General features: G+C 68.9%; 104 protein-coding genes and 1 pseudogene (1 of these 105 running past the window's edge). 74 read left to right on the top strand and 31 right to left on the bottom strand.

The genetic code is table 11. The annotated features are described in order from the left end of the window. Positions 1-783: 783 nt before the first annotated feature. From EII34_RS07930 to EII34_RS07950, 5 genes are read right to left on the bottom strand one after another with little or no spacing between them, the layout of a single operon-like run. Positions 784-1785: a sensor histidine kinase gene (locus EII34_RS07930; RefSeq protein WP_124844626.1), complete on the bottom strand. Its 1002-nt coding sequence runs from the start codon at positions 1783-1785 to the stop codon at positions 784-786. After that, positions 1782-2456, bottom strand: a complete 675-nt coding sequence (locus EII34_RS07935; RefSeq protein WP_260425089.1) for a response regulator transcription factor — start codon at positions 2454-2456, stop codon at positions 1782-1784. The genes EII34_RS07930 and EII34_RS07935 overlap by 4 nt, the downstream gene beginning before the upstream one ends. A 16-nt stretch (positions 2457-2472) precedes the next feature. Continuing rightward, complete coding sequence (locus tag EII34_RS07940) at positions 2473-4140, bottom strand: cytochrome c biogenesis protein DipZ (protein ID WP_124844628.1); 1668 nt, start codon at positions 4138-4140, stop codon at positions 2473-2475. 3 nt (positions 4141-4143) lie between these two features. After that, positions 4144-4617 (bottom strand): thioredoxin family protein, encoded by a 474-nt coding sequence (locus tag EII34_RS07945; protein WP_124844629.1) that lies wholly within the window; start codon positions 4615-4617, stop codon positions 4144-4146. A gap of 48 nt (positions 4618-4665) precedes the next feature. Further along, positions 4666-5055 (bottom strand): thiol-disulfide oxidoreductase DCC family protein, encoded by a 390-nt coding sequence (locus EII34_RS07950; protein ID WP_221620238.1) that lies wholly within the window; start codon positions 5053-5055, stop codon positions 4666-4668. A gap of 63 nt (positions 5056-5118) precedes the next feature. On the opposite strand from EII34_RS07950, the gene EII34_RS15940 reads away from it, so the two are divergent. The 18 genes from EII34_RS15940 (at position 5119) to EII34_RS08040 (ending at position 20307) form a co-directional block, all read left to right on the top strand. Further along, a complete protein-coding gene (locus tag EII34_RS15940) occupies positions 5119-6258 on the top strand; it encodes a tetratricopeptide repeat protein (RefSeq protein ID WP_185711236.1) in 1140 nt (379 codons plus the stop codon). Then, a complete protein-coding gene (locus EII34_RS07960) occupies positions 6255-7244 on the top strand; it encodes an HAD-IIA family hydrolase (protein ID WP_124844630.1) in 990 nt (329 codons plus the stop codon). Before EII34_RS15940 ends, EII34_RS07960 begins: the two co-directional genes overlap by 4 nt. Further along, positions 7241-7450 carry a hypothetical protein gene (locus EII34_RS07965; protein ID WP_124844631.1) on the top strand — a complete coding sequence of 70 codons (210 nt, stop codon included), beginning with the start codon at positions 7241-7243 and terminating at the stop codon, positions 7448-7450. Before EII34_RS07960 ends, EII34_RS07965 begins: the two co-directional genes overlap by 4 nt. Beyond that, the gene (locus EII34_RS07970) at positions 7447-8172 is read left to right on the top strand and encodes a TlyA family RNA methyltransferase (RefSeq protein ID WP_124844632.1); all 726 of its coding nucleotides are present in this window, start codon (positions 7447-7449) and stop codon (positions 8170-8172) included. The genes EII34_RS07965 and EII34_RS07970 overlap by 4 nt, the downstream gene beginning before the upstream one ends. A gap of 10 nt (positions 8173-8182) precedes the next feature. Continuing rightward, positions 8183-9079 (top strand): NAD kinase, encoded by an 897-nt coding sequence (locus tag EII34_RS07975; RefSeq protein WP_124844633.1) that lies wholly within the window; start codon positions 8183-8185, stop codon positions 9077-9079. Further along, on the top strand, positions 9073-10749 hold the full coding sequence (recN, locus tag EII34_RS07980) for a DNA repair protein RecN (RefSeq protein WP_124844634.1): 1677 nt from the start codon (positions 9073-9075) through the stop codon (positions 10747-10749). The genes EII34_RS07975 and recN overlap by 7 nt, the downstream gene beginning before the upstream one ends. A 9-nt stretch (positions 10750-10758) precedes the next feature. Next, positions 10759-11319, top strand: a complete 561-nt coding sequence (locus EII34_RS07985) for an isochorismatase family protein (protein WP_124844635.1) — start codon at positions 10759-10761, stop codon at positions 11317-11319. 144 nt (positions 11320-11463) lie between these two features. Then, positions 11464-12309: a hypothetical protein gene (locus EII34_RS07990; protein WP_124844636.1), complete on the top strand. Its 846-nt coding sequence runs from the start codon at positions 11464-11466 to the stop codon at positions 12307-12309. Between the two features lie 4 nt (positions 12310-12313). Then, positions 12314-13264, top strand: coding sequence for an LCP family protein (locus EII34_RS07995; RefSeq protein WP_124844637.1), 951 nt, complete (start codon positions 12314-12316; stop codon positions 13262-13264). An 83-nt stretch (positions 13265-13347) separates the two neighbouring features. Further along, positions 13348-14223 carry a hypothetical protein gene (locus tag EII34_RS08000; RefSeq protein WP_124844638.1) on the top strand — a complete coding sequence of 292 codons (876 nt, stop codon included), beginning with the start codon at positions 13348-13350 and terminating at the stop codon, positions 14221-14223. 71 nt (positions 14224-14294) lie between these two features. Next, on the top strand, positions 14295-14924 hold the full coding sequence (locus tag EII34_RS08005; RefSeq protein WP_124844639.1) for an NUDIX domain-containing protein: 630 nt from the start codon (positions 14295-14297) through the stop codon (positions 14922-14924). Beyond that, on the top strand, positions 14921-15832 hold the full coding sequence (locus EII34_RS08010) for a site-specific tyrosine recombinase XerD (protein ID WP_124844640.1): 912 nt from the start codon (positions 14921-14923) through the stop codon (positions 15830-15832). The genes EII34_RS08005 and EII34_RS08010 overlap by 4 nt, the downstream gene beginning before the upstream one ends. 52 nt (positions 15833-15884) lie before the next feature. Next, positions 15885-16784, top strand: a complete 900-nt coding sequence (locus tag EII34_RS08015; RefSeq protein WP_124844641.1) for a ParA family protein — start codon at positions 15885-15887, stop codon at positions 16782-16784. After that, positions 16781-17146: a hypothetical protein gene (locus tag EII34_RS08020; protein ID WP_124844794.1), complete on the top strand. Its 366-nt coding sequence runs from the start codon at positions 16781-16783 to the stop codon at positions 17144-17146. Before EII34_RS08015 ends, EII34_RS08020 begins: the two co-directional genes overlap by 4 nt. Then, positions 17143-17958, top strand: coding sequence for a segregation and condensation protein A (locus EII34_RS08025; RefSeq protein WP_124844642.1), 816 nt, complete (start codon positions 17143-17145; stop codon positions 17956-17958). Before EII34_RS08020 ends, EII34_RS08025 begins: the two co-directional genes overlap by 4 nt. Further along, positions 17955-18518, top strand: a complete 564-nt coding sequence (gene scpB, locus EII34_RS08030) for an SMC-Scp complex subunit ScpB (RefSeq protein WP_124844643.1) — start codon at positions 17955-17957, stop codon at positions 18516-18518. The genes EII34_RS08025 and scpB overlap by 4 nt, the downstream gene beginning before the upstream one ends. After that, positions 18511-19245, top strand: a complete 735-nt coding sequence (locus EII34_RS08035) for a pseudouridine synthase (RefSeq protein WP_124844644.1) — start codon at positions 18511-18513, stop codon at positions 19243-19245. The genes scpB and EII34_RS08035 overlap by 8 nt, the downstream gene beginning before the upstream one ends. A 33-nt stretch (positions 19246-19278) precedes the next feature. Continuing rightward, positions 19279-20307, top strand: coding sequence for an FKBP-type peptidyl-prolyl cis-trans isomerase (locus tag EII34_RS08040; protein ID WP_124844645.1), 1029 nt, complete (start codon positions 19279-19281; stop codon positions 20305-20307). Here the strand turns inward: EII34_RS08040 and gluQRS are convergent. Next, the gene (gluQRS, locus tag EII34_RS08045; RefSeq protein WP_124844646.1) at positions 20270-21214 is read right to left on the bottom strand and encodes a tRNA glutamyl-Q(34) synthetase GluQRS; all 945 of its coding nucleotides are present in this window, start codon (positions 21212-21214) and stop codon (positions 20270-20272) included. The two genes, EII34_RS08040 and gluQRS, sit on opposite strands and share 38 nt — an antisense overlap. Before the next feature lie 59 nt (positions 21215-21273). On the opposite strand from gluQRS, the gene EII34_RS08050 reads away from it, so the two are divergent. From EII34_RS08050 to EII34_RS08150, 21 genes are all read left to right on the top strand, one after another. Continuing rightward, a complete protein-coding gene (locus tag EII34_RS08050; RefSeq protein WP_124844647.1) occupies positions 21274-22176 on the top strand; it encodes a helix-turn-helix transcriptional regulator in 903 nt (300 codons plus the stop codon). Beyond that, positions 22176-23156 carry a helix-turn-helix transcriptional regulator gene (locus EII34_RS08055; protein WP_124844648.1) on the top strand — a complete coding sequence of 327 codons (981 nt, stop codon included), beginning with the start codon at positions 22176-22178 and terminating at the stop codon, positions 23154-23156. Before EII34_RS08050 ends, EII34_RS08055 begins: the two co-directional genes overlap by 1 nt. Further along, positions 23153-23341 (top strand): hypothetical protein, encoded by a 189-nt coding sequence (locus EII34_RS08060; RefSeq protein ID WP_124844649.1) that lies wholly within the window; start codon positions 23153-23155, stop codon positions 23339-23341. Before EII34_RS08055 ends, EII34_RS08060 begins: the two co-directional genes overlap by 4 nt. A gap of 67 nt (positions 23342-23408) precedes the next feature. Then, entirely contained in the window at positions 23409-23720 is a 312-nt protein-coding gene (locus EII34_RS08065) for a twin-arginine translocase TatA/TatE family subunit (RefSeq protein ID WP_260425091.1), read from the top strand. Positions 23721-23727: 7 nt separating this feature from the next. Further along, complete coding sequence (gene tatC / locus EII34_RS08070) at positions 23728-24603, top strand: twin-arginine translocase subunit TatC (RefSeq protein ID WP_124844651.1); 876 nt, start codon at positions 23728-23730, stop codon at positions 24601-24603. Then, on the top strand, positions 24600-25514 hold the full coding sequence (locus EII34_RS08075; RefSeq protein ID WP_124844652.1) for a diacylglycerol/lipid kinase family protein: 915 nt from the start codon (positions 24600-24602) through the stop codon (positions 25512-25514). The genes tatC and EII34_RS08075 overlap by 4 nt, the downstream gene beginning before the upstream one ends. A gap of 30 nt (positions 25515-25544) precedes the next feature. Then, positions 25545-28292 carry a DEAD/DEAH box helicase gene (locus EII34_RS08080; RefSeq protein ID WP_124844653.1) on the top strand — a complete coding sequence of 916 codons (2748 nt, stop codon included), beginning with the start codon at positions 25545-25547 and terminating at the stop codon, positions 28290-28292. Between the two features lie 175 nt (positions 28293-28467). Then, on the top strand, positions 28468-29043 hold the full coding sequence (locus EII34_RS08085) for a hypothetical protein (RefSeq protein WP_124844654.1): 576 nt from the start codon (positions 28468-28470) through the stop codon (positions 29041-29043). Positions 29044-29234: 191 nt separating this feature from the next. Then, positions 29235-29897 carry a hypothetical protein gene (locus EII34_RS08090; protein WP_124844655.1) on the top strand — a complete coding sequence of 221 codons (663 nt, stop codon included), beginning with the start codon at positions 29235-29237 and terminating at the stop codon, positions 29895-29897. Positions 29898-29930: 33 nt separating this feature from the next. Further along, positions 29931-30701 carry an imidazole glycerol phosphate synthase subunit HisF gene (gene hisF / locus EII34_RS08095; RefSeq protein WP_124844656.1) on the top strand — a complete coding sequence of 257 codons (771 nt, stop codon included), beginning with the start codon at positions 29931-29933 and terminating at the stop codon, positions 30699-30701. Then, positions 30698-31093 carry an HIT family protein gene (locus EII34_RS08100; protein WP_124844657.1) on the top strand — a complete coding sequence of 132 codons (396 nt, stop codon included), beginning with the start codon at positions 30698-30700 and terminating at the stop codon, positions 31091-31093. The genes hisF and EII34_RS08100 overlap by 4 nt, the downstream gene beginning before the upstream one ends. Beyond that, positions 31093-33171: a TerD family protein gene (locus EII34_RS08105; protein WP_124844658.1), complete on the top strand. Its 2079-nt coding sequence runs from the start codon at positions 31093-31095 to the stop codon at positions 33169-33171. The genes EII34_RS08100 and EII34_RS08105 overlap by 1 nt, the downstream gene beginning before the upstream one ends. A gap of 152 nt (positions 33172-33323) precedes the next feature. Beyond that, complete coding sequence (locus EII34_RS08110) at positions 33324-34574, top strand: glycosyltransferase family protein (RefSeq protein ID WP_260425092.1); 1251 nt, start codon at positions 33324-33326, stop codon at positions 34572-34574. Then, entirely contained in the window at positions 34571-35770 is a 1200-nt protein-coding gene (locus tag EII34_RS08115) for a glycosyltransferase family 4 protein (protein ID WP_124844659.1), read from the top strand. Before EII34_RS08110 ends, EII34_RS08115 begins: the two co-directional genes overlap by 4 nt. A gap of 2 nt (positions 35771-35772) precedes the next feature. Beyond that, on the top strand, positions 35773-36903 hold the full coding sequence (locus EII34_RS08120; protein WP_124844660.1) for a glycosyltransferase family 4 protein: 1131 nt from the start codon (positions 35773-35775) through the stop codon (positions 36901-36903). Continuing rightward, complete coding sequence (locus EII34_RS08125) at positions 36896-38698, top strand: ABC transporter ATP-binding protein (RefSeq protein ID WP_221620239.1); 1803 nt, start codon at positions 36896-36898, stop codon at positions 38696-38698. The genes EII34_RS08120 and EII34_RS08125 overlap by 8 nt, the downstream gene beginning before the upstream one ends. Further along, entirely contained in the window at positions 38695-39816 is a 1122-nt protein-coding gene (locus tag EII34_RS08130; protein WP_124844661.1) for a phosphotransferase, read from the top strand. Before EII34_RS08125 ends, EII34_RS08130 begins: the two co-directional genes overlap by 4 nt. Further along, the gene (locus EII34_RS08135; RefSeq protein WP_185711237.1) at positions 39813-40826 is read left to right on the top strand and encodes a phosphotransferase; all 1014 of its coding nucleotides are present in this window, start codon (positions 39813-39815) and stop codon (positions 40824-40826) included. The genes EII34_RS08130 and EII34_RS08135 overlap by 4 nt, the downstream gene beginning before the upstream one ends. After that, complete coding sequence (locus EII34_RS08140; protein WP_124844663.1) at positions 40823-42133, top strand: UDP-glucose dehydrogenase family protein; 1311 nt, start codon at positions 40823-40825, stop codon at positions 42131-42133. The genes EII34_RS08135 and EII34_RS08140 overlap by 4 nt, the downstream gene beginning before the upstream one ends. 35 nt (positions 42134-42168) lie before the next feature. Then, complete coding sequence (locus tag EII34_RS08145) at positions 42169-43629, top strand: sensor histidine kinase (RefSeq protein WP_124844664.1); 1461 nt, start codon at positions 42169-42171, stop codon at positions 43627-43629. Further along, positions 43626-44288, top strand: a complete 663-nt coding sequence (locus tag EII34_RS08150) for a response regulator transcription factor (protein WP_124844665.1) — start codon at positions 43626-43628, stop codon at positions 44286-44288. The genes EII34_RS08145 and EII34_RS08150 overlap by 4 nt, the downstream gene beginning before the upstream one ends. Before the next feature lie 6 nt (positions 44289-44294). On the opposite strand, the gene EII34_RS08155 is transcribed toward EII34_RS08150, so the two are convergent. Together EII34_RS08155 and lexA are read right to left on the bottom strand one after the other, a co-directional pair. Further along, positions 44295-44714, bottom strand: coding sequence for a hypothetical protein (locus EII34_RS08155; RefSeq protein ID WP_124844666.1), 420 nt, complete (start codon positions 44712-44714; stop codon positions 44295-44297). Positions 44715-44752: 38 nt separating this feature from the next. Further along, entirely contained in the window at positions 44753-45550 is a 798-nt protein-coding gene (gene lexA, locus EII34_RS08160) for a transcriptional repressor LexA (RefSeq protein WP_124844667.1), read from the bottom strand. Between the two features lie 219 nt (positions 45551-45769). Between lexA and EII34_RS08165 the strand changes: the two genes are divergently transcribed. The 6 genes from EII34_RS08165 to EII34_RS08190 all read left to right on the top strand — a co-directional run bounded on the left by EII34_RS08165 (position 45770) and on the right by EII34_RS08190 (position 52144). Next, a complete protein-coding gene (locus EII34_RS08165; protein ID WP_124844668.1) occupies positions 45770-46084 on the top strand; it encodes a hypothetical protein in 315 nt (104 codons plus the stop codon). A 206-nt stretch (positions 46085-46290) separates the two neighbouring features. Further along, positions 46291-46836, top strand: coding sequence for a transcriptional regulator NrdR (nrdR, locus tag EII34_RS08170; RefSeq protein WP_124844669.1), 546 nt, complete (start codon positions 46291-46293; stop codon positions 46834-46836). A gap of 42 nt (positions 46837-46878) precedes the next feature. After that, complete coding sequence (locus tag EII34_RS08175; RefSeq protein WP_124844670.1) at positions 46879-49731, top strand: vitamin B12-dependent ribonucleotide reductase; 2853 nt, start codon at positions 46879-46881, stop codon at positions 49729-49731. After that, complete coding sequence (locus EII34_RS08180) at positions 49686-50228, top strand: hypothetical protein (RefSeq protein ID WP_124844671.1); 543 nt, start codon at positions 49686-49688, stop codon at positions 50226-50228. Before EII34_RS08175 ends, EII34_RS08180 begins: the two co-directional genes overlap by 46 nt. A gap of 66 nt (positions 50229-50294) precedes the next feature. After that, on the top strand, positions 50295-51650 hold the full coding sequence (locus tag EII34_RS08185) for a threonine/serine exporter family protein (protein WP_124844672.1): 1356 nt from the start codon (positions 50295-50297) through the stop codon (positions 51648-51650). 134 nt (positions 51651-51784) lie between these two features. Beyond that, positions 51785-52144, top strand: coding sequence for an SHOCT domain-containing protein (locus EII34_RS08190; RefSeq protein ID WP_124844673.1), 360 nt, complete (start codon positions 51785-51787; stop codon positions 52142-52144). 13 nt (positions 52145-52157) lie between these two features. Here the strand turns inward: EII34_RS08190 and EII34_RS16695 are convergent, their stop codons facing one another. Continuing rightward, positions 52158-52688, bottom strand: coding sequence for a shikimate kinase (locus EII34_RS16695; protein ID WP_311767286.1), 531 nt, complete (start codon positions 52686-52688; stop codon positions 52158-52160). A gap of 12 nt (positions 52689-52700) precedes the next feature. After that, positions 52701-53588, bottom strand: a pseudogene (gene aroD, locus EII34_RS16700) (type I 3-dehydroquinate dehydratase); the annotation flags it as partial. Between aroD and ilvD the strand changes: the two are divergent. Next, positions 53479-55317: a dihydroxy-acid dehydratase gene (gene ilvD / locus EII34_RS08200; protein ID WP_124844675.1), complete on the top strand. Its 1839-nt coding sequence runs from the start codon at positions 53479-53481 to the stop codon at positions 55315-55317. The pseudogene aroD and the gene ilvD sit on opposite strands and share 110 nt — an antisense overlap. On the opposite strand, the gene EII34_RS08205 is transcribed toward ilvD, so the two are convergent. The 3 genes from EII34_RS08205 to EII34_RS08215 form a co-directional block, all read right to left on the bottom strand. Further along, positions 55285-55800, bottom strand: a complete 516-nt coding sequence (locus tag EII34_RS08205) for a DedA family protein (RefSeq protein WP_124844676.1) — start codon at positions 55798-55800, stop codon at positions 55285-55287. The two genes, ilvD and EII34_RS08205, sit on opposite strands and share 33 nt — an antisense overlap. A 93-nt stretch (positions 55801-55893) precedes the next feature. Continuing rightward, complete coding sequence (locus tag EII34_RS08210) at positions 55894-57018, bottom strand: magnesium and cobalt transport protein CorA (protein WP_124844677.1); 1125 nt, start codon at positions 57016-57018, stop codon at positions 55894-55896. 37 nt (positions 57019-57055) lie between these two features. Then, entirely contained in the window at positions 57056-57970 is a 915-nt protein-coding gene (locus tag EII34_RS08215) for an AEC family transporter (protein ID WP_124844678.1), read from the bottom strand. A 48-nt stretch (positions 57971-58018) separates the two neighbouring features. Between EII34_RS08215 and EII34_RS08220 the strand changes: the two genes are divergently transcribed. The 5 genes from EII34_RS08220 to EII34_RS08240 are packed head-to-tail and all read left to right on the top strand — an operon-like array spanning position 58019 to position 64823. After that, positions 58019-58876 carry a T3SS (YopN, CesT) and YbjN peptide-binding chaperone 1 gene (locus EII34_RS08220; RefSeq protein ID WP_124844679.1) on the top strand — a complete coding sequence of 286 codons (858 nt, stop codon included), beginning with the start codon at positions 58019-58021 and terminating at the stop codon, positions 58874-58876. 42 nt (positions 58877-58918) lie between these two features. Next, positions 58919-59320 carry a pyridoxamine 5'-phosphate oxidase family protein gene (locus EII34_RS08225; protein WP_124844680.1) on the top strand — a complete coding sequence of 134 codons (402 nt, stop codon included), beginning with the start codon at positions 58919-58921 and terminating at the stop codon, positions 59318-59320. Beyond that, positions 59313-60191, top strand: a complete 879-nt coding sequence (locus tag EII34_RS08230; protein ID WP_185711239.1) for a universal stress protein — start codon at positions 59313-59315, stop codon at positions 60189-60191. Before EII34_RS08225 ends, EII34_RS08230 begins: the two co-directional genes overlap by 8 nt. Beyond that, positions 60188-63976, top strand: coding sequence for an ATP-dependent RNA helicase HrpA (gene hrpA / locus EII34_RS08235; RefSeq protein ID WP_124844682.1), 3789 nt, complete (start codon positions 60188-60190; stop codon positions 63974-63976). The genes EII34_RS08230 and hrpA overlap by 4 nt, the downstream gene beginning before the upstream one ends. A 7-nt stretch (positions 63977-63983) precedes the next feature. Continuing rightward, positions 63984-64823 carry an acyl-CoA thioesterase gene (locus tag EII34_RS08240; protein ID WP_124844683.1) on the top strand — a complete coding sequence of 280 codons (840 nt, stop codon included), beginning with the start codon at positions 63984-63986 and terminating at the stop codon, positions 64821-64823. Between the two features lie 6 nt (positions 64824-64829). Here EII34_RS08240 and EII34_RS08245 read toward each other — a convergent pair whose 3' ends face one another. Next, positions 64830-65762 carry a sigma-70 family RNA polymerase sigma factor gene (locus EII34_RS08245; RefSeq protein ID WP_124844684.1) on the bottom strand — a complete coding sequence of 311 codons (933 nt, stop codon included), beginning with the start codon at positions 65760-65762 and terminating at the stop codon, positions 64830-64832. 174 nt (positions 65763-65936) lie between these two features. Between EII34_RS08245 and EII34_RS08250 the strand changes: the two genes are divergently transcribed. Further along, positions 65937-67427 carry an RNA polymerase sigma factor gene (locus EII34_RS08250; RefSeq protein WP_464115344.1) on the top strand — a complete coding sequence of 497 codons (1491 nt, stop codon included), beginning with the start codon at positions 65937-65939 and terminating at the stop codon, positions 67425-67427. Positions 67428-67475: 48 nt separating this feature from the next. After that, on the top strand, positions 67476-68414 hold the full coding sequence (locus EII34_RS08255) for a hypothetical protein (protein ID WP_124844686.1): 939 nt from the start codon (positions 67476-67478) through the stop codon (positions 68412-68414). A gap of 2 nt (positions 68415-68416) precedes the next feature. Here the strand turns inward: EII34_RS08255 and EII34_RS08260 are convergent, their stop codons facing one another. Beyond that, positions 68417-69613: an amino acid aminotransferase gene (locus tag EII34_RS08260; protein ID WP_124844687.1), complete on the bottom strand. Its 1197-nt coding sequence runs from the start codon at positions 69611-69613 to the stop codon at positions 68417-68419. A 299-nt stretch (positions 69614-69912) separates the two neighbouring features. Between EII34_RS08260 and EII34_RS08265 the strand changes: the two genes are divergently transcribed. Both EII34_RS08265 and EII34_RS08270 read left to right on the top strand, forming a co-directional pair. Beyond that, entirely contained in the window at positions 69913-71049 is a 1137-nt protein-coding gene (locus EII34_RS08265) for a carboxylate-amine ligase (protein WP_185711240.1), read from the top strand. Beyond that, positions 71046-71771: a glutamine amidotransferase gene (locus EII34_RS08270; protein WP_124844689.1), complete on the top strand. Its 726-nt coding sequence runs from the start codon at positions 71046-71048 to the stop codon at positions 71769-71771. The genes EII34_RS08265 and EII34_RS08270 overlap by 4 nt, the downstream gene beginning before the upstream one ends. A gap of 3 nt (positions 71772-71774) precedes the next feature. Here the strand turns inward: EII34_RS08270 and EII34_RS08275 are convergent, their stop codons facing one another. From EII34_RS08275 to EII34_RS08315, 9 genes are all read right to left on the bottom strand, one after another. Next, the gene (locus tag EII34_RS08275; RefSeq protein ID WP_124844690.1) at positions 71775-72404 is read right to left on the bottom strand and encodes a chloride channel protein; all 630 of its coding nucleotides are present in this window, start codon (positions 72402-72404) and stop codon (positions 71775-71777) included. Then, positions 72398-72982, bottom strand: coding sequence for a chloride channel protein (locus EII34_RS08280; protein WP_124844691.1), 585 nt, complete (start codon positions 72980-72982; stop codon positions 72398-72400). Before EII34_RS08280 ends, EII34_RS08275 begins: the two co-directional genes overlap by 7 nt. Continuing rightward, positions 72979-73497: an ion channel gene (locus tag EII34_RS08285; protein WP_124844692.1), complete on the bottom strand. Its 519-nt coding sequence runs from the start codon at positions 73495-73497 to the stop codon at positions 72979-72981. The genes EII34_RS08280 and EII34_RS08285 overlap by 4 nt, the downstream gene beginning before the upstream one ends. Further along, complete coding sequence (locus tag EII34_RS08290; protein ID WP_124844693.1) at positions 73497-73709, bottom strand: DUF308 domain-containing protein; 213 nt, start codon at positions 73707-73709, stop codon at positions 73497-73499. The genes EII34_RS08285 and EII34_RS08290 overlap by 1 nt, the downstream gene beginning before the upstream one ends. Positions 73710-73809: 100 nt before the next feature. Next, positions 73810-75057: an ATP-binding protein gene (locus EII34_RS08295; protein ID WP_124844694.1), complete on the bottom strand. Its 1248-nt coding sequence runs from the start codon at positions 75055-75057 to the stop codon at positions 73810-73812. Positions 75058-75112: 55 nt separating this feature from the next. Beyond that, positions 75113-76843 (bottom strand): exodeoxyribonuclease V subunit alpha, encoded by a 1731-nt coding sequence (gene recD, locus EII34_RS08300; RefSeq protein ID WP_124844695.1) that lies wholly within the window; start codon positions 76841-76843, stop codon positions 75113-75115. Then, a complete protein-coding gene (locus EII34_RS08305) occupies positions 76836-79961 on the bottom strand; it encodes a UvrD-helicase domain-containing protein (protein WP_124844696.1) in 3126 nt (1041 codons plus the stop codon). The genes recD and EII34_RS08305 overlap by 8 nt, the downstream gene beginning before the upstream one ends. Then, positions 79958-82888 (bottom strand): exodeoxyribonuclease V subunit gamma, encoded by a 2931-nt coding sequence (locus EII34_RS08310; protein ID WP_185711241.1) that lies wholly within the window; start codon positions 82886-82888, stop codon positions 79958-79960. The genes EII34_RS08305 and EII34_RS08310 overlap by 4 nt, the downstream gene beginning before the upstream one ends. Further along, complete coding sequence (locus EII34_RS08315) at positions 82870-83760, bottom strand: GNAT family N-acetyltransferase (protein ID WP_124844698.1); 891 nt, start codon at positions 83758-83760, stop codon at positions 82870-82872. The genes EII34_RS08310 and EII34_RS08315 overlap by 19 nt, the downstream gene beginning before the upstream one ends. Before the next feature lie 95 nt (positions 83761-83855). Here EII34_RS08315 and EII34_RS08320 point away from each other — a divergent pair, with 95 nt between their 5' ends. Genes EII34_RS08320 through EII34_RS08330 form a run of 3 tightly spaced genes read left to right on the top strand, consistent with a single transcriptional unit; the run spans position 83856 to position 87815 of the window. Further along, a complete protein-coding gene (locus EII34_RS08320; RefSeq protein ID WP_185711242.1) occupies positions 83856-84323 on the top strand; it encodes a PH domain-containing protein in 468 nt (155 codons plus the stop codon). Then, on the top strand, positions 84320-85786 hold the full coding sequence (locus EII34_RS08325) for a PH domain-containing protein (protein ID WP_124844700.1): 1467 nt from the start codon (positions 84320-84322) through the stop codon (positions 85784-85786). Before EII34_RS08320 ends, EII34_RS08325 begins: the two co-directional genes overlap by 4 nt. Beyond that, the gene (locus EII34_RS08330) at positions 85779-87815 is read left to right on the top strand and encodes an ATP-dependent DNA helicase UvrD2 (protein ID WP_260425093.1); all 2037 of its coding nucleotides are present in this window, start codon (positions 85779-85781) and stop codon (positions 87813-87815) included. The genes EII34_RS08325 and EII34_RS08330 overlap by 8 nt, the downstream gene beginning before the upstream one ends. A 104-nt stretch (positions 87816-87919) precedes the next feature. Here EII34_RS08330 and EII34_RS08335 read toward each other — a convergent pair whose 3' ends face one another. Next, positions 87920-89224, bottom strand: coding sequence for a zinc-dependent metalloprotease (locus EII34_RS08335; protein ID WP_124844702.1), 1305 nt, complete (start codon positions 89222-89224; stop codon positions 87920-87922). Between the two features lie 117 nt (positions 89225-89341). Here EII34_RS08335 and EII34_RS08340 point away from each other — a divergent pair, with 117 nt between their 5' ends. The 3 genes from EII34_RS08340 to EII34_RS08350 are packed head-to-tail and all read left to right on the top strand — an operon-like array spanning position 89342 to position 93763. Then, positions 89342-90382 (top strand): YlbL family protein, encoded by a 1041-nt coding sequence (locus EII34_RS08340; RefSeq protein WP_260425094.1) that lies wholly within the window; start codon positions 89342-89344, stop codon positions 90380-90382. Next, a complete protein-coding gene (locus tag EII34_RS08345) occupies positions 90375-90896 on the top strand; it encodes a PPA1309 family protein (RefSeq protein WP_260425095.1) in 522 nt (173 codons plus the stop codon). Before EII34_RS08340 ends, EII34_RS08345 begins: the two co-directional genes overlap by 8 nt. Next, entirely contained in the window at positions 90896-93763 is a 2868-nt protein-coding gene (locus tag EII34_RS08350; protein ID WP_260425096.1) for a UPF0182 family membrane protein, read from the top strand. Before EII34_RS08345 ends, EII34_RS08350 begins: the two co-directional genes overlap by 1 nt. Here EII34_RS08350 and EII34_RS08355 read toward each other — a convergent pair whose 3' ends face one another. From EII34_RS08355 to EII34_RS08380, 6 genes are all read right to left on the bottom strand, one after another. Continuing rightward, a complete protein-coding gene (locus tag EII34_RS08355; RefSeq protein ID WP_124844706.1) occupies positions 93764-95086 on the bottom strand; it encodes a M16 family metallopeptidase in 1323 nt (440 codons plus the stop codon). After that, a complete protein-coding gene (locus EII34_RS08360; RefSeq protein ID WP_185711243.1) occupies positions 95083-96315 on the bottom strand; it encodes a M16 family metallopeptidase in 1233 nt (410 codons plus the stop codon). The genes EII34_RS08355 and EII34_RS08360 overlap by 4 nt, the downstream gene beginning before the upstream one ends. A gap of 31 nt (positions 96316-96346) precedes the next feature. After that, a complete protein-coding gene (locus EII34_RS08365; protein ID WP_124844708.1) occupies positions 96347-96736 on the bottom strand; it encodes a DUF3040 domain-containing protein in 390 nt (129 codons plus the stop codon). 77 nt (positions 96737-96813) lie between these two features. Beyond that, entirely contained in the window at positions 96814-98958 is a 2145-nt protein-coding gene (locus EII34_RS08370) for a transglutaminase TgpA family protein (RefSeq protein ID WP_124844709.1), read from the bottom strand. Further along, complete coding sequence (locus EII34_RS08375) at positions 98958-100205, bottom strand: DUF58 domain-containing protein (protein WP_124844710.1); 1248 nt, start codon at positions 100203-100205, stop codon at positions 98958-98960. The genes EII34_RS08370 and EII34_RS08375 overlap by 1 nt, the downstream gene beginning before the upstream one ends. A gap of 1 nt (position 100206) precedes the next feature. Beyond that, positions 100207-101178, bottom strand: coding sequence for an AAA family ATPase (locus EII34_RS08380; RefSeq protein WP_124844711.1), 972 nt, complete (start codon positions 101176-101178; stop codon positions 100207-100209). A gap of 155 nt (positions 101179-101333) precedes the next feature. Here EII34_RS08380 and mraZ point away from each other — a divergent pair, with 155 nt between their 5' ends. The 13 genes from mraZ to ftsZ all read left to right on the top strand — a co-directional run. Then, entirely contained in the window at positions 101334-101768 is a 435-nt protein-coding gene (mraZ, locus tag EII34_RS08385; protein WP_124844712.1) for a division/cell wall cluster transcriptional repressor MraZ, read from the top strand. Positions 101769-101911: 143 nt separating this feature from the next. Next, the gene (rsmH, locus tag EII34_RS08390; RefSeq protein WP_124844713.1) at positions 101912-102868 is read left to right on the top strand and encodes a 16S rRNA (cytosine(1402)-N(4))-methyltransferase RsmH; all 957 of its coding nucleotides are present in this window, start codon (positions 101912-101914) and stop codon (positions 102866-102868) included. Then, entirely contained in the window at positions 102865-103359 is a 495-nt protein-coding gene (gene ftsL, locus EII34_RS08395) for a cell division protein FtsL (RefSeq protein ID WP_124844714.1), read from the top strand. Before rsmH ends, ftsL begins: the two co-directional genes overlap by 4 nt. Before the next feature lie 149 nt (positions 103360-103508). Continuing rightward, positions 103509-105305, top strand: coding sequence for a peptidoglycan D,D-transpeptidase FtsI family protein (locus tag EII34_RS08400; RefSeq protein WP_395858082.1), 1797 nt, complete (start codon positions 103509-103511; stop codon positions 105303-105305). Next, positions 105302-106819 (top strand): UDP-N-acetylmuramoyl-L-alanyl-D-glutamate--2,6-diaminopimelate ligase, encoded by a 1518-nt coding sequence (locus EII34_RS08405; protein WP_124844716.1) that lies wholly within the window; start codon positions 105302-105304, stop codon positions 106817-106819. The genes EII34_RS08400 and EII34_RS08405 overlap by 4 nt, the downstream gene beginning before the upstream one ends. Beyond that, positions 106816-108249, top strand: coding sequence for a UDP-N-acetylmuramoyl-tripeptide--D-alanyl-D-alanine ligase (locus EII34_RS08410; RefSeq protein ID WP_124844717.1), 1434 nt, complete (start codon positions 106816-106818; stop codon positions 108247-108249). Before EII34_RS08405 ends, EII34_RS08410 begins: the two co-directional genes overlap by 4 nt. Continuing rightward, positions 108246-109316 (top strand): phospho-N-acetylmuramoyl-pentapeptide-transferase, encoded by a 1071-nt coding sequence (mraY, locus tag EII34_RS08415; protein WP_124844718.1) that lies wholly within the window; start codon positions 108246-108248, stop codon positions 109314-109316. The genes EII34_RS08410 and mraY overlap by 4 nt, the downstream gene beginning before the upstream one ends. Next, complete coding sequence (locus EII34_RS08420; protein WP_124844719.1) at positions 109298-110242, top strand: Mur ligase family protein; 945 nt, start codon at positions 109298-109300, stop codon at positions 110240-110242. Before mraY ends, EII34_RS08420 begins: the two co-directional genes overlap by 19 nt. 404 nt (positions 110243-110646) lie before the next feature. Next, a complete protein-coding gene (gene ftsW / locus EII34_RS08425) occupies positions 110647-111876 on the top strand; it encodes a putative lipid II flippase FtsW (protein ID WP_124844720.1) in 1230 nt (409 codons plus the stop codon). Next, positions 111873-112970: an undecaprenyldiphospho-muramoylpentapeptide beta-N-acetylglucosaminyltransferase gene (gene murG / locus EII34_RS08430; protein WP_124844721.1), complete on the top strand. Its 1098-nt coding sequence runs from the start codon at positions 111873-111875 to the stop codon at positions 112968-112970. Before ftsW ends, murG begins: the two co-directional genes overlap by 4 nt. Beyond that, positions 112967-114418: a UDP-N-acetylmuramate--L-alanine ligase gene (murC, locus tag EII34_RS08435; RefSeq protein ID WP_124844722.1), complete on the top strand. Its 1452-nt coding sequence runs from the start codon at positions 112967-112969 to the stop codon at positions 114416-114418. The genes murG and murC overlap by 4 nt, the downstream gene beginning before the upstream one ends. Continuing rightward, entirely contained in the window at positions 114415-115140 is a 726-nt protein-coding gene (locus EII34_RS08440) for a cell division protein FtsQ/DivIB (protein ID WP_185711244.1), read from the top strand. The genes murC and EII34_RS08440 overlap by 4 nt, the downstream gene beginning before the upstream one ends. Positions 115141-115268: 128 nt before the next feature. Next, a protein-coding gene (gene ftsZ / locus EII34_RS08445) for a cell division protein FtsZ (RefSeq protein WP_124844724.1) crosses the window boundary here: on the top strand, positions 115269-115343 show its 5' end (the start). Its footprint extends 1077 nt past the window's final position; 75 of the gene's 1152 nt are visible here — the first part of the coding sequence; the start codon lies at positions 115269-115271; the stop codon falls past the right edge of the window.

A 115343-nucleotide genomic window follows, 5' to 3' on the forward strand; every position in this document is an offset into this window, starting at 1 on the left:
AAGATTTATCCTATCGGAATGAGCTGCCCCTTTGTGTTTAAATTGCGACGTGTTTCATGATGCTATTTTCAAGCCACCTGAATAACCCTCCCGGGGTGGTGACGCGGGTCAAGGTGGGTGTCGGGTGTGATGTTTCGTGGCATGGTGTGGTGTTCCTCGTGAGGGGGCATCCGTGACATGGTGATCGGTGGTTGGTCGGGCAGGGTCGGTGTCGGGTGTGAGCATCGGGACGCAGTCCATACCGAAACCCCGTCCGGGGGTGAGTGGTGGTAACCCATGTGGGGTCCCTGTCATCTTGTTCATCGCCGAGGTTTCCGGCCAGGGTGACAGCCACCACGACGGAGGGGCTCGTCTGATGGCCAGCACGAAGCCGTGAACCCCCACCACACCAAACCCCACCGCATCTCGACCAAGAGCCTCCTCCCACACGACACGGGGTGCCTTGCGGCCGGGATCGGTCCGCGACATCCCCGTGCATCGGAGGTGACCACCAGATCACCAACGGCGTGACGGACCCTGAGATCATCGACCCGACCTGGCAGAGAGCGGCCGGGTTCTCCACGCCCGGGAGGGCTCATCCAGCGATCCGGGCAGCCCTGCCCTCCGGCAGAACGCCGACACACCAATTGGTCCGTGAACCGTTGACGACAGCACCTCGATCCATGTCCATCCAGGCCACTGCCTGACATGCCGCCGTCAGCACCTGTGTCCCGACCCCGATCCTCCTTCCCTGCAGCCGGACTCTGACCCTGCTGAAGAAGGAGGCTGGCCGTGGAGGGGACGTCACAGGTGGGGGGAACGAGGGAGAACGACCTCAACCATGCAGCCTCGGTCATGATTGCGCATCGTGACCTGTCCGCCGTGGGCGGCAACGATGGTGCGCACGATGGGCAGCCCCAATCCATTGCTGGAGCTGTTCCCCGGTGTTCGGGCCCGATCACCCCGCCAGCCAGCCGAGAACACCTGTGCCAGATTCTCCTCGGACACTCCGCCGCAGCCGTCGCTGACACTGATCCGAACCATGTCGTCGGTGACCACCTCCATCACCACATCGGTGCCCGGGCGGGTGTAGGCGATCGCGTTCCCGACGATGTTCTGCAGGGCGCGGGCCAGCAGACCAGGATCCCCGATGACATCACTCGCGGCTCCTGACACGGACCCCCGCAGCCGTACCCCACGCTGATGGGCGAGGGGCTCCAGCTGGCCCACCAGATCCGAGGCCAGGTCACCGATCACCACCGTCTCCGCGCTCAACGCCACCGAGCCGCTCTGCAGCCCCGCCAGGGCCAGCACGTCATCCACCATCTCCGCCGTGCGTTCCGCCTCGGAGACGATGGTGCGGTGGTACCGGGCAGGGTCGGCGGCAATGCCGTCCTCGAGGGCCTCGGCCATGGCACGTATCCCGGCCAGTGGGGTCCGCAGATCGTGCGACAACCAGGCGATCAGCTCACGTCTGCCCTGTTCCACCTCCCGCTGCCGACGTTCCCGTTCCAGCTCAGCCGATGCAGTCATGATCACCCGCTGACTGCGCAGCGACACCAGAACTCCCGCCAGCAGCGCGGCAGGGAGCGTTGCGGCGAGAAGCAGCAACGGCACCCGCACGGATTCGATCAGCATCAGTCGCGCGCCCACGAGCAGACCAACCCCGATGGTCGCCACCACCGCAACGGGACTGAGCAGCGCTGCCCAGCGAACCGAACGGCGCGCCACGCCGGAGGTCAGGGTCGCGCACGCCAGACCCACGGCGAGGGTCACCGAGGCGACGATCAGCAGATGCTCCGTCATGCCGGTTCCCATCGGTAACCACGCCCCCACACGGTGACCAGACGGGTGGGGTGCTGCGGATCGGTCTCGACCTTGCTTCGCAGGCGGCGCACGTGCACCGTCACCGTCGAGGCGTCGCCGACCTCCCAACCCCACACCGCACGCATCAGCTCCTCACGGGAGAACACCTGGTCGGGGTGGCCCACCAGGTGGGCCAGCAGATCGAACTCGCGAAAGGTCAGGTTCAGTGCCACCCCGGCGAGACTGGCCTTCTGGGCGGTCAGGTCGAGCGTCAGGCTGCCGTCGGTGAGGATCTCACGGTCGGAGGCGACAGGGCGCTGTCTTCTCAGCACGGCAGCCACCCGGAGCACGAGTTCACGAGGACTGAACGGCTTGGCCAGGTAGTCATCCGCGCCGAGTTCGAGTCCGAGGACCCGGTCGGCCTCGGAGCTCTTCGCGGTGAGCATGATGACCGGGGCCAGGACCCCGGAGGAACGCAGCCGCCGGAACACCTCGTGTCCGTCGATGCCGGGCAGCATCAGATCCAGGACGACGAGGTCACAGCCCTGTGCCCTCGACAGAGCGGTGACCCCGTCGCCGACCTCGAGAACGGTGTGCCCCGCGGCGCGCAGGTAGTCACTGACCACACCGCGCACCGTCGGGTCGTCATCCACCAGAAGAACGGTCGCCACCCGTTCAGCATAGGCGTCATCCGAAGGTGAAGGCATTGGCACGCACGCCCTCGTCGAAGGTCAGGGTGACCGTGGTGCCACCGGTGGCCTCCGGCAGTCGAACCAGCCGGTACATCCTCGCGCCGTCGATGGTGACCTCCTCCCCGATGACATCAGCGCCACCCGGAGCGATCCCGCCCTCCACCTCGACCCGGACCCGCGCCCCGGCAGGGCCGTCCATCACGAGGTACATCTCCTGCCCCGAGAAACGGTAGCGCAGTTGGGCGCCGTCGCTGAGTGCGGTGATCGATTCACCATCGGCACTCCATGGGCCACCGAGAGTCCAATGGCTGGTCTCACGTGGATCGGTGGCTGCACCGTAGTCGTGGTCCCCACCCCGCAACCCCGAGTCGTCGCCCGCGGCGCGATCCGTTCCGAGATAGGTCTCCGGTGACTGACCCGGCGTGTGCTGCAGGGTCTCGTCGGAGACCACCGCCTTGTCGCCACCTTCACCGAGCAGTTCACGGATCTTGGCCTCGGCCTCGTCGTAGTGCCCCTCCCCGAAGTGCACCCAACGGACCCGGCCCTCGGCGTCGATGAGGTACTTCGCCGGCCAGTAGCGGTTGTTGTAGGCCCGCCACGTGGCGAAGTCGTTGTCGAGGGCCACCGGGTACTTGATCCGTGCGTCGGCGACGGCCTTGGCCACGTTCTCCGGCACCTTCTCGAAGGCGAACTCGGGCGCATGCACACCGATGATCTCGAAACCTGCATCGTGGTAGCGGTCGTACCAGGCGTTGAGATAGGGCTGAGTCCGGACGCAGTTGATGCAGCTGTAGGTCCAGAAGTCGACGAGGACCACCTTGCCCCGCAGCTCGGCCAACGTCAGCGGGTCGCTGCCCACCCACGCCGTGATGCCCTGGAGTTCCGGGGCAGGAGTGGGATTGGGGAGCTCCCCCTCACCGGCCTGCCGAGGAATCGCCTGCTCGGCCGAGGGGATGAGCCCTTCCTCGAAGGCCACCAGCGAGGGGAACTTGTCGACCGCCCAGGCCTGGAACTGCTTGTCCCAGCCGGTGGCGACGAAGACACCGACGATGATGAACAGCACCGCGACGACCCGTTGGAACCAGCCGCGGGGGTTGGCGGCCCAGCCGAGGCGGTCGATGAGCCGACGGCCCAGCAGGGAGATCGCCAACAGGGCGCCAGCCATGCCGATGCAGTAGACCCCCAGGTAGAACATGCCGACACTGGGGCTGGCGGGCAGGACCGTGGCGATCACCCAGGCGTAGGTGGGGGAGCAACTGCTGAACACCGGCCCCAACGCGGCTCCCGTCAGGACGGCGCCGAGGGTTTCGCTGCGGTGGCCACGGGCCTTGTCGAGCAGCTGATGGGCGTTGTCGAGCTTCACAGCAGCAGCGATCCGGGCCCACACCCCGGGAAACAGCATCACGAGGCCGAGCAACACCACGAGGGAGCCGGAACCGATCGCCCAGACCTTGGGGTCGATGTTCAGGAAGGCGGTGCTGGCCTTCAGCAGCAGTGTGAACAGCAGCAGGGAGACGACGAGACTGCCGGCGATCAGGTAGGGGCGACGCCGGGAACCATGGCCCAGACTGCCACCCACGATGACCGGCAGGAAGGGCAGCACACACGGTGCGAGCACCGTGAGGACGCCCGCCAGGAGGGAAAGAAGTGCGGTCACCAGCATGGCTCAGCCCTGCAACTCCTTCAGCAGGGCCTCTGTCGAGGTGCTGGTCCATCTGCGGACCTGCTGACCCTGGTCGTCGAGGGCGACGAACGTGTGCTGCATCGTGACACCGTGACGCTGGCGGAGCTCGGTGTGCTCGTCGTAGTCGACGCTGACGAGGGTGGTCTTCTCGGGAAGCCTGCCGGGGTCGGTGGTCAGTTCCTCGGTGATGGCGCGGCAAGCGGGGCACCACCTCGCGTTGAAGAACAGCACGACGGTGGTGTCGGTGTATCGCTCCCTCGAGGACTCGTACTCCTCGTGGGTGATGAACGAGGAGGACATCGCCTTCCCGGTCATGGCCCCGGAGGGGGTCGTCATCGCCGACGGGCTCATGCCATCGGTCATGGCGGGGGACATCGCATCACCGGAAGATCCACCAGCGCAACCGGCGAGGGTGATCAGGGCCGTCACAGCGACGGGGACAAGACGTTTCTTCATGCTGGGAAGTCTGCTCCGGCAGTGATGACGTGTTCCAGAGCAGAAATCTTACGAATCCATGACATCCAGTCGGCACGTCGGGGTACCACCGGGCAGTCGGTGCCGATTGCGTGCCACGATCCGGTAGACCCACTGGGACAGCCGTCGCACCCCCGGTGACCTGAGCACCAGTCCCGCGATCGGCCACGGCAGGCGGGAGGACTGCAGGATCGCGGCGACGGCGTCGCTGCCGATCCGGACCCGACCGCGTGCATCGACCACGTGCAACAGCTCCAGACAGGCCGCGCGGTCCAACCCCCAACGGCCGAGATCCGCCCGCTGCACCATCAGTGGCCGCATCCTGGTCCGCACCATGCGGCTGGTCGCCACCTGGATGCTCATCGAGCAGAAACCGCAGTCCGCGTCGTAGAGGATCACCCCGTTTGAATCCATGTCCATGCCCTCCAAGGATGCCAGCCGCCAATTTTCCTCTGGTCGTGCTGGTTTGGAAGAATTGTCGGCATGGTTGAACAGGGGAGCTCGTCAGGGCGTGGTGGAGGTCGACGACGCGGTGGACCCGCCAAGGGATCGCAGGGACCAGGCCCTCGCGGCTCCCGGAACTTCTCGAGGTCCGGCCACCGCAAACCCGCAGCTGGAGGCCGTGACGGGCAACGGCGTGACGACCGAGGCGAGCGTGGTCGCGGTGGGCAACGGCGTGACGACCGCCCGGGAACCACTCCCGACAGGCGACGATTCCCGCAAGGCGAGCGGTCACGTCGCCCCGAGGAACGTGACCGCGACAGGGAACGTCGCATCCCGAGCCCCGGGACTGCCCCGGCGATCGACGAGCCACCCACCCCCAAGGAGTTCGACGAGTCGCTGCTGCCGGTCGGGGTCCGTGCTGAGCTGAAAGGTCTCCCCAAGGACCTCGCGGAGACCATCGCCGCCCATCTGCTGGCCGCGGGCACCCTGCTCGACGAGGACCCCGACCTCGCGTACCGTCATGCCGCGGCGGCGAAACGTCGGGCCGGTCGGCTGGCAGTGGTCAGGGAGGCCACCGCCGAGGCGGCCTACGCCTCTGGACGTTACGAGATCGCACTGCGCGAGTTCAGGGCCATCCGTCGGATGAACGGTGGGGATGAGCTGCTCCCGGTCCTGGCGGACTGTGAACGAGCACTCGGCAGACACCGTGAGGCCCTCGACCTGCTCGCCACCCTTGACCCCCGCACCAAGAACCTGGGGTTGCGCATCGAATGCCTGCTCGTCGAGGCCGGGATCCGGAGCGACCTCGGACAACGGGGCGAGGCCCTACGGCTGCTGAGATCCGCCATCTCGCACCGCATCGGTCCGCGTCAGGGACAGGCCCGACTCCGATACGCCTATGCCGATCTGCTCGAGGCCGATGGCCAGGTGGCGGCGGCCCGGGAATGGTTCGACGCGGCCGCCAGGCTCGACCCCGACGGCCTCCTCGACGTGTCCGACCGGATCGCAGTTCTCGACGGGGTCACGTTGCCCGACGACTTCGTCCTGGAGGGGCCCGAGGAGGCGGCACACCCTGAACCGGACCCGGAGGACGTCACCGAGACCGAGGTGATCGAGCTGGTCAGCCCTGAGGAGGAGATCGCGGAACTTCTCGCCGAGATCGACGGGGAGGACGAGTGAACGCCCTCGTCCACGCCCACGACGCGGCCCTGTTCGACCTCGACGGCGTCATCTACCTCGGCCCCCATGCCATTGACGGGGTGCCCCGGATGCTGAGCGCGATCCGGGACGAGGGGGTACGTCTCGGCTACGTCACGAACAATGCGGCCCGCACCCCCGGGGCCGTGGCGGCGCACCTGCGGGAACTCGGGATCGACGCCAGCACCGACGATGTGGTCAACTCCACCCAGGCGACCGTGCGGATGCTCCAGGAGCGCCTGCCCGCAGGTGCCCACGTCCTGGCCGTCGGTACCGATGCCCTGGTGGAGCAACTCGCCGAGGGAGGGTTCACCCCGGTCGACACCTTGGAGGCCGAGCCCGTCGCCGTCGTCCAGGGCTACCACCCGCAACTGCCGTGGGTACTGCTGGAACTGGGCATCATCGCCATCGAGCGCGGGGCGCAGTGGTTCGCCACCAATCCTGACCAGACCCGTCCCACCGAACGGGGCATCCTGCCCGGATGCGGTGCCCAGATCGACCTCATCACCTCCTGTGTCGGCTTCCGTCCCGAGATGGCCGGCAAGCCCTTCCGGCCACTCCTCGACGAGACGGTGCGTCGGCTCGACGCCCGACATCCGATCTTCGTCGGGGATCGCATCGACACCGACATCGTCGGGGCGGGCAACGCCGAGATGGACTCATTGTTCGTCTTCACCGGGGCACACGGCAAACGGGATCTCCTGGTCGCCCCACCCGTGGGTCGCCCCACCCACATCGGCCACGACATCGGTGCGCTGCTGGCGCCACCGCGTGTCCTGCAGCCGATCGGCGACGGTTACCGGTGTGGGGCCGCGGAGGTGACGGTCATCGGGGCCGAGACCCGAGCCAGCACGGTGCCCACCGACCGGGAGGGGCAGCTGGACCTGTTGTGGGCGGCATTGCACGCCGCATGGCATCGTGATGCCGACATCGAGGCGTTGCTGGACGACCTGGACCTGCTGCGATGACCGCACCGACCCCCCGTTCTGCGGCGCCCGGGAGAGTGCGACGCATCGAGGAGGTCACCGAGGCGATGCAGGCACTCGGTGACCTCGAGGCGATGCCGGTGCCCGAGGCCCTCGCCCGGGTCGAGGAGATCCACCAGCGTCTGCTCACCGCCCTCAACCCCGAGGTGACGCAGCCGAGTCTGCCCCGGCTCGGTACCTCCCGATGAGGTTGGACCGGGAACTCATCGCGCGGGGGCTGGTCAGCTCCCGGACCCGGGCGGCCAGGCTCATCACGGCAGGCCGGGTGAGCGTGGCAGGCCGGGTGGTCACGAAACCCGCAGCCGAGGTCGGACCCGGGGAGGCGATCCAGGTGGTGACGGACCCCTGGGTCTCACGTGCGGCGCACAAGCTGCTCGGGGCGCTCGACGACTCCGGCACCGCTGTGGGGGCACGGGTCCTCGACGCCGGGGCCTCCACCGGTGGTTTCACCCAGGTGGTGCTGTCGCGTGGCGCGGAACTGGTCCACGCCGTCGACGTGGGGCACGGGCAGCTTGCCGAAGAGATCCGCATCGACCCGCGGGTACGGGTCCATGAAGGGCTCAACCTGCGGGACCTGCGCCTGAGTCACCTCGGGGGAGTCGTGGACATGGTCGTCTGCGACGTCTCCTTCATCTCGTTGAGACTCGTCCTGGCCCCGATCCTGGCCACCCTGCATCCCGAGGGTGTGGCCCTGCTGCTGGTCAAACCACAGTTCGAGGTGGGTCGGGAGCGGTTGGGACGTGACGGTGTGGTCCGCGAGGAGGGGCTGCGGGAACAGGCCGTGGCGGAGGTCGTCGCCGCGGCTGCGGAACTCGGCTGGGTCTGCACCTGGCGTGGGGTCAGTCGGCTGCCGGGGGTCGGCGGGAACATCGAGTTCTTCATCCGGCTGGTCAAGGTCGCCGGGCGCTAGGCTGGGGGGCGTGGAGAGACGAACGTTGGCGGTCCTGCTGCACCCGGAACGGCCCGAGGCCCTGGAGGCTGCGTGCACGTTCATGCGGCGGATGAGCGGGTTCAGTTTCGTCACCTTCGATGACGACGTCGAGCGGCTGGCCGAACAGGTGCCAGAGGTCGAGCTCCACGCCACCGACTCCCGGACGGCGGAGCTCGCCGTGGTCTTCGGTGGGGACGGGACACTGCTGCGGGCTGCGGAGTGGGCACATCCTCTGGGGGTGCCGTTGCTCGGGGTGAACCTCGGCCACGTCGGTTTCCTGGCGGAGCTGGAGACCTCTGACCTCAGTGCCCTGCCCCGGGCCGTGGTGGAACGCGACTATGACATCGAGCAGCGGTTGGTGCTCCAGGTGCAGGTCCAGGACCCCGATGGCTCCGTGGTCTGGGAGTCCTTCGCCGTCAATGAGGCCTCACTGGAGAAACTCGCCCGCGAGAAGATGCTCAACGTCCTGGCCCAGGTGGATCATCTCCCGTTGTCCCGGTGGGGATGCGACGGGGTCCTCGTGGCCACCCCGACAGGATCGACCGCCTACGCGTTCTCCGGTGGCGGCCCCGTCGTGTGGCCCCAGGTGCAGGCGATGCTGGTGGTCCCACTGTCCGCCCACGCCCTGTTCAACCGCCCCATGGTGCTGTCCCCGAGCTCCCGGGTCCAGCTCGATCTGGTGGGGCAGGTGCCCCAGGGAGTGATCTGGTGCGACGGGCGACGCAGCTGTGAGTTCAGTCTCGGCCAGCGTCTCGAGGTGAGTGCCTGCCCGCAGCCACTGCACATCGCGCGCCTGTCCGAGCAGCACTTCACCACACGATTGGTGCGCAAGTTCAAGCTTCCCGTCGACGGTTGGCGACGGGGACCGGGGGAGAGTGGATGCTGACGGAACTACGACTGACCTCGCTCGGGGTCGTGGCGGATGCCTGCCTGAACCTCGGGCCCGGGCTCAACGCCCTCACGGGGGAGACCGGGGCGGGCAAGACCATGCTCGTCGCCGGGCTGGGGCTGCTGCTCGGCGCCCGGGCCGATGCCTCGTTGGTGCGCTCCGGTGAGGGCCGCGCCGTCGTGCAGGGCCGCTGGGACGTCGGTGAGGGGACCAGGACACTGGTGGAGGAGCTGGGGGGCAGCCTCGACGACGGGGTGGAGCTGGTCTCGGTGCGTCAGGTGACGGCCCAGGGCCGTTCCCGCGCCGTCATCGGGGGAGCTGCGGTGCCGGTCAGTGCCGCGGCCTCGCTGCTCGGTGAACTGGCCACCATCCACGGCCAGTCGGAGCAGGTCCGGCTGTCGTCCCCTGAACGGCAGCGGGAGATCCTCGACCACTACGCCCGGCCCGAGGCGTTGCAGCGGTACCGCGAGAACTACGCCGAGCACCGTCGTCTGGTCGAGGAGCTCACCCGGCTGGAGACCGAGGCCCTGGAGCGGGCCCGTGAGGTGGACATGCTCAGGCACGGTCTCGATGAGATCGCAACCGTCGGGCCACGGCCCGGGGAGGACGAGGACCTGGCGGCCGAGGCACTCCGGCTTGCCGATGCGGATCACCTCAAGCTGCTCGCCAGCCAGGTGCAGACCGCGCTCAGCGGGTCGGAGGAGGACTTCGAGCTGCCGAGCGCGGTCGGACTCGTCGGTGTCGCCCGCAAGACCTTGCGCACCCTGGCCGATCAGGACCCAGCAGCGCAGGATCTGGCCAACCGGCTGGACGACCTGGGATACGTCATCGACGACCTCGCGCAGGACATCGCCAGCTACACCGCCGATCTGGTCTCCGATCCGGTGCGTCTGGCCGCCGTCGCGGACCGGCGCGGTGAGCTCAGCCAGTTGACCCGCAAGTACGGCACCACCATCGACGAGGTCCTCGCCTGGGCCGAGGAGTCCCGGGACCGGCTCGCCGAGTTGGAGGGGGCGGATGAGCGCATCGACGAGCTGCGGGAGCAGGTGGCGGAACTGGACCGGGCGTTGACGGCGGACGCGGCCTCGATCACCGCTGACCGGGTGGCGGCATCGAAGCGACTGGCGAAGGCGGCCCATGCCGAGTTGCAGGCCCTTGCCCTCAAGCACGCCCGGCTGGAGTTCGCGGTCACGGCGGCCCCGCGGGGGCCTCACGGTGCCGACCGGGTGGAACTGATGTTCACCGCCAACCCGGGCTCCACCCCCGGGCCGCTCGGCAAGGTCGCCTCCGGGGGTGAGCTGTCCCGGGTCCGGTTGGCCCTGGAGGTGGTGCTGGCGGGTGGAACCCCCGGGCACACCTTCGTCTTCGACGAGGTGGACGCCGGTGTGGGTGGTGCCGTGGGATTGGAGATCGGCCGTCGTCTCAAGCGGCTGGCGCGCACCTCGCAGGTGATCGTGGTGACCCATCTGGCACAGGTCGCCGCCTTCGCGGACCAGCACTTCGTCATCGCGAAGTCGAGCCGGGGACAGGTCACCACCTCGGACGTCACCCCGCTCGGTGAGGAGGACCGGGCCGCGGAGCTGGCGCGGATGATGAGCGGGACCGTCGACTCCTCGGCGGCCATCGAACACGCCACCGAGCTGTTGGAACTCGCCTCGCAGGGTTAGCCTCGATGCATGACACGTGCACTGATCGTCGTTGACGTCCAACGGGACTTCTGTGAAGGAGGGTCCCTCGCCGTCGCCGGAGGGGCAGCGGTGGCTGCTGCCGTCGATGACCTGCTGGCCGGTGACCACGGTTACGACCTGGTGGTCGCGACCAGGGATCACCACATCGACCCGGGGAGCCACTTCAGCACGCAGCCGGACTACGTGGACTCCTGGCCGGTGCACTGCGTGGCGGGGACCCCGGGGGCAGAGTTGCACCCCGATCTGACCTTCACCGCCTGGGACGGGGTCTTCCTCAAGGGGCAGCACACCGCCGCCTACTCCGGTTTCGAGGGGGCCGAGGCCGATTCGGGAGTCCCCTTGGCCGCGTTCCTGCGTGACCGGGGGGTCACGGCGGTGGACGTGTGTGGGATCGCCACCGACCACTGCGTGGACGCGACGGCGCGTGACGCGGTCAGGGAGGGGTTCGACGTGACGGTGCTGGAGGGGCTCACCGCGGCCGTGCAGCCCGAGGGGTTGGTCGAGTTGCGGCGGGAATGGGCCAGGAACCGGATCGCACACACACCCTGAAACATGTCATCCGAAAGGTTGATCATGGATTTGATGCTGCGCTAGTGTGACGCCACGGGGGGAGAGCTGGGGGGACGACATCAATGGATTTCACGCACTGGCACGCCCTCAACGATCCAACGACTCCACGGAAGGGGAGTTCTCATGAAGTTGAAGCGCACATGTGCCAGCATCGCCGCCGCCTCGCTCCTGTTCGGCCTCGGTGTCACCCAGGCGCAGGCCTACGGGACCGCATACGGCCACTCGGTGGGAAACCTGGTCGACGGCTGGGCCCCGGTGGGCCTCCACGGGTCCTGTGGTGATGCGGCCAAGCACGCGGTCATCAGTGTCAGTCCAGCCGCCTCCGTCAAACCCGTCACCGGTGACCAGGGCAGCGTGGAGGGGGATGCCCTGCGTTTCCAGAAGCCCCTCAAGGGCGACGAGAGATGGAACGTGCTGGTGAGCGCCACCGGCAGCATCAAGGTCAACATCTCCTGCGTGGCCTCCTACAACTACAGCACGAAGACGATCACCCATGACCTGGAGATCGACACCACCAAGCCGACCAACGGAGCCACCGGGCAGAGTGTCATCGCCAGGGCGGTGAACGGAGAGTTCGTCCCCGGGGCCGAGGTCGAGCTCGAGGTCAGCGGATACCAGGGCCATGACGACCTGGTCGTGACCATGTACTCCGCCCCCGTGGTGCTGGGCTCCTTCACCGCCGATGAGCTGGGACAGGGCAGGACCAGGGTGCGGATCCCGGAGGATGCCACCGAGGGCACCCACCACCTCGTGGTCAGTGGCACCCACCACACCGCGGCCTTCGCCCTGAAGGTCGTCAGGCCCGCCACGGCCGCTCCCGGCCAGGGCGGTGCTGAACCCGGGCCGATCAAGCCCGGTGCCGAAGCCACGAAGCCCGGCAAGGCCCAGGGGCAGGCGGCTGGAAAGGCAGGAAAGCCGGGGAAGCCGGTGAAGGCTGGCCGCCCCGGTCTGCCGCGCACCGGTGCCTGATCCGATGACCACTGTGGACCGCCCCGCCCCAAGCCGTGCGGGGCGGTTCCGCACTCGGCGATGGGTGGTTGCCCTGGCGGCGCTGGCACTGGTGATCTCGCTCGTCACCGTCGCGTCGCTGTGTTTCCTGGAGCGCCGCGCCTCGCGCATCGACGTCGTCCTCCACCACTCCGAAGGGGCGGGACGCACCCTGCTCGTCGTCGGGATCGACGACCGGGAGCAGGCCCCGGGGGCAAGCGTCGACTTCGGGGAGCCCGGCTCTGATCCGGGGGCCCGAGCCGATGTGATCCTGGCGCTCCGGACCGGCCCCGGGGGGCTCAGCGCAGTCTCCATCACGCGTGACCTGCTGCTCGAGTACGAGCCTCAGCACTATGACCGGGCAGCCACCACCTGGTTGCGGGGGCCGCAGGCCTTCGTCGACGGGATCTGTCGCACCCTGAAGATGCCGGTGGACCACCTGGTCGTGGTGAACCTGCGTGGTTTCGTGACCCTGGTGGACGCCGTCGGTGGGGTCGAGGTGGATCTCGCGGAACCACGTCGTGACCCCTGGGCCCACATCGACCTCCCGGCAGGCCCGCAACTCCTCGACGGCCGTGCTGCGCTGGGGCATGTGCGCAGCCGTCAGGCAGAGGTGTTCCGTGATGGAGCGTGGATCGCGGACCCCGAAGGTGCTCGGGGGCGGCAGCGGCGCAGCGGCGAGATGCTACGGGCCGTGGTGAAGAAGCTGCCGCGGAACCCGGGCGCGTTGTACGGCCTGGCCTGGGACCTGCTTCCCGAGATCGGTCTCGATCATGAGGTCGGCCTGCTCGATCTCGTGGCCTACCGTGAGGTCCCGGAGGACGTGGAGGTGCTGCCGGTGGCTGGCGGCGCAGACCCCGACGACTGGGTGGCCTGGGACGTCCCCGAGACCCATGCCGCACTGGAGGCACTCGGCATGGCCCCGGGCTGCGCCTGAGTCGGCCGAAAGGTTGGCCAGGACCTTAACTTTCGACTACTGTCTGTGCTGACCAGACATTCCGTCGTCGAAGGACCCGCCCGATGTTGAAACGCCTGCTCGTGGGCACCGCCACCATCTCCCTGTCGGCCACCCTGGCAGTCGGCCAGGCCTGGGCTGACGAGCTGGTCGAGCCCAGCGAGTATCCCTACCCGGGAGAGCCGGGAGTCACGTGGTACATCGGTCGCCACAGCGACGGCTGGGCCCCCGTCACGCTGAACGGTGAATGTGGGCCAGGCACCAAACGCGTGGAGCTGGAGTTCGCCCCGGCGGGTTCGGTCTCCCTGCTCGGTCACGAAGGCAGGCGCACGGCCGACGGCAGGCTCGGCCTCACCCTCCCCCTGGAGGTCACGGCACCCTGGACGGTGCTGACGAGTGCGACCGGACAGATCACCGTCGACGTCTCCTGCATCGTCGAGGACGACGTGGTGGACCGGCACTGGAACCCACGGATCGACACCGCGACGCCCGACCCGGACGCCCCGGGAGTCACCGCCACCCCGGTCGACCAGGTCTTCCATCCCGGCGGGGAGATCGAGATCGCGGTTCAGGGATTCAAGGCCGACGACGATCTCACCGTCGAGATGTACTCCACCCCGGTCAGGCTCGGCACGGCACGTACCGATGCCAGGGGCAGCGCCCTGATCCGCTCGAGGATCCCCGACGACACCACCGAGGGCACGCACCACATCGTGGTGACCGGCAGCGACGGCCGGCGTGCCCTGTTCCGCTTCCGGGTGGGCCCGAAACCGAGCCTCAGGCCCTCACCCCGATCGACCACGCCGCAGAGCGCGGGGTCCGACACCCCGCAGGCCGCGACCGTGTCCCGGGCCGGGCGGCCGCACCCCGCTGGAACACATCACACCGTTCGCCGCACCCCCACCGCCACTCGCCCCGGACTTCCCAGCACCGGTTCCTGAGCGTCGGGTCGCGGCGCCATCCCGCGGCGGTGCATCCTTGGAGGGTCGTGCAACAGGGAAGGAGTCGTGGGATGGAGTGGGATCGTCCGATGGCATGGGAGGTGACCGGCCGCGTCGAGCTCGGCGCAGGACGGGTCTCCACTTTCGTCGACGAGACGGTGCTCACCCCGTCGGGGGAGGTCATGAACCGGCAGTTCCTCACCCACCCCGGTGCCGTGGCCGTGGTGTGCTGGGACGAGGAACGTGACGCCATCGCGGTGGTTCGGCAGTACCGCCATCCGGTTCGGATGGAGCTGGTCGAGATCCCGGCCGGGCTGCTCGACCTGGCAGGGGAGCCCTTCGTCGCCGCGGCACAACGGGAGCTCGCGGAGGAGGCCGAACTGGCTGCCGATCGCTGGGAGGTGCTGGTGGACATCTGCTCCACCCCGGGAGCCTGTGAGGAGTCCCTGCGGATCTTCCTGGCCCGTGGCCCCCACCCGGTGTCGCGGCCTGAAGGGTTCGTGCTGGAGGGCGAGGAGGCCCACATGAGTGCGGCCTGGGTGGGCCGGACCGAGCTCGTCGACGCGGTGCTGGCGGGGCGGTGCCAGTCCCCGTCGTTGGTCTCGGGTGTCCTGGCGTTGGAGACCGCACGCCTTGCCGGCAGGCTCGATGCGCTGCGTCCCGCCGATGCCCCGTGGCCGATCCGGGACCGGCGCGGGTGAGACCGGCCGAGGACGCGGTCAGACAGTACCTGGCCCACGTCACCGTCGAACGGGGGCTGCAGGCCAACACCGTCGCCGCCTATCGGAGGGACCTGGCCCGCTACATCGGTTTCCTGGCGGAGCGGGGGATCGACGACCTCGCTGAGGTCAGCCCGATCGAGATCAGCGAGTACGTCCGCGACCTGGCCGCCGGGATGAAGGCCTCCTCGGTGGCCAGGCTCGTCAGCAGCGTGCGCAACCTGCACGGTTTCGCCCACGAGGAGGGCCTCACCGAGACCAACCCGGCATCCCGGACCGCCCCACCCAAACTGGGCCAACGCCTGCCCAAGGCCCTCACCGTCGCCGAGGTGGCGGCGCTGCTCGACGTGCCGGACCGGCAGGACCCGATCGGGTTGCGGGACGCGCTGCTGCTGGAACTGCTCTACGGCACCGGGGCCAGGATCTCGGAGATCACCGACCTCGACGTGGATGACGTGCAGGCGGTCCTGGCGGAACCTGCCAGTGGCCTCAGACTCACGGGAAAAGGCGGCAAGGAACGGGTCGTGCCGCTGGGGGAGCACGCCTTGACGGCCATCGATGCCTACCTGGTGCGGGCCCGGCCCGGGCTGGCCGCCAAGGGGCGGGCAGGTGGAGCGCTGCTGCTGAACCGCCTCGGACGTCGGCTCTCGCGCAGCTCCGCCCACGCCATCGTCGTCCAGTGCGCCCAGCGCGCCGGGATCACCGCCGAGGTCTCGCCGCACTCCTTGAGGCACTCCTACGCCACGCACCTCCTGGAGGGTGGGGCGGACGTGCGGGTGGTGCAGGAACTGCTCGGGCACTCCTCCGTGGTCACCACCCAGATCTACACGCTGGTGACGATCGACACGCTGCGTGAGGTCTACGCCGGGGCGCATCCCCGCGCGCGATGACGTCCGCCGACATGCCCTAGGATGGTCTTGTCGACAAAATCCAGGAGGCGTAGTGGCCGACGAGCTGTTCAAGGTACCGGATGCCCCGGCCGAGTCCACCCTTGTCAAGGGCGAGATCGGGCCGACCGGCAGACCGCTTCCCGAACTGCGGGTGCCCACCCCGCCGGATCCGGGACGGGAGATGGACGCGACCATCATCGCGATGTGCAACCAGAAGGGCGGGGTCGGCAAGACCACCACCACCATCAACCTGGGGGCGGCCCTCGTCGAGATCGGCCACCGGGTGCTGCTGGTGGACTTCGACCCGCAGGGATCCCTCTCGGTCGGACTCGGGGTCAACCCGCACACCCTGGAACGCAGTGTCTACAACCTGCTGCTCAGCAAGGAGTACACCGTCGACGAGGTGATCCAGCCCACCAGCGTCCCCGAACTGGACATCCTGCCCTCCAACATCGACCTGTCCGCGGCCGAGGTTCAGCTGGTCAGCGAGGTGGCACGGGAACAGACCCTCACCCGGGTGCTCGCCCCGCTGCGTGACCGCTACGACTTCATCCTCGTCGACTGCGCCCCCAGCCTGGGACTGCTCACCATCAACGCGTTGACCGCCAGCGACTACGTCATCATGCCCCTGGAGTGCGAGTTCTTCGCCCTCAGGGGCATCGCGCTGCTCACCGACACCATCTCCAAGGTGGCGGAGCGTCTCAACCCGAAACTGAGGATCATGGGCATCCTCGGCACCATGTACGACGGCCGCACCCTGCATTCCCGTGAGGTGCTGGAACGGGTGGTGCAGGCCTTCGGCGACGACGTGTTCCACACCGTCATCCGCCGCACCGTGAAGTTCCCGGAGACCACCGTGGCCGGCGAACCGATCACCACCTACGCCTCGGCCTCGCCCGGCGCCGACGCCTACCGGATGCTGGCCAGGGAGGTGCTGCTCAAGTGTCGCTGAACAAACGCGCCTCGCTGCCCGGGGCCAGCGAGCTGTTCCGCCTCACCAACCCGGAAGCGGCAGCGGCCTTCGAGCCGGAGCCGAAACCCAAGGCCCAGAAGGTCACCCCACCGCCCACCCCGGAGCGCTCCAGCACCCTGCCCCGCCCCTCCGGCCGGGTCAAGCATGACCAGAAGATCACCGTCTACTTCTCCTCCGACGAGTTGTTCGCCCTGGAGGACGCGGTGCTGCAGCTCAAACGGGTCCACGGCATCAACCTGGACCGGGGACGCCTGGTCCGCACCGCCGTCGCGCTGGCCCTGACCGATCTCGAGGCCCACGGCATCGACTCCCAGGTGGTGGCGGAGCTGAACCGCTCGTGACCCGGCGGCGTGAGGAGGCGCCGGAGACCACCCCCGGGTTCGCGGTCCACCTCACCAACTTCGAGGGGCCCTTCGACCTGCTGCTGCAGCTGATCTCCAAACGGGAACTCGACGTGACACAGGTGGCGCTCAGCCAGGTCACCGACGAGTTCATCGCGCACGTCCGCGTGCTCGGGGACACGCTCGGGCTGGAACAGACCAGCTCCTTCCTCGTCGTCGCCGCGACCCTGCTGGACCTCAAGGCCGCCCGGCTGCTGCCAGGAGGGGAGGTGACCGACCCGGAGGACCTGGCCGCCCTGGAGGCCCGCGACCTGCTGTTCGCCCGGCTGCTGCAGTACCGGGCCTTCAAGCAGCTGGCGGCCTGGCTCGCCGAGCGGGTGCGTGACGCCGAGCAGCGACACTGGCGTCCCGGTGGCCTGGAGGAGCGGTTCCGTGACGTCCTGCCCGAGGTGGAGCTGCCGGTCGGGGCGGATCGACTGGCCCGGCTGGCCGCCCGGGCACTCACCCCGAGACCAGTCCCCAGCGTCCAGCTCACCCACCTGCACGGCTCGCGGGTCAGCGTCGTGGAGCAGGTCGGGATCGTCGCCGAGAGGCTGAACGCCGCAGGTCAGCTCAGCTTCCGGCAGCTCGTGGCCGACTGCGACAGGCTGACCACCGTCGTGCGTTTCCTGGCGGTCCTGGAACTGTTCCGGGCGGGGCGGGTCAGTTTCGAGCAGGCCGATCCACTGGGTGAGCTGGGGATCCGCTGGCTGGGTGGGGACCCGAACCAGCCGATGACCGTCGACGAGTACGAGAGCGTGGAGGAACCATGAGCACCATCCGGGCCGTCGAGGCGATGCTCCTCATGGCGACCGAACCGGTGGCCACCGCCCAGCTGGCGGCAGCCCTGGCGGTGCCGGAGGAGACCGTGCTGACGGAGTTGGAGACCCTGGCCGCCTTCTACCGGGACACCGAGCGGGGGTTCGAGCTGGTCAGGGTCGCCGGGGGCTGGCGGCTGGCGACCTGCCCGGACCTGGCAGAGATCCTGGAGGCCGGGGTCGTCGCGGACGCCAGGGCCCGGCTCAGTCAGGCAGCGCTCGAGACCCTGGCCGTGATCGCCTACCTCCAGCCCGTCACCCGGGGCCGGATCGCGGGTGTCAGGGGGGTCAACGTCGATGGTGTGGTGCGCACCCTGCTCACCCGGGGGCTGATCGCCGAGGCGGGCGAGGAACCGGGTGGTGCCGTGCAGTTCGCCACCACCCCGCTGTTCCTCCAGAAGCTCGGGCTCGACTCGCTGGAGGAACTGCCCGACTTGGCGCCGCTGCTGCCGGACGCCGTAGCCTTGGAGGCCGAGCTTCGCACCGCCACCGGAATGGAGGACAGCCATGAGTGACGAGGAGGGCATCCGCCTCCAGAAGGTCCTGGCACAGGCCGGGATCGCATCCCGCCGGGCCAGCGAGATCCTGATCGATGAGGGACGGGTCGAGGTCAACGGGAAGGTGGTCACCGAGCAGGGCCGACGCGTCGACCCGGAACGCGACACCATCCGGGTGGACGGGGCCCGCATCCCACCACCCAGGCGGCACCGGTACCTGGTGCTCAACAAGCCGCGGGGCGTGGTCTCCACCATGGAGGACCCCGAGGGGCGCCGCACCCTGGCGGACCTGCTGCCCCGCAGATCCGAGCGGCTGTTCCACGTCGGCCGGTTGGACACCGAGACCGAGGGGCTGATCCTGCTCACCAACGACGGCGAGTTCGCCAACCGGATGGCCCATCCCCGCTACGAGGTGCCGAAGACCTACCTGGCCGAGGTGGCGGGCCTGGTGGAGCCGAGGACCCTGCGTCGCCTGGAGAAGGGACTTCGCCTCGACGACGGCCCGGTCAGGCCTGACAAGGTCAAGCTCGTCTCCCGCAGCGAGTCACGTTCCCTGCTCTCGATCACCCTGCACGAGGGACGCAACCGCATCGTGCGGCGCATGATGGACGCGGTGGGACACCCCGTGGATCGGCTGGCCCGCACCGGGATCGGGCCGGTCAGGCTGGGTCAGCTCACCATCGGAACCTCCCGTGAACTGACCCGCGAGGAGCTCGGTGCCCTCCTCGATCTGGTGGACATGTGAGTGCCTGGACCTCACTGGGGTAGCATCTGACGGGTGCGTTTGAGTGAATTCCTGACCCGTTCCCGCGCCGCCCTGGCCTTGGCGGCCGCCGGTGCCATCGCGCTGACGGCCTGCTCCGCCCAGGAACCAGCGGCGGATCCGACCGCGACACAGAGCGCCTCGTCAGCTGCCTCGCCCGAGGCTCCCGCCACGGGGGAGTCCAGCACCGACGCGTTGCCGACCAGCGCCGTCGAGCCCTCGGCCGACCTGAGTGCGATCACCGTCTCCGACGCCGATGTGCCGGAGGTCACGGTCCCGGCCCCGTGGGGCATCGCCAGCACCCAGACCAAGGTGCTGCGGGAGAGCTCCAGCACCCAGGTGGTGGGGGAGAACGCGAGGGTGACCGTCAACTACGTCGGTGTCAACGGCCGCACCGGTGAACCCTTCGACAGCAGCTACGAGCGCGGTGCCCCGGTCCCGTTCTCGCTGGACGCGGTGGTGCCGGGGTTCAAGATCGGCCTGGCGGGCCAGAAGGTCGGCTCGCGGGTGCTCATCGGCATGACCGGGGAGGACGGTTACAAGGACGGGAACCCGCAGGCCGGGATCGAGGCCGGGGACTCGTTGCTCTTCGTCGTGGACATCATCTCCGCCACCTTCGAGGAGCCCGTGGGCGAGGAGGTCACCCCTGCCGAGGGAGTGCCGAGCGTCACCGTCACCGACGGCAAGCCGGAGGTCACCATTCCCGAGGGCATGAGTGCCGACTCCCTCGTCGTCCAGCCGCTCATCAAGGGGCCCGGTGCCGCCATCGCCGCCGACTCCGTCGTCACCGTGAAGTACCGCGCCTGGGGGGCCACCTCCGGCAAGATCATCCTCGACGGCTGGGGACCGCAGACCGCGCCGCTGAACACGCTGCTCCCGGGCTGGCAGACCGGCCTGCTGGAGCAGACCGCGGGCTCCCGGGTCCTGCTGGTGGTGCCCGCCGCGAACTCGTACCCGAACGGCCTGCCCGATCAGGGGCTCCCTGCTGGCGAGGGTCTGGTCTTCGTCATCGACATCGTCGACGTCCAGGCGCCACAGCAGTAGTAGGTGACAGCCGCTCACCCGTCCAGGTGGCGGGTGCGAAGAACTGACGGGGCAGGGGCTCTGGCATCACCGCCAGGGCCCCTGCCGCCGTCTCCTGCCGACCGAGCCCCAACGAGTCGGTGAGTTCGGCCATGAGGTCGGCATCGCTCCAGCCGAGGCCGTGCAGGTCGGTCCTGGTCACCGCGCCGTCGCGTTTGGCCAGCCGTGCCCCGTCGTCATTGGTGACCAATCCGATGTGGGCGTAGCAGGGTGGGGTGCCACCGAGCTGGGTGGCCAGCCAGGCCTGCCGGGGTGCGGAGCCCAGCAGGTCGGCCCCCCGGGTGACCTGGGTCACGCCCTGGAACAGGTCGTCGACCACGACGGCGAGGTTGTAGGCGGGCACCCCGTCGCCACGCACCAGCACGAAGTCGTCCACCGGCCCCGTCACCTGCCCGTGGAACCGGTCGGTGACGGTGAAGCCCACCCCCTCGGCCCGGATCCGCAGCGCTGCGGGACGCACCCGTCGTCGCTGTTCCCGCTCCCGGGTGCTGAGACGGGCGCAGGTGCCGGGATAGGTGCCGGGATCACCGTGCGGGGCGGAGACCGCCTGGGCGATCTCCCGGCGCGTGCAGAAGCACTCGTAGGTGCGCCCCGCGAGCACCGCCAGGGCGTCCCGGTAGGCGTCGTGGCGCTGCGACTGGGTGACCACCTCCTCGTCCCAGGCGAGCCCCAGGGCACGGAGGTCCGCCAGCTGACGGACCGCCGCACCGTCGGCGGCACGGACCCTGGCCGCATCCAGGTCCTCGATCCGAAGCCGCCACGAGCCCTCCGCCGCACGGGTCAGCAACCATCCCGCCAGGGCGGTGCGGAGATTGCCCACGTGCAGGTCGGAGGTGGGGGAGGGGGCGTAGCGGTCAACCACGGTCATGCCCCCATTGTTGCCCGGGTGTGACCCCGGTAGCCTCGTCGGCACGAGGAAGGAGCCCCATGTCGGCACACAAGTCGGAACGGCTGGTCAACCTGCTCATCATGCTGCTCGCCGCTCGCGGCTGGATCTCCCGGGACCGGATCCGCGTCACCGTCGAGGGCTACCGTGGGCTGGATGCCACCAATTTCGAGCGGACCTTCGAGCGGGACAAGGCAGAACTCAGGGCAGCCGGGGTTCCCCTCGAGGTGGATGACGAGGGAGAGGGCTACCGCATCGATCGCAGCAGCTACGAGCTGCCCCCGATCAGCTTCAGCCCCGAGGAACTGGCGGCACTGGGAGCGGCGGCCCGGGTGTGGCAGGACAGCGTCGCCGCGGATGGGACGAGGCAGGCCCTCGCGACGCTGCGCGCAGCAGGGGCGGAACCCGATCCGTCGCGGCTGGAGGTCCTGGCCCCGCGGCTGGGGGCGGTCTCCCACCTGATGGTGTGGCGGGAGGGGGTGACCACCCGGCGCGAGGTGCGCTTCGGCTATGCCGGGGCCACCCGCAGGGTCCAGCCGTGGACCCTGTTCAGCCGAGGGGGCCGCTGGTACGTGACCGGACTGGACCCGGACCGACAAGCCGAGCGACGGTTCCGGCTCGACAAGGTGTCGGGAACCCCACGACTGGTGGGTGCCGCCGGGGCCTTCGAACCTCCCGAGGAGGTCACCACCGATTTCGTGCGGGACGACACCGTCGCCCGAGTGGCGGTGCGGGAAGGGCGGGGCCGTGACCTGTTGCGTGGCGCCCCACCGGCCAAGGACCAGAGTGGGGCACCACCCGGATTCGTGGTCCACGAGGTGAGACCGGGCCTGGGACTGGTGGGGGAGATCTGTGCGCTCGGGGCGGACGCCGTGGCGCTGGAGCCGTCGGACCTGGTGGCCGAGGTCGTCGCCCAGCTGCGTGCCGTGGCGGGGGTGAGGTGATGCGTTCGGTCGACCAGGTGCAACGCCTGACCCAGCTGGTGCCCTACCTGATGAACCATCCCGGTGTCTCCATCAGCGAGACCGCCGAGGCCTTCGGCGTCACCCCGGCCACGGTGCTCAAGGACCTGGGGGTGATCCAGTTCTGCGGGCTGCCCGGAGGGCTGCCCGACGACCTGTTCGAGGTGGACATCGATCAGGTGCGCAAGGAGGGGGAGATCTGGATCGGCAACGCGGAGGTCCTGGCCCGCCCCATGACCCTGACCACGATGCAGGCGGTGACGCTGCTGCTGGCGCTGGACACCCTCGTCGCCCTCGGCTCCGAGGCGGCCCGGAGCGCCCATGAGAAGCTGAGCCGGGCCTGCGGGCAGCTGAATCCGGGGATCCAGGTGCAGGTGCTGGCCGGTGACCCGGTGATCCGGCAGCGACTCGCGGCAGCCGCGGAACAGGGCCGGGTGGTGGTCATCACCCATCGTCGCCGGGACGGGGAGCACCGGGTGGAGGTGGAACCCGTCCGACTCACGGTCTGCGACGGTGTCACCTACCTGGAGGCCTGGTCCAGACCGCGTCAGGCCTGGCGCAGTTTCCGGCTGGAACGCATCCTCGGGTGTCGGGAGACCGGCGAGGTGTTCCACCCCCGTCAGGATCTGCCTGCGGAGGGAGTGGGCTGGTTCCAGGACGCGACCGGCGAGCTCACCCTGGAGGTCGACGCGTCGGCCGGTTGGGTGACCGAGCACCACCCCACCACCCGCATCGAAACCACCCGGGACGGGTTCAGCATCACCCTGCCGATCGGCTCGAGGGACTGGGCCGTCGGGCTGTTGCTGCGGCTCGGGAAGGCGGTCCGGGGGGTGGATGACCCCAGCCTCGCGGCCGAGGCGGCAACGGCCGCGCGGGAGGCGTTGACCCACTACGGGACACCGGTGCAGGATCAACAGGGAATCAAGACGGGGAACGACGTCGGCTACGATGGCGAATCGTGATCGTGGTGGTACTGATCCTGTGCGGGATCGCGCTCCTGGGCGTCGTGGCGCTCGTCGTCGGGGCCCTGCAGCTTCGCGGCAAGGTGCAGGACGTGACGGCGGAGTACCGGCTGCTCACCTCCCGGGTGGGTGAACTGCGTGACCTGACTGCCCGCATCGACCGTCCCCGAGGGCGAGGCAAGTAGACTTCAGCGATATCGAGCCCGGGAGATTCCCGGGGAGACGAGGAACGACATGCCAAACATTGGTCCCATGGAGCTCATCATCATCCTGGCCATCGCCCTGCTGCTGTTCGGTGGCAGCCGACTGGCGGGGCTGGGCAAGGGCGTGGGCCGCTCCATCCGTGAGTTCAAGGAGGAGGTCAAGTCCGCCGACGAGGTGGCCGCCAAGGCCGAGGAGGCCGAGGTGGTGGAGGCCGAGATCGTCGACACCCAGCAGGTGGCTGACGAGGACCTGGCGCGTCGGCAGCGTGAACTCGCCGCCCGCGAGCAGGCCCTCAAGGAGGCCGAGCTCAAGGCCCGCGAGGACGCACTGCGTGCCCGCGAGAACGAGATCGGGAACTGACCCCGTCATGAGTGCCGAGACCAACCGCGCCGACGCGAAGCCGCGTCGGTTCGGCTGGTTGCGCCCGCCGAAGGCCGAAGCGCCGGACGGGAGCATGTCGCTCGGCGACCATCTGCGGGAGGTCCGCTACCGGGTCACCATCTCCGCCCTGGCACTGGTGCTCGCCGCTGTTGCCTCCGCCTTCTTCTACCGGCCGCTGGTGCTGTTCATCATGCACCCCTACACGGTGGCGAAGGCCGATGTGCAGGCGATGAACGAGGAGGCGATGCTGCAGCTCGCCAACACCGGTGTCACGGGACCGTTCACCCTCGGGATCGTCGTGCTCATCATGTGCGGGCTGATTTTCACCACCCCCGTGTGGATGTACCAGATCTGGGCCTTCGTGGCCCCCGGCCTGCTGGCCAAGGAGAAGAAGTACGCGCTGGCCTTCCTGGGCGCCGGAACCCCCCTGTTCCTGCTGGGGTGTGCACTGGGCTACTGGATCTGGCCGAAGGGCATCGCGGTGATGCTGAGCCTCACCCCGACGGGGCTCGGGGTGATGAACTACCAGGACATGGCCGAGTTCGTCATGCTGGAGCTCAAGATCATCCTGGTCTTCGGGGCCTCCTTCCTGCTGCCCGTCATCGTGGTGGCACTCAACATGTTCAACATCGTGCGTGGCCACCAGCTGAAGAAGTGGCGCAAGGGGGTCTTCTTCGGCTCCTTCGTCTTCGCCGCCATCGCCACCCCGTCCACGGACCCGTTCTCGATGCTGGCGATGGCCATCCCGGTCACCCTGCTGTTCTTCGTGGCCGAGCTGATCTGCCGGATGCTGGACAGACGCAAGGGAATCGACGAGGCCGTGGAGGCCCAGTTCAAGATCGACGTGGACGACGGCAAGTGAACCAGCTGGCCAAACCGCGCCTGTTCACCCTGGTCGTGAACGAGCGCTCCGGAGGAGGGCGCGCCGGGCGGCTGCTGCCGAAGGTGGCCAGAAGGCTCCGTGAGCAGGTGCCCGCCGCTGAACTCCACATCATCTCCTCCAGCTCCTGGGTGGATGCCGAGAACCTCACCCGGGCCGCCGCGTTGGAGGCCCGACCGGGCGACGCCCTGCTCGTCATGGGGGGCGACGGCATGGCCCATCTGGGACTGAACGCCGCTGCCGGGACGAGGACGACCCTGGGTGTCATCCCGGCCGGGACCGGCAACGACTTCGTCCGGGGACTCGGTCTGCCCCGCAGCATCGACGAGGCCATCTCCGTCGTGGTCGCAGGCCGCACCCGCAGCGTCGACCTCACGCGCATCACCAACCCGGCCTTCCCGCAGCGTTACGTCGGCGCGGTGGTCTCCACCGGCTACGACGCCCGCGTCAACCGCGCCACCAACGAGATCAGGTTGAGGCTGGGGGCGCTGTCCTACGGCTACATCGCGTTGAAGGAACTGGCGGGCTTCTCCCCGCTGGACTACCAGCTCACCATCGACGGGGAACTGATCCAGCAGGAGGCGATGCTGGTCGCCGTCGCGAACACCGGCATGTTCGGCGGTGGCATGAGGATCGCGCCGGAGGCCGACCCGGCCGACGGACTGCTGGACGTCACCGTCGTCGGTGCCGTCTCCCGCACCACCCTGCTCCGGCTGCTGCCCAGCATGTACTCCGGCGGTTTCGTGCGCCACCCCGCCGTCGAGCAGCTCCGTGCCCGTCGTGTGGAGATCGCAGGTGAGGGCCTGTTCGTCATGGGCGACGGCGAGGAGCTCGGCCCCGTCCCGGTCACCGCCGAGGTCGCGCCCGGCGTGCTGAAGGTGTTCGTGCCGTGACCGGCCCGGTGGGGCTGCTACGTTGAAACCGTGACGGAACCGGTGTCTCGCTTCGCAGAGCTCTACTCCTTTCCCCTCGACGACTACCAGTTGGCCGGGTGCCGGGCCCTGGCCGACGGGGCCGGGGTGCTGATCGCCGCACCCACCGGGGCGGGCAAGACCGTCGTGGGGGAGTTCGCGGTGTGGCTGGCACTGGAGACCGGCCGCAAGTGCTTCTACACCACCCCCATCAAGGCACTCAGCAACCAGAAGTTCCACGACCTCGTGGAGCGGCACGGCCCCGATGCCGTCGGTTTGCTGACCGGGGACGCCAGCATCAACGGTGACGCCCCCGTGGTGGTGATGACCACCGAGGTGCTGCGCAACATGATCTATGCGGGCTCGACCGGGCTGAACAACCTCGGTTTCGTGGTGATGGACGAGGTCCACTACCTGGCCGACCGGTTCCGAGGCGCCGTGTGGGAGGAGGTCATCCTCGGCCTGGAGGCGAGCGTCCAGATCGCGGCGCTGTCGGCGACGGTGAGCAACGTCGAGGACTTCGGGGACTGGCTCGCCACGGTGCGGGGACGCTTCGAGGTGGTGGTCTCGGAACGACGTCCCGTGCCGCTCTACCAGCAGGTGCTGGTCGGCTCCAGGCTCGTGGACCTGTTCGACGGTGTGGCCCCCACCGCCCAGGAGCTGCCGTCCGCCAGGGCTGCCCGGGTGAACAAGGAACTGCTCAAGGTCTCCAGGGCGGAGTCCTCCCGGGTGCGCGACGACTCCAGGCGGCCGCGCGGCCGTTCCGGGCGGGGAAAGAAACACACCAAGGGCTCCGGCTCCTTCGGTGGGGACGTCCATCCCCGCTTCGCCGGGAAACCGACGTCACGGGCCGAGATGGCCCGGCTGCTGGACCGGGCCCGCCTGCTGCCGGCCATCTGCTTCATCTTCTCCCGCGCCGGGTGCGACGCCGCCGTCGCGCAGCTGCTGGCCTCCGGGGTGAGCCTGACCAACCGGGCCGAGGCGGAACTGCTGGGGGAGATCGCCGACCGGCACGTCGCCGGGCTGTCCTACCAGGATCTCGAGGCGCTGGGCTACGAGGACTTCCGGCAGGCCTTCTGCGCCGGGGTGGCCGCCCACCACGCCGGACAGCTGCCCGCCTTCAAGGCCATCGTGGAGGAGGGCTTCGCCACGGGGGCCTGCAAGCTGGTCTTCGCCACCGAGACCCTGGCGCTCGGCATCAACATGCCGGCCCGCACCGTCGTGCTGGAGAAACTGGTCAAGTTCAACGGCGAGGCCGTGGTGGACATCACCCCGGGCGAGTACACCCAGCTCACCGGCCGGGCCGGGCGGCGTGGCATCGACGTGGAGGGACACGCCGTCGTGCTGTGGCAGGCAGGCATGGATCCGCGGGCCGTCGCCGGGCTCGCCTCCAACCGCACCTACCCGCTGCGCTCCTCCTTCGCACCCAGCTACAACATGGCGGTCAACCTGACCGCGACGCTGGGCCGGGAGCGGGCCCGGGAGGTGCTCAACCAGTCCTTCGCCCAGTTCGTCGTCGACAAGAACGTGGTGAAGGCGGCCAGGACCACCAGGGACCGGAGCCGGGAGATCGCGGAGCTGAGGCAGGAGGCGACCTGTCACCTGGGTGACTTCATGTCCTACGCCCTGCTGCGGGACGAGATCTCCCAGCTCGAGAGCACCTCGGCTGCGGCCCGTCGCGCCCGGCGGGCCGACGACATCGCCGATGCCATCACCACACTCATGGCCGGGGACATCGTCCACGTGCCCCGACAGGGCTGGTGCGTGGTGCTGACGGTGGGTCAGAAACGCAGCCGTGACGCCGCACCGTGGGTGCAGGTGATCGCCACCGATCACACGGTGCTCAGGCTCGGCCCGCACGACCTGCCGGGGGCTCCCGTCGCGGTGGGGCGGGTGCGGGTGCCGCGCAGGTTCTCCCTGCAGGACCGCAAGGCCCGGCGGGAACTGCTGGCCTCGCTCTCGGCCAAGTTGGAATCCCTGGACCCCGAGACCCCGACGGTGGAGCCGACGCTGACCGACGAGGCCCACCGGGCGAGGATCGCCGAGCTCCGACGGGAGCTGAGGCATCATCCCTGCCATGCCTGCGAGGAACGCGAGCTGCACGCGGTCGCCGCGGCCAGGATGATCCGGTTGGAGCGCGAGCAGGCCCGCCAGGAGGAGGCCATCACCGGACGGGCCAACTCGCTGGGTGTGCAGTTCGACCGGGTCTGCGGGGTGCTGACCGATCTCGGCTACCTCGACGGTGACGAGCTGACCGATGCGGGGCGGATGCTCAGACGGATCTACAACGAACTCGACCTCGTGGCCGCCGAGTGCATCCGCCGTGACGTCTTCGCCGAGCTGGATGCGCCCCAACTGGCGGCGGTGCTGTCGTCGCTGCTGTACGAGTCGCGTCCCAGTCGGGACGCCAGGCGACCCAGGATGCCCGATGTCGCCTCCGAGGCCGCGCAGTCAAAGCTCCGCACGGTGTGGCGTGAGGTGGGGGCCCTGGAACGCAACCACAAGCGGGACCGCGGGAGGGAACCGGACATCGGGTTCGCCGAGGCCGCCTGGCGGTGGTGCAGCGGGCAGGAGCTGTCCAAGGTGCTGTGGAACTCCGGGCTTCCTGCCGGGGACTTCGTGCGCTGGGTCCGCCAGGTGGTGGACCTGGCGGGGCAACTCGCCACGGCAGCAGGGCCGGGGGACCTGCGACGCACCTGCCGGGAGGTCGTCGCCTCGATGCGTCGTGGAGTGGTGGACACGGACCTGGAGGAGGACTGAACCACCACCCGGCGCGCTCTCCGCGCTCGACGGGCTGACCGGGCCACAGGGACGATCACGACCCCTGCTGAACAATTTTTCGACAGCCCTGCAGGGAATTCTTCGAAAACGCTGCTGCCGGGTGGGGTTTCGTGGTGGACTTGGTGGGTCAGGTTCGGGGCACGAAGGGGTGGTCATGAAACGTGTGGTGCCGGTGTTGCTGCTGGCCGGTTCGGTGGTGGCCTGTGGGCCGAGGGCGGTGGGGCCGGAGGTGACCTCGACCCCGGATCCGACGGCCGGTCCGGTCAAATCCTGGCCGAAATCGTCGTCGACCGTGTCCACGTCGCCGTCCCCGGTGAAGTCAGCGGATCAGCTCGCCGCCGAGGAGGTCGTGACCGAGTACTTCAGACTGAAGAACATCGTGAAAAAAGACCCTGAAGCAGACCTTGAGCCACTGCAAGACATTGTGGTGGGCGACCTGCTGGAAAATGAGCTGGCCTTGTTCGAGCAGGATAGAGAGAACAACGTGGTCCAGACAGGAGATTTTCTCTTTGTCATTCATGGTTCGCGTCGACAAGATGATGGAACGGTTCAGGTCTCGGCCTGCACGGATGCATCGCAGATCGATCTGGTGGATCGAGACACCGGCGAATCGGTGCTCGATCCGAACCGTCCCTTCGTCAAGGAATGGAGTATACAAACCACGCAGTTCGGTAAAGTTTGGAAGGTCTCCGACTTGGACACAAAGGATGCGGATCAATGCGCACTGTAGTTTCTGTTCTAGTAGTAGTCCTTGTGGAGGTACTCGGTTTTGGTCAGTTAGCGAAAGCTGACGACGACCCACCGGTGAACCTCGAGGACAATCGAGTCGTACTGAGAGCTCGTGATCCCGGGTCTGCGGGGCGTTCTGGGCGTAAGCCGAAGGTCTCTTCCGGTCCGACCGAGTGCCTCGCCCACGGTACCTTGGCGGTTCCCTGCACCAGCCAGTGGGGGCACTGGGACCACACCCACAACTGCTACGTCGTCACCCGGGACGCCACCGGGGGCTGGTGCCTCGATCTACCGGTGTTCTCCCTCATGCCCGGGAGCGAGCCCCGACGCATCCCGCCCACCCAGGCCGGGGTGGAGCTTCCCGATCCCGGACAACTCGCCCGCATCGCCGTCGAACACATGAACCTCCAACCCGTCACCATCGCCACCAGTCCCAAGACCCTCGAACAGGACCCCCACGCCCTGACCTACGTCAAATGGCACACCTGGCTGTGGAACGCCAACCCCGACCCCGCCAGCACCGGTCCGATCACCCAGACCGCCACCGCCGGCAGCTACACCGTCACCGCCACCGCCACCATCGACCACATCACCTGGGACATGGGCGATGGAGAGACCGTCACCTGCACCACCACCACGCCCTGGCAACCCCGCTACAACCGCAACCAACCCTCCCCCGACTGCGACCACGTCTACACCCGCGACGGTGAGTACGTCATCACCGCCACCACCCACTGGACGATCACCTGGAACGCTCCCGGCGCCCGGGGCACCCTCACCGCCGAGACCAGCGACACCGCCCACATCACCGTCGCCGAGGCCCACATGCTCAACACCCCCACCAAACGAAGATGACAACGGCTCCACAACCCTGAGAGGGTGGGCCCCATGCCTGTTGCGCTGCGTGTCATCCCATGCCTCGACGTCCACGACGGCCGCGTGGTCAAGGGGATCAACTTCCGGGATCTCCGTGATGCGGGGGACCCGGTGGAGCTGGCGGCCCGGTACAGCGCCGAGGGGGCCGATGAACTCACCTTCCTCGACATCTCCGCCTCCTCCGACGGCCGAGCCACCACCCGCGAGATGGTGCAGCGCTGTGCTGAGACCGTCTTCATCCCGCTCACCGTCGGCGGGGGAGTGCGTGGCGTCGACGACGTGGACGCGCTGCTGCGATGTGGTGCCGACAAGGCAGGCATCAACACCGGTGCCCTGGCCCGGCCCGAGGTGATCGACGAGATCACCTCCCGTTTCGGCAACCAGGTGCTGGTGCTCTCCCTGGACGCCCGTCGGGCCGACTGGGCGCCGTCGGGCTTCGAGGTCACCACCCACGGTGGCCGCACCTCGGCCGGGCGCGACGCCGTCGAATGGGTGCGGGAGGCCGTCGACCGGGGTGTGGGTGAGGTGCTGCTCAACTCGATGGACGCCGATGGCACCACCGCGGGATTCGACCTCGAGATGATCGAGGCGGTGCGTTCCGTGGTGGAGGTTCCCCTCATCGCCTCCGGCGGGGCCGGGACCGCATCCCACTTCGTCGAGGCCGCCAGGGCCGGGGCCGACGCCGTGCTGGCGGCCAGCGTCTTCCACTACGGTGCCTTGAGTATCATGCAGGTCAAGCAGGAACTGGCCGCGGCCGGTTTCGAAGTCCGAGGAGCGACATGAGTGACTGCCTGTTCTGCCGGATCGTCGAGGGCGAGATCCCCGCGCGCCGCATCCACGAGGACGAGACCGCCATCGCCTTCCTCGACATCAACCCGTGGCAGCTCGGCCACACCCTGGTGATCCCGCGGCGCCACGTCGTCGACGCACTCGCCGACGAACACGCCTTGGCCGAGATCGCCCCCGCGGTGCAGCAGGTGGGCACCCTGCTCAAGGACAGGCTCGGGGCGAGTGCCTGCAACATCCTCAGCAATGCCGGGGCCGACTCCGGCCAGGAGGTCTTCCACCTCCACGTCCACGTGCTGCCCCGATACGCTGACAACCCCGGTATCGCCGCGATGCGCGGTGTCATCGACGAGGACCTCGCGACGGTGCACGCCAGGATCATGGGGTGATGAGCTGGACCGGGGAACAGCTGTGGCGGATCAACGCCGCCACCATTCGTCGACGCGCTGCCGTCTTCCTGCCGCACCGTGGCGGTCCCGAAATCGACGATCCGGCGCGGATCGATGCCGCCGTCGTGGCCCTGGCGGAGCTGGGCTACCGGCTCGACGACTGCGCGAGGGAGGCCCTCGTCTCGGCCGAGGACGCCTGGGTGCTGGTGCAGGCCGCTGCGGCTCTCGAGGGGGCCGATGTCAGCTACGAGCCCTTCTACCCGAACTTCCCGCAGCAGGTGCGCGATGCCTCCGCCTTCACCCTCCGCCTCAACGCCCTGTTCCACTACCTGGGCGATATCACAGGGAAACGGTGGGTGCCGCGATACGACCGCACACAGCGTCACGAGCTGGAGGATGTCCCGAAGGCGACGGTGCTGACCGCGCTGCGGGAACACGAACTGCGGCAGATCGTCGTCGATCTCATGACCCAGGGCCAGCCGTTCTCCGAGGAGGACCGCGCCGATCTGGTGGCCTTGAAGGATTTCACCCCGAGGCAGGTACCGCAGATCGAGGTCCGGGAGAACCTGGCCCGGCTGAGTGTCACCTTCCCGGAGCTCGACTTCAGTGCCTCGGTGAAGACCGCCACCGATGTGCTGCGGCTCGCGGTCGCCATGAGTGGCGGTGATGTGTCGTTGGCCACACGAACGAGGTTTCGGACCTTCAGCCGCCCGGAGCGGCGACGCCTCCTCGGGTTGTTGGAGGAGCACGGCCGCCCGGAGGACCTGCGGCGCTGGGAGGAACGCTGGAAGCGGTTGACCCGGCACCTGCGCCCCGGCGACCACAAGGCCCGTTTCCCGAAGGCCGCGGAGATGCTGCACGCGCTGTCGGCGGGCACCCTGCCCCGCAGCTTCGAGTCCCACCTGGAGGAGGTGCTGGAGCGCGGCGACGTCCCGGCCGCGCTCAACCTGCTCACCCATCGCCCCGGGATCTTCGCCCGGCGGCTGGCCCACCTGATCCGGGCGTGCCGGGAGAACGCCGCGCTGGAGGAGCAGGTGGCGGCGACGTTCGCGTGGGTGACGGGGGAGGTCTCCACCTTGGTGCTGGTCCAGCTGTGGCAGTACTTCGCCTCCCCGGACAACACGGTGCTGCCCGATCGGGTGGTGGCCATCAAGACCGGCGCCGACCAGCGTTCCCGCATCATCGCCAACCGGCGCAGCCTGCGCGGGGTGGATGCACGCCTGGTCGAGGTGATCGAGGACGCGCTGCGGGCCCGGGCCCGGCTGGGGCCGACCTGGGTCAACCGGGAGCTGTTCCGCCAGTACGCCGTACCGCTCGGGAACCGCTCCGCCTCACCCGGGCTGCGCACCGCAGGCCGGGGATCACGGTTGCGCATCCCCGAGGGCAGGGTGGTGCGTTTCTTCATGCACTGGCGGGACCTCGAGGAGGGGCCGGAGCGGCGAGTCGACCTGGACCTGTCGGCCTTCTGTGTCACCGAGGACTTCCAGCAGACCCAGGACATCGCCTACTACAACCTCAAGGAGAACGGCGCCACCCACTCCGGGGACATCACCTCCGCCCCGCAGGGAGCCGCCGAGTTCATCGACCTCGAACTCGAGACCTTGCGGGGACGCGGGTGGCGCTACGTCGTGATGACCGTGCACTCCTTCACCGGGCAGCCCCTGTCCCTGGTGCCACAGGCCTGGGCCGGGATGATGAGCCGCGACGGCCACAGCGGCGAACTCTTCGACCCCCGCACTGTCGAGATCCGGCTCGACCTGACCTCCACCGGATGCAACGCCACCCCGTTGGTGCTGGACCTGGAGACCCGGGAGACCATCTGGTGGGACCACAACGCCGGGGTGACCGCGGGGGCCCTGCGCAACCTCGACGTCAACGCCAACCGCACCCTGGTCCACCTCCAGCACGCCGTGCTGGGCCGTGTCATGACCCTCGACCATCTCATCTCGCTGCTCGCCACCGAACTGGTCGACGATCCGGCCCGAGCCGAGGTGGTCTTCGACGATCCCGCGGTGGCCGGACGACGGGCCATCGCACCCTGGCAGAGTGAGTGCATCCTGCAGCTGCTGACCGGGTAGACTCTCACCTGCCCGGCCATGTGGGTGCATCCTTCTGACCTGGAACCCTCGCGTCCACGCCTCCCGGGCCCCACAACTGGTCCGACCTTTCATAAGAAAGTTCTCATCAAGCCCTGATGGTCCTCTACTGGACATCGGCAACTCTGGAGTTGATGAAGTTCCAGACTGATGTCCACGAGGGGGCCACGACCATGTCGAAGACAACGCGAGTGCTGCTGTACAGCCACGACTCCCAGGGGCTCGGGCATGCCCGTCGCAACCTTGCCATCGCACATGCCCTGGCCCGTCGCCTGCCGGAGATCACCGGCGGTGAGGTCTCCGGTCTGATCGTCTCCGGCCTGCCGCGCAGCGCCGAGTTCCCGCTGCCCGCCGGGTTCGACTGGATCACCATCCCCGGCATCGCCAAGGGCAGCAGCGGCTACCAGCCCCGCTCCCTCAGTGGTGACTTCGCCTCCGTGGTGAAGCTGCGTTCCCAGCTGCTCGCCGCCGCCATGCTCGGTTTCGAGCCGGACCTGGTGATCGTCGACCGTCACATCCTGGGGGTGGCCGAGGAGCTCCGTTCCCCGCTCATGCAGCTGCGTGAGCACTGCCCGAACACCCGGATCGTGCTGGGACTGCGTGAGGTCCTCGACGAGCCGGAGGTCGCCGCCAAGGAATGGGCCAGGCTCGGAGACCCCGAGCGGCTCCTCGACTTCATCGACGAGGTCTGGGTCTACGGCGACCCGGTCATCCATGACCCCTTCGCCAGTGGAGAGATCCCCGCGACGTTGCGTGAGCGGGCCCGCTTCACCGGATTCCTCGCGAAGGATCGCCCCGGTGTCCCCGAGGAGGAGAACCTCAGCGACTCCCCGTTCGTGCTGACCACCGTCGGAGGTGGCTCGGACGGCTACGACCTGCTGCACACCGCCGTCGCCATGACTCCTCCCGCAGGTCATGAGCACGTCGTGGTGACCGGCCCGCAGCTGAGCGATGCCGAGTTCAACGCCATCCGGGCCGAGGCCCCTGCCGGGACACGTGTGCTGCGCACCTGGCCGGGACTGGCCCATCAGATCGGTGAGGCCGCCGCCGTGATCTCGATGGCCGGGTACAACACCACCTGTGAGATCCTCGCCACCTCGACCCCGGCACTGCTCGTGCCCCGTGAGGTGCCGCGCAAGGAGCAGTTGATCCGGGCCCGTGCCCTGGAGCGGGCCGGCGCCATCGACCACATCCGGTGGGACGAGATCACCCCGGAGGCCCTCAGCGACTGGGCAGCCCGGGCGGTCACGACGCGGATCGACCGTGACCTGGTTCGGGTCGACGGCCTTGCCGCTGTGGCCGACATCGCTGCCGATCTGCTGGAGCGCGCCCGGGTCGACCTCCTCGATCCCCAGACCGGTGTCGAGCTGGTGACCGTGGCATGAAACGCATCGGTTACGTCCTGAAGGTCTACCCCCGGTTCTCCGAGACGTTCATCGTCACGGAGATCCTGGCCCGGGAATCCCACGACGAGGAGATCACGATCTTCGCCCTGCGCCCCACCACCGACGCCCGGTTCCACCCGGAGATCGCGCGGGTGCAGGCCCCCGTGAGGTGGGTTCCCCGACCACTGAAGAGCAGCGACTTCTGGCTGGAGATCGCGAGGACCCTCGGTGAGTTCCCCACCTTCCAGGAACCCTTCGCGAGGATCGCCCCGCAGCTGGCAGACCTGCCCACCTCCGAGGTGGCCCAGGGGATCGCCCTGGCCCGGATGGCACTGGACGAGGGCATCGACCACCTCCACGCACACTTCGCCTCCATGGCCGGACGGGTGGCCTGGATCGCCTCCCGTCTGAGCGGCCTGCCCTACACCGTCACCACCCATGCCAAGGACATCTACCACGAGTCCGTGGATCCGGTGTGGCTGCGTCGGGTGTGCGGCGACGCCCAACAGGTCATCGCCATCAGCCAGTTCAACCAACGTCACCTCGAGCAGGTGCTGGAGGGCACCGGGGCCAACGTGGTGCTGCAGTACAACGCCCTCGAGCTGGACCGGTTCATCTACTCGGATCCGGCTCCCCGCAGCGAGGTGCTGCGCATCTCGGCCGTGGGGCGGCTGGTGCCGAAGAAGGGATTCGCCGATCTCATCGCCGCCGTGGCCCGGCTGGAGGTGCCCGTCGAGGTGCAGATCGCAGGTGACGGCGAGGAACGTGCGGCGCTGGAGGCACGGATCACGGAGGCCGGCCTGGGGGATCGGGTGCGTCTGATCGGGCCGAGGACCCAGAGTGAGGTCATCGAACTGGTGCGCAACTCGGATGTCTTCGCCGCCCCGTGCATCCCGGCCGAGGACGGCAACATCGACGGCCTGCCCACCGTCGTGCTCGAGGCGATGGCTCTGGGCACCCCGGTGCTGGCGACCTCGGTGAGCGGTCTTCCCGAGGTGATCCACCACCTGGAGACCGGCCTGATGATTGAGCCGGGTGACGTGGCCGCGCTGACCGAGGCCCTGACCCGGATCGCGACCGGACAGGTCCCGGTGGAACGACTGGCCCGCAACGCCCGCGCCCTCATCGAGGAGCGTTTCGACAGCCGACGGCAGGCGGCCCGACTTCTTGAAATGCAGAACGACGAGGTGAAGTGACGATGCGTGTCGCATACGTGAGTGTCGATCCGGGTATCCCGGTCTTCGGGACGAAGGGGGCCTCGGTCCATGTGCAGGAGGTGATCCGTGAACTGCTGTCCCGAGGACACCAGGTGCGGGTCCACACCACGCGCAGGGGAGACCGGGTGCCGGCGGACCTGACCGGGCTCGAGGTCGTCGAGCTCCCGATGACCTCCCACGAACCCGCCGCCCGGGAGCAGGAGCAACGACAGGCCTCGGCGGAGATCGCCCGACGCGTCCTTGCCGATGGTGCGGATCTGGTCTACGAGCGGTACTCCCTGTTCAGCACGGTCATCGCCGAACTGGCCGGGAGCGCCGGCATCCCCGGGATCCTCGAGGTCAACGCCCCGTTGATCGAGGAGCAGGGCAACCACCGCAGCCTCGTCGACGAGGCCGCGGCCTCCCGCGCCCTCGTCGCCCAGGCGGAGGCCGCCAGCGCCGTGATCTGTGTCTCCGACCCGGTACGTGACTGGGTCCTGGAGCGGGTTCCCGCTGCCCGGGCCCACACCGTTCCCAACGGGGTCAGCCTGACCCGGATCCGTCCTCAGCTCGAGGCCCCCGGCGAGGTGGTGGTCACCTTCGTCGGCACCCTCAAGCCCTGGCACGGGGTCTCCGACCTGATCCAGGCCGCCTCCCTGGCCAAGCAGCCCTGGCGGGTGCGGATCATCGGCGACGGCCCCGAACGGGAGAACCTGATCACCCAGGCCGAGGCCCTCGGGGTGAAGGTCGACTTCCGTGGAGCCGTCGCGCCCAGCGAGATGCCCGAGCACCTGGCCGGATCGGCCATCGGTGTCGCCCCGTACCCCGACCTCGGCGGGGGCAACACCCAGTACTTCTCGCCGCTGAAGGTCTACGAGTACCTCGCGGCGGGGCTGCCCGTCGTCGCGTCCGCTGTCGGTCAGGTGCCGGAGATCATCGCGGACTGCGGGGTGCTGGTGCCACCCTCCGACCCTGCCGCGCTGGCCTCGGCCATCGATGATCTCGCCGCCGACCCGCTGCTGCGGGGGCAACTCGGCGGTCGTGCCCGTTGTGCCGCCGAGCAACGCCACAGCTGGGAGGCCGCGGTCACCCGGATCCTCCGGCTCGCGGGCGTGGAGGCGATGCATGGCTGAGGGCAGGCGCTCGGCGATGCGCCGAACTCTCAGTCTCGTCGGTCCTGACGTGGCACCTCACCGGTGGCTCATCGTCGGGGGCACGTTCTCGTTGCTGCTGGACGTCGTGTTCCGGGTGCTCGAGCCCTGGCCCATGAAGATCGTCATCGACGCTGTGACGAACTCACTCGGGGCCGAGGTCTCGGGACGCCCTGCCAGCATCGGCCTGCTGGTGACCTGTGGGGTGGCGTTGGTTCTCATCGTCGCGTTGCGGGCCGCCAGCAACTACCTGGCAACCCTGTGCTTCGCGCTGATCGGTGCCCGTGCCGCGACCAGCCTCCGGGCCAGGGTGTTCCGGCACGTCCAGGGACTGTCGCTGCAGTTCCACGCCCGCAACCGCAGCGCCGACACCGTGCAGCGGTTGGTCAGCGACGTGGCCCGCATGCAGGAGGTCGCCACGACGGCCGGGCTGCCCCTGCTGGCCAACGTCGCGACCCTGCTCGTGATGATCGTCGTCATGGTCATCCTGGATCCGCTCCTGGCCCTGGTGGTCGTGCTGGCGATCCTCGGCTTCGCTCTCACCTCCAGACGTACCTCCGGGAAGATCACCTCGGCTGCGCGACGTACCCGCAAGGGGGAGGGCCAGCTGGCCAACACCGCACAGGAGAGTCTGGCCGCGATGCCCGTGGTCCAGGCCTACGGCCTCGAGCGCACGGTGGAGGGACACTTCACCGGGGCCAATCTGGTCTCCCTCAAGCAGGGGGTCCAGTCCCGACGCTTCGCCGCCCGCCTGGAGCGGGGCACCGATGTGATCGTCGGTCTCGCCACCGCCGTCGTGCTGATCGGTGGTGCCTTCCGGGTGCTCAGCGGCGACATCACCCCCGGCGACCTGGTGCTGTTCATCAGTTACCTGCGCACCGCCATGAAGCCCCTGCGGGACATGGCGAAGTACACGGGACGGATCGCCCGCGCCAGTGCCTCCGGGGAACGGGTGGCTGATCTGCTGGAGCAGGTCCCCGACATCACCAGCCCCGCCGATCCGGTGCCGCTCGGTCACGTGCGTGGTGCCATCGACTTCCAGCAGGTCCGGGCCTCCTACGACGGTCACCAGGTGTTGCACGGCATCGATCTGTCGGTCGCCCCGGGGGAGCGGGTCGCCATCATCGGTCCGTCCGGTTCCGGCAAGTCGACCCTGGTCTCGTTGCTGGTGCGGGCCATGGATCCCACCTCCGGCTCGGTCCGACTCGACGGGAAACCCCTCACCCGACTCGACCTCGCCGAACTCAGGGGCAACATCTCCCTGCTGCACCAGGAAGCCGTGCTGTTCACCGGCACCATCCGTTCCAACATCCGGTTGGGCCGGGCATCGGCCAGTGACGAGGAGGTCGAGGCCGCCGCGGTGGCCGCCAACGCGCACGACTTCATCATGGCCCTGCCCGATGGGTACGACACGGTGGTGGGGGAGCGCGGCGGTACCCTCTCCGGCGGGCAACGTCAGCGCATCGCCATCGCACGGGCGTTGCTGCGCGGCTCCAGGGTCGTGGTCCTCGACGAGGCCACCACCGGACTCGACCCGGAGGGTGCGGCGCTGGTGCTCGATGCGATCGACCGGCTCGCCGCAGGCCGTACCACCCTGGCCGTCACCCATGACGCCCAGGTGGTGCTCCGCGCCTCCCGTGTGGTGTGGATCGAGAACGGACACATCCGCATGGACGCCTCCCCGCAGGAACTGCTCGCCACCAACCCGGTCTTCAGGTCCTGGATCGAGGCGAGTGGCCGGGATGCCGATTCGATCACCGTCGGGGAGCCGGAATGAACCACGAACTGGTCTCACTGCTCACCCGGGTGCTGGACCCCGACTGGTTGGGTGAGCACACCGGTGCACCGGTGCGCGCGGCGCGGCTGAGGGTGAAACCGCGCACCTCGATCAGTGTCTCGCTGGTCTCCGGGGACGACGGCGTGGGCGTCGGCTGGATGCGGGTGCTGTGGCCCATCAACCATGTCAAGGCCGATCTGGCCCTGCGGGATGCCGAGAGACACGGCTACCACGTGGACGTGAGGCACGTCACGCAACGGCTCGTCACCGTCACCGGCCCCACCGAGGGGGATCCGAAGCTGCGACGCAACCTCCGTCGTGCCCTCTCGGGAGGGCTGCTCAGCGCCTGGCCACCCGCAGAGCTGCTGCGGTACAACCCGATGCGCCGCCTCGTGGTGCGCGACGGTGACCGGGTGGTCAGGATCGCCGCGAAGGCCGCCCCGGGTGAGGAGGAGATCCTGGATCTCGTCTCCGGGATCGTCCCGTGCCCTGAACGTCTCGACGACCGCAGCCTGCCCGGGTGCAGTGCCGTCCGTTTCACCGGTGACGGTGATCTCGCGGCCCTGCCCAGCAGCGCCGGGGCCGAACAAACCGGAAGGCTCATCGCACGGCTGCACGACGCTGTCGTCGCTCCCGGTGAGCTCCATGACCACTTGGGCTCACGCGGCCTCGACCCGGTGCGGCAGGGTCTCTGCCACGCCGACCTGCTGGATCATCTCGCCCCCACGCTGGCAGCCAGGGTCCGCAGGACGCTCGCCCAGCTGCCCCCCTGGCCCACCACCGGTGGGGTGTTGTCCCATGGTGATCTCTCCCCGGACCAGGTGCTGGTGGTCCGGGACGGGACGAGGGTGTGGCTCACCGACTTCGACCGGGCACAGTTGGCCCCGGTCGCGGCGGATCTCGGTTCCTTCCTGTCCGAGGCCACCCCCGAGATCGGAGCCGCCTTCCGCGCCGGATACGAAGCAGCCGGTGGGACGCCGCTGGATGAGGAGGACATCGCCCACGGCATCGCATGGTCCTGGACCCTGCGGTTGATGGACCCGCTGCGCCATGCCGACCCGAACTGGCAGGAGCGGGTGGAGCAGCAGCTGGACCGGATCGACGAGGTGCTGTCATGACGCTGCTCACCACGTTGCTGGAACGTCCCGACGTGACCCGGGTGTGGCCCGGGAAACGCGGTTCACTCACCTTCGAGTGGGTTGACGACCGCGGTCTGGTCCGGGCAGGGAGGTTGGCCGCCGACGGTGGGATGGATCTTCTCGACCACGCCGTCGACCCGGCCCTCCCAGGACTCTCGGACAGGACCCCGGGACCTGTCGTGGTCCACCGTTACGGCCGCCGGGCGGTGGCGGTCGGGGATGATCGGGTGGTCAAGTACACCCGGGGGGGACACGCGGCAGCCATCGTGGCCAACTCCACAGGCTTTGCCACGCTGTGCCGACACGCCGGGTTGCGCACACCGCAGGTGCTGCACCACGACGACGCCAGCATCGAGTTCGACAGGTGCCCCGGCACGAGTCTCCATGATCTGGGTGATGCCGGCATCGAGGGGTGGCGCCACTTCGTCGCGGCCTGGCCGGAGCTCGTGGCCACCTCGGTTCCCCTGCCCAGCCATCGGGGCATCGACGAGGCCACCACCCTGCAGCGCTGGTACGAGCACGCCACCCGGCACGGAGCCGTTCCGGAATCGGCCCGGCTCGCCGACCGGGTCACCGCCCTGTGCGACGCCTTGGCGGCCGGCGACGGCCCAGCGGTGCCCATCCACCGGGACCTGCACGACAAGCAACTGCTCTGGGACGGCAGCGAACTGACGCTGCTGGACCTGGACCTCGGGTCGAGCGGGGAGATCGCCCTCGACCTCGGGAACCTCTGGGCCCATGCCGAGGTGCGACGACGGCAGTCGGTGCTGTCGACGACCGGCCTGACCGTGCTGAGCGACCTGCTCGGGCAGGCCGTCGAACAGCTCAGCGCCGACCCGGATCGAGTGGCACTCCACCGCAGCGCGTCACGGCTGCGCATCGCCTTCGTCCACGCCTTCCGGCCTGCGGACCGAGGTTGGCTCACCGGTTGGGTGGAGGAATGCCTCGCCCAACCCCTTCATGCCCCATTGGAAAGGACACTGTCATGAGAATCTCAGTCATCGGATGCGGCTACCTGGGTGCCGTCCACGCCGCCTGCATGGCACGTCTCGGTCACGACGTCCTGGGGGTGGACGTCGACCGGAACAGGATCGCGGCCCTGAAGGAACACCGTCCCCCGTTCTACGAGCCGGGCTTCGAGGAACTGCTCGCGGAGGTGGCCGACTCCGGGAGGCTGCGGTTCACCTCGGAGCCGCAGATCATCGACCTGGGGGCGGTCGACGTCCACTTCATCGCCGTCGGCACCCCGCAGGGACCGACCGGTGCGGCGGATCTCAGCTATGTCGAATCCGCCATCGAGTCGATCCTGCCCGCGCTGCGGCTGAACCCGGGGGCGCTCGTGGTGGGCAAGTCGACGGTGCCGGTCGGGACCGCGTCCAGGCTGGCCGACAAGGTCGAGGCCGCCGGGGGGCGGCTGGTGTGGAACCCGGAGTTCCTCCGCGAGGGGTTCGCCATCGAGGACACCCTGCGGCCCGACCGGATCGTCTACGGGGTCAGCCCCGACCCGCACCATGCCGGGGAGGGGCAGCGGGTCCTCGACGAGGTGTACCTCGATCTCCTGGTCGCGGGGATTCCGCGCCTGGTGACCGACTACGCCACCGCCGAGCTGGTGAAGGTGGCGGCGAACTCGTTCCTCGCCACGAAGATCAGCTTCATCAACGCGATGGCCGAGGTCTGCGAGGCCGCCGGGGGGGATGTGACCGCGCTGGCGGAGGCCATCGGGTACGACGTGCGGATCGGCAAGCAGTTCCTCAAGGCCGGGGTGGGCTTCGGCGGGGGGTGCCTGCCGAAGGACATCCGGGCCTTCGTGGCCCGTTCGGAGGAGCTCGGCGTCAGCGGGCTGGCCTTCCTCAAGGAGGTCGACCGCATCAACCAGGCCCGCCGCGACCGGGTGGTGGAGCTGGCGACGGCGACACTGGGGGAGGACCTGGCAGGGGCCCGGATCGCCGTGCTCGGGGCGTCGTTCAAGCCGCGCAGCGACGACATCCGGGACTCGCCCGCCCTCGAGGTGGCCGCCAGGCTGCAACGGGCCGGGGCGAGTGTGACGATCACGGATCCGAAGGCCCTGCCAGCGGTGCGGTCCCGGTGGCCTGAGCTCAACGCGGTCGACTCCATCGACGAGGCCCTGCGCGATGCCGACCTGGTGCTGGTGCTCACCGAGTGGGACGAGTACCGGGAGCTCGACCCGACCGCTCTGGAGCAGGTGCGTCGTCGCATCGTCATCGATGGCAGGAACTGCCTCGAACCGGCGGTGTGGCGGGCGGCCGGCTGGGACTACACCGGGCTTGGGCGCTGAACGCACGGACCTCCCGACACGGGACAATGGGTCTCATGAAACGGCTCCTGAGATTCGTGATCGGACCGATCTCGGTTCGCATCATGCTGGCGGTGATCCTCGTCTCCGGAGTGGCGCTGGCGATGTCGGGAACCATCGTGTGGCTCTTCCAGGAGCGTCACCTGGAGGAGATCGCCACGCAGAGTCTGCAGCGGGTCCGGGCGCGTCTGGAACAGGAGATCAAGCAGCCCGATCCCAACACCGGGGAACCCTACGCCTCGATCTCCGCGGTCCTGCACACCCACATGCAGCACAGTGTCCGCAGTCCTGACGCGGGTGAGGTGGGATTTCTGGGAACAGCGGTCGCCTACGTGACGCAGGCCGGGACCCAGATCCGCCCGGAACGTGACAAGGATCTGATCATGCAGATCCGGCAGGACCTGCGTGGCACCGACAGCGTGATCCGCACGATCGAGACCCCCGTCACCCGGTACCGCGTCCTGGTGGTGCCGATCAGCCTGGGCGAGGAGACCGGAGGTCTCGCCCAGGCGATCGACATGCAGAAGGCCAGCGCCGAGCTGCGGGACACGATGCGGCAGTACACCGTCGTCGCCGTGGCGACGGTGCTGCTGCTGATCGTGCCCACCTGGCTGGTCATGGGGCGTCTGCTCAGGCCCATCGGGGAACTGCGACGTGCCACCGACGCCATCGACGAGAACGACCTGACCACGCGGGTCTCGATCCGGGGCCGGGACGACCTCTCGGCACTGGCCCGTGCCGTCAACCGCATGTTGGACCGGGTGCAGGCGGCGGTGGAGGCGCAGCGGAACCTGCTCGATGACGTGAGCCATGAGCTGCGCACCCCGATCACCATCGTCAGGGGACACCTGGAACTGATGGACGCCTCCGACCCGGAGGACGTCAACGCCACGCGGAAGGTGTCCATCGACGAGTTGGACCGGATGGGTGCCCTGGTCTCCGACCTGCTCCTGCTGGCCAAGGCCGAGCAGGCGGATTTCGTGGTCCCGGTCCCGACGGAGCTGGCCGAACTGACGCTGCAGGTGTTGACGAAGGCGCGCGCCCTGGGCAATCGCGACTGGCGGCTGGAGGGTCTCGCCGAGGGCACGGCGGTGCTGGACCCCGGGCGGATCACCCAGGCGTGGCTGCAGCTGGCCTCCAATGCGGTCAAGTACTCGGCCGAGGGAACGTGCATCGGGATCGGCAGCACGGTGGTGGGGTCCGACGTGCTGCTCCACATCCAGGACCAGGGCATCGGGATGAGCGCGGAGGAGATGGCGACGGTGAGCACCCGTTCCTTCCGAACGGGATCAGCTGCGCTGCTCGCCAGCGGACACGGCCTCGGACTGAGTATCGTGAAGAGCATCGCCGAGGCCCATGGGGGACGGCTCGAGATCCAGTCGGAGGAGGGGCGTGGTTCCCTCTTCACGTTGCGTGTCCCGAGGACCGGGCCGGAGGGCGGTGAGGGCACTCTCGCACAGGAAGGGCATGGATCATGAGCAGCATCCTCATCATCGAGGACGAGCCCAGGATCGCAGGTTTCATCGCCAAGGGCCTCAAGGCCGCCGGGTACACCTCGGAGACCACCGGGCAGGGCAGGACGGGGATCGAGCTGGCCTCGCAGGGAGATTTCGCGTTGGTGATCCTCGACGTGGGACTGCCTGACATGAGCGGTTTCGACGTGCTGGAGGAGATCCGGGGGCGCGGTGTCGAGATTCCTGTGATCGTGTTGACCGCACGCTCCTCCGTGGCGGACCGGGTCACCGGACTCGAGGGCGGGGCCGATGACTACATGGCCAAGCCCTTCGCCTTCGAGGAGCTCCTGGCCCGGGTGCGACTTCGGCTGCGTCCCTCGGGGGAGCGTTCGCAGCAGGCGACGGAGATCAGCCACCGAGGGCTGACCCTGGACTATCACAGCCGACGCGCCAGGGTGGATGGGGTCTGGGTGGACCTGTCGGCCCGGGAGTTCACCATGGTGGAGGTCTTCCTGCGCAACCCCGGACAGGTGCTCAGCAGGGAACAGCTGCTGAGCCTGGTCTGGGGCCTCGACTTCGACCCGGGCACGAACGTGGTGGGGGTCTACGTCTCCTACCTCAGGAACAAGCTGGGCAAGGAACGTTTCGAGACCGTTCGGGGCATGGGTTACCGCTTGGTCTGACGGGCCTCAGCCGTCATCCCCGTCGTCGTCCCCGTCATCCCGGTCGTCCCTGTCGTCATCCCGGTCGTCGTCGCTGTCACCGGGCCTCACCGGTGGGGCGGGTTTGACGGCGGTCACGGTGGTCTTCCGGGTGGTGGGTTTCGCGGCCGATGTCGGCTGGGCTGGTGGGGGAGCCACCGCGGTGCTGGGGTCGGGGGTGACGGTGACGGGTTCCGTGGTGGCCGCGGGGGTGGGGGCCTCGAGCGTGGGTTCCCGGGTGGTCTCGGTCGAGGCCGATGGGCTCGGCTGGAGGCTGATGACCAGGCCGGGTTCCTTGAGATCGGTGTCGGGGGCGTTGAGATGGGGCAGCAGGACGGCCACCACCACGCCGCCGAGTGCGGCGATGGTGATCAGGGTGGCGATCAGTCGGCCACGGGTCAGTTCCATGGTGCAGCTCCGTTCGCTCTCGTCGCGCGAGGTCTTCCTCAGATCCGCCGCATGACGGCGACAACCTTTCCCATGATGGTGGCACAGGAACCGTCGATGGGCGAGTAGTCCTTGTTGTGGGGCAGCAGCCAGACCGCACCGTCCTTGCGCTGGAGCGTCTTGACGGTCGCCTCGTCGTCCAGCAGGGCCGCGACGATGTCGCCGTTGTTGGCGTCCTGCTGCTGGCGCACCACCACCCAGTCGCCGTTGCAGATGGCGGCATCGATCATCGAGTCGCCCTTGACCTCCAGGAGGAACATCGTTCCTTCACCGACCAGTTGCTTCGGCAGGGCGAGCACATCCTCCACCTGCTCCTCGGCCAGGAGGGGGCCACCGGCGGCGATGCGTCCGACCAGGGGAACGGTGACACTGTTCGGCACCGTGTCGAAGCTCTGCTCGGGGGGCAGCTGGACGCCGGCGGGCTCGCGCTCACCCGTCTCGGGGAGGGTCACCACCATCGCCCGAGGGCGGTTCGGGTCCCGACGGATGAACCCGGCACGTTCCAGCGTCTTGAGCTGGTAGGCGACCGAGGAGGTAGAGGCCAGCCCGGCGCGTTCGGCCAGTTCCCGCATGCTCGGCGGGTAGCCCTCGTTCGCGACGGCGTCACGGATCAGTTTCAGCAGCAGACGCTGACGGGGGGTGAGGCCTGCGGCGTCCGTCTGCCCGTCCGGGAGATCCGCGATGCGTGCCACCTCGGCCGCGGCGCGCGCCTTGCTCGGACGTCCGGCCCGGTTCCTGGTCGGCGACGCCGGATCGGCCGTCGCGAACTGCCCCTGGTCCTCAGTGTTGTCTGCCATGTCCCCAGTATAGCGCCAATCCGAACACTCGTTCGACCTCGGGGGCGTGGTGGGTGGGGTGGCGGAAAATGTCGGACCCGACCTGTTGACTCGTGTGCATCGGTCGGGACGACACGTGATTCGAAAGACAGTTTGAAACAGCTGATCGATTCATGTACCGTTCTCGAACGCCCGTTCGATGAGTCGCGGATGGCGGCCATCAGTCACGAGGAGGAAGTCATGAGTGCAGTCAGCTGTGAGCCGGTCGTCACGAGGGATGCGGTCCGGCGCGCCGTGTGTCCCCGGCGCAGGGCGCGTCGTACGCTCGCCCTGCGCCGCGGTCCGGTCGCCGCCGGGTGTGGTCGGTCGACGACGGCGACCGCCGTGCGGTCGCCCGGTGCCTGGCTCGTGGAACTGCAGGCCGTCGTGTTCGTCGTCCTGGTCCTGCTCGGACTCCTGTTCGCCGTGCCGAAACTGGTGGCGATGACACAGCCGGACCCGTCGCTCGACCCCGTCGCGGGCGATCCGGCCTGGGCCCATGTGACCGAGAGATGAGGCGGGTGGTGGGTGTCGTGCGAGTTCTGCGCGACACGCCCGCGGTGTTTGACGATGGATGCCGACAGCCCTACAGTTCCCATATCTAGTAGTTGCACCCCTGTGTTTTGTCAACAAGTTGTGTGAACGCTGTTGGAGGGGGCTGACGGGGTGCGACTGTCCAACGTCATCACCCGATGGTTCGGGTGCCAAGGGGAGGGTCCGTCATGCACTGTCCGTTCTGCCGCCATGAGGACACGAAGGTGTCCGACTCGCGGGTGACGGACGACGGTCTCGCCATCCGGCGGCGTCGCAACTGCCCCGTCTGTGGGAGGAAGTTCACCACCATCGAGCAGATCCAGCTCTCGGTGGTGAAGCGCTCCGGGGTGGTCGAGGCCTTCAGCCGGGACAAGATCATCAAGGGTGTCGGCAAGGCCTGCCAGGGTCGTCCCGTCACCCAGGCCCAACTCGCGGCCCTGGGACAGCGGGTCGAGGAGAGCCTGCGTTCCGCGGGGAACGCGGAGATCCCGGCGGAGGACATCGGCGTGGCCATTCTCGGGCCACTCGCCGAGCTGGATCCGGTGGCGTACCTGAGGTTCGCCTCCGTCTACAAGAACTACGACTCGGTGGACGATTTCACCGCCGAGATCGAGTCGATGAAGCAACGAGCCCTCGAGCATCAGGTCGAGACCGACGAGCCCCCAGTCAGGCGTCGTCGATCCCGACGCGTGAAGTCAGAACCGTCGGACTCCCAGCAGCCGCTCATCGGCTGAGCGCCGTCCGCATCCAGATTCACAGCATCCAGTGAGGAAACCATGACCGCTACCGTGACCAAGAACAGCAGCCGCCGCAGGAACGCCGGTACCCAGCCGGCCCTTGCCGGAGGGCTCACCGTCTCGCGGGTGTTCTCCACCGAGGGAGTCCATCCCTATGACGAGGTCACCTGGGAGAGGCGCGACGTCGTCCAGACCAACTGGCGGACCGGGGAGGTGGTCTTCGAACAGCGCGGGGTGGAGTTCCCCGACTTCTGGAGCGTCAACGCCTCCACCATCGTCACGAGCAAGTACTTCCGCGGGGCGCTCGGCACCCCGCAGCGGGAGGCCAGCCTGAGAACCCTCATCGACCGTGTCGTCGGCAGGTACGTCAAGGCCGGTCGGGAACACGGCTACTTCGCCACCGATGCGGATGCCGAGGTCTTCGAGGCGGAGCTGACCTGGATGCTGCTCCACCAGTACTTCTCCTTCAACTCCCCGGTGTGGTTCAACGTCGGGACCAGCTCCCCGCAGCAGGTCTCCGCCTGCTTCATCCTCAGCGTCGATGACTCCATGGACTCCATCCTCAACTGGTACAAGGAGGAGGGTTTCATCTTCAAGGGAGGGTCGGGGGCCGGGCTCAACCTCTCCCGGATCCGCTCCTCGAAGGAGCTGTTGACCTCCGGTGGCACCGCGTCCGGACCCGTCTCCTTCATGCGCGGTGCGGACGCCTCCGCAGGCACCATCAAGTCCGGTGGCGCCACCCGTCGCGCCGCGAAGATGGTGGTGCTCGACGTCGACCATCCCGACATCGAGGAGTTCATCGAGACCAAGGCCAGGGAGGAGGACAAGATCCGCACCCTGCGCGACGCCGGGTTCGACATGGACCTGGGGGGCAAGGACATCACCTCCGTCCAGTACCAGAACGCCAACAACTCGGTTCGGGTCAGCGACGAGTTCATGACGGCCGTGGAGCGTGGCGGCTCCTTCGGGCTGCGGGCCCGCACCACGGGTGAGGTGATCGAGAGCGTCGACGCCAAGGAACTGTTCCACAAGGTCGCCAAGGCCGCGTGGGAGTGCGCTGATCCCGGTATCCAGTACGACGACACCATCAACGCATGGCACACCAACCCGATGACCGGACCGATCAACGCGTCGAACCCGTGCTCGGAGTACATGAGCCTCGACAACAGCTCCTGCAACCTGGCGAGCCTCAACCTGCTGAAGTTCCTGCGTGACGACGACGTCTTCGACGCCGAGCGCTTCGTGCGTGCGGTGGAGCTCATCATCACCGCGATGGACATCTCCATCAACTTCGCGGACTTCCCGACCCCCTCCATCGGTGAGACCACCCGGAACTACCGTCAGCTCGGCATCGGCTACGCCAACCTGGGTGCACTGCTCATGGCGATGGGCAAGGGCTACGACACCGATGGGGGACGCTCCACCGCTGCCGCCATCACCTCGATCATGACGGCCGCCTCGTACCGTCGCTCCGCCGAGCTGGCCGGAATCGTCGGTCCCTACAACGGTTACGCCGCCAATGCCGAGGCCCACAAGAAGGTGATGCGCAAGCACCGTGCGGCCAACGACGAGGCCCTCATCCTGCCCGCCGACAAGGAGCTGCACGACGTGGCGAGTCGGGAGTGGGCCGAGGTCGTCGCGCTGGGGGAGGTCAACGGCTACCGCAACGCCCAGGCCTCCGTGCTGGCCCCGACCGGCACCATCGGTTTCATGATGGACTGCGACACCACCGGGATCGAGCCCGACTTCTCACTGGTGAAGTTCAAGAAGCTCGTCGGTGGCGGTTCCATGCAGATCGTCAACCAGACCATCCCGCGGGCCCTGAAGAAGCTCGGCTACACCCCTGAGCAGATCGACGCCATCGTGGAGCACATCTCCTCCCACGGACACGTCGTGGGTGCCCCGGACCTGGCCGAGGAGCACTACGAGGTCTTCGACACCGCGATGGGGCAGCGGGCCATCGCCCCGATGGGGCACGTGCGGATGATGGCGGCCGTGCAGCCGTTCCTCTCCGGGGCCATCTCGAAGACCGTCAACCTGCCCGAGACCGCGACGGTGGAGGACATCGCCGATGTCTACATGCAGGGCTGGAAGCTCGGCCTGAAGGCGTTGGCCGTGTACCGCGACAACTGCAAGGTGGGGCAGCCCCTCTCGGATGCCAAGAAGACCGAGGAGAAGAAGGACGACCCGGCAGCCCAGACCAAGGTGGTGGAGAAGATCGTCTACCGGCCGAAGCGGGAGCGACTGCCCAAGTCCCGGATGGGGCGCACCACCAGCTTCTCCGTGAGCGGTGCCGAGGGGTACATGACCTCGGGTGCCTACGAGGACGGGCGTCTGGGTGAGGTGTTCCTCAAGCTCGGCAAGCAGGGCTCCACCCTGGCCGGTGTGATGGACGCCTTCTCCATCGCCGTGTCCATCGGGCTGCAGTACGGCGTGCCGCTGGAGAGCTTCGTCCAGAAGTTCACCAACCTGAAGTTCGAGCCCGCGGGTATGACCGACGACCCGGACGTGCGGATCGCGCAGTCCTTCATGGACTACATCTTCCGTCGCCTGGCGCTGGACTACCTGAGCTTCGACGAGCGTGCCGAGCTCGGCATCTACACCGCCGCCGAGCGGGCCCGCTACGTGGAGACCGGGTCCTACCTCTCCGAGGAGGACGAGGCGAACCTGCCGGAGCCCGAGAGCCTTCGCAACGACGCCTACGACTCCTTCGACGTCGACGGTGCCCGCCAGCCCTCCCTCATCGACGCCCACACCACGGCCGAGCTGATGGAGTCGCTGACCGGCCGCGAGGTGGATGCCCCGCTGTGCATGACGTGCGGCACCAAGATGCGGCCCAGCGGGTCGTGCTACGTCTGCGAGGGCTGCGGTTCCACCAGCGGCTGCAGCTGATGCGGCTTCGCGCCGTCGAGGAGATCATCGGTGGCCGTGGCCCGGGAGTGATTCCCCGGGCCACGGCCACCGAGTTCGTCGACCTCCTGGGCGAGGAGGTGGCCGCCGCGCTGATCCACCTGCACGGCACCGAGTCCAGCGGGGACATCGCATGGTGCCTGACGGTGGATCTCGCTGTTCTCAGCCTCGCCGAGGAGCTGGGGGAGGACGCGCCCTACCGGGTCATCGCCGAGAGTGGTGCCGGGGATTCCTGGGCGATCCACACCGGTGACCTCACGGTCGTCTTTCTCGACCACGACCGCTGGGGAGATGAGTCCGACATCGTGATGCACACCGGGCTGGAGGTCCTGGACTTCATCCGGGCCGCCGACGCCTGGGCACAGGCGGAGGTCCACTTCGGAGGTGAGGAGGAGGATCGGGCGATGGCCGAGTTCGCGGCCCTGCTCCAGTCGCTTCCCGGCGCAACCGGGAAGTGGCCCTACCTGTGGGATGGATGACCCGGGCCGGACCCGGTCCCCGCGCAATCACGTCGGTTCGAGACCCGGGTGCGTAGACTCACACGGGTGACGCAACCTGACCCGGAGTGCTACGGCGACCAGGAGTTCGAGGACTCCCTGGAGCCGATGCATCTGATCCGCAGGGCCGAGGCGGTGGCCCGGGCCGGCGGTCTCATGCTGGGTGCCGGCACCAGTGCGTTGCGGGTGAGGGAACTCATGCGACGGTGCGCCTCGGCGCTGGGGCTGACCGGGATGGAGGCCTCCATCGGGTTCACCGAACTCACCATGACGGTGGAACGCCGTGGGGTGTTCCGCACCATGGTCACCCAGGTGCGTCGGCTGGGGGTGGACGCCCACCGCATCGCGTCGTTGCGGGAACTGTCCAATGCGATGCCGCAGCGGATCACCGCCACCGAGCTGCATGCCCGGTTGGACGCCATCGAGCAGCAACCGAAGCTGTACCCCGCGTGGCTGCGGGGGATACTGGTGGCGCTGGCCTGCGCCGCCATCGCGCTGCTGGCCGGGGGTGGGCTGCGGGAGGCGGTGACCGTGCTGCCGGCATCCGGACTGGCCTATCTCATGTTCCGGCGGCTGGGACGGTGGCAGCTCAACCACCTGGCGGTCGTGGTGTCCTCGGCGTTGACGGCCTCGGCGGCCTACCTGCTGGTGGCCTCGGCACTCACCCACCTGCTGGGGGAGCCGACCCCCGGGCTGGCCGCAGGCTTCGTCTGTGCCTCGATCTTCCTCATCCCCGGTTTCCCGCTGGTCACGGCGGGGATGGACCTCACGCGACTCGACCTGACGGCCGGGGTGCCGCGCACCGCCTATGCCGCGATGATCCTGATCTCGATCACCATCGGGGTGTGGGTGGTGGCCCGGCTGGGAGGCATCACGGCCTTCCCGGTCCCGGTGCCGACGCTGGAGCCACTCTGGGTGTGGGGGATGCGCGTGGTGGCGAGTTTCGTCGCGGTCTTCGGCTGGGCCATCATGCTCAACTCCCCGCTGCGGGCGGCAGCGGTGTCGGCGCTGATCGGGGTGGGTGGCAACGCCATCCGGCTCGCGATGGCCGATGCCGGGGTGCCGGATCACGTCGCGGTGTTCACCGGGTGCGTGGTGATGGGGCTGGCCTGTGCCTTGCTCGGGTGGGTCTTCCAGGTGGAGAAGATCATCATGACGGTGCCGACCCTGCTGGTGATGGCCCCCGGTTCCTCGGCGTTGCGGACCCTGCTGTACTTCGATGCGGGGGAGCTCGGGAACGCCGTCGCCCAGGGGATCGCGACGGTGCTCGGGGTGGTCGCGATGGTGGCCGGGTTGGCGGCAGCGCGGATGCTCACCGACCCGGAATGGATCTTCACCCGCGACGACCCGCCGCAGCTGCGCATCCCCTTGACGGGTCGAGGTCCACGACACCGGGGCGGGTGATGCCGCGAACGTTGAGCCGGTACTGTTCTTCTGTGAGGAACAGGCGCAGGGTACCGGGTCGATTGAGAGCGGAATTCTCCTTCAGGCGTGTGGTCCGGTGGTCCTTGGGGGCGTTCCTCACCACGGTCGGGGCCATGAGTCTGCTCTCGAATGTGGTGGGCTTCATCCTGACGGGATCATTCCAGACCCTGGGGTTGGAGCTCGCCATCGGGTGCGTCGTGATCGGCCCGTATCTTTTGTTCAAGAGCGACAGGAAACCCGTGAGCACCCCACAGCGCAACTGGGCTCCACCAGCGGTGCCGCCTGCCGCCCCCGTGGCTCCGCCCCCACCTACCCCCAGGTACGAGCCGCACGAATCCGTGCTCCGGGTCATCGTCGAGGAATCGAATGAACCGCAGGACGTCCGAATCCGCAAGCTCAACAATCTGCGCTACGAACGGCTCATCACCGATGAGGAGTTCCAGGCGGCGAAGGCCAGGATCCTGGGGATCTGAGAGGAGGCCGTCCTCAGCGGTCGGTGAGGTGGGCGACGACGGCATCCACGACCTGCTGGCTCGAGGATCGGTTCGTGTCGACGGTGATCGTGGCGAGCCCGGCGTAGGTGGGGCCGCGTTCTGCCAGCAATCGTTCCAGTCGGGCCCGGGGGTCCTCCCCGGCCAGCAGCGGGCGCCCGTGGCCGCTGCCGATCCGCGAGGTGGCGGTCCCGGGATCGACCTGCAGCCAGACCACCTGATGTCCGGTCAGAGCGGCCGCGATGGCGGGGGTCATGGGGGCGCCCCCACCCAGACTCAACACCCCGGGGGCGGCCAGCAGCTCCAGGGTGAGGTCGCGTTCCAGCTCCCGGAAGTGCGCCTCCCCGTCGGTGGCGAAGATCTCGGTGATGCTGCGTCCCTGCTGCTGTTCCAGGAGCTGGTCCACGTCCCGGTGTGGTACCCCGAGACGCTCCGCCAGCCGCGGCCCCACCGTCGACTTGCCCGATCCCGGCAGCCCGATCAACGCGATGGCCGGTGCGGGCAGGTGCGCATCGATCAGGTCCATCACGGGCCGGAGCTCGCCGACCGGGATCTGGCCGGGGGCGGAGGCCGCACCCACGGTGGCGAAGGTGGCGCAGGACCCGCTCAGCTGCGGGGCCAACCGGGTGATGAGTCCGAGACCCCCCATCGCCATCGTCAGCACCGGGAACCCGGGGTACCGGGTGACCATCGTCCGGGTGGCGACCATCACCTCCAGCACATCGGCAGGACTGTGGGGCATCACCGCGGCCTTGGCGACGGCGCAGCCCCGCTGCCGGATCCCGGCGAGGATCTCCACCAGCTCGTCGGCGGGCGGGGTCGTGGTGAAGTCGTGGACGCTGCCGATCACCGGCACCCCGGCCGTCCGGGCGGCGGCGATCACCGCATCACCTGCGGCAGGCTCGACGCGGTGTTCCACGTCCACGGCATCCACCAGGCCGGAGGCGACCACGGCCAGGTTGAGCTCGCGGTACTGCTCAGGGGTGATCTCCTGCTGCCCCCCCTCGGCCCGGGTGCGGAAGGTGAACAGCAGGGGACGCTCGCCGAGGGCCTCGCGCAGCCGGGCCGCGCCCTTGAGGACGGCGGCGACCGAGCAGTCGGCCAGGAGATCCGCGCGCCACTCCACGATGTCGGCCGCCACCGGCGTGAGATCGGCGACCGTCGTCAGCAGGCCGTCGAGGTCGGTGCCGACCAGGGGGACGATCACCTTGGGTCTGCCCTGCCCGAGGGCCACGCCCCGCAACTGAACTGATGACATGGGGCTCAGGGTAGCGGCTGCGTCTACACTTGGCGGGTCCGTCGCATGAAGGAGAGACATGCCCGCGCTGCGTTCCCGCACGTCAACCCATGGTCGCAACATGGCCGGTGCCCGAGCCCTGTGGCGTGCCACAGGCATCACCGACGCCGATTTCGGCAAGCCGATCATCGCGGTGGCCAACTCCTTCACCCAGTTCGTTCCCGGCCACGTGCACCTGCGCGACATGGGCAGGCTGGTCAGTGAGGCCATCAAGGAGGCCGGGGCGACGGGGCGCGAGTTCAACACCATCGCCGTCGACGACGGCATCGCGATGGGGCACGGCGGGATGCTGTACTCCCTGCCCAGTCGTGAACTCATCGCCGACTCCGTGGAGTACATGGTCAACGCCCACTGCGCCGACGCCCTGGTGTGCATCTCCAACTGTGACAAGATCACCCCGGGCATGCTGCTGGCCGCATTGCGGCTCAACATCCCCACGGTCTTCGTCTCCGGTGGCCCGATGGAGTCCGGCAAGGCGATCATCCGCGACGGTGAGGCCACCACCTCGCTGGACCTGGTCAACGCGATGACCGCCGCCGTCGACCCGAACGTCACCGATGACGAGTTGGGCCGGATCGAGCAGAGCGCCTGCCCCACCTGTGGTTCCTGCTCCGGGATGTTCACCGCCAACTCCATGAACTGCCTGCTGGAGGCCATCGGGCTGGCCCTGCCCGGCAACGGGTCGACCCTGGCCACCGCCGCCGCCCGTCGTGACCTCTTCCTCGAGGCGGGACGGCTGGTGGTGGAGCTGTGCCGCCGTCACTACGACGAGGACGACGACTCGGTGCTGCCGCTGTCGATCGCCACGAAGGAGGCGTTCAGCAATGCGATGCGGCTGGACGTGGCGATGGGCGGCTCCACCAACACCGTGCTCCACCTGCTGGCCGCCGCGCAGGAGGCCGGGGTCGACTTCGACCAGGACGACATCGATGCGATCTCCCGCGTCACCCCGTGCCTGGCGAAGGTGGCCCCCAACTCGGAGCGCTACTACATGGAGGACGTCCACCGGGCCGGAGGCATCCCCGCCATCCTGGGGGAGCTCCACCGCGGCGGGAAACTCGACGACAGGGTGCACAGCATCCACTCCGACTCGCTCCAGCAGTGGCTCGCCGACTGGGACATCCGCGGCGGCCGGGCGAGTGGGAAGGCCATCGAGCTGTTCCACGCCGCCCCGGGTGGGGTGCGCACCACCGAGGCGTTCAGCTCCACCAACCGCTGGGAGTCCCTCGACCTCGACGCCGAGTCCGGGTGCATCCGCTCCGTCGCCCACCCGTACACCGCGGACGGCGGGTTGGCGGTGCTGCGGGGCAACCTCGCGCCCGACGGGGCCATCGTCAAGACCGCCGGGGTGCCGGAGCACCAGTGGGAGTTCACCGGTACCGCCTTCGTCACCGAGTCCCAGGAGGAGGCCGTCGAGTCCATCCTCGGTGGTCTGGTGAAGGAGGGTGACGTCGTCATCGTGCGGTACGAGGGTCCCAAGGGCGGTCCGGGGATGCAGGAGATGCTCTACCCGACCAGCTACCTCAAGGGACTGGGACTCGGGCCGAGGTGTGCACTGATCACCGACGGCCGGTTCTCGGGAGGATCGTCGGGGCTGAGCATCGGGCACGTCTCCCCGGAGGCGGCCTCGGGCGGGCCGATCGCCCTGGTGCGCACCGGGGACCGGATCTCCATCTCCATCCCTGAGCGGAGCATCACCGTCCAGGTGAGCGACGAGGAGTTGGCGTCCCGCAGGGCCGAACTGGAGGCCGGGCACGGATATCGCCCGGCGACCCGGGACCGTCAGGTCTCCACGGCCCTCCGGATCTACGGTTCCCTGGCCCAGTCAGCCGACAAGGGAGCGGCCAGGCGCTTCTGAGGGGGCACTTCCCGCCCTGCGGCGGTTGACCCGGATCAGGGTCAGCCAGAGTCCGAGCGACCCGAGGAGGGCCGTCGCGACGACCACGGTGAGAACGGGATTGAGCTCCCAGGCCCGGATCAGCAGTTCCCAGGAGATGAACCCGACGGTGCCGTAGATCAGCGCCCAGATCACGCACCCGACGGTCACGGCGGGCAGGTAGCGCCGCAGTGGCATCCGGGTGACCCCGGCGGCCAGGTTGGTCATCGTCTGCACCCCGACGAAGAGGAAACTGACGCTGATCGCCGGTGGGCCCCAGCGGTTGATGAGTGCGGAGGCACGCCGGTAGGCCCGGGTCTCCAGGGCTCGACGCCACCGGGTGTTGCCCGTGCCGGCGATGATGCCGCGCCCGATCCAGTAGGTTCCGTTGGCCCGAAGCATCACGATGACGAAGAATCCGAGCAGCACCACCCACAGGGGCGCCTGCCAGTCAGCGGGATTCATGGGGGCCTTTCACTCGGGAACCCTCATCTTAGGTCACCCTCACCGCAGGGGCCAGTTCCGTGGCGTCGACGTTGCGAAAATCCGGAGCCGGGTTCAGAGCCAGTCGCGGGACCTGAAGAGCAGGTACATGACCACCCCGGAGACGAGCATGAGGACCAGGGCGAACGGATATCCCCAGACCCAGCCCAGTTCGGGCATGTGCTGGAAGTTCATGCCGTAGGTGCCCGTGATGAGTGAGGGCACGAACAGCACACCCGCCCAGGCGGCGATGCGCCTCGAGGTCTCGCCCTGCTGCAGCGCGGCCTCGGTCATCGCGGCCATCTCCTCGTTCTGCCGCCCGGTCTGCAGGGACTGGTTGAGCTGGAGAATGCCGTGGAGGTTCTCCCGCAGTGAGTCGGTGCGTTCGTTCAACGCGATGGCGTGGTCCTCGATGTCACGCAGTTCCTGGAGGCGGCGTTCCCCCAGGGCGGCGAACGCCTTGTCCAGGCGCAGTGCATCGATGATCTGGCGCAGGGGGCGAAGCGCCCGTTGGAACTCCAGCACCTCCCGCGAGAGCTGGTAGATGCGTCGGCCGGCCTGGGCGTGACCGCTGAAGACCTCGGTCTCGATCTCCTCGATGTCGTTCTCGAGCCCGCTGACCACCGGTTCGTAGTCGTCGACGATGATGTCGAGCAGTCGTTGCAGCACCGTCGACGGGCCCTTCGCCAGGCGTCGTGGCTGCGCCTCCAGGTCCTGCCTGACCCGGGTCAGGTCCGGGGAGTCGGAGTGGCGCACGGTGATGACGAAGCGTTCCCCGGCGAAGGCGTGCACCTCACCGAAGACCACCTGCTCGTCCTCGTCGACGTAGTGGGCGGCCCGCAGCACCATGAACAGGGTGTCCTCGTAGCGCTCCAGCTTCGGGCGCTGGTGGGCGACGATGGTGTCCTCGACCGCCAGGGGATTGAGCCGGAACTCGGCGGCGAGGCTGGCCAGCTCCCGTCTGTGTGGTCGGTACAGTCCGAGCCAGGCGAAGGAGTGGGGGTGGCGGTCCAGCAGTGAGTAGGCCTCCTCCAGGGTCTCCGGCTGGGCGATGCACTGCCCGGCCACGTAGATCCGGGCTGCGACGAGGGAGCTCCGGGTCTCCTCCGGTTCGCTCGGAGGGGGCAGCTCCACGGGGTCGGCAGGGGCGGCGGGGCGTCGACCGAAGGGGCGGAACAGCCTGCGTCTGGACTCGGACATGATCACCTCCTGGGGACAGGACAGTGTACGCCTGATCTCAGCCCGTGAGCATCGTGGCAACCGTGATCACGGGGACGCTGAGCAAGGTGGTGGCGAACAGCACCTGCTGGATGAGATCCCGTTCCAGGTCGTAGCGGATGGCGTGCACCAGGGCCACCTGCGCGGTGGGCAGGGCGGCGAGCACCGTGGCGGCCCGCACGTGCTCGGGGGACATCCCGGCCACGCTCGCGATGCCCCAGGCCGCCACTGGCATCAGGAGACATTTCATGGCGATGAGGAAGCGGGCCCGACCGGAGAACCGGCGCGGTATCCCGGAGACGCGGAGTCCGAGCCCGAAGGCGATGAGCATCAACGGGATCGAGGTCTCGGCCAGCAGGTTGACCGGGTCCATCACCAGCGGGGGCAGCGTGACCCCGGTCAGACCCACGCCGAGGCCGAGCAGGGTCCCGACGGTGACGGGATTCGTGTAGACCAGCGCCGCGATGACTCGGGGACCCAGCCGACGGCGGGCCTCCCGGGCACGGGCGGCGTCGATGACGAGCAGCATCGCGGGTTGCAGCAGACTGACCTGGAACAGGAACACCGGGGCCACCCATGCGGCTGAGCCCAGGACGTAGTGCGCGATGGGTAGTCCGAGGTTGCCCGAGTTCGTGTAGGCCGCGCCCATGCAGTTCATGACCCGTTGGTCGACACGCTGTCGCCACGACACCGCGACGGTGAGCACCACCACCAGGGTCGAGGCCCCGAGGAAGGGCAGCAGGTGCCAGCTGAACACCGTCGCGAGATCCGCCTGGGAGGCGACCTGGAACATCTTCGCCGGGGTCCCGACATAGAAGGCCAGGGCCGCGATGCTCCGGTGGGCGTTCTCGGGGAGGGCACGCAGCCCTCCGATGAGATAGCCGACGGCGACGGCGACGAAGATCGTCGCGAACCCTGTCACCACCGCAGTCACGGTTCCAGCCTAGGGCCTGCTAGGTTGAGGCCGAAGGAGGTTGCCACCGTGGCCGACATCGAGGACTTCGATCTGGACGAGACCACCCGTCAGGCGTGGTGTGAGTTCACCGAACGCCTGACGGAGGTGTTGTCCGTCATGGACGCCAGCGCGGACCTGACCATCTCCGTGGCGGGGGAGGAACACCCGGAGGACTCGCCGTCGATCCGGTTCTCCGCCTCACCCGACGGGGTGATCCAGGCCACGCTCAGCCATGTGCAGTCGAGCAGGTTGGAGGAGGCCGGATGGCAGCCCGACGGTGACGTCTGGGTCACCCGGCGTGGCGAGGACCGGCTCCAGGAACTGGCTGAGCTCACCACCTCGGCGATGGCCGACATCGTCGGGGTGCTGCACCCGATCTTCCTGGAGCCGGATCAACTGGCCGAGGTCCTCACCCCCCGGGGAGGAGGATCCACCCCACCCACCCCCGGACAGTACGGCATCGTGATGCCCGCGAACCAGGCCCAACTGGACGCCGTCGTCGACGAGGAACTGGGACGGCTGTTCGGCAGACCGGCTCTGCGCAATGCCCAGGGCGACGTGGCGATCCGGGTGGGCTCCACCGTCGTGTTCTGCCGCTCCACCCCGGACTTCCGTGAGCTGGTGCTCTTCTCGGCCCTGGTCCATGACGTGAGTGGGCGGTCCCGGGCCTGCGAGGTGCTGAACGATCTCAACGTGCAGGTCCGCTACTGCCGGTTCGCGCTGCACCAGGACCGGGTCTTCGTCCAGGTCTCGGTCCCGGCCCAGCCATTCGTCCCCGCACACCTGCGCCAGGCCCTGGAATCCATCTCCCACGTCGCCGACGGCATCGACAACGAGCTGGCCCACAAGCTCGGGGGACACACCACCTATCCGACGACCGGTTGAGCCCGCGCCACACGCGGGCCCACATCCGGCTACAGTTCACCCATGACGGATGTGACCTACTTTGAACGTCTCGAGCGTTCCGAGTGCCTCAGGCTGCTGGCCGGCCATGAGGTCGGGCGGGTCGCGTGGTGGACCGACGAGGGTCCGACCATCCTCCCCGTCAACTACCACCTCGTGGGGGAGGACCTGGTCTTCCACACCCACCCGACCTCGCCCCTGGCGAGACTGGTGGTGCCGGGCCAGGTCGCCTTCCAGGTCGATGACATCGACGTGGCGGCCGCCATCGGGTGGTCGGTGCTGGTGCGCGGTACCAGCGGCCCCTCCGACGACGAGCGGTCCTCGAGTTTCCTGCCGGATCCCCCCGGCCTCGGGGTCGCGATTCGGATCCACACGGTGGAGGGGCGGGTCCTGTCCGGAATCGTCAAGGGAGAACGAGATGAGTGAGACCAAACCGAAGTTGATCGTGGTCGGTGTCGATGGCAGCGATGACGGCCTGCGGGCCGTCAAGTACGGGGCCTCCTACGCCGCCGAGATCGGCGGGGAGCTGTTGCTGGTGCACGCGGTCGACGATGCGATGCTGGCCGGGGCGTGGGGTGTGGTCTACGACCCCGAGGTGCTGCAGAACGCCGGTGTGACCGCCAACGAGGCCGCCGCGGCGATCGCCAGGGAGTGCGGGCTGCCGGATGAGAGGATCCGCACCGAGGTGGTGCTGGGATCCCCCGGCGGTGTCCTCGGACGGCTCTCCGAGGTGGCGGACCTGATCATCGTGGGCCGTCGCTCCACCTCGGGGCTGGAGCGGATGTTCGTCGGATCCACCAGTGTCTCCGTCGTGGCCGGTTCCTCCTGCCCGGTGCTCGTGATCTCCGCCGCGGCGCATCCGCAGGATGTCGGACACAAGGGGCTCATCGGGGTGGGGCTCAACACCAGCCCGGGCAACCGCTCCACCCTCATCGCCGGTTTCGAGGAGGCGGCGCAGTGGGGGGCGAAGCTGGAGATCGTCCACGCGCTCCAGCCCCCCATCGGGCTGTTCGGACCGAAGCTCGGCCCCGCGGACCTGGATGAGCTGATCCGCTTCACCCGGGGCGGGATCGAGGCGATGGCCGCCGAGCAGGCCAAGGCCTTCCCCAAGGTGGACTACGAGGTGGTGGTGGTGGCAGCCACCCCGATCAACGAACTGGTCACACGCTCCGAGAGCTACGACATCCTCGTGCTCGGCACCGGGGAGGAGGCCATCCCCGGATTCGGGCTGGGTGGCCTGCTGCGGGGTCTCATGGCCCATGCCCTGTGCCCGCTGCACATCACCCACGGACAGTGAACCAGCCGGTCCTGACCTTCGACGCGGCGCTTCCGATCTCTGCGGAGGCGCCGCGCATCGCGTCGTTGATCCGCGACCACCAGGTGGTGGTCGTGGCGGGGGAGACCGGCTCCGGCAAGACCACGCAGTTGCCGAAGATCTGTCTTCTCGCGGGGCGGGAACGCATCGCACACACCCAGCCCCGCCGGATCGCGGCCCGCACCGTCGCCCGGCGCATCGCGGACGAGTGCGGGGTGGCCCTGGGGGAGTTCGTCGGCTACCAGGTGCGGTTCACTCGCAAGGTCAGCCGCTCCACCCGGATCAAGGTGATGACCGACGGGGTGCTGCTGAGCGAGCTGGCCCACGACCGGGATCTCAGCCGCTACGACACGATCATCATCGACGAGGCCCACGAACGCAGCCTGAACATCGACTTCCTGCTGGGTTACCTCAAGCAGCTGCTGGAGCGCCGCCCGGAGCTCAGGGTGATCGTCACCTCCGCCACCATCGACACGGCCCGGTTCGCCGCTCACTTCGACGACGCCCCCATCGTCGAGGTCTCCGGCCGCACCCATCCCGTCGAGATCCGCTACCGACCCCTGGGGGACGAGGACGAGGTGGATGCCATCGCCAAGGCGGTGCAGGAGATCGCCTCGACGAGCAGCACCGGGGACGTGCTGGTGTTCCTGACGGGGGAGCGGGAGATCCGCGATGCCGCGGAGGCCATCGAGGCACTGCGGCTGCGCGGCTGGGAGACCCTCCCGCTGTACGCCCGTCTGGCCGCAGCAGACCAGGAGAAGGTCTTCCAGCCGCACCGGGGGCGACGTGTGGTGCTGGCCACGAATGTCGCGGAGACCTCCATCACGGTGCCGGGGATCCGGTTCGTCGTCGACGTCGGTACCGCCCGGGTCTCACGCTACTCCGCCCGCACCAAGGTGCAGCGGCTGCCCATCGAGCCGATCTCCCGGGCTTCGGCCGATCAGCGGGCGGGACGGTGCGGCCGACTCGGACCGGGGATCGCGATCCGGTTGTACTCACAGGAGGACCTCGCCTCCCGACCCGAGTTCACCGAGCCGGAGATCCTGCGCACCAACCTGGCGACCGTCATCCTGCAGATGGCCCAGGCCGGGCTGGGCGACATCGAGGGCTTCCCCTTCGTCGAGGCCCCCGTCTCCTCCCAGATCAGTGACGGGCTCAGGGTGTTGACCGAGCTGGGGGCCATCCACCCCAGACGACGGCGTGAGCACGTGCGGTTGACCCGGACCGGACGGCTGCTGGCCCGGATGCCGGTCGACCCCCGGTTGGGCCGGATGCTCATCGAGGCGTCCAGGCGTGGTGCACTGCACCAGGTGCAGGTGATCGTCGCGGGGCTGACCGTGCCGGATGTCCGGGAACGTCCGCTCGAACACCAGCAGGCCGCCGATGAGCTGCACCGTCGGTTCACCGTCCCAGCGGTCACGTCGGCGGCCCCCTCCGGTGGGCAACCCCGCCGTCACACCGTCCACACCGGTACCCGCCCCGTCAAGGAGACCGCCGGGGCTCTTCCCGGTGGCGACTTCGAGGCCCTGATGAACGTGTGGCACCACCTTCGCGCCCGGCGTCGGGAGCTCTCCGGCAGCGCCTTCCGGAAGATGTGTCGCGCGGAGTTCCTGCACTTCGTGAGGTTCCGGGAATGGGAGGACCTGGTCTCGCAGCTCCGCGAGGTGTGCCGGGAACTGGAGCTGCCCGAGGAGGGTGAGGCCCCGTTCGACGTGGTGGTCGAGTGTCTGTTGACCGGGCTGCTGTCCAACATCGGCCTGGCGCTGCCCAGCCCGGCCAAGCAGGGCAGACGTCGTCCCCTCACCGAGTACCAGGGTGCCCGGGGGGCGCGGTTCGCGATCTCCCCGGGATCCGCACTCGCCAGGACCACCCCACCCCTGGTGGTGGCCTACGAACTGGTGGAGACCTCCCGGCTCTGGGCCCGTACACTCGCCCCGGTCTCCGCCTCGCAGATCGAGCGGGCTGCCGGTGATCTGGTGACCCGGACCCTCAGCGAGCCGACGTTCTCGCCCCGCAGCGCGACGGTGGTCGCCTCCGAGACCGTCTCCCTGTTCGGGGTCCCGATCATCGCGGGGCGTCGGACGAACTACGCCACGAGCCACCCGGAGCAGGCCCGGGAGATCTTCATCCGTTCCGGACTGGTCGAGGGGCAGTGGGAGACCCGCAACCCGGTGGTGGTCGCCAACCGGTACGCACTCGAGGAGGCGGAGCGACTGACCGACCGGATGCGCCGCCCGGAACTGCTGATCTCGGATGCCGCACTGTACGACTTCTACGACCGGGTGCTGCCGGAGACCGTGGTCTCCGGGGCCACCTTCGACAAGTACGTGCGGCAGCTGGACTCGGATGCCGGGCTCCGGCTCACCCCCGCGGACTGCGTGACCGATCCCGGGCAGGTCCGGGTCCAGGACTTCCCGGACCGGTGGCGGGTGGGGGACCTGGAACTGCCGGTGAGCTACGTCTACGACCCCGGGGCAGGGGCCGACGGTGTGACCGTGGAGGTACGACTGGAACAGCTGGGGGTGCTGGATCCCGCCCCGTTCACCTGGCAGGTGCCGGGGCTCAGGGAGTCCCTGGCGGTGGCGCTGATCAAGTCACTCCCCAAACGGATCCGCACCTCCTTCGTCCCGGCCCCGGACCATGCGCGTCGGGCCCTGGCCTGGCTGGAGGAGCAGGGGGTCGGCGAGGAGGTCTCGTTCGCCCGGGCGATGGGACAGGCCCTGCTGGCCCTCACCGGGGTCGCGGTCGCGCCCGAGGACTGGAACGCCGCTGCCCTTGACACCCACCTGCGTCCCACCTTCGTGGTGGTCGACAACCGGACGGAGGTCGCCCGTGGTGAGGACCTCCAGGAGCTCAAGGTGAGACTGTCCGCGAAGGTGGCGGGCACGCTGACCCGACGGGCGGGGCGACTGGCGGCCACGAGGGCCACGACCTGGAGCTTCGGCACCCTGCCCCGCACCACGGAGCTGGGCGGCGGCGTGGCCGGTCATCCCTGCCTGGTCGATGAGGGGAGCACGGTCGGGGTGCAGGTGGCCGACACCGTCGCCAAGGCACGTCGCAGTCATGCCGCGGGGTTGCGACGGCTGCTGACCCTGGTCACCCCCTCGCCCCTGAAATGGGTGGTCTCCCACATGGGCAACGCGGAGAAACTGGCCCTCGGCGGCAGCCGCTACGACAGCGTCCCCGAGCTGCTCGCCGACGCCTGGCTCAAGGCGGTGGACCGGCTGGTGCGGGAGGCGGTCGACCCGATGGAGATCCGTGACGAGAGGGCGTTCAGTGACCTGGTGGAGCAGGTGCGTCCCGAGGTGCCGCAGACCACGGCTGCCGTCGTGGCCACCGCGGCGAGGGCCCTGGCCGCCGAGTCCCGGGTGTCGCGGCTGCTGGCCACCCTCCCGGAAACGGACGAGACCGCCCGTGACATCACGGAACAGCTGGCCAACCTCACCTTCGCACGCTTCATCTCCGCCACCCCGGATCCCTGGTACGACCGGATCCCGGTGTGGGTGGAGGCCTGCGAGACCCGGCTGACCTCACGGGGCAAGAACCCGAACCTGGCGGCGCGGAACCGGGAGGAGATCGCCCGCCTGGAGGCCCGGTACGCGGAACTGTGCGATGCCCAACCCCCCGGTCCGCTGCCGCAGGAGGTGGAGGAGATCGCCTTCCTGCTCGAGGAGTTCCGCGTCAGCCTGTTCGCCCAGGGGGTGCGCACGGCTGTCCCGGTGTCGGCCAAGAGGATCACACAGGCGATGGGCCTGGTGGGTCGATAATTGGCGGGTGCCTGCAACCGTTGAAGACCTGATCAAGCTGTTCGACCTGGTGGAGGTCGGAACCGACAAGTTCCGTGGCCCGCAACCGGACACGACCTGGCAGCGCCTGTTCGGGGGTCAGGTGATGGCCCAGACCCTCGTCGCCGCGATGCGCACCGTGCCGGGGACCAGGCAGTTGCACTCGCTCCACGGCTACTTCCTGCGCCCGGGATCCCGGGAGGAGAGCCTCCGCTTCGAGGTGGAGCACGTGCGTGACGGCCGGACCTTCTCCGCGCGTCGGGTGATCACCCGGCAGCACGACGATGTCATCTTCGACCTCAACGCTTCCTTCCAGGAGCCGGAGGACGGTCTGTCCCACGCGGCACTCCAGCCCGAGGGGGTGCCCTCCCCCGAGAAGTGCCCCTCACTCGGGGCGGTGCTGGAGGAGAGGTTCGGGGCGCCGATCCGGATGCTCTCGGAGTGGGATGCGTTGGATGTGCGGCTGGCCGGGGCACCGACCCCGACCCCGAACGGGGGAGTGATGCGGGCCTGGGTGCGGACCCAGGGAGGGCTGCCGGATGATCCGTGGCTCCACACCGCGATCCTGGCCTACCTCACCGATGTGCTGCTGCTCAGCGTCTCGACGGTGCAGCACGAGGTGGAGTTCCTGTCGCCGTCGATGCAGACCGCATCCATCGACCACGCGATGTGGTTCCACCGGCCGGTGCGCTGCGACCAGTGGCTGCTCTACGACATGGTCTCCCCGTCCACCTCCGGGGCCAGGGGCTACTGCCAGGGCCGTCTGTTCCAGGACGGTCGGCTGGTTGCCTCCTGCGCCCAGGAGGGGCTCATCCGCATCATCGGCTGAGGGTGGTCAGGCGGCAGCCGCCTGGAACTCGCGCATCTTGGCCAGGGCGAGCCGTTCGATCTGACGGACCCGCTCAGCGGTGATGCCCCAGTGCTGCCCGATGTCGGCGAGCTTGGCCTGGCGGCCGTCGAGCAGACCGTAGCGGCGGCGCACCACATCTGCGGAACGGTCGTCGAGGGAGGCCAGCATGCCGTCCAACCGGGCCCGGTCCACGGCGTCGAGGACCACCTCGTCCGGGCCGGGGGCGGTCTCGCGGGCGATGAGGTCACCGAGCGCGGTGTCGCCGTCGGCCTCGACCGGGGCGTCGAGGGAGACGTGGTCACGGGCGTAGCGGATCAGGTCGACGACCTTCTCCTCCGGCAGGTCGAGCTCCATCGCGATCTCGGCGACCTCGGGCTCGCGTCCCAGCTGGCGTTCGAGGTTGCGACGCACCGCCGTGACCTGGTTCACCTGTTCCGCGACGTGGACGGGGAGCCGGACGATGCGGCCCTGCTGGGCGATGCCACGGGAGATCGCCTGGCGCACCCACCAGGTCGCATAGGTGGAGAACTTGAAGCCCTTCGTGTGGTCGAACTTCTCGACGGCCCGGATCAGGCCGGTGTTGCCCTCCTGCACCAGGTCGAGCAGGGGCATCTGCGCCCTGCCGTACTTGCGGGCGACGGAGACCACCAGACGCAGGTTCGCCTGGATGAAGCGCTGCATGGCCTGTTGGCCGAGCTCGACGATCTGTTCGAGTTCCTCACGGGTGGCGTCGAGCGTGGTGGTCTCGTTGCCGTCCAGGACCTCGGCGGCGAACAGTCCCGCCTCGATCCGGCGTGACAGTTCCACCTCCTCCTCGGCCGTGAGGAGAGGGGTCTTGGCTATCGAGTCGAGGTACAGACCAACCGCATCCTTGCCGTCGATGCCGTCGGTGCTCCTCGTCCGTGCAGTCGTGATCATTCGTCCGCCTTTCTGACGTCTACACCCATCCAAACGCTTCAGGGGGTCAGATGGTTCCACAAATCGTGATCCAATCGTTATCTCAGGGGAAGATCAGACCACGGTCTGACGTCACGGGTCGGCAGCCCTGAGCCTGGGTCAGGGCTTCGTTTGAGTGCAAGGGACTGTCGTGGAATGATGAACGTGGTCGCCCCTCTTGACTCAAGCGGGGCCTGTCGTGTCCAAAACGCGAGGAGAGATTCCGTGACTTCTGCTTCGAGCCCGGAGAAGGCAACCAAGGGCACCCGTGGCCGTGCCGCCGCGGGCAAGGCGACGGAGGAGGCCGCCCAGGCTCCGAAGAAGACCCCCCGTACCCGCAAGGCCAAGGCGGAGACCGAGCCGAAGAGGACGGAACCGAAGAGAACCACGCGTACCCGCAAGCCGAAGGCCGCACCGAGGGCCACCGCGAAGGTGGCCGAGGTGGAGGAGCTCGAGGTCGATCTCGAGCCGCAGGGCGACGACCTGGAGGACTTCGGGGAACCCACGATCGCACAGGTCACCTCCGGTGAGATCGAGGTGGAGGTGCAACGCGACGGCGACGACGTCGTGCTCAAGGTCGGTGGCAAGAAACGCTCCCTCGACGAGGTGGACGACTCCGAGTTCGTCGAGGAGAAGGAGGCCACCCTCGAGAAGGAGCTGACCGAGGAGGAGGGCTTCTCCCTCTCCGACAAGGACGATGCCGACGAGCCGGAGCAGCAGGTGGTCTCCGCCGGGGCCACCGCCGACCCGGTGAAGGACTACCTCAAGCAGATCGGCAAGGTGGCCCTCCTCAACGCCGTCGAGGAGGTGGAGCTCGCCAAGCGGATCGAGGCCGGTCTGTTCGCCGAGGAACGGTTGGGCGACACCGAGCGTCCCATCGACCCCGAGGACCTCGACGACTTCGAGTGGATCGCCGGTGACGGCAGACTGGCGAAGAACCACCTGCTGGAGGCCAACCTCAGGCTGGTGGTCTCGCTGGCCAAGCGCTACACCGGCCGCGGCATGCTGTTCCTCGACCTGATCCAGGAGGGCAACCTCGGCCTGATCCGGGCCGTCGAGAAGTTCGACTACACCAAGGGCTACAAGTTCTCCACCTACGCCACGTGGTGGATCAAGCAGGCCATCACCCGCGCCATGGCCGATCAGGCCCGCACCATCCGCATCCCCGTCCACATGGTGGAGGTCATCAACAAGCTGGCCCGGGTGCAGCGGCAGATGTTGCAGGACCTCGGCCGGGAACCAACCCCGGAGGAGCTGGCGAAGGAACTCGACATGACCCCGGAGAAGGTCGTCGAGGTGCAGAAGTACGGCAGGGAGCCGATCTCACTGCACACCCCGCTGGGTGAGGACGGCGACTCCGAGTTCGGTGACCTGATCGAGGACTCCGAGGCCGTGGTGCCGGCTGACGCCGTCAACTTCACCCTGCTCCAGGAGCAGCTCAACGACGTCCTCGACACCCTCTCCGAGCGGGAGGCCGGGGTGGTCTCGATGCGTTTCGGTCTCACCGACGGCCAGCCGAAGACCCTCGACGAGATCGGCAAGGTCTACGGGGTCACCCGGGAGCGGATCCGGCAGATCGAGTCGAAGACCATGAGCAAGCTCCGCCATCCGTCGCGCTCCCAGGTGCTGCGCGACTACCTGGACTGATTGCGTGACCTGACACACTGGAGGTGGAGTCGAGACACGGGAGGGCGCATGTCAGGGACCGGGCACGTCACGGGTGAGGACACCCTGCGGCGTCCGCGACCACCGGCGGGACCCGTGGTGAACCAGGACGACATCCCCACCGAGGAGATCCCGGGGCTGCCGATCCTGCCCGAGGCCACCGCCCCCGGTGCCCCCCAGCACCCACTGACACCTGTGCTGGGTGAGCCGGGGCCACGGCCCACGGTGCAGTTCAAGGCGCCGCAGCCCATGTCCCCGGAACCGGTGGCGGTGCGGCGTCGTCGGGAGATGCAGGCCTACCGGGCGGGCCTCTGGCGGGTCTGGTTCGTCCGGATGGTGCGTTTCCTCAACCGGCTCCAGTTGCCCGCGGCGCTGCTCGCCCCCGTCGTGGTGGTGCTGCACCAGTGGGTGCTGACCGGTCACGACCTGCAGGGCTGGGCCTTCCGCGTCAATGCGATCCTGTGGCTGGTCGTGGTGTGTCTCCTCGTGGCGGGGGAGGTGACCACCACCGGGCCGCGGTGGGTCTCCTTGGTCGGGGCCGCGCTGCGTTCCACGACCATCGCCCTGGCCGGGCTGGCCTTCTCGCACGTCAATGCCACCAGCTGGCTGCCAGGCCGCATCGGCACGGAGCTGTCCCTGCCCTGGGGGGTCGACGTGCCGGTGGAGCCCGTGGTCGGTCGCACCGTGGTGATGGCGCTGGGACTGGTGCTGCTGCTGCCCTTCCTGCTCACGATCGCACAGGGGATGAGACTGCACCTGGACAGCACCACGCGCTTCGGTCTGCCCCACCAACCGAGCTTCAAGCTGCTCCAGGTGGGGCAGGACCCGTGGTCGCTCGGCATCCCCACCACACCTCTGGTGATCTCGCAGTACCGACGCCGCGTGGCCCGGTTCTACTTCGGGCGAGTGGTCATGACACTGTGGTGGCTCTTCGCCCTGGCCGTGATGGTCACCGTGGCCACGGCCTGAGGTCAGGACCTCACGGCTGCGATGGCGGCGGCAACCCGGGGCAGGTTCTGGTCGCCCAGGGCAGCCATGCACATGCGGCCCGCATCGGTGCCGTAGATGGCGTGCTCCTCACGCAGCCTGACCATCTGCTCCCGGGTCAGGCCTGAGTAGGAGAACATCCCCACCTGGTGCGCGATGAAGTCCATGTCCGCGATGCCTGCTTCGTGCAGCCGTTCCACCAGTTGGCCGCGCAACTGCTTGATGCGGGTCCGCATGTGGCCGAGCTCCCGCTCCCACAGGGCGCGCCCATCCGCCGAGCCCAGCACCTCGGCGACGACGGCGGCGCCGAGGGTGGGCGGGTTGGAGTAGGTGGTGCGGATGCAGATCTTGATCTGGGAGAGCACCCGCTTCGCCTCGTCGGCGTCGGCGGTGACCACGTGCAGGGCCCCGATGCGCTCACCGTAGAGGCTGAAGGACTTCGAGAAGGAGGTGGAGACGAACATCGGGCGGCCGGTGGCGACGAATCGGCCGATGACGGCCCCGTCCTCGGCCACACCGTCGCCGAAGCCCTGGTAGGCCATGTCGAGGAACGGGATGAGGTCACCCGCCGTGATGGTCTCGATGACCCTCGTCCACTGGTCGTGGCTGAGGTCGTAGCCGGTCGGGTTGTGGCAGCAGGCGTGCAGCACCACGACGGTGCCGGGGGCGGCCGCCTCGAGGTCGGCGATCAGCCCGTCGACGTCGATGCCGTGGGCATCGGCGTCGTAGTAGCGGTAGGTGCCGACGGTGAATCCGGCGCGGGCGAAGATCGCCCGGTGGTTCTCCCAGGAGGGGTCGGAGATGAGCACCCTCGCCTGGGGGGTGAGGGTCTTGATGAAGTCGGCCCCGGTCTTGAGCGCACCGGTGCCGCCGAGGCTCTGGGTGGTGACGACCCTGCCCTCGGTGACGGCGGGGGAGTCAGCACCGAAGACGAGCTCCCGCACGGCGGAGACATAGCCGGGCAGACCGTCGATGGGCAGGTAGGCGTGCGGCCTGCGGGCGGCGACGAGTTTCTCCTCGGCCCGGGCCACGCACTCCAGCAGCGGGAGTCCGCCCGCCTCGTCGAGGTAGACCCCGATCCCGAGGTTCACCTTCTCGGGGCGCGCATCGCGGTTGTAGGCCTCGCCCAGGCCGAGGATGGGATCGGCCGGGGCCAGCTCGACACGGCTGAAGAGGGACATCGGTGCCGGTTCCTTTCGTGATCGGTGCCCCCAGCCTATCCCGAAGCCACTGACACCACGTCACCGCAGCCGTGAGTCGTGCCCGAACGGGCGGGACATCCTCGTCGACGCCGTGAACCGGATGCCTCGGATCGGGGCTGATGACCCACGGGGTGCTGCTTGGTGCGACAGCCCTGCCGGTGCCCCGGAGGGCCGACCTCAACCGCGACGTCAGGACGCGTCCGTGAGACGAGACCCCGGGCAGCGGGGGCTGTGCCCTACGGTGGGGGCGGACCTGTCGTCACGCCCGAAGGATGGTCATGAAGATCGACTTCGCCTCCTCCGCGTTCGCCACGCTCGGCCTGGAATGGGAACTCGCCCTCGTCGACCCCGCCACCGGGGAGCAGGTGCCGGTGGCGCCACGGTTGCTGGAACGGGTCGAGGACCCGAAGACCGGGCCGATCCGCGGTGAGTTTCTGGACTCGATGGTGGAACTGGTCACCGGGGTGCACGCCGAGGTGGGCGGGGCCGTCGCGGAACTGGAACGACTGCGCGACCGGGTGCTGACCTGGTGTGAGGCCGACGGTGTGGCGGCCGTCGGGATGGGGGCGCATCCCTGGCAGGACCCGCGCAGCCAGCGCTGCGACCAGTCCAACCCCCAGTACCGGGACGTGCTCAGGGCAGGGGGCTGGTGGGCCGAGCAGCTGGCCATCAACGGCCTGCACATCCACATCGGTCTCGACGACAAGGGCCTGGCCCTGCCGCTCACCCAAGCCCTGGCCCGCTTCTGCCCGCTGCTCATCGCGCTGTCCGCCTCGTCACCGTTCTGGTTGGGTGCGGACACCGGCTTCGCCTCACAGCGCACGATGCTGTTCCAACAGCTCCCCACCAACGGGCTGCCCTGGCCGATCTCGACGTGGGAGGAGTACCTGGCCCACGCCGAGGACCTGCGCCTGGCCGGAATGATCGACAACCCCACCCAGATCCGCTGGGACGTGCGCCCGACCGCCCTCGGCACCGTCGAGATCCGCGTGATGGACTCCGTCCCCACCCTCACCGAGGTCGGTGCGCTCGCCGCCCTCGCGCAGAGTTTCACCATCTGGTTCACCCGCAACCCGGGCCGTCAGCCCCAGGGGCGACAGTGGTTCCTCAAGGAGAACAAGTGGCGCTCCGCCCGGTACGGGATCGACGCGGAGCTGATCGAGGCGGTCCCGGGCGAGTTCACCACGACGCTGCGCGAGGCGGCGCAGTGGTGGCTCGACGAACTGCGACCGATCGCCCCGGAACTCGGCTGTGACGCCGAACTGGAGGACATCACCACGGTTCTGGACGCCGGGCCCAGCTGCACCAGACAGCGCACGGTGCACGCGGGGTGCGGCAATCTCACCGATGTGCTTCGATCGGTCATCGACGAGACCCGAGCCGGGGTCCTGCCCTCACCGAGGAGAACCGAATGAAGCCTTTCCTGCTGCTCGCCACCCGTCCGGAGGATGCGGCCGCCGACGGCGAGGCCGCCGCACTGCGTCGTCTGGGTGGCCTCGAGGCGGTGGACCTGCACCGGGTCCGCCTCGAGCAGGCACCCCTGCCGGAACTGGATCTCACTGATCATGCGGGAGTGATCCTGGGAGGCGGTCCCTTCAACTCCTCCGACGCGGACAAGAGCGAGCTCCAGCAGAGGATCGAGGCGGATCTGGCGCGGGTGCTGGATCAGGTCTTCGCCGACCGGGTGCCCTTCCTCGGGCTGTGCTACGGGATCGGCACCGTCACCAGCCATCTGGGCGGCCTGGTGGACCGCGGGTTCGGGGAGCCGGTCGGGGCGGTGACGGTGTCGGTGACCGCTGAGGGGAGAGAGGACCCCCTGCTGGCCGAGGTGGGGGAGGAGTTCCGCGCCTTCGTCGGCCACAAGGAGGCGGTGGCCCGGCTTCCCGAGGGAGCGGTGCTGCTCGCGACGGGACAGTCCTGCCCCGTGCAGATGTACCGGATCGGGACGCACTGCTGGGTCACCCAGTTCCACCCCGAGCTGGACGCGGCGGGCATCAAGGAGCGCATCCACGTCTACCGTGACGCGGGCTACTTCGAGCCCGAGCAGGTGGATCAGCTGTGCGCGGAGGCGGATCGAGCGGGGGTGACGCCGGTGGTCCACAGCATCGTGCGGCGCTTCGTCGATCTCCACCGGTGAGGGTCAGTGGTGGCCCGGCTGGTACCCACTGAGTCGCAGTGTGGCGATACCGGCCAGCACCGCCACGGCCACCGGGGCCAGGGCCCCGGCCGGGACCATGAGCAGCACGATCAACATCACGGCCAGCGGTTTGCCGAGGGTCACGGTCGTGGCCGCAGCCATCCCCGCCACCATCGCGGTCCCCGCGTCGAGTCCCGGAACGAAGGCCATGCAGGCCGTCCCGACGGCGGCACCCGTGAAGGCCAATGGGAAGAACTCGCCACCCCGCCAACCTGAGGCCAGGCTGAGCGCGGTGGCCAGCACCTTGCCCGCCGCGATGGCGACCAGGAACCACCAGGCCCCGTGCTCGGTCTGCTCGATGATGACGTGCAGGTCCGAGTGGCCGGAGAACCGCAGCAACGGGAAGGCAGCCAGTAGGGCGGCCAGCAGGAGGGAACCGACCAGAGTCTGCCGCCACCCGGGGCCGAGCTTGCCGAGCAGAGTCTGCAAGACGGGCTTGAAGTGGGCGTGGGCCAGGGCGACGAGGCTGGCCAGCACCGCCGGGACGGCAGCGACGAGCAGGGTCTTCAGCTCCGTGGGGGGCAGCTCGGGCAGGTGCATACCGTGGGCCTCGACCCCGGCGAGCTTCACCACGGCGAGGAGGCCAGGAAACCGCTGATACCCGCCGCGATCCCGGTCCACTTCGACGGCGACAGGGTGTCGTCGCCGTAGGCGGCCCCGCCGGGCGGGGAACCGTAGAGCCCGGCCAGCGCGGCGGCGGGACCTGCGGTTCCGATCACCTGCCGCTCGGCCTGGGAGCGGCCGATCCGGCGGCTGACCATGATCGACAGCTCCGCGACCACGGCCACCAGACCGGCCTCCGGGCCGATGGAGCCGCCGAAACCGACGGCGATGATGGCGGAGGCGGCAAGGAAGGCGGTCCTGCGACGGTGCAGCGAGGTCGGGTCCTCGGCGGCGGCCAGCTGCTCGTCGAGGTCGGAGTCAGTGCTCCGCGTGCGCAGCCAGGCCAGCACCACGCCGCCGAGCAGGACGATGAGGAAGACGTACCACCTGGCGTCGGTGTGGCTCCACAGCAGGTGCTCCAGGCCCTTCATCAGTAGGAAGGTCGCCGCAGCCACCGCCCCGGCCACGGCGCCGTAGCCCACGGAGAGGGTCAGCAGTCGGCCGGTCAGCGGGGCCGTTGCGGGGGAGTGCTTGGTCCTTGACCTCACGGGCTCACCTTGGTTTCGGGTTCGGGCTGCGCAGGGGTGACTGCCTGCTCCTTGGCGGCACCGATGCTGGCGGCGATGGTCCGGGCCACCAGCCCCAGGAAGAGCAGGCTGAAGGCGATCATCGCGGTGACCAGCAGCCGGGCGCGTTGCCCCACGGGGTGAACATCGCCGAAGCCCACCGTCGTCATGGTCACCATCGTGAAGTAGAGGGCATCGGTGCGGGTGGCAAGCCCCGCGAACTCTCCGGGCACCTGGGTGGCGAGGGCGTAGCAGGCCAGGGCACACAGCGAGATGTCGGCGACCAGGGTGGTGATGAGCCGCCCCACCCGGTCCGGGTGGGTCTTGACCTGGTGGGTGATGAGCAGGGCCAGGACGATGAGCATCGCGAAGCTCAGCGCGCCCCGTCCCCACAGCTCCTCCCCGGTGCGAACCGGGACGACGTGGTAGATCGTCACGACCAGGGCCGTGACGATCACACCACGAAGCCAGGACCACTCGACGGGTGGTTGTGACATCAAACGGCAGGCTCTGCTGTCGGGGTCTTTGCGCCGTCGTCATCGCCCTTGCGCGCCATGAGGCCCGCCACGATGAGCGTGATGCCCCAGATGATGGCGAAGGTCACGGCCGTCATTCCAGGCCAGACCATGGCCACGATGCCGAAGATCAGGACTGCTCCGCCGAGGAGGAACAGCACGTCGGGTGAGCGCTTCGGGAGGTTCTCGGCCATGTCTCGACTCCGATCGGGTGAGAGGAACGGCCGCCAGAGAAGTTCTGGGCAGCTCCAGGTGAGGGGTCAATCCACCAGCCGCGCCGGGAGCTGGTGAGGTTCACGGGCCGAGCAGGGCCAACGGGAGGACCAGGATTCCGTCAGGACGGCGGTATGCGTGCTGCCCGGTGGTGATGACGACGAGATTGGCGATGCGCTCTCCCAGCTGGGAACGCAGCCACAGCAGGTGGCGCACATCCGAGTCGCTGACGCTGGCAGCGAGTTTCACCTCGATGCCGAGAACCCTGCCGTCGCTTCCTTGAACAATGAGATCGATTTCATGATCGCCACCGTTGGTTCGCAGGTGGAAGAGCTTCGCTTCGGCAGCCTGGGCGGCGACGCGGACCCCGAGGGTGACGAGGGACTCGAACAAGGGTCCCGCCATGTGAGCGCCGCCTGCGCTCAGCAAGGAGCGCTGGTCCAGGCCGAGGAGTCGGGCTGCAAGGGCTGGGTCGGCCAGCTGATGCTTGGGAGCCTGCTGAAGCCGTCGAATTGGGTTGTGTGCTGGAATCCAGCCGGGAACCGGGTCGAGCAGCCATAGTTGGGTGAGGTGCTCCCGATACTCGATGGTGGTGCTCTTGGCTGGTTGTTGGCCATCTCCGCCAGTTGTGGCATCGAGGATGCGCGAATAGGAGGTCGTGGTTGATGATGCGGCCGCATAGGCGGCAAGCCAGCGACGTAGTACTTCAGGGCGCCGGAGGTGAAACCTCAGTTCGGGGAGGTCCCGATCGATGATGCGTTGCAGATAGGCGTCCAGTAAGCCTCGTCGGAGTCGTCCCGGGGTGGACATGATTCCGGGAAAGCCGCTTCGGGTGATCTCGGTGGCGTAGTCAGTCAGGGTGAGGCGGCTCGTGCCGCTCACCTCCGAGGTGCCATCGAGGAGGTCGCGGAGCGAGACTGTGGGGGTGCTTGTTCCTCGCTCATGCAGTGCCATGGGACGCATCCGTAGTGACAGAATTCGGCCCGCACCGCTGTGGGTTCCTGAGTCGCTGGCCGGTGTTGCCGAACCCGTCAGGAGAAATCGCCCCGGTGGTGCACCGGAGTCAACCCGGCGTCGCACCGCATCCCACACCGAGGGGAGTTTCTGCCACTCGTCGAGCAGTAGGGTGCCGGGCGGTACGGTGGCAAGAGAGAAGTCGGAGGCAGCGAGTTCACGTTGTGCAGGATCGTCGAGCAACCATGTGATGGTGGCTCGACGGGTGGCTGTGTCGGTCTTGCCCACGCCCTTCGGGCCGTCCAGGGCGAGCGCCGGGGCGATCGGAAAAAGCTCGTCAAGCTCCAGATCAATGGTTCTCGGCAGGTATGGCACATCGTTACGCTACCATTTCCCGGGTCGTTACGCTACCATTTCCCGAGTCGTTGCCCTACCGTTTCCCGAGGCCGCTGGCGCGCCGGGTCGGGGTCGTCACGGCCGAGGCCAGGGCTTCTGGTGAGCCGAACAACCGGACCTCTCGCCGGGCCCGGGTGACCGCGGTGTAGAGCAGCTCCCGGGTCAACAACGGGGAGCCCACCGGCGGCAGGATGACACTCACCACGTCGAACTCGCTGCCCTGCGACTTGTGGATGGTCATGGCGTGGAGCTCCTGGGCGGCATCCAGCTGCAGCGGGTTGACGAGGTCGACCCGATCCCCCCGGTCCAGGGCCGCCATGAGCCGCCCCTCACGAGCGACGATCACCGCCACCTCGCCGTTGCTCACCACATCCGAGTTCCGGGTCACGATGAGGGGCTGCCCGACGTGGATTCCGCCCTCTGGGGCGTACCCGGGGAGCTGGGCGGCCAGGTGACGTCGCACCAGCTGCTGCCAGTGGCCGGTCCCGAAGGGGCCCGCCCGGTGTGCGCACAACAACCGGTGGCGCTCCAGGGCGGCGACGGCGGCCTCGGCCTGCCCGGCCCGAGCCGCGGTCAGGATCGCCTCTGCGGTGGCGGTCACCTGCTGCTCGAGACCGGGCATCGCGTCCAGACCCTCGCGCCCGGAGTAGGGCTCCAGCGTGCAGTCCGTGGAATCGGTGAGGAGCTCGAGGGCGACCCGCGGATCACCACCTCGGATCGCCTCGGCCAGCCGCGCCACGTCGCCGACGTTGCGGTGCGACCCGGTCAGCCGCACCACCGACGGGACACCAGGACCCTGGACCAGCTCCGGGGATCGTGAGATGTCGGCCAGCACGGAACCGGCCTCGACGGAGGCCAACTGATCGGGATCACCGATCAGCACCAGTCGGGTGCTCCCCGCCACGGCCTCCACCAGCCAGGCCATCATCGTCGAGGAGATCATCGACGACTCGTCGACCACCACCACCTCGAAGGGCAACCGATTGTGGGACCCGTGGGTGCGGGCCTGTCGACCGGGAACCACACCGAGCAGCCCGTGCAGGGTACCTGCGTGAAGCCGCACCCGATCCGGGTGTTGCAGCTTGGCCGCCACCGAGGTCTCCAGACGTGAGGCGGCCTTCCCCGTGGGCGCGGCCAGGGCCACCGTGACCGGGGCCTGTGCGGCCAGGGTGTCGAGAATCCGGGCGACCACCGTCGTCTTGCCCGATCCCGGACCACCCGTGATGACGCTGGTCCACGACGTCGTCGCCGCACGCACCGCCTCGTCCTGGGAGGGGTCCGGTGCCATCCCCTCGGGTGTGGACAGTGCAGCGGGGGCAGGGGGCGGGGGTAGGGCGCTGCGCTGCCGCAACGTCTCCACCAGCTGCTGCTCCTCGCGGTGGAACCGGGCCAGGTAGACCAGGCCGTGCTGCAGCCTGAACGGCCGGTCCTGGTCCTCGGTGGTCGCCACGGCCGGGGATGCCGCCACCGCGTCGAGCCAGGCCTGCGGCTCAGGCCAGGGCAGCTCGGCGGCCTCGGCCACCGACCCGTCGTCAACGGCACCGGGAACCACCAGCGAGGCTGCCCGGGCCAGCTCCAGGCACACCGAGCCGAGGCGCAGTTCACGCACCGTCAGGGCCAGTGCCAACAGCACGACCTCGTCGTCCTCACCGCAGTGGGCGGCCATCCGGCGGGCCAGGTGGAAGTCGGCCAGGCCGATCATGCCCGCGGCCGCGAAGTCCCGCAGGATCCCGGTGGCGGCGACGGGGATCTCGAACTCAGCCACGGTCGCCTCCCAGCACCTCCGAGACCGCGACGGTCAGCTCCGCAGGAGGACGCCACTCGAAGACCCCACACCGTCGCCCCTCGACGACGGGGGTCGCGGGGCCCGCCATGCCACGCACGAACAGGTAACCGACCCCCGCGAGATGCCGCTGCGGTGAGTACCCGGGAAGCCGCCAGGCCAGGTGACGGTGCAGCGCCGCGCAGTACAGCACCGCCTGGAGGGGGTAGTGGGCCTGCATCATCGCCTCCGCCATCGCGTCCGGGGTGTAGTGACCCACCGCGAGCTCCTGATCGGGCAGGGTGGGGACCCGGTTGGTCTTGTAGTCCACCACGAGGAAGCCACCGGAGGGCAGCTGGAGCACCGCGTCGATGGAGCCGGTCAACAGGCCACTCAACCGCGCGCTGGCCTGCTCGGTGGCGAGCAGGCGCCCGGGGTAGGCGGCCAACGGGTCATCGGCCGGGAGCAGCTCCGCCATCGCCCGGGCCAGGTCCGCGACGGTGCCGGTGGCGCCCCCGGTCCCGAGAGGGAGGTCGAAGTCCAGCTCCGGCAGGCGGGAGGAGACCGGGAGGTCTGCCAGACAACCGTCGAACAACCCCCCGAGCGGGGTGGTGACCATCCGGGACAGGGCCGAGGCCAACTGGGCGCACTGGGCCGGATCCAGGCCCAGCCGTGGGGCCCGCTCCGTGACCAGTGAGGGCAGTCGGGTCTCGTGCCGGGACCAGTCCACCTGCTCCAGCACCTCGTGGACCAGCGTGCCGAACCGGGCCCCGGCGGGCAACCCGTTCATGGGGGAGGGCTCGGCCAGGGGACCCGAGAGCTCGGTGGGCAGCAGGTCGAGATCCGGCTCATCCGGGGCGTGCTCGTGGAGGTCCGCCGTCAGCCCCGAGTACGAGGTGCGTCGCCAGTCGGGATCGACGCGACGCCCCATTCGGGAGACCCGCAGGGTGGGACGTGACGCCGAGGCAGGCGGGGGGGTTCCCTCCCGCCACGGGGACGACCTGACCGACGAGGTGTCGACCAGGCGGGGATCGAAGGGGAACCGCTGCGGCAACCGGGGGTACTCCCGGGCCAGGTCGTCCCGCCCACGATCCCGACTGAGCAGCGCGGTCAGGGGCCCTGAGGCGGAGCGTCGATCCTGCAGGTGCCAGGCGATCGCCAGGTGCCCGGCCCGGGTCAGGGCGACATAGAGCAGCCTCAGCTCCTCCTCCCGGCACTGGGACTTCACCAGAGCCGCGAGCGGATCCCGGTGGGAGGGTCGGGTGCCGACGTGCAGCACACGGCTCCCGGAGGCGTCGACATGGGGGATGGCTCCCCGCAGGTTGACCTCCGTGACACTGACCTGGGGCAGCAGCACGACCGGGTACTCCAGACCCTTCGCACCGTGCATGGTGCCGACCCGCACCGCGGGCACGTCGCTGGCCAGCTGTTCGGGCAGTTCCTCGTGCTGGATCAGGCGTTCCAGGTGGGAGTGGAGCTCGGCGACGGTGCGCGCCGGTCGCGACAGCAGCAGCTGCCCCACCTGCTGCAGGTCACCGAGACGGCGTTCCCCGTCGCCGTGGACCACCAGGGAGGCAGCCAGGTCGTCGAGCACCGCACCCACGAGACCGCTCACCCCGGAGGCCGCGAAGCAGGCCCCGAACTCGTGGATCCTCCTCGAGGCAGGCGTCTCGTCCTGCTCGCTGAGGAGATCCCCGAAGGAGACCCCCAACAGATCACCGAGGGCGGCCGTCATGACCTTGCCCCGGGTCGGTTGGGCCACCGCGGCGAGCAGGGCCAGCCAGTCCCGGGCGGCGGGGGAGTGCAGCACCGAGTCACCACCGGTGAAGGTCGCCGGGACTCCCCCTTCCTGCAGCGCTCCGACCAGGGCCAGGGCGCGACCCCGGGTCCTGGTCAGCACGGCGATGTCGGTGGGGGCGAGGCGACGCTGCTCGGCCCCGACCCGGATGCTGCCATGGGTCAGCAACGCGGTGGTGTGGGCCACCAGGTCCTCGGTGATCTGCTGCTCGGAGTGGGCCCCACCCCGGATCCACACCCGGGCCGAGGGGGCGTCGGGCAGCACCAGGGTGCCCTGGTCGTCGCGTCGCATCACTCTCACCGGCTCCACCCGGATGCCGGCCCCCAGCTCGAGATCGCCGAACAGTTCCCGCACCCCGTCGACGACCCCTGCCTCACTGCGGTGATTGACCGCCAGGGTCTGTTTCGGCATGATCCGTGCGGCCTCCAGGTAGCACCCCAGATCCGCGCTGCGGAAACCGTAGATCGACTGCTTCGGGTCCCCGATGAGGATGATCGAGGTGTCATCGCGTTCCACGAAGCATCTCCGGAGGATCGCCCACTGGTCCGGGTCGGTGTCCTGGAACTCGTCCACCAGCACGAACGGGAACCGCCGGGCCAGCTCAGCACACACCAGATCGGCGACCTCGGAGTCGGTGACCAGGTGCCGCAGCCGTCCGGGCAGGTCGTCGAAGGAGACCAGGCCCAGTTCACGGCGCCGCCGGGTGAAGGCCTCACGCACGGCCCGGTGGTACGACAGCGCCTCACGGTCGTCCGAGACCAGCTCCAGGTGGGATCCCGCAGCCACCTCGGCGATGCCGAGGGCACGGCGGGGATCGAACGGGGGCTCGGGTTCCTCCAGGTAGCGCCTCAGGTACTCATCGGTGGCGCACTGCCGGATCAGGGGGCGCAACTCCGCCCTCACCTCGTCGTCAGCCCAGTCACCGAGCACACCGAGGGAGCGGAGCTGGTCCTGGCAGAAGGAGTGGATCGTCGCGACGGTGGCCGAACCGAAGTCCGCAACCGCGTGGCGCAACCTGCTCACGGCCACCTGAGGGTCGGGCTGCGAGGCCAGGTGCCGGGCGACGGGATCAGTCACGTCGCGCCCGGCGAGCACGAGCTCGATGTCGTCGGCCACCGAGACGAGGCGCCGACGCAGGCGGCCACGCAACTCGGTGGTGGCCGCCCTGCTGAACGTGAGGACCAGCAGGTGTCGAAGTGGTACGTCGAACTCAGCGACCAGCCTGGCTGCGAGGCCGACCAGGGTCCAGGTCTTGCCGGTACCCGCGCTGGCCTCCAGCAGCAGTGGGCCGTCGGGCAGATCGGCGGTGATGTCGAAGATCATCGGGTGGCCTCCAGCAAGGGAGCATGAAGGGCGAGGGCCCAGCGACCGAAGGCACCGTACCGGTCATCCCCCGGGGGGTCCTCGGGTTGGGGGTGGTCCTTGAAGAGTTGGTTCGCCGGACCGTCGTAGAAGTGCTCCCAGTGCGCGGCGCGCCACGCCCAGGGGGAGTCCCAGTGATCCACGGGGCGGGCCCAGGCCTCGGGGGCGAACCGTCCCTGCCGGATCGTCAGCACCAGTTCGCGGGCGGGGGCCGCCGGGACCGGGACCAGGCGGGAGCGGGCGAGCACGGCACCGCGGACCAGCCACTCCAGCACACCGAGCGGATCCTCGGGAGGGGTCAGGGTGAGTGAGGCCGGCCGATGACGTCCGAACTCCTGGTGCAGGTGGTGCACGCGGGCGGTGGTCGTGGTCCCCGAGCAGGCCAGGGCCAGCAGCTGGACCCATGGCTCGAACAGCGGTCCAGGAGTGCGGCTGGGAGTGAGGTGGACGATCCGGTCACCGCGCAGTCGTACCTGACCGACCAGGCGGACGGGCCCGACCTGCACGTCCACACCGCGGTCGAGATCCGGGGATTCCCAGTCGCTGCGCGCCTGGACCCACAGCTTCCCGATCAGGTCGAGCTCGGCCTCCAGGGCACGCCTGCCCAGGGCACCGCCGGGAAGCAGCTCCCGGCGCTGTTCGGCCAGCGCGGCATCCCAGGGCGGGACCCCACTGCGTGCGGCGGTCAGCAGCCGGGAACGGATCCCCCACGACTCGAGGCCGTCGGTGCGCAGTGACAGCTCATCCTTCGGCACATCGCCACTGGGGGGACGGATGGCGGCCCGCTCCCGCAGGAAGGCTGCTGCCGGGTCCTTCAGGAACCGGGCGACCTCGTCGATGGTGATCTCGGGCGAGGTGGGCAGCTCGGGCAGCCGCAGGGCTGCGCGGCGACGAGTGGTGCAACTGCTCCCGGGCCTGTCACCCCGCGCCCGCAGGGCCTGCGCCGCTGCCAGAGCGGCCGTGTCGAAGCTCGGCCGTGACCCGGTGAAGTTCTCCTCGGCGTGAGCGGTGACGCGACAGGGTACCGGTTCGACCGCGACACCGAGTCGCTGGCCCAGCCAGTGCAGCACCGTCGGTTCCTCGACCCGGTCCCCGGTGATCGGATGGTGCCCCTGGTGGACCACCACGAGCTGGTCCGCGGCGCGGGCCAGGCGCTCCAGGTGCTGCAGCCGGACGACACGTTCATCGGGCAGCTCGTCGGGCTCGGGTGCATCGGCCGGTGTGGCCGGTGCCGGGTCGTCGAGCCCGAGCAGGGCCACCACCTTGAACCCGACCCCCGCCAGGTCCGCGGGTTCGGCGACGGTGAGGTTTCCGCTCCCGACCAGTGGTCTGCTCGGCGGCTGCACCGCGAGTTCGTCGACGACGTGGGCGAACTCCGCGGCCGTGAGGCGGACCGGGCTGGGGGCGGTCTCACCTCCCAGCCGCGAGAGCCGGGAGACGGCCTCCTCGATCATCCACTCCTCGTCCCGGGGCAGGGCCGTGACATCGGTGATCAGCCGGAGTGCCCGCCCCACCCACTGGGCCATGGTGGCGGGCGTGGTGTCCTGACAGTGACGACGCAGTCGCGAGTAGAGCTCGGTGAGATTCCCGATCAGGTCCAGCTGCGGTGACGCGATGGCCTCGGCGCCCGAGATGGGCAGGGCGAGGCTGTCAGGTGGCAGCGCCAGCCCCGCCAGGAGCCGATCCAGACCACGGGCCATGGTGTTGCGGGTCATCCCGGGCAGGCCCTGGGCGGCACGGTGCTGGGCATCGAGGCCCCATCGGACACCTGCGGTGGCGAACAGCTCGGCCAGTTCGGCTCGCTCCGGCAGGTCCCAGCGGTGGCTGAGCGGGGGCAGGGTGAACAGGTCGAGCAGAGCGGAGGCCTCGGCCCTCGAGGAGAGCAGCCGGGTGGCCCCGGCCACGACCAGCAGGACCGGGTTGGGGTCGCGGGCAGCCGCTGGACGTTGCAGCCGGAGGGTGCGCCCCGGATGTCCGGGGTGCTCGCTCGAGGTCGAACCCAGCGGCGAGAGGGCCGCAGCCAGGGCAGGCCACCACGACGGTGCATCCGGCACGACCACGAGGATGTCCCGGGGCTCCAACCGGTCGTCGGCGGACAGGAGGTGACACAGCTCGTCACGCAGCACCTCCGCCTGGCGGGCGGGACCGTGGGACGCCAGCCAGGTGACCTCCGCGGGGACAGCGGTGTCGTCCAGGTCGAGGGCGATGATCTCCTGCGCGGCGCTGGTCAGCAGCAGTTCCGTGGTGGGGGACAGGTCGGTCACCAGCAGCAGCGCCGTCGGGAGGTCACGGTGCTGTCCCAGCTCGCTGCGGAGCCGCTCGAACTCCTCCACCGGATCCCACTCCAGGATCTCCGCGACCCGGACGAAGAGTTCGGGCAGCCAGGTCAGGTGCTCGGGCAGACCCACGGGGTCGGGGTCGGCCAGCCAGCCGGCGACGAGATCCAGTCGGTGCGCGAGGTGGAGGCCCATGAGGTGAGCGAGACGGCGTGAGGTCACCCGCAGCCTGCCCTCGGACAGGTGCGCCCGCAGGGCACGGTGCCCTGCCACGAACTCCGCGTCGCCCAACACCTCCCACACCGCGAGCTGCAACCTGCGTCCTCGCCAAGGAGAACGTTCCCCCTCGCCGAGACGCAACTGGATCTCGTCCAGCCACTCCTCCGGGGTGACGAAGTCCACCCCGGAGAGGACACCGAGTCGTTCGGCCAGGGCCTGGCCGGCCAGCCTGCCGACTGCGGGGGTGGGAACGATGACCCGCGCCCGGTCGAACACCCCGAGGCCCAGGGAGCGCAGCCAGTCCGCCAGGTCGTCCAGGAGGTTCTCCCAGCGGGCTGCGGTGCGTCGCTGCAGCGTGATGGTCGTCCCCTCCCTCAGACCGTACGGACCCACCGGTTCCACAGGGGACGGAACCCCCTGCGGTGCCAGAACGTCGACGACAGTGGTGACAGCGCGGCGTGGTCGAGGAGCACGGCCCGGGCATCGGCGCGGTGGGCCCGGTGCATGGCGTGCTCCACCAGCAGACCACCGACCCCTGAGGTGCGAGCCGTGCTGCGCACGGCGGCGAACCCCAGGTAGCAGATCGGGGACACACCGACCAGGGGGGCGGCCCACTGTGAGTCCCGAGAGGGGTTGAGGGTGAGCAGACCGACGGGTCGGTCCTGCTGGAGCGCGACGAAGGTCCACTCCGGGCGGTGCAACGCCTCGTCGAGATAGACCGCCAGCAGTTCCCTCGCGTGGGGGCGATCCATCGTCGCACCATAGGGGAGCTCCCCGACGTGCAGCTCCAGCAGCAGTTCCAACAGCTCCTCACGTTCCGAGGACACCGGGGGGCGGACCGTCGTCGTGGCCCGGTGTCTCGGGGCTGGCTCGTCACCCACCAGCCGCACCGCTGCACTGGTCGCGGGGTGGAAACCGTGGGTCAACAGGCCGGGGATCAGCTGCGTGGCCAGTGCCGGAACCGTGACCGTGAGCCTGGCCGGGACGGCCTCGCGGGAATCCAACCAGATCCCCAGCAACTCCTCGAAGGCCGTGGCGGAGGGGGAGGACGCGGCTCGGAAGAAGAAGTTCTCCGTGACATCGGCCGACCACAGGGCGTAGGCCATGTCCGGATCGGTGTGGGTCACCTGCCAGGTGGCGGCCAGGTCGTCGCCGACCCTGACCCAGTTCTCCCCGGTCGGGACCTCCGCTGCGCCGAGCAGTGGGTCGAGTTCGGCCAACCAGTGATTGTGTGCTGTGGTCAGCTGCGTGATCCGGTCATCCATCGGTGGTCCTCATGTTCCTCGCGCTCGGCTGGTCACAACCTACCTCACCGTGAGGAGGCCGTATGGTGGGGACCCAACGGACGGGAGGAGCAGCAATGGAGGCGGTCGACGGGGCAGGGCTGCGCAGGCTGCCCGCAGCGGTTCGGGGCTACTGGGTGGTGACCCATCTGGTGTGGATCGCCGTCGTGGCCGTCGTGGGACTCGGGGTGGTGCTGGGCCTGGACTGGTCCCGGTGGTGGTTGCTGGTTCCCGCCGGGATCGTCGTGGTGCTGTGTCTCGACCTGCTGCTGATCCCGCTGCGACACGCCCACCACGGGTATCGGGTCAACGCTCGTGAGGTGTTCATCACCAGGGGACGACTCATTCGGCACAGCGTCACCGTCGCCACGCCCAAGATCCTGAACGCGGAGGTCTCCGAGGGCCCGATCCAACGGCGGTTCGGCCTGGCCACGGTGACGGTCAACCAGGTCGTGGGGGACCACGGGATCGGACCGATCCGGCCAGAGGAGGCCGAGCACCTGCGGTTGGAGATCTTGGCCGCCGCGGAGCGGGAGGAGCCGTGACGCCCTTTCGCTGTGCGCCACGCAGCATCCTCGCGGGTCTGCTGGGTGACCTGCCCAAGGTCCTCGGGCTCGTGGTGATCCTGTTCCTCGGGTCCACGGACTCCGGAGGTCTGACCGGTGTGATGTTCTGGGTGGCCCAGGTGGCACTGGTGCTGCAGGTGCTGGCCCGTCCCGTCGAGTGGTTCGACAACCGTTACCGGTTCATCGACGCCGGGATCGAGCACCGGTCAGGCATCCTGAGACGCTCGGTGAGGTCCCTGCCGTGGGATGCCGTGACGGCGGTGGACGTCAGCCAGAACTGGGCACAACGGATGCTCGGGGTCCACCAGGTCCACCTGACCCAGGAGGCCAGCCCCTTGAGCGGCATCACCCTTCGTGGGATCGGGGCCGACCTGGTCGCCGAGATCCGGGCCCTGGTCCGTGAGGCCGGTCAGGACACCGCCCAGGACCCCGTGCTGACCGAGGGACCCGGAGTCGTCGAGGCATCGGAACCGGGGCGGGAGACGGTCACCATCCACCGTGCCACCTGGAAGGAGCTGCTGCTCATCGCGTCGGTCCGGGGTCAGGCCTTCCTGCTCGGTGCCGGCGCGGTGTACTCCCTGTGGGAGTTCCTCGACAACCTTCCCGCCGTCACGGAACATCTCGACGACATCAGTGGGGTTCCGACCTGGGGGAAGCTGCTGCTCGTCACGGTGCTGGCCGTGACCTTCGGTGTGTTGTCCACCATCGTGAAGTACAACGACTTCCACGTGCGGATCGAGGACGGCCAACTGGTCACCACCTACGGGCTCATCGGGCGCCGGGACCGACGGTTCGACCCCGGGTCCGTCATGGGTCTCGTCGTGCAGCGCAACCTCCTGGAGCGGCTCCTCGGCCGGGCCAGGTTGGGGGTGCTCACCCGTGACCGGGCGGTGGACCTGGAGACCAACACCGTGTTGCCGACACTGCCGCTGCACACCGTCGAGGCGGTGGCCCGGGAACACTTCCCGGACGTGGTGCCATCGAGCCCACTGGCCGCATCCCCCGCGCAGATCGGGGCTGCCGTCGTCAGACTCCTGGTGCTCATCGCTGTCCTCGCGAGCGCCGGGTGGCTGCTCTGGCTCACCCGACCCGGGCCCTGGACGGTGGGCGCGGTGATCCTCGTCGCCTGGCTGGGCCCGCTGTGGCTGTTCACCCGTGCCTTCACCGGGTTCCGGCTCGATGCGAGCGCTCGGGTCGTGGTGGTCCGGCGTTCGGTGGTGGGGGAGAAGGTCACCACGATCCGTACCCGTTGCGTCCACGCCGTCGGGACGACCATGGTGGCAGGGCGCCTGTTCGGGGCCTGGTTCTCCACGTACGCGGGAAGTCCGGAACGTTTCTGGGCGTTCCGGGTGACCCCGCCCGAGGTGGCGCGGCTGCGCTCCCGGCTGCTCGAGGGAGCAGAACCTGTTGGTGACCCCTGTTTGAATGGTCCTCGTGACTGACCCCATCCTCGATGCCCTGGACCCTGAACAGCGTCAGGTGGCCCTCCTGCTCGATGCGCCCTTGGTGGTCCTGGCCGGGGCCGGGACGGGCAAGACCCGGGCCATCACGCACCGCGTCGCCCACGCGGTGCGCGAGGGTCGCTACGCGCCGAACGCCACCCTCGCCGTGACCTTCACCACACGTGCCGCAGGAGAGCTGAAGACCCGTCTGGCCGGGCTCGGGGTTCGGCGGGTCACGGCCCGCACCATCCACGCCGCGGCATTGAGCCAGTGCCGCTACTTCTGGCCCGGGGCCTACGGCTCGGAGTTCCCGGCCGTCGCGGACAACGCCTTCTCCCTGGTCGCCCGCGCCGCCAACCAGGTCCTGGGCAGCGCCGAGACCACCCTGGTGCGTGACCTCGCCGCGGAGCTCAGCTGGGCCAAGTCCAGCAACGTCCCACCCAGCCGCTACGTGGATCGCGCCCGGGGCCGTGACCTGGCAGGGGTGGAACCGGAGCAGGTGGCCCAGGTGATGGTCGCCTACGAGAAGGCCAAGTCCCTGGCCGGGGTGGTGGACTTCGACGACATCCTGCTGTGCGCGGCCTCGATGATCGCGGAACGGCCCGAGGTCGCAGAACAGATCCGTGCCACCTACCGCCACTTCGTGGTGGACGAGTACCAGGACGTCTCGGCCATCCAGCACCGGCTGATCTCCCTGTGGACCGATGACCGTCCCGACATCTGTGTGGTGGGTGACCCCCAGCAGGCCATCCACGGTTTCGCCGGGGCACGTGCCGACTTCCTGCTGGGCTTCGCGGCGGAGCACGACGGGGCCAGGACCGTCCGGCTGGTGCGCAACTACCGATCCAGCGGGGCCATCGTCGACCTGGCGAACCGGGTGGTGCGCCGCCACCGCGGGGCTGCTGACCTGCGGGCGAGTGGGCAGCAGGGATCGGCTCCCGAGTTCGTCGCCGCGGGTACCGAGGAGGACGAGGCCAAGGGCGTGGTCGCATGGCTGCAGGAGCGGCGCGAGGAGGGGATGCCGTGGAGTGAGTGCGCCGTGCTCTACCGGATCAACGCCCAGTCCCCGGTGATGGAGGCGGTGCTGGACGCCGCCCGGATCCCGTACCGGGTCAAGGGCACGGATCGGTTCTGGGAGCGGACCGAGGTCAGGGACGTGGTGAACCGGCTGCAGCGAACGGCCATCGACCATCCCACCGCCACACCACGGCAGCTGCTGGACCTGGTACTGGCAGCCATCCGCTGGAACGAGCAGGCACCGTCGGGGATGGGGGCGCAGCGGGAGCGGTGGGAGTCCATCGCGGCGCTGGTGCAACTGATCCGGGATCAGGACGCGCTGGACCCGGAGTGGAGCATCCCGGAGTTCGGGGCCTGGCTGAACGACCACGCCACGCTGGAGACCCCACCTGTCAGCAGCGCGGTGACGCTGGCCACCATGCATGCGGCCAAGGGGCTGGAGTGGGATGCGGTGGCCGTGATCGGGGTGCGGGAGGGGATGGTCCCCTTCGCGCTCAGTCAGGAGGAACCCGCCCTGTCGGAGGAACGACGCCTGCTGCACGTGGCCGTCACCCGGGCCAGGCAGCGGTTGCGCATCTCATGGCCGTCGGATCCGGCGAGAGGACGCGGTACCCGCTCGCGGTTCCTGACCGGACTGGTGCCGAGGACGGCTGACCGGATCGAGCAGGCGTCGGCCGGGCGGAAGGGCAGCCTGAGATCGAGGACCTGCCGGGTGTGTCAGGACCAGCTCCACGACGCGACCGAGCGCAAGCTGGGGCGGCACCTCACCTGTGAGGCACCCTACGACGAGGCGCTGCTGGCCGTGCTCAAGCAGTGGCGGTTGGAGACCGCGAAGGCCGCATCCCAACCGGCCTTCGTGGTGTTCACCGACGCCACCCTGCAGGCCATCGCCGAGGCCGAGCCGACGGATCGGGCCTCCCTGCTCCGCCTGCCCGGCATCGGTGCGGCGAAGGTGGATCGCCACGGTGAGGCCGTGCTGGAGGTCATCGCGAACCATCTGGGGAGGAGATGAGAAAGTCCCCGACCGGTGGCTCGCCTTCCCCTGCGTGCCGTCCCGGACGGGGACACATCAATGGTGAACCCTGAGGTGGCTGTTCGTCAAGTGGACGCCGGAACTCACTCCCCGAGGAGCTTGCGCAGTTCGGCGTCCAGATCCCCCTCATCGCCCGAACGGTGGTCCGGATGGACGTACGACAGTGGGTCCGCGAGGTGCTGTGCGCCGGGCAGCAGGTCGGGGTGACGCCAGATCGCATCCCTGGCCTCGGCCCCATGGGCGTGCTCCTGTGAGGCCCAGAGGTTCTCCGCGTCCCTCACCAGCCGGGGCCGGAGCTCGAGGCCGAGAAGATCGGTGAACACGTCACGGGTGGGCCCCCCGGAGGCCCGACGGCGACGCACCACCTCGGCCAGCTGAGGTGCCGTCGGCATGTGCTGGGCGGCGGCTGCGGTCACGTGATCGACCCACCCCTCGATCAGTGCCAGCAGCACCTCCAGGCGACCGAGGATCTCCAACTGGACGGGGGTGGATGCGGGTTTGAAGAAGGAACGTTGCACCTGTTCACTGACGGCGACGATCTCCTCGAGGTTCATCCCCTCCATCGTCGGCTGGATCTGTTCACCGAGCGCCTCGAAGTCGATGTGGATCTCCCGGGCGAAGTGGGCCAGCAACGCCTCGAGCTGGGGGGTGAGCCACCCCACCGAGTCGAACAGTCGCTGCCTGGCGGACTCGCGGATCAGCAGATGGATCATCACGTCACGCTCCGGGAGATCGAGGTCCCGGGTGAACTCCGCGACGTTGGCGGGCAGCACCGTCGCCCGGGACCCCGCAGCCAGCCGGATGCCGACCTCGGAACCGGTCAGGGTGGTCCCGGCCACGGCCGCCAGCACCTTCGCCAGACGCTCCCGGTACATCAGTGACGCCGCCGTGCGCATCATCGGGGCGAGCATCTGGGACAGTCCCTGCAGCTGCTGGTCCTCGGGATCGGTGTCACCCGCCCCCCGTTGCAGCGCATCGGCCAGACCGTCGATGATCGGTTCCACCAGCTTGCGCCACCCCTGGGAGGTGGCCATCAGCCATTGTCCCCGACGCTGGACCTCAGGAGGCAGACCGGCGCCACGGAAGGAGGTCACCGGATCCAGCCAGGCCTGGGCCAGCCGTTCCGCGTCCGCGATGGCCAGCTTCTCCTGGGGCGTCAGCTCCGGATCCGGCCCCTGTTCCTTGGCGGTGTTCATGGCCCGGGTGATGGTGGTGCGCCATGCCGCGTCGGGATCCTGGTCGGCAGGAGTGAACCCCAGACCGCCGGATGCCTGGAGATGCTGCAGTGATCGCATCATGTCGGACAGGTTGAGGTCATCGGCCGACAGGCCGAACTGCTCCAGCAGCCGACGGAGCTGCTCGAAGTCGAAGCCTCCGGGTGTGGTCATGACGTCCCTTTCACGATGTGCTGGACTCCATTGAACCTCATCGCGTCAAGAACGACGATGAGGCTGGGCTTGATACGCTTGCCCGCATCTGATCGTGAGTTGACGAAGGGGGCCTGGGTGTCGCGCAACCTGGTGGCGGTGGTGTCCTCGGTGCTGTTCGTCGTGTTCGCCGTCGCGATCGTGCTCATCCCGGTCCCCTTCGTCACGTGGCGCCCGGGCCAGACCGTCGACGTGCTGGGAGGCACCGAGGAGGGGCCGCTCATCGAGATCTCCGGACTGCCGGTCAGCTCCAGCGGGGGCACACTGCTCATGACCACGGTCTCGACCACCCGCGTCGACTCCAACGTGAGTCTCCCCGAGGCCCTCATCGCCCATGTCGCCGAGGACTCGGACGCCCTGCCCCGGGAGATCCTCTACCCGGCGGGGAAGTCGTACGAGGAGGTCCAGAGCGAGGCCGTGGCCCTGATGGACACCTCGCGTGGCAACGCCACCGTGGCCGCGCTCCGGGCCGCCGGACAGACGGTGACCGAGATGCCCATGATCGCTGCGGTGACACTGTCCGGTCCGGCGAACGGGGTGCTGCAGCCCGGTGACCTCGTCGAGGCCATCGACGACACACCGGTCAGCAGACGTGAGGACATCCAGGATGCCATCCGCAGGAGAGGCGTCGGGGAGCCGGTCGTGTTCCGCGTCATCCGGGGTGGCGACATCCTCTCGCTCACGGTCACCACGGTGCAGGGCACGGATGGACATCCCAGCATCGGCATCAGGATCACCACGGGGTACCGCTACGCACCGACGGTCACCTACCGGATCGACCCGGTGATCGTCGGGCCCTCCGCCGGCCTGGTCTTCGCGCTCGCCGTCTACGACCGCATCACCGACGGTGTCCTGCCCGAGGGGGCGGTGGTGGCGGGGACCGGGGCCATCGACGCGGCGGGCAAGGTCTCGGCCATCGGTGGTGTCAGGGAGAAGATCAAGGGCGCCGAGAAGGCCGGCGCCACCATCTTCCTCATGCCCCGGGCCAACTGCCAGGACCTGGGAGTGCTGAACACCTCCATCCGCCTCGTCCCGGTGACGACGCTGAAGGATGCCATCGCCGCCCTCCAGCTCCTGGAGGAAGGAAAGACCGATGAGGAGGTGCCCACCTGTGGGTGAGCCGGACAACAGTCGACTGATCGCTGCTCTCGCCGAGATCGAGCGTCACGTCTCCCAGCTCGGCTGGGACCAGCCGGCCCGGCTGTTCGCACTCGTGCCGACCGGAACGCTCCTCGACCTGGAGCCACAGCTTCGTGATCGCGTCACCGAGACCGCGGTCGATTCCCTGACCGCCGTCGAACAGGACGAGTTCGTCGTCGGGGACGACCTGTTCGAGAGGCTGCAGCGCATCGGGTGGCCGGACACGGTGACCGGCTGTGCCCTCGCGATGGAACGGGCCCTGCTCCCACCCGAGCACGAGGACGAGATCCCCGCGGATCCCGACGAGGCCGTCGCCTTCGTCAACGCGCACCCCGCGCGCACCGATGTGCGTTTCGTGGTCGGCGTGTTGCGCGACGGCAGCAGGCACGGCCTGGCCCGTGTCGTGTCCAACCCTGAGGACCTGCTCGGTGCCGAGGACCTGGTGCCCGGACTCGCCGACGCGCTCCTCGCCACTTTGTCCAAGGAGGCATGATGGCCGCTGAGCAACTCGAGACCCCCCGCCGGAGCCCGCTGCTGATCACGGGAGTCATCCTGCTCGCCGCCGCGGCGCTCCTGGCCCTGCTCGCCCGGTTCTGGACCGACTTCCTGTGGTTCAGGAGCGTCTCGGCCACGACCGTGTTCCTCACCCAGCTCTCGGCCCGCGTCGGCCTGTTCGTGGTGTTCGGACTGCTGTTCGGGGCCGCCCTGTACGCCTCGTTGTCCGTGGCCTACCGCCTCAGGCCACCGGTCAGGCGCAGCAACCTGGACTCGGAGCTGCTGATCCAGCTGAGGGACAACCTCGATCAACGGTCCCGACTGATGCTGCTCGTCCCCTCGCTGCTGGCCGTGGTCGTCGGTGGGGCCTTCGCAGCCGGTCACGAGAACGTCTTCCTGGCCTGGATCCGGGCCACCGAGTTCGGGACCCGGGACGCCGTCTTCGGGCTGGACGCGTCCTTCTACGTCTTCCACCTGCCGTGGTGGCGGTTCGTGCTGTCCTTCCTCACCTTCACCGCCATCCTGTGCCTCGTCGGTGCGGTCATGATCCACTTCCTCACCGGTGCGGTCAACGCGGCCGCGTTCCGGGGGAGCGGCAACACCCGGGCCGGGAAACCGGCACAACGCCAGCTGTCGGTCCTGCTCGGGATCATCCTCCTGCTCTACGGCATCTCCGCGTTCCTGGACCGGTACGGCTTCCTCACCACCCAGAACAACCTCTTCACGGGCGTCAACTACACCGATGCCACCGCCCGCATCCCCGCCGCCCTGATCGTTTCCTGCATCGCGCTGATCTGTGCCCTGCTGTGCTTCTACAACGCCTTCAAGGTGCGTTGGAGCATCCCGGCGGTCGCGGTCGGTCTGCTGGTGGTGTCCTCGATGATCGTCTCCTCGGTCTACCCGTGGGCGATCCGCAGCTTCGTGGTGCGACCGAACGAACCGGACCTGGAACGTCCCTGGATCGAGCACAACATCGAGGCGACCCGCGGTGCCTTCGGCATCGACGACGTGGAGATCACCGACTACGAGGCGGTGACGACGGTCAGCGCCGGACAGCTTCGGGCCGATGCCGAGTCGCTGCCGGCCATCCGACTCATGGATCCGGCGGTCATCGCCCCGACCTTCGAGCAGCTCCAGCAGGTCCGGGGTTACTACCGGTTCCCGGACACCCTCGATGTGGATCGTTACGCGATCGACGGGAGGGAGACCGACGCCGTCGTCGCAGCCCGTGAGCTCGACCTCGAGACCGTTGAGGCCGGGAACACCTGGAACAACATGCACACGGTCTACACCCACGGCTACGGCATGGTCGCCGCGTACGGCAACCGACGCGAGTCGAACGGGGAGCCCACCTACTTCTCGGGCGGCATCCCCACCGAGGGGCTGCTCGCCATCGAACAGCCCCGGATCTACTTCGGGGAACAGTCCACCCACTGGGTGATCGCCGGTGCCCCGGAGGGGGCGGAGCCGGTGGAGCTCGACACCCCCGGCGGTGGTGAGGGCCACACCGAGACGAAGTTCACCTACACCGGTGCCGGTGGGGTCCCCATCGGGAACTTCATCAACAAGGCCGCCTTCGCCATCCGGTTCGGGGACGTCAACCTGCTGCTGTCCGAGCGGGTCAATGCCGAGTCCCGGCTGATCCATGACCGGGTCCCGGTGGAGCGGGTGCGACAGATGGCCCCGTTCCTCACCGTCGACTCCGATCCGTACCCGAGCGTGGTGAATGGTCGGATCGTGTGGATCATCGACGCCTACACCACGACGGCCGACTTCCCGAACTCCACCCGGGTGGACTGGACCAACGTCATCCAGGACACCCGGACCTCGGCGGACCAGATGTTGCGTGGCACGCAGGTCAACTACGTGCGCAACTCCGTCAAGGCGACGGTGGACGCCTATGACGGCACGGTCACCCTCTACGGCTGGGATGAGACCGATCCGATCCTCGCCACCTGGTCGAAGGTCTACCCGGGGCTGATCACCCCGAAGTCGGAGATCTCGCCGGAACTGATGGCGCACCTGCGTTACCCGCAGGACCTGTTCAAGGTGCAGCGTCAGGTGATGGGGCTCTACCACACCACCAGTGCCTACACCTTCTTCCAGCAGTCGGACATCTGGGAGGTGCCTGCGGACCCGGTCAAGGGCGGGCAGCAGGGCACGAAGGAACCTCCGTACTTCCTGACCATCAAGTGGCCGGGTGATGAACAGGCGCACTACTCCAACACCACCGTCTTCGTGCCACGGGGACGTGAGAACCTCTCGGTCTACCTCGCGGTCAACGCCGATGCCACCAGCCCGAACTACGGCAAGCTCAGGGCGTTGAAGCTCTCGGATGCCAAGCAGATCCCGGGCCCCGGGCAGACCTACAACGCCATCTCGACCAATGAGGCGGTCGCGGATCGGTTGCTGCCGTTCAACCGGCAGGGCAATGCACGGGCGATCTACGGCAACCTGCTGACGCTGCCCGTGGGCGGTGGTCTGATGTACGTGCAACCGATCTACACCCAGACCAGTGAGACCAGTGGCGGGTACCCGGCTCTGCGGTTCGTCGTGGTGCGTTTCGGTGAACACGTCGGGATCGGTGACACCCTGCAGGCCGCGCTGGACCAGGTGTTCCAGGGGGATGCCGGAGCGGCGACGGGGGAGGAACCGACGGGTGAGGAACCGACCCCGAACCAGCCGACCCCACCCGATGACCGGACCCCGGCCGAGAAGGCGAAGGTGCTGGTGGCCGAATCCGTGACGAAGCACGCCGAGGCCGACGAGGCCCTGCGTGCCGGTGACCTGGGGGGCTACCAGCGACTCAACACCGAGGCACGTCAGAAGCTGGAGGAGGCCCTCGCCCTGCTGGAGGAGGGGTGATCAGGCGCTGGCGGGACGGATCTCGTGCGTGATGCCGTGGCGGGTCAGGTCCGCACTGACCCGCTCAGCCGGCCCGACGATCACAGTGGTGAGGTCAGCCGGGCGCACCCGGTGCCGCCACACCCCGGTGACCTTCTCGGCGCTGGTTCGCTCCAGTGAGGCACTGATCTCGTTGACGAAGCGGGGATGCTCCCCGGCAGCAGCCAGCAATGCGCTCTGGTGGGCGATGTCGGCCGCGGTCTCGTTGCTGAGCGGGGAGACCTGCACCAGGAACCGAGCGCAGTCCCGGATCTCCTGGGGGGTGAATGCCTTGGCCAGGGCCACCTGGTCATGGATGTGGGCCACCGCCTCGGCGGTCGCCTCGGTGGCCACGGAGGCCCCGACGGTGAACCAGCCGTCCTGGTGCCGGGCGACGACCCCACCCGAGACCCCGTAGGTGAAGCCACGGCGTTCCCTGAGCTCCAGGTTCAACCGTGACGAGAAGGCGCCGGCCATCGCGTGGCCACCGAGCTTCAGTGCGGCCCAGTCCGGGTCGCGTCGTCCCGGGGTGAGCACGGCACACCGGATGACGCTCTGGGCTGCATCCGGGTGATCCACCACCACGCATCCGCCGACACGTGCTCTCGGGGCTGTCGGTGTGTCGGGCCGAGGGATCGCCTCCCAGTCGGTGAACCTCGCCACCAGGGCCTCATCGGGGATCCGGTCCAGATCCCCCGCGATCACCAGCGTCGCCCCGGTGGGCCGCCAGAACCTGGCGTGCCAGTCCCGGACCTCGGTTGAGGTGATGTCGGCCAGGCTCTCGGGGGTGCCGGTCAGATCACGTCCCTCCCGGGTGTTCGTGCCGAACAGGATGGCTCGCAGCTGCTGCCAGACCCGTCCCTGAGGAGTTGCCTGACGTCGTCGCCACGCCGCGTCCAGTGCCTCCACGTGATGTGCGACGCTGTGCTCCTCGAAAGCGGGCTGCCGGACCACATCGGCGAACAGGGGGAGTGCCGCCTCCAGGCGCCAGGTCGGGACACTGAGTGTCAGGCTGCTGTGGTGCCAGGCGACGGAACCGCCGAGGGCCGCTCCCTGGAGCTCCAACTCCTCCACGATCTCCGGGTGGTCGACCGTGGCCTCGTCAGAGGTGTGGAGGGCGACGCTCGCCACGCCTTCCACGTGAGACGGTTCATGATGGACCGGGGCGGGAAGCACCAGCTCGACGGAGACCAGTCGTTGTCCCGGCAGGTGCGTGCGCCACAGTCTGAGGCCGTTGTCGAGGATCCTCTCCTCCGGGAGGGGGAACTGCCAGGGCGCTGGGTCGCGGACGACGGGACGGCTCACGGCTTCTCCTCGGGCAGGTAGTGGAGTGCTGCAGCGTCGGTGCGCCCGGCGAGGGCACGGGCGATGTCCTCGCTGTGGATCGCGGCCAGGCGATCCAGGTGCGCATTCATGTCCTCCGGGTCCCCATGCGTCAGCCAGGCGTCGGCGGCGACGGCCGCCCTGCCCTCGACGGAGGCCAGTTCCTCGAGCCAGTCCCGTTCCGCCTTGGCCCGGGCTCGGGCGAGCTCCCGTCGGTCAGGGCCCGTGAAGCCGCACAGTTCAACCCGGAGGGCCTCGGTCAGCTCCTCGGGGGAGACCCCCTCGGTCGGCCGGGCCTGCACGACGGCCAGTGAGGGGCCCCGCAGGTGACCGATGAGGAAGGTGTGGACCTCCTGGGCCACGGCGTTCTCCTTGACCAGACGGCGGTGCAGACGTGACGCATGTCCCTCGCCCAGCACTGCGAGCCCCAGCTCCAACGCCAGGAAGTCACGGTGTCCGGCAGGTGGTGCCAGCCAGGAGAGGTGGATGAGCGGGTGGGGCACCCGTCCTCGATGCACCAGGGACTGGGCCGAGGTCATGGGGTCACCCGGGGTGGTGCGCTCGGGGACCGGGGCGTCGGTGATTCCTGAGAAGTGACGTTCGACCAGATCGACGGCCTCGGCCGGGTCGACCGCCCCGGCGAGCACGAGGCGTGCGTTCGAGGGCCGGTACCAGCGTCGGTGGAAGGCGGTGACGTCGTGGAGGTCCGCCTCCGCCAGGTGGGCCATCGACCCGATCGGCAGGTGACCGTAGGGATGGTCCGCGGGGAAGTGCTGTGTGACCAGGGTCTCCAGGAGGTCGCCGTAGGGGCGGTTGTCGTAGCGTTGCGCCTTCTCCTGCGCCACCACGTCACGCTGGGCGTCAAGGTTGGTCTGCGAGATGTCCAGGCTGCGCATCCGGTCGGCCTCGAGCCACAGCACCAGTTCCAGCGCCCCGGGGGGCACGGTCTCGTGGTAGACGGTCCGGTCGGAGGAGGTGTAGGCGTTGACGCTGCCGCCGAGGGCCTCGATGGTGGCCATGTGCTCCCCCGGAGCCACCTCGGCCGAGCCCTGGAACATGAGGTGCTCGAAGAGGTGTGCGAAACCCGTCGCCCGGGGGTCCTCGTCCACCGAGCCGACCTGGAAGGTCAGGTTGACCGCGACGGCCGGGGAGGAGGGGTCCGGCAGCACGGTCAGTTCGAGGCCGGCTGCGAGCCGGTGCCGTTCGATCACGTGGTGGTGACTCATCGGGCGGGTGCCGCTCTCAGTGGTCCCCACCCTCCTGACGACGGCGCCAGCGTTCCTCGAGTTTCTCCATGAAATCGCCGCTGGAGTGCTGTCTGGCGGGGCGTGGGTGACGCCCTCCGTCGTTCGGGACGCCGTCCTCGGCGATCCGGGTCCAGGCACTCAGCCCGATGATCGCAGAGATCAGCATGATGACGAAGCCGGCCACGGAGATGGCCGGTTGGATCTGGATGCCGATCACCAGTGCGGTCAGCCCTGCGATGAAACCGAGGACCGCCAACGTGGCACGGCGTTTCTGGACCCGGAACTGCGGCACGCCCCGCAGGGTGTCGGCGAGTGTGGGGTCCTCGGCCATGAGGGAAGCCTCGAGCTGCTCCAACCGTCGCTGCTCATGCTCGGACAGAGCCATCCGCAGTCTCCTTCGTACGAGTGTCCAGAACTACCTGGGGATCCCATTGTATGGGGTGTGGAAACCGCTCACGGTCATCAGCCCCGTCGCCGCACGAGTGAACGTGGTGCGAGGATCGCGGCGAGTCGACCAAGCCCTGGGGCATCGGCCAGCAGAAGTCGTCGAACCTGTCTCGTGAGGGCGGGCAGTTGCCCCAGATCCGGTGCCCGGCGGGCGTACAGACTCTGTTCCACGAGTTCGGCCACGGCCCGCAACCGTTCCGTGGCACCACGTGACAGGTCGGTGCCCATCGCCTCGACCGCCGCGACGGGGGAGCCCGGCTGCCAGGTGAGTCCCAGGTCGGTGAAGGTGTCACGGATCTCCCGCCAGGCCGACGATGCCAGCACCGGCACCTCCTGCGAGCTTCGCAACCGCATCCACCCACGGGCGGCTCGCACCAGGGCCGGGATCGACAGGAGCACGACGAGGGCCAGCACTCCCAGCAGGATCAGGGGCAACGCGCCGCCCCCCTGTCCGCCGGACGGGCCACCCTCCGGGGTGACGACCTGGCCACTGGGTGAGGGGGTGGGTTCGGCGCTCTGCGGCTGTGAGGGCTCCAGGGTCGGGGAGGGGGAGGCCGCCTCGGGGGTGGGCGTGGCCGACGGCGGTGCCGGGGCCTCCTGGTTCTGGTTGGAGCCCGCCGAGTCGTAGGACTTGGTGGGTTCGAAGGGCACCCATCCCAGACCCTCGAAGTACAGCTCCGGCCAGGCGTGCATGTTGTCGGTGGTCACCACGAAGCCCTCGCCCTCGGGCGTGCCTCCGGTGAACCCGACCGCGACCCTGGCGGGGATCTTCAGCATCCGCGCCAGCAGCGCCATGCTGATGGAGAAGTGGATGCAGTAACCGGCTCGATCCTTCAGCAGGAAACTGGCCAGCGCGTTCGTGTCGGACCCGCTGGGTGCGTTCAGGGTGTAGGTGAACTGATCCGACTGGAAGAACTCCACCAGGGCCAGTGCCTTCTCCCCGTCGGTCTCGGCGCCCTCGGTGATCTCGGCCAGGAGGTCGGAGACCTGTGCGGGGACGTCGGAGGGCACCTCCAGGCTGCGGTCCCCGTCAGGGCTCTGCCCGGCCCTGGCGCGAGCGATGGTGGCCGCGTCCGGCTTCGGCACCACCGAGACGGTTCGGTAGTCCAGGCGGGTGCTCTGGGTCTCGCCCGCATCACCCGTCGCCACGACGCTGAGGGTCTCCGGGTCCCAGGCCCAGTTCCCATCGGCCTCGAAGCCCTCCGGGGAGAACGGGATGGGCAGGTACTGGGAGGGGAACCGCATCGCGACGTTGAGTTCGACCCTGTCCCCGGGGAAGTCGTACGCCCCCGAGAGGTCGCCGGTGCGCAGCTTCATCGAGTCGAGCTGCGCCCCGTTGGAGGTGAGCTTCGACATGGCCGTGGTCCTGAGGTAGTGCGGTGCCCGATCGCTCGAGGAGTAGGTGAGCACGACGACCGGATCCGGCAGGTGGAGGTTCTGCTCCAGGTCCAGCGTCGGGTCACTGAGCTGGATGGGCTTGTCCTTCTGGTCCGAGGTCCAGGACTGCTTGTCGCCCATCGGCAGGAATGTCGAGACCCCCAGGGTGAGCGCGACGGCGAGTGCGGCGGCCACCCCACCCAGCAGCCATCGGGCCCCTTCGAAGCGTGAGGTTCCCGGACGGGGGGCGGCGAGCAACACCGCGGCGTACCCCAGCGCGACCGGCAGGAACAGGTGGAAGGGGATCTCGACGGGTTGGACGAGCGCGGCGATCCCGAACGGCAGGGCCAGGGTGGCGATGGCCCAGGCCGGCTGGTCGAGGGCATCGGCGAACATGGTGGTGAGGCTCCAACTGGTCGCGGCGAGCAGCAGCAACAGCCAGGCCGCCTCCGGTGAGGCCTGTACCGGGAGGTCGGAGGTGGACAGCGAACGCACCCCGGCGGCGGTCAGGGTGCCCCAGCCCTCGAGCCAGTCGGTGGTGGGGGAGAGTGTCACCCCGCGCCATCCGAGCAGGCCGAAACAGGTGAGCCCCGTCAGCAGCATCGTGACGGTGCGTCCCACGCCGAGTGCGGCCAGAAGGGCTCCGAGCACCCCCGGGGCCACCACGACCAGCACCAGGTCCCAGCCGAACAGCGGTCCCTCGACCAGTGGATCGGCGGGCATCAGGGAGGCCAGCACCGCGACGGAGATGACCGGGGGCAGCAGGAAGGAACGTCTCGACATCACAGGGCCTCCCGTCGGGCCATGAGGAGCTGCCAGCCCTCCGGGACCGAGGTTCCCGGGGCGTAGGAGGCGAGGTTCCAGCCGGTGCTCGACAGCAGGCGACACGCCTCCTCGTGGGCCCGGGCACGTTCCGGTGGCAGGTCGAAGGCGACGGCGTCCGGGACGAGGGCATCGGTCTGGGCCAGTCCGGCGGTCGCTGCGACGAGGGAGGCGGCGTCTCGTGCGGTGAGGACCCCGAGGCACGCGACCAGCGATCTGGCCGCGCTCAGTGCGTCGGGATCCGCGAGGCAGTCCTCCAGGGATTCCCGTCCGGAGGCCTGGATCTCGGTCATGGCGGCGATGAGACGTTCGGAGGACGACGAGCCCTCACCGCGCAGTGGCTGGAAGACCACGCCGTTGGCACCGACCACCGCGATACGCAGTCTCTCCTGCAGCAGGGCGGTCGCCAAGGAGGTGCCGAACGAGATGCCCCACTCCAGGGTGGAGTTGCGTCCCGTGCCCAGGTGGGCCTGGGCACGGGTGTCGACCAGGACGGTCATCGCCGGGTCCCAGGGCTGCTCCTCCAACCTCACCATCATCTCCCCGCGTTTGGCGGTCATCCTCCAGTGGACACGACGCAGCCCGTCACCGTGCCGGTACTCACGCACCAGGACGTCGTCGGTCCCGGCCTGCCCGACGCGCTGTGGCGTCGCCTCGCCGGTCGTGCCCACCGATCTGCCGGAGCGGGGCAGCGGCAGGTGCCAGATCTCGGGGGTCACCCGGAGCCAGGCCGGTTCCCCCGGCACCCGCCAGCGCTTCCAGGCGGTGGCGAACGGATCGAAGTTCTTGGCGCTGAGTGGGCCGAGTGGGAAGTGGCCGCGCATCGAGGTGGGGACCTCGTAGCCCGCGGCCTGCCGCCACACGGTGAGGCCGCGCGCCAGGTCGAAGGAGGCGTGGGGTCCGAGTGAGTCCGGGGTGTGATCCTCGAAGGACAGCGAGGAGAAGCCGAGGTGTCGGGAGTTGCTGACCAGCAGCCGGGCGCGGGCGTGTTCCCCGATGCTGACCGATGGTGGAACGACGCTGCGTTCCACGGCCAGTCGGGGGGAGAGGAACAGCACCACCAGCAGACCCAGGCAGGGGATGGCGGCCAGGAACAACCCGACCCAGGCCAGATCGGGTTCCCCGATCCAGCTGGTGGCGATCGTGATCGCCCCTCCTGCGATCAGGAGGGTCCATCCCCTGGCCGTCAGACCGGAGCGGAACCGCATCTCAGCTCCGGTGGGGTCGGGGGACGGAGTCGGCGATCTGGGCCAGGACGGATTCGTTCTCCCGGCGTGCCACCTGGGCGTCGACGGTCAACAGCACGCGGTGTGAGAGCACCGGCACGACCAGCGCCTGCACGTCCTCCGGGACCACGTAGTCCCGGCCCGCCAGGGCTGCCTCGACGCGCGCCGCACGCATGAGGTGGACCGAGGAGCGGGGACTGGCGCCGAGTCGCAGCTCGGGGTGGGAACGGGTCGACTCGACGACGCGCACGATGTAGTCGCTGACCACCGGGGCCAGGTAGACGGCCTCCATCGCCTTGATGCCCTCGCGCACCTGTGTGACGGTCGCGACGGGGGAGACCGCCCCCAGGCTGTCGCCGGTGGCAGCGGCCTGCAGCATCGCCACCTCGGAGTCATGGGGCGGGTAGCCCATCTCGATCCGTGCCATGAAGCGGTCCCGTTGGGCCTCGGGCAGGGGGTAGGTGCCCTCCATCTCGATGGGGTTCTGGGTGGCGACCACCATGAAGGGTTCGGCGAGTCGATAGGTACGACCATCGGCGGAGACCTGCCCCTCCGCCATGGCCTCCAGCAGGGCGGACTGGGTCTTGGGGGAGGCCCGGTTGATCTCATCACCCAGCACGACGTTGGCGAAGATGCCGCCGGCCTTGAACTCGAACTCGCGCGTCGCCTGGTTGAACACCGACACCCCCGTCACGTCGCTCGGCAGCAGGTCGGGGGTGAACTGGATCCGGCTGACGTGCCCTTCGATGGCTCGGCCCAAGGACTTCGCGAGGACCGTTTTGCCGACACCGGGGACGTCCTCGATGAGGAGATGTCCCTTGGCGAACAGCGCGACGACCGCCATCCGGATCTGCTCGGGCTTGCCGACGATCACCTGGCTCATCGCCTTCTGGATGCGCCTGGCAAGGTCCGCAGCCTCGCTCGGCGTCATGGTCGTAGCTGATGGGTGGGTCATGTGTCTCCTCGGTCTTCCCCGGACGGTGTGACGACCAAGAAGCCTAAAGCATCCACGAAACACCTGCCGTGTGGAGCGCGAGTGGAGCGAAGTGGGGTATTGTGGTGGCCAGTGGAGCAAAGTGGAGGGGATTTGCTGGGAAGGGGGTGCCCCGGATGTTCCTTGGGACTCACACACCCAAGCTGGACGAGAAAGGGCGACTCATCCTGCCGGCGAAGTTCCGCGAGGCCCTCGAGGAGGGGCTCGTGGTCACACGGACGCAGGAGCGTGCGTTGGCCATCTACCCGAAGGAGACGTTCGAGGCCCTCATGGCCCCGGTCAGTTCCGCTCCCACCACGGTGAAGCAGGTCCGTGACTATCAGCGCATGCTGACGGCAGGGGCCAGCTTCGAGGTCCCGGACAAGCAGGGGCGCATCACGATCCCACCGATCCTGCGCGCCTATGCCGGTCTGGACCGTGACGTCGTGGTGATCGGCGCGATGAACCGTGCCGAGATCTGGGACGCCACCCTCTGGGCCGAGTACCAGGCGGAGCAGGAAGCCGGCTTCGCGGAACTCGACGCAGAACTGCTGTCCCACCTGGGGCAGTGACACGGAGCCCGTGACGGCGGTCCGTCACCGGGTCGACCCTGACCTTTCTTCCCCGAGGCCAGGTGCGAATCCGGTGGAGGAACCCCCGCCACGGGACCCAGCTTGGGGAATTTGGGGAATCAGTTGGAAGGGAGGGCCAAGCGATGTTCACCGATGTGCACGATCCAGTGATGGTGGCGCGGATCGTCGAGCTGCTCGGCCCTTCCCTCCAACGCCCCGATGCGGTTCTCGTGGACTGCACCCTGGGGCTCGCCGGACATGCCCTGGCCATTCTCCGGGCCGCCCCGGGAGCGCGACTGATCGGGATCGATCGGGACCGTGACGCGCTCGAGGTGGCGGGTCAGCGGCTCGCCGGATTCTCGGACCGGGTCACGCTGGTGCAGGCCGTCCATGACGAGATCGGTGACGTCCTGGCCGAGCTCGGACTCTCCCGGGTCGATGCGATCCTCGCGGACCTGGGGCTGAGTTCGTTGCAGATCGATCGTGAGGACCGAGGCTTCGCGTACCGCGTGGACGCCCCCCTCGACATGCGGATGGACCAGTCGCACGGTGTCACCGCGGCAGAGGTGCTCAACACCTTCAGCGCGGCAGAGCTCACGTCGGTGCTGCGTCGCTACGGGGAGGAGCGCTTCGCGCGGCAGATCGCGACGGCGATCGTCACCGAGCGGGAGCACCGGCCGTTGACGACATCGGCCCAGTTGGTCGGTGTCGTCGACCGGGCGATCCCGGCCGCCGTGCGGCACCGGCAGGGAGGGCATCCGGCCAAGCGGACCTTCCAGGCCCTCCGGATCGAGGTCAACGACGAGCTGCAGGGGCTGGGCCGGTTCCTCCCGGCCGCACTGCGCGCGCTCGGTGTCGGTGGCCGGATCGCGGTGCTGGCCTACCACTCCCTGGAGGACCGGCAGGTCAAGCAGGCCTTCGCGGCACACGCCACCGACCGGGCCCCACGCGACATGCCCGTCGTGCCGGATGCGCTTCGGGCGGAGTTCCAGCTCCTGACCCGCGGAGCCGAGAAACCTGATGCACAAGAGATCGAGACCAATCCCCGTGCGGCGTCAGCCCGACTCCGCGCAGCCCAACGGATCAAGGAGGCAGCGTGACCACCACCACCCTGGACCGGGGGGTCGCCGCTGAGGCGACACCCACACCTCGGGGCCGACTGCGCATCGCCGCTGCCCCGACGAACGTCTCCACCCTGGGGTTCCTGCTCATCGTGGCGGGGCTCGTCGTGGTGGGGATGGTCGCGGTCATGATCATCACCACCCAGGTCGGGGCGCAGTCCCGTGAACTCTCGGCCCTCAGGAAGGAGGCGACGACCCTGTCGTACCAGGAGGCGGCCCTCACCTCGGAGCTGCAGGAGGTCGCGAGTCCCGGGTCCCTGGCGCTGCGTGCGGCCGAGCTCGGCATGGTGCCGAACCCGTTCCCCGCCTTCGTCGACCTGTCGACCGGGCAGCTGCTCGGGGAACCCCGGCCGGTGCAGGGTGACGAGGCCCCCTACATCACACGGGGTTCCGGGCATGACCCGCTGCCCACCCTGCCCAGCCCGGGAACCCAGCAGGCCGAGGGTCCGACCGGGACGGAGGAGGCATGAGCACCCCTCAGGGGCGCTCGGCCCCACGCCGTCGTCCCGCGACGAGCCGGGCGAGGCCGACCACGTCCCGGACCCGTCCGGTCAAGCGGCCGACGCAGCGCCCCGGGAGCAACCGGGGACGCCGCTACCGCAAGGGGGTCCACCTGCCGGTGGGGCGTTCCCGATTCAGGATCCGGGCCTTCATGCTGGCCCTGGCTGTGCTGCTGTTCGGCTGTGTGCTGCGGGCGGTGCAGCTGCAGACCTTCGACTCACAGGCGTTCGCGGCCGAGGCCGCTGCCAAGATGCAGAACACCCGTGAGCTGCTCCCGGAGCGCGGTCATCTCGTCGATCGCAACGGGGTGGTGCTCGCGGGCACGGAGTCGGCGATGCTCATCACCGTCGACCCCGAGCAGGTCCAGTGGAACGGGGCCGACACCCGTCACCCGATGAGTGAGAAGAAGCAGCAGGAGGCCGAGGCGGCACCCCAGGCCGTGGCGAAGATCCTGGCCACCCATCTCGGGGGTTCCGAGGAGGAGTACCTGGAGACCCTCCTGAAGAAGGGCTCCCGATACGAGGTGATCGCCCGCAAGGTTCCGGCCGCCACCTGGCTCCTGATCGATGCCGACATGAAGAAGGGCATCGACGGTGACGGCAAACGTCGTTGGTACGGTCTCTACGCCGAACCGGACCCGATCCGGACCTACCCCAGCCGAACCCTGGCCAGCAACGTCATCGGTTTCGTCAACGGCGAGGGTGAGGGCGTGACGGGTCTGGAGGGCTCACTGAACACGGAGCTGGCGGGCACCGTCGGCTCCGAGGTCTACGACCGCTCCACCTACGGGCGGATCCCGCTCGGTACCAATGTGCTCACCCCGCCGGTGGGCGGCACCTCCTACTCCCTGACCCTGGACGCGGACCTGCAGTGGTTCACCGAGCAGCGCCTGGCCGAGAGCATCCGGCAATCGGGGGCAGAGACCGGGGTCGCGCTGGTGATGAACGTCAACAACGGCGAGATCCTCGCCCTGGCGAACGCCCCCTCCTTCGACTCGGCGAACCCGGGGGCCGCCGACGTCAGTGACCTCGGCAACCGTTCGGTGAGTGCGGCCTACGAGCCGGGTTCCACCCAGAAGGTGCTCACCATGGCGGCCCTGGCGGACTCGGGTCTGGTGACGCCCGACACCCAGCTCACGGTTCCCAGCCGGATCGCCTCGGGTGCCGGACACGTCTCCGACTCCTTCGAGCACGGCACCATCAAGCTGACCGCCCGCGGGGTCGTCGCACAGTCCTCGAACATCGGCACCATCCAGCTGGCGCGCCAGCTGGACAAGGAGAGGATGCACTCCTACCTGACCGAATTCGGTCTGGGGGCCAAGCCCGGGACCGGCCTTCCCGCCGAGACCCCGGGGCGGCTGCCCGGACCCGACATGGCGGACTACACCAGGGACCAGATCTCCTTCGGGCAGGGGCTGTCGGTCTCCGCGGTGCAGATGGCGGCTGCGCTCTCCGCGGCGGTCAACGGGGGGGTCTACCACCAGCCCCACGTGCTGAGGTCGGCGACCCGGGCCGACGGCACCCCCGTCACCCTGGCCGAACCGACCTCGCGTCGGGTGATCTCACAGGAGGCCTCGGCGATGGTGGTCGAGATGATGGAGTCCGTGATCACGGGGGTGGGCGACGGTGAACGGGCCATCCCCGGCTACCGCACGGCGGGCAAGTCGGGCACGGCGCAACGCTTCGACGCGAACTGCAAGTGCTACAACGGCTACACGGCTTCCTTCGTGGGGGTGGCGCCGGCGGAGAACCCGCAGATCCTGGTCTACGTGGTGCTGGATCGCCCCACCAACGGCAACCTCGGCAGCCAGCTGGCCCTGCCCGTGGTCAACAGCATCCTCCAGATGTCGTTGCCGCGCTACAACGTCCTGCCCTCGGCCACACCGGCCCGGAACGAACCGCTGACCTGGGAATGAGTACGGTGCGACCGGAGCAGGTGCCCGGTGTGACCCTGCGGCGGCTGGCCTCGGACCTCGGGCTGGGGACCGACCTTCCGGAGACCCCGGTCACCGGGATCCGCCTCGACTCGCGACAGGTGCAGCCCGGCGAGGTCTACGTCGCCCTGCCGGGAGCACGTACCCATGGGGCCCGTTTCGCCTCGCAGGTGGCGCAGGCCGGGGCACTGGCCATCCTCACCGATGCCGAGGGGGCTGACCTGGCCGCAGGGGTGGGGATCCCACTGCTGGTGAGTGCTCGGCTGCGACCAGACGCCGCCGAGCTCAGCGCCCGGATCTTCGGGCGACCGGGGGAGGGACTCCAGCTGTTCGGGGTCACCGGGACCAATGGGAAGACCACGACGGTGGCGCTGCTCGAGGCGATCCTGAGTGCCGGGGGGTGCCGGGTCGGCACCGTCGGCACCCTCGGTTTCCGGCTCGACGGGCAGCTGTTGGAGACTGATCGCAGCACCGTCACCACCCCGGACTCCCCGGACCTGCAGGGTCTGCTGGCCCGGTTCCGGGAGGCCGGGGTCGACGCGGTCGCGCTGGAGGTCTCGAGCCACGCCATGGCACTGTCGCGGGTGGACGCGCTGCGTTTCGCCGTCGGGGCCTTCCTGAACCTGGGGCGTGATCATCTGGACTTCCACCGCGACGTGGCGGACTACTTCGAGGCGAAGGCAGCCCTGTTCACCACAGAACGCCTGGATCGCGCCGTGGTGTGGGTCGATGACGAGCACGGACGCGAGATCGCCCGGCGTTGCGTGGCCCAGGGGCTGGAGGTCCACACCGTCGGCACCACCGAGGCGGCCCGGTACCGGTTGCGGGACCACACCGCGGTGGCCCCGCTGGGAGGATGTGCCCGGCTGGAGACCCCGGAGGGAGTGACGGAACTGCGGTTGGCGATGCCCGGCTGGCACAACATGGTCGATGCCGCGGTGGCCTTCGTCATGGCCCGCTGCGTGGGGATCCCGGTGTCGGACATCCTCGAGGGACTGGCCACGGCCCAGGTGCCGGGGCGGATGCAGGTGCTGCCACTGCCGGAGACGGCTCCCACCGTCGTCGTGGACTTCGCCCACACGCCCCAGGCGGTCACGGCGACGCTCGAGGCACTCCAGGGCTTCCCCGAGGTGATCACGGTGCTCGGCTGCGGTGGTGATCGGGACGCAGTCAAGCGGCCGCTCATGGGACAGGCCGCGGCACGGCTGAGTGACCTCCTGGTCGTCACCGACGACAATCCCCGCACCGAGGACCCGGCGGCGATCCGCTCACAGATGTTGAGCGGTTCCCAGGACGGACGTGCCCGTGTCGTCGAGATGCCCGGCCGACGGCACGCCATCGAGTTCGCCCTGAGGGTGGCCGGTGGCGGTAGTGTGGTGGCCATCCTCGGTAAGGGGCACGAGCGTGGCCAGCAGATCGGCGACCAGGTGCTTCCCTTCGACGATGCGGTGGTTGCTCAGGACGCCTGGCACCAGATGGAAGGACGTGATCGATGAGGGCCAGGCGGCTCAGTGAACTGGTCGAACTCATGCAACCAGCACCCGTCGAGGTCCTCGGCGACGACGCCGTGGTGGGACCGGACGTGGTGCTCGACAATCGGCATGTCACCCCGGGGGCCCTGTTCGTCGCGATCCCCGGTGAGCGGGTGGACGGCCATGACTTCGCCCCTGACGCCGCCCAGGCAGGTGCTGCTGCGGTGCTCGGCACCCGGCTCACCGAGGCAAGCCTGCCTCACCTGCTGGTGGAGGAGAGCGTCTCCGGTCTTTCCTGGCTGGCACGGGGCATCGTGCGTGAGGCCCGTGCCGGGGGCATGAGGAGTCTCGGCGTCACCGGGTCCTCCGGGAAGACCTCCACCAAGGACCTGCTGGCCCAGGTGCTGGAGGCCGAGGGGCCGACGGTGGCGCCCGTCGGGAGTCAGAACAACGAGATCGGGGTTCCCCTGACCGCCTGTCGGGTCGATGACGACACCCGATTCCTGGTCTCCGAGATGGGGGCGCGGGGCGTGGGTCACATCGAGTGGCTGACCTCCCTGGTCGGTCTCGACGTCGGAGTGGTCCTCAACGTCGGTGCCGCCCATGTCGGGGAGTTCGGTGGGGTGGCTCAGACCGCCAGGGCGAAGGCGGAGATCATCTCAGGCCTGACCGCCGATGGTTGGGCGGTGCTCAACGCCGACAGCCCGGCCTGTCGTGACATGGCCTCGCTCACCTCGGCCCGGTTGGCCTGGTTCGGTGAGGGTGGACTGCCCCGGGGGGAGATGCAGGTCTTCGCCCGTGACGTGGCGTGCAACGAGTCCTCCCAGCCACGGTTCACCCTGATGGCCCGCCGGGGTGAGATGGAGGAGCAGGCCCCGGTCGAGCTCCAGGTGATCGGCCGCCACCAGGTGAGCAATGCACTGGCAGCCGCAGCCGCGGCCCTCGCCGTCGGCATGGACATCGCCACGGTGGCCGAGCGCCTCTCCGCGGCGCAGCCCCGCTCCAGCTGGCGCATGGAGCTGATGCGGCTGAGAGAGGACCGGCTCGTGCTCAACGACGCCTACAACGCCAACCCCGAATCGATGGCGGCAGCCCTGCGCACGGCGAGTGAGCTGGCCATGGTGCAGCGGCAACGCCACCCCGGTGCCCGCCTCATCGCGGTGCTGGGGGACATGCTGGAGCTGGGGTCGATGACCACGGCGCATCACACGGCGATGGGGCGGCTGGCAGCCGATCTCGAGGTGGATGAGCTGCTGGCCGTCGGGGAACACGCCCCCGTCCTCGCCGCCGCCGCGGTGGAGGCGGGGACCCGTGCCCGGGTCGCCACCCGTGAGGAGGCCGCCGAGCTGCGCCTCGAGGCCGGGGACGTGCTGTTGGTCAAGGGGTCGCGTGGCATCGGTCTGGAGCAGGTCGCGGCCGCCGTCGCGGAGAACGTGGGGGAGGAGCAGTCGTGAAGACCATCCTGCTGGCGGGCGCGCTGGCCCTGCTGATCACCCTGTTCGCCACACCACGCTTCATCACGTTCCTGACCAGGCGTCAGTACGGGCAGTTCATCCGCGACGACGGGCCGCAGGAACACCTCACGAAACGGGGTACCCCCACGATGGGTGGGGTGGTCATCGTCGCCTCCGTCGTGCTGGCCTACACGTTGGCCCACCTGATCCTCTGGCAACCCCCGACCGTCTCCGGGTTGTTGCTGATCGGTGTCACGGCAGCGATGGGCTTCCTCGGTTTCCTCGACGACTGGGCCAAGATCTCCAAGGAGCGCTCCTTGGGGCTGACCGCCCGTGGCAAACTCATCGGCCAGTTCCTCATCGGCGGCACGTTCGCGGTGCTGGCCCTCAACTTCCCCGATGAGCGGGGGCTGAGACCCGCCTCACAGTTCATCTCCTTCCTGCGGGACATCCCGTGGCTGCACCTGCCGTTCATCCTGGCGGTGGTCTGGATCGTGTTCCTCCTCATGGCCTGGCCGAACGCCACCAATCTCACCGACGGTCTCGACGGTCTGCTGGCGGGCAGCGCCACACTGGTCTTCGCGGCACTGACCCTGGTCAACATCTGGCAGTTCAACCAGTGGTGCGGCCGCAGTTCCAGCGTCGGCCCGCTCTGCTACGAGGTGCGGGACCCCTACGACCTCGCGGTGGTGGCCTTCGCGATGGCGGGGTCCTGTTTCGGTTTCCTGTGGTGGAACGCGAAGCCCGCGAGGATCTTCATGGGGGACACCGGCTCGATGGCCATCGGAGCGGCACTGGCCGGTCTGTCGATCCTGACCCGGACCGAGTTGCTGATGGTGGTGCTGGGCTTCCTGTTCGTCATGGAGGCGGGGTCGGTGGCGCTCCAGGTGGGCTACTTCAAGCTGACCAAGGGCAAGCGCATCTTCAAGATGTCACCGATCCATCACCACTTCGAGCTGCTCGGGTGGGCCGAGGTGACGGTGGTGATCCGGTTCTGGATCATCTGTGGGCTCTGTGTGGCCACTGCCATCGGGCTGTTCTACACCGAGTGGGTGACGGGACAGTGAGCGGTCGGCTCGACGGCAGGCACGCCGTGGTGGCTGGACTCGGTCTCTCCGGCATGGCCGCCGCCGATGCCCTGATCGCACTGGGGGCCGAGGTCACGGTGCTCGACGACGACCCCGGGCTCACGGATCGGGCCGGGCTTCTGGAGTCCCTGGACGCGACGGTTCGGCTCGGGGTGGGGGCCACGGCCCGGCTGCCCGAGGAGTGCGATCTGCTGGTGCTCTCGACGGGCTGGAGCGGCACCGAGCCGCTGGCGGTCGAGGCCGCCGGGCGCGGTGTGGCGGTGTGGAGTGAGGTGGAGCTGGCCTGGCGGCTCCACTCGTTGGGTGCGACGGTGCCCTGGGTGGGGGTCGCAGGAGAGCGGGACCGGGTCGAGGTGGCCCGGCTGGTGACGGCGATGCTGAGTGCCGGGGGACTGCGGGTGGCCGAGGCCGGATCGTGCGGCCGCCCAGTGGTCGAGGCCGTCCTCGACGACGCCCCGCGTGACGTGATCGTCGTCGAGCTGTCCGCCGCGCAGCTGCGGGGTGTGGAGAGCATGGCCCTGCACTCGGCGGTGGTGCTGGCCTCAGGGAGCGACGACGCCGACCTGGCCCGCTGCTACGAGCGGGTCACCCATGCCTGCGTGTACAACGTCGAGGACCCCGCCACCGAGGACATGGTGGCCGAGGCGGAGGTGACCGAGGGGGCGCGCGCCATCGGGTTCACCACGGCGATCCCGGCCATCTCGATGGTCGGCGTGGTCGATGACCTCATCGTGGATCGCGCCTTCGTGGCGCAGCGCCACAGCTCCGCGCTGGAGCTGGCCAAGGTCGATCAGGCCGGTGGCCGGGTCGCCCAGGCCGCAGCCGCGGCGGCCCTGGCCAGGAGCCTCAAGGTCCCCGCCCAGGCGGTGGCGGCTGGGCTGCGGGCCGTGAACGACCGGGACTGACCGGTGGAGGGCGCGCGAGCAGGGCTCGCAGCGTCGTTTCGGGACCACCCGGGCCATGTCCGCGCCCCCACCCGGTCCCACTGGTCGTGAATCGTCGCTTTTGCGTCACTTCGGGACCACTCTGCCCCAGTGGTCGCGAACGGATTCCGCTGGAGCAGTGGTCCAGGTCCTCTTAGGTGGGCACGAATCGCCGTTCTGCTTGTCCCAGACCCCTGGTGAAACGTTCCAAGCACAGGCAACCCGCCAGTTCGGGCGCGCTCCTGTTCGCGCAGCCTCTTGGCAGTGATTGACCGACACGCGGGCCGCCTCCACCCCATTGCCCGCTTCAGCCACGAACATGGTGGGTGGACGGGCCGCGGGGCGCCGTTTCGTCCGTCTTCCCCGTCAGCGCCTCGAGGAGTGAGATGTCCAGCACCTCAGTGACGGCACCACCGCCCGGTTCCCTGGTGCGCAGCTTCACCCGTTCCCCGATGGCGGATCACCACCTCATCATCTTCGCCACGGGCATCCTCACCGCCATCGGCACCATGATGGTGCTGTCCTCGAGCGCGGTGATCGCGCTGTCACAGGGGGAGTCACCGTACTACTTCGTGATCCGCCAGCTGCTGTTCCTCGCGGTCTCCCTGGTCGTGCTCATCCCGATCAGCAGGATGAGGCCGGATCTGCTGCGTCGGCTCGGCACCGTCGGCTGGATCCTCGCCTTCGTGGGGCTGGCCCTGGTCCAGACCCCCCTGGGGTTCGAGATCTACGGGAACCGGAACTGGATCAGGGTGGGCACACTGTTGACCATCCAGCCCTCCGAGTTCGCCAAGCTCGGCCTGGTGATCTGGGGGGCATCGGTGTTCCACGTCAAGCGCCGCAAGCTGCACCGACCCATGGATCTGTTCATCCCCTTCGCCCCGGGCGCGTTGGTCCTGCTCGTCCTCATCCTCATCGGCAAGGACCTCGGCACCGGTCTGGTCTTCGGGGCCATCATCTTCTGCCTGCTGTTCTTCGTCGGTACCCCGTTGCGCATCCTCGCCCCGGTGGGGCTCACCGTCATCGGTGTGGTGACCCTCCTGATCATGGGATCCCCGAGCCGCAGGGCGCGTTTCATGATCTTCTTCGACCCCCAGTCGAACGCCGACCTGGCCTCCCAGCCGATGGCCGCACTCTACGCCCTGGCCTCCGGCGGTTGGTGGGGGCTGGGGCTCGGGGCCAGCAAGCAGAAGTGGGGCGGCCTCAAGGAAGGGGCCCACACCGACTTCGTGTTCGCCGTGCTCGGGGAGGAGCTCGGCCTCTTCGGCGTGCTGCTGGTGCTCGGCCTGTTCGCACTTCTGGCGCGCAGTGGTTTCCAGGTGGCGCTCCAGTCCGACAAGATGTTCAATCGACTCGTCGCGGCGGGGATCACCAGCTGGTTCCTGCTCCAGGCCCTGGTCAACATCATGGTGGTCATGAACCTGCTCCCCGTCCTCGGCGTGCCGTTGCCCTTCATCTCCTCGGGAGGATCAGCCCTCATGTCCAACCTCATGGCGGTCGGTGTCCTGCTGGCCTGTGCCCGTGACACACCGCGGGCCCGCGCCCACCTCGCAAGCCGCAAGAAGGCCCCGGGGCCCCGGATGACCAGTGTGCTGGCGGCAGGGGCGGACTCGTGACCCGGGTGGTGCTGGCCGGTGGCGGGACGGCCGGACACACCTCACCGCTGATCGCGACGGCGCAGGCGCTGCAGGACCTGGATCCTCAGGTGGAGATCACCTGCATCGGCACCGCGAAGGGGCTGGAGACCAAGGTGATCCCCCGGGCCGGGCTGTCGTTGGAGCTGATCCGTCCCGTCCCCTTGCCACGCACCCTGAACCTGGACCTGGTGAAACTTCCCTGGAACCTCGTGCAGTCGGTGCGTGAGGCGCGGGCGATCCTCCGCAGGGCCAGAGCCGAGGTGCTGGTGGGTTTCGGTGGTTACGTCTCGATCCCCGCCTACCTGGCTGCACGGACCATGCGGGTCCCGGTGTGCGTGCACGAGGCCAACCGGGTGGTGGGAGTCGCGAACAAGGTGGCGGCACGGTTCGCCCGGTTCACCGGTTACACCTTCCCTGAGACGAGGATCCGGGGTGGGGTCAGGATCGGGATGCCGATCAACCGCTCGATCACCTCCCCGGCGATCAGTCGGCAGGAGGCCAGGCAGCGCTTCGGTCTCGACGTCGAGCGTCCGACACTGCTTGTCAGCGGTGGTTCCCAGGGAGCACGCGCCATCAACGAGGCGGTGATGGCGGCGGTCCCGGACCTGCTCGGGAAGGGGATCCAGGTCCTCCACGTCCTGGGCGGCAAGAACTTCACTGAGCGCGATGTCGTCATCACGGACCCCTCCGGTGCGCGCTACGTGCCGGTCGCCTACGTCGACGACATGGTCGAGGCCTACATGGCGGCTGATCTGATGGTTGGTCGGGCGGGGGCCGGAACCGTCATGGAGACCGCCGTGCTGGGCCTGCCCGTCGTGTTCGTCCCTCTGCCGTGGGGCAACGGGGAACAGGCCAGGAACGCCGCCGGTCTGGTGGCCGACGGGGCCGGCATCATGCTGCCGGAGGCCGAACTCGGCGCGGCTAGACTCGTGGAGGTGGTCGTGCCGGTGATCACCGACCCGAAGGAGCTCACCCGAATGGGTGAACTCGCCCGACCACACTCCCCGGCCGATGCCGCCGATGTCCTGGCCCGGAAGGCACTCCTGGCCGCGTCAAGAGAAGAGGAAAAGTGACCCTGCTGAACCCGATCGAGGTCGTTCCCGCCACCGAGGTTGGCCCTGTCCACTTCATCGCGGTCGGGGGCTCAGGCATGAGTGGGGTCGCCCACCTCTACGCCGAGCTCGGCATCCCGACCAGTGGGTCGGACCGATCCGACTCCTCCACCCTCCAGGCACTGCGGCGCGTCGGCGTCACCTGCCACGTCGGCCACGACGCCGCTCAGCTGGGTGACGCCCGGACCGTCGTCATCTCGTCGGCGATCAGGGAGGACAACGTCGAGCTGGCCGAGGCACGTCGTCGTGGGCTCCGGGTGTGGCACCGCTCGGCAGCGCTGGCCGCACTCATGATGGGCAAGCAGGGGGTGGCGGTCGCAGGCACCCACGGCAAGACCACCACCACGGCCATGACGGCGGTCATGCTGAGTGAGGCGGGTGCTGACCCGAGTTACGTGATCGGTGGGCCGTTGTCCACCACGGGGGTCAGTGCGGCCGTCGGAGAGGGTGAGGCCTTCGTGGTCGAGGCCGACGAGTCGGACGGCTCGTTCATGCAGTACCCCACGAGGATCGCGGTCATCACCAACATCGAGGCGGATCACCTGGTCAACTGGGGCACGCCGGAGGCCTATGCCGCCGGCTTCCACACCTTCGCGACCCAGCCCGAGGTGGCCTGGGTGGTCATCAACGTCGACGACGAGGGCTCCAGGACCCTGGCCGATCAGCTCGCCGCCGAGGGCCGCCGGGTCGTGCGTTACGGCGAGGCGGAGGATGCCGACGTGCGGATCAGCGACGTCAGGCCCTCGGGCAACGGGGTGACGGCCATCCTGACCGCCCGTGACGCCGCTGGGCCGATCACGTTGCAGGTGCCCGGCAACCACAACCTGGCCAATGCCTCCGCGGCCTACGCGGTGGGGCGGATCCTCGGTCTCGACCATGACGCGGCGGTCGAGGCCCTCGGCCGGTTCGAGGGAACCCTGCGCCGATTCCAGCTCATCACGGACACGGCCGGGATCCGGGTCTACGACGACTACGCGCACCACCCGACGGAGATCCGGGCGGCGCTGAGTGCTGCCCGTCGCGCCACGGAGGCCGGCAACGAGGCCACGGGACTGCCCGGGCGGCTCATCGCCTGCTTCCAGCCCCACCTGTACTCACGGACCGTGGACTTCGCCGACGAGTTCGGTGAGGTGATGACGTTGGCGGACATCGCCGTCATCAACGACGTGTGTGGTGCCCGGGAGGACCCGATCCCCGGTGTCACCGGAGAACTCGTGGTGGACGCGGCCAGGAGGCACGGGGCGAAGGACGTGGTCTACGTGGTCGACAAGTACGACCTGCCCGCCGCCCTCAACGAGATCGCCCGTCCCGGCGACCTCATCATCACCCTCGGGTGCGGCGATGTCACCATCGTCGGGCCGTTGCTGGCCCCGTTGCTGGCGGAACGCCCGGAGGCGCAGCCCAGGTGAGCAGCACACCAGGCAGGCTCGCCCCGGCCCGACGGAGCCGGTCGCGACGGCAACGGCTGACCCGGACGATTGTGCTCGCTCTGGCCGTGCTGCTGCTGGTCCTGAGCGGGGTGGCCACCTGGCTGTTCGGTTTCTCCTCGGTCTTCGCCACCACGCAGGTGGTGGTCTCGGGCACCTCCCTGCTCAGCGAGGACGAGGTCGTCGGGGCCGCCCGGGTGGAGTTGGGGCGTCCCCTGGCGGTGCAGGATCTCCAGGGGATCAGGTCCCGGGTGGCCGAGTCGTTGCCCGCGGTTCGTGAGGTGGAGGTGAAACGCCGGTTCCCCCACACCGTGGAGATCCTGGTGACCGAACGTGAACTGTCCTACCTGTGGACCGATGACGGGGTGTTGCGCTGGGTCGATGCCGAAGGGGTCGTCTACCACGAGGGCGGGGACGTGCCCGCGGGGACGGTGGCCGCGCAGGTGCAGGGTGAGGTCGACCAGCGGCTGCTGCGGGACGTGGCGACGGTGGTCGGGGCCGCCACCCCGGTGCTGGGGGAGCGTGTCACCCTGGTCAGTGCGCAGGCGGTGGACCAGATCGAGATCAGGCTCGACGACGGCGATTCCGTGGTGTGGGGCAGCGCTGACCAGTCGGACATGAAGGCCCAGGTGCTGGCCGTGCTGCTCAGTGTCGACGCCACCGTCTACGACGTCTCGGCCCCGGGTGCCCCCACCACGCGATGAGGATGCCCTCAGGGGCAAACCCTCAACCTTGGGTTGAGGTGTTTTCGGCCAGAACACGGCATGGCTGTTGGAACAACCGCGGAAGGGCCCCTAGCCTACTTTCGACTACTAAGTGAGGAATGGCGGTCATGGCAAGCGCATCTCAGAACTACCTGGCAGTTATCAAGGTCGTCGGTGTCGGCGGCGGCGGGGTCAACGCCGTC

The sequence above is a fragment of the Arachnia propionica genome (genome assembly GCF_003859805.1).
GTDB lineage: Bacteria > Actinomycetota > Actinomycetes > Propionibacteriales > Propionibacteriaceae > Arachnia > Arachnia propionica_C.

Coding starts and splice junctions, on each gene's coding strand:
- EII34_RS07930 (WP_124844626.1), bottom strand. CDS start 1,785: ATGACGGAGCATCTGCTGATCGTCGCCTCGGTGACCCTCGCCGTGGGT.
- EII34_RS07940 (WP_124844628.1), bottom strand. CDS start 4,140: ATGCTGGTGACCGCACTTCTTTCCCTCCTGGCGGGCGTCCTCACGGTG.
- EII34_RS07945 (WP_124844629.1), bottom strand. CDS start 4,617: ATGAAGAAACGTCTTGTCCCCGTCGCTGTGACGGCCCTGATCACCCTC.
- EII34_RS07950 (WP_221620238.1), bottom strand. CDS start 5,055: ATGGACATGGATTCAAACGGGGTGATCCTCTACGACGCGGACTGCGGT.
- EII34_RS15940 (WP_185711236.1), top strand. CDS start 5,119: ATGGTTGAACAGGGGAGCTCGTCAGGGCGTGGTGGAGGTCGACGACGC.
- EII34_RS07965 (WP_124844631.1), top strand. CDS start 7,241: ATGACCGCACCGACCCCCCGTTCTGCGGCGCCCGGGAGAGTGCGACGC.
- EII34_RS07970 (WP_124844632.1), top strand. CDS start 7,447: ATGAGGTTGGACCGGGAACTCATCGCGCGGGGGCTGGTCAGCTCCCGG.
- recN (WP_124844634.1), top strand. CDS start 9,073: ATGCTGACGGAACTACGACTGACCTCGCTCGGGGTCGTGGCGGATGCC.
- EII34_RS07985 (WP_124844635.1), top strand. CDS start 10,759: ATGACACGTGCACTGATCGTCGTTGACGTCCAACGGGACTTCTGTGAA.
- EII34_RS07990 (WP_124844636.1), top strand. CDS start 11,464: ATGAAGTTGAAGCGCACATGTGCCAGCATCGCCGCCGCCTCGCTCCTG.
- EII34_RS07995 (WP_124844637.1), top strand. CDS start 12,314: ATGACCACTGTGGACCGCCCCGCCCCAAGCCGTGCGGGGCGGTTCCGC.
- EII34_RS08000 (WP_124844638.1), top strand. CDS start 13,348: ATGTTGAAACGCCTGCTCGTGGGCACCGCCACCATCTCCCTGTCGGCC.
- EII34_RS08005 (WP_124844639.1), top strand. CDS start 14,295: ATGGAGTGGGATCGTCCGATGGCATGGGAGGTGACCGGCCGCGTCGAG.
- scpB (WP_124844643.1), top strand. CDS start 17,955: ATGAGCACCATCCGGGCCGTCGAGGCGATGCTCCTCATGGCGACCGAA.
- EII34_RS08035 (WP_124844644.1), top strand. CDS start 18,511: ATGAGTGACGAGGAGGGCATCCGCCTCCAGAAGGTCCTGGCACAGGCC.
- gluQRS (WP_124844646.1), bottom strand. CDS start 21,214: ATGACCGTGGTTGACCGCTACGCCCCCTCCCCCACCTCCGACCTGCAC.
- EII34_RS08050 (WP_124844647.1), top strand. CDS start 21,274: ATGTCGGCACACAAGTCGGAACGGCTGGTCAACCTGCTCATCATGCTG.
- EII34_RS08055 (WP_124844648.1), top strand. CDS start 22,176: ATGCGTTCGGTCGACCAGGTGCAACGCCTGACCCAGCTGGTGCCCTAC.
- EII34_RS08065 (WP_260425091.1), top strand. CDS start 23,409: ATGGAGCTCATCATCATCCTGGCCATCGCCCTGCTGCTGTTCGGTGGC.
- tatC (WP_124844651.1), top strand. CDS start 23,728: ATGAGTGCCGAGACCAACCGCGCCGACGCGAAGCCGCGTCGGTTCGGC.
- EII34_RS08085 (WP_124844654.1), top strand. CDS start 28,468: ATGAAACGTGTGGTGCCGGTGTTGCTGCTGGCCGGTTCGGTGGTGGCC.
- hisF (WP_124844656.1), top strand. CDS start 29,931: ATGCCTGTTGCGCTGCGTGTCATCCCATGCCTCGACGTCCACGACGGC.
- EII34_RS08100 (WP_124844657.1), top strand. CDS start 30,698: ATGAGTGACTGCCTGTTCTGCCGGATCGTCGAGGGCGAGATCCCCGCG.
- EII34_RS08105 (WP_124844658.1), top strand. CDS start 31,093: ATGAGCTGGACCGGGGAACAGCTGTGGCGGATCAACGCCGCCACCATT.
- EII34_RS08110 (WP_260425092.1), top strand. CDS start 33,324: ATGAAGTTCCAGACTGATGTCCACGAGGGGGCCACGACCATGTCGAAG.
- EII34_RS08115 (WP_124844659.1), top strand. CDS start 34,571: ATGAAACGCATCGGTTACGTCCTGAAGGTCTACCCCCGGTTCTCCGAG.
- EII34_RS08120 (WP_124844660.1), top strand. CDS start 35,773: ATGCGTGTCGCATACGTGAGTGTCGATCCGGGTATCCCGGTCTTCGGG.
- EII34_RS08125 (WP_221620239.1), top strand. CDS start 36,896: ATGGCTGAGGGCAGGCGCTCGGCGATGCGCCGAACTCTCAGTCTCGTC.
- EII34_RS08130 (WP_124844661.1), top strand. CDS start 38,695: ATGAACCACGAACTGGTCTCACTGCTCACCCGGGTGCTGGACCCCGAC.
- EII34_RS08135 (WP_185711237.1), top strand. CDS start 39,813: ATGACGCTGCTCACCACGTTGCTGGAACGTCCCGACGTGACCCGGGTG.
- EII34_RS08140 (WP_124844663.1), top strand. CDS start 40,823: ATGAGAATCTCAGTCATCGGATGCGGCTACCTGGGTGCCGTCCACGCC.
- EII34_RS08145 (WP_124844664.1), top strand. CDS start 42,169: ATGAAACGGCTCCTGAGATTCGTGATCGGACCGATCTCGGTTCGCATC.
- EII34_RS08150 (WP_124844665.1), top strand. CDS start 43,626: ATGAGCAGCATCCTCATCATCGAGGACGAGCCCAGGATCGCAGGTTTC.
- EII34_RS08155 (WP_124844666.1), bottom strand. CDS start 44,714: ATGGAACTGACCCGTGGCCGACTGATCGCCACCCTGATCACCATCGCC.
- lexA (WP_124844667.1), bottom strand. CDS start 45,550: ATGGCAGACAACACTGAGGACCAGGGGCAGTTCGCGACGGCCGATCCG.
- EII34_RS08165 (WP_124844668.1), top strand. CDS start 45,770: ATGAGTGCAGTCAGCTGTGAGCCGGTCGTCACGAGGGATGCGGTCCGG.
- nrdR (WP_124844669.1), top strand. CDS start 46,291: ATGCACTGTCCGTTCTGCCGCCATGAGGACACGAAGGTGTCCGACTCG.
- EII34_RS08175 (WP_124844670.1), top strand. CDS start 46,879: ATGACCGCTACCGTGACCAAGAACAGCAGCCGCCGCAGGAACGCCGGT.
- EII34_RS08190 (WP_124844673.1), top strand. CDS start 51,785: ATGAGTCTGCTCTCGAATGTGGTGGGCTTCATCCTGACGGGATCATTC.
- EII34_RS16695 (WP_311767286.1), bottom strand. CDS start 52,688: ATGGACCTGATCGATGCGCACCTGCCCGCACCGGCCATCGCGTTGATC.
- ilvD (WP_124844675.1), top strand. CDS start 53,479: ATGCCCGCGCTGCGTTCCCGCACGTCAACCCATGGTCGCAACATGGCC.
- EII34_RS08205 (WP_124844676.1), bottom strand. CDS start 55,800: ATGAATCCCGCTGACTGGCAGGCGCCCCTGTGGGTGGTGCTGCTCGGA.
- EII34_RS08210 (WP_124844677.1), bottom strand. CDS start 57,018: ATGTCCGAGTCCAGACGCAGGCTGTTCCGCCCCTTCGGTCGACGCCCC.
- EII34_RS08225 (WP_124844680.1), top strand. CDS start 58,919: ATGACGGATGTGACCTACTTTGAACGTCTCGAGCGTTCCGAGTGCCTC.
- EII34_RS08230 (WP_185711239.1), top strand. CDS start 59,313: ATGAGTGAGACCAAACCGAAGTTGATCGTGGTCGGTGTCGATGGCAGC.
- EII34_RS08245 (WP_124844684.1), bottom strand. CDS start 65,762: ATGATCACGACTGCACGGACGAGGAGCACCGACGGCATCGACGGCAAG.
- EII34_RS08250 (WP_464115344.1), top strand. CDS start 65,937: ATGATGAACGTGGTCGCCCCTCTTGACTCAAGCGGGGCCTGTCGTGTC.
- EII34_RS08255 (WP_124844686.1), top strand. CDS start 67,476: ATGTCAGGGACCGGGCACGTCACGGGTGAGGACACCCTGCGGCGTCCG.
- EII34_RS08260 (WP_124844687.1), bottom strand. CDS start 69,613: ATGTCCCTCTTCAGCCGTGTCGAGCTGGCCCCGGCCGATCCCATCCTC.
- EII34_RS08265 (WP_185711240.1), top strand. CDS start 69,913: ATGAAGATCGACTTCGCCTCCTCCGCGTTCGCCACGCTCGGCCTGGAA.
- EII34_RS08270 (WP_124844689.1), top strand. CDS start 71,046: ATGAAGCCTTTCCTGCTGCTCGCCACCCGTCCGGAGGATGCGGCCGCC.
- EII34_RS08285 (WP_124844692.1), bottom strand. CDS start 73,497: ATGTCACAACCACCCGTCGAGTGGTCCTGGCTTCGTGGTGTGATCGTC.
- EII34_RS08290 (WP_124844693.1), bottom strand. CDS start 73,709: ATGGCCGAGAACCTCCCGAAGCGCTCACCCGACGTGCTGTTCCTCCTC.
- EII34_RS08305 (WP_124844696.1), bottom strand. CDS start 79,961: ATGATCTTCGACATCACCGCCGATCTGCCCGACGGCCCACTGCTGCTG.
- EII34_RS08315 (WP_124844698.1), bottom strand. CDS start 83,760: ATGGATGACCGGATCACGCAGCTGACCACAGCACACAATCACTGGTTG.
- EII34_RS08320 (WP_185711242.1), top strand. CDS start 83,856: ATGGAGGCGGTCGACGGGGCAGGGCTGCGCAGGCTGCCCGCAGCGGTT.
- EII34_RS08335 (WP_124844702.1), bottom strand. CDS start 89,224: ATGACCACACCCGGAGGCTTCGACTTCGAGCAGCTCCGTCGGCTGCTG.
- EII34_RS08350 (WP_260425096.1), top strand. CDS start 90,896: ATGGCCGCTGAGCAACTCGAGACCCCCCGCCGGAGCCCGCTGCTGATC.
- EII34_RS08365 (WP_124844708.1), bottom strand. CDS start 96,736: ATGGCTCTGTCCGAGCATGAGCAGCGACGGTTGGAGCAGCTCGAGGCT.
- EII34_RS08370 (WP_124844709.1), bottom strand. CDS start 98,958: ATGTCGAGACGTTCCTTCCTGCTGCCCCCGGTCATCTCCGTCGCGGTG.
- EII34_RS08375 (WP_124844710.1), bottom strand. CDS start 100,205: ATGCGGTTCCGCTCCGGTCTGACGGCCAGGGGATGGACCCTCCTGATC.
- EII34_RS08380 (WP_124844711.1), bottom strand. CDS start 101,178: ATGACCCACCCATCAGCTACGACCATGACGCCGAGCGAGGCTGCGGAC.
- mraZ (WP_124844712.1), top strand. CDS start 101,334: ATGTTCCTTGGGACTCACACACCCAAGCTGGACGAGAAAGGGCGACTC.
- rsmH (WP_124844713.1), top strand. CDS start 101,912: ATGTTCACCGATGTGCACGATCCAGTGATGGTGGCGCGGATCGTCGAG.
- EII34_RS08405 (WP_124844716.1), top strand. CDS start 105,302: ATGAGTACGGTGCGACCGGAGCAGGTGCCCGGTGTGACCCTGCGGCGG.
- EII34_RS08410 (WP_124844717.1), top strand. CDS start 106,816: ATGAGGGCCAGGCGGCTCAGTGAACTGGTCGAACTCATGCAACCAGCA.
- ftsW (WP_124844720.1), top strand. CDS start 110,647: ATGTCCAGCACCTCAGTGACGGCACCACCGCCCGGTTCCCTGGTGCGC.